Annotated in this window: 98 protein-coding genes and 1 pseudogene (1 of these 99 running past the window's edge); 58 read left to right on the plus strand and 41 right to left on the minus strand. The window is 68.2% G+C overall.

Translation table 11 applies throughout. The features are described from left to right. Positions 1–170: 170 nt before the first annotated feature. The gene (locus EV192_RS21995) at positions 171–719 is read left to right on the plus strand and encodes a TetR/AcrR family transcriptional regulator (protein WP_132118328.1); all 549 of its coding nucleotides are present in this window, start codon (positions 171–173) and stop codon (positions 717–719) included. Positions 720–838: 119 nt separating this feature from the next. On the opposite strand, the gene EV192_RS22000 is transcribed toward EV192_RS21995, so the two are convergent. Next, positions 839–1,588 carry a tyrosine-type recombinase/integrase gene (locus EV192_RS22000; RefSeq protein ID WP_207926190.1) on the minus strand — a complete coding sequence of 250 codons (750 nt, stop codon included), beginning with the start codon at positions 1,586–1,588 and terminating at the stop codon, positions 839–841. An 801-nt stretch (positions 1,589–2,389) separates the two neighbouring features. On the opposite strand from EV192_RS22000, the gene EV192_RS22005 reads away from it, so the two are divergent. Both EV192_RS22005 and EV192_RS22010 read left to right on the plus strand, forming a co-directional pair. Continuing rightward, the gene (locus EV192_RS22005) at positions 2,390–2,872 is read left to right on the plus strand and encodes a hypothetical protein (protein WP_132118330.1); all 483 of its coding nucleotides are present in this window, start codon (positions 2,390–2,392) and stop codon (positions 2,870–2,872) included. A gap of 47 nt (positions 2,873–2,919) precedes the next feature. Next, positions 2,920–6,270, plus strand: a complete 3,351-nt coding sequence (locus tag EV192_RS22010) for a tetratricopeptide repeat protein (RefSeq protein WP_132118332.1) — start codon at positions 2,920–2,922, stop codon at positions 6,268–6,270. 132 nt (positions 6,271–6,402) lie between these two features. Here EV192_RS22010 and EV192_RS22015 read toward each other — a convergent pair whose 3' ends face one another. Genes EV192_RS22015 through EV192_RS22025 form a run of 3 tightly spaced genes read right to left on the minus strand, consistent with a single transcriptional unit; the run spans position 6,403 to position 7,790 of the window. Further along, positions 6,403–6,612: a hypothetical protein gene (locus tag EV192_RS22015; protein ID WP_132118334.1), complete on the minus strand. Its 210-nt coding sequence runs from the start codon at positions 6,610–6,612 to the stop codon at positions 6,403–6,405. Further along, positions 6,599–7,447 carry a hypothetical protein gene (locus EV192_RS22020; RefSeq protein WP_132118336.1) on the minus strand — a complete coding sequence of 283 codons (849 nt, stop codon included), beginning with the start codon at positions 7,445–7,447 and terminating at the stop codon, positions 6,599–6,601. The genes EV192_RS22015 and EV192_RS22020 overlap by 14 nt, the downstream gene beginning before the upstream one ends. Before the next feature lies 1 nt (position 7,448). Further along, the gene (locus EV192_RS22025) at positions 7,449–7,790 is read right to left on the minus strand and encodes a PadR family transcriptional regulator (RefSeq protein ID WP_243726993.1); all 342 of its coding nucleotides are present in this window, start codon (positions 7,788–7,790) and stop codon (positions 7,449–7,451) included. A 309-nt stretch (positions 7,791–8,099) separates the two neighbouring features. Here EV192_RS22025 and EV192_RS22030 point away from each other — a divergent pair, with 309 nt between their 5' ends. Next, positions 8,100–8,618: a transposase gene (locus EV192_RS22030; RefSeq protein WP_207926191.1), complete on the plus strand. Its 519-nt coding sequence runs from the start codon at positions 8,100–8,102 to the stop codon at positions 8,616–8,618. A gap of 221 nt (positions 8,619–8,839) precedes the next feature. Continuing rightward, positions 8,840–9,826, plus strand: coding sequence for an ADP-ribosylglycohydrolase family protein (locus tag EV192_RS22035; RefSeq protein WP_132118338.1), 987 nt, complete (start codon positions 8,840–8,842; stop codon positions 9,824–9,826). Between the two features lie 248 nt (positions 9,827–10,074). On the opposite strand, the gene EV192_RS22040 is transcribed toward EV192_RS22035, so the two are convergent. The 3 genes and pseudogenes from EV192_RS22040 to EV192_RS22050 form a co-directional block, all read right to left on the minus strand. Next, entirely contained in the window at positions 10,075–11,397 is a 1,323-nt protein-coding gene (locus EV192_RS22040) for a tetratricopeptide repeat protein (RefSeq protein ID WP_132118340.1), read from the minus strand. Further along, positions 11,390–13,618 (minus strand): tetratricopeptide repeat protein, encoded by a 2,229-nt coding sequence (locus tag EV192_RS22045; protein WP_132118342.1) that lies wholly within the window; start codon positions 13,616–13,618, stop codon positions 11,390–11,392. The genes EV192_RS22040 and EV192_RS22045 overlap by 8 nt, the downstream gene beginning before the upstream one ends. Before the next feature lie 1,126 nt (positions 13,619–14,744). After that, positions 14,745–14,920: pseudogene (locus EV192_RS22050) on the minus strand (IS256 family transposase); the annotation flags it as partial. Positions 14,921–15,561: 641 nt separating this feature from the next. Here EV192_RS22050 and EV192_RS22055 point away from each other — a divergent pair. From EV192_RS22055 to EV192_RS22070, 4 genes are all read left to right on the plus strand, one after another. Then, a complete protein-coding gene (locus tag EV192_RS22055) occupies positions 15,562–19,296 on the plus strand; it encodes an nSTAND1 domain-containing NTPase (RefSeq protein WP_132118344.1) in 3,735 nt (1,244 codons plus the stop codon). A gap of 292 nt (positions 19,297–19,588) precedes the next feature. Further along, complete coding sequence (locus tag EV192_RS22060; RefSeq protein ID WP_165960542.1) at positions 19,589–20,254, plus strand: Crp/Fnr family transcriptional regulator; 666 nt, start codon at positions 19,589–19,591, stop codon at positions 20,252–20,254. Positions 20,255–20,365: 111 nt separating this feature from the next. After that, a complete protein-coding gene (locus EV192_RS22065) occupies positions 20,366–20,989 on the plus strand; it encodes a hypothetical protein (protein ID WP_132118348.1) in 624 nt (207 codons plus the stop codon). After that, complete coding sequence (locus EV192_RS22070) at positions 20,986–21,663, plus strand: adenylate/guanylate cyclase (RefSeq protein WP_132118350.1); 678 nt, start codon at positions 20,986–20,988, stop codon at positions 21,661–21,663. The genes EV192_RS22065 and EV192_RS22070 overlap by 4 nt, the downstream gene beginning before the upstream one ends. Positions 21,664–22,915: 1,252 nt before the next feature. Here the strand turns inward: EV192_RS22070 and EV192_RS22075 are convergent. Further along, on the minus strand, positions 22,916–23,197 hold the full coding sequence (locus EV192_RS22075; protein WP_132118352.1) for a hypothetical protein: 282 nt from the start codon (positions 23,195–23,197) through the stop codon (positions 22,916–22,918). A 398-nt stretch (positions 23,198–23,595) separates the two neighbouring features. On the opposite strand from EV192_RS22075, the gene EV192_RS22080 reads away from it, so the two are divergent. Then, entirely contained in the window at positions 23,596–23,925 is a 330-nt protein-coding gene (locus tag EV192_RS22080; RefSeq protein WP_132118354.1) for a hypothetical protein, read from the plus strand. A gap of 83 nt (positions 23,926–24,008) precedes the next feature. Here the strand turns inward: EV192_RS22080 and EV192_RS22085 are convergent, their stop codons facing one another. Further along, positions 24,009–24,395 carry a hypothetical protein gene (locus tag EV192_RS22085; protein ID WP_132118356.1) on the minus strand — a complete coding sequence of 129 codons (387 nt, stop codon included), beginning with the start codon at positions 24,393–24,395 and terminating at the stop codon, positions 24,009–24,011. Positions 24,396–24,978: 583 nt separating this feature from the next. On the opposite strand from EV192_RS22085, the gene EV192_RS22090 reads away from it, so the two are divergent. Further along, positions 24,979–27,486 (plus strand): RCC1 domain-containing protein, encoded by a 2,508-nt coding sequence (locus tag EV192_RS22090; RefSeq protein ID WP_132118358.1) that lies wholly within the window; start codon positions 24,979–24,981, stop codon positions 27,484–27,486. Between the two features lie 28 nt (positions 27,487–27,514). Here the strand turns inward: EV192_RS22090 and EV192_RS22095 are convergent, their stop codons facing one another. After that, positions 27,515–28,213, minus strand: a complete 699-nt coding sequence (locus EV192_RS22095; RefSeq protein WP_243726994.1) for a lasso peptide biosynthesis B2 protein — start codon at positions 28,211–28,213, stop codon at positions 27,515–27,517. A gap of 11 nt (positions 28,214–28,224) precedes the next feature. Beyond that, the gene (locus EV192_RS22100; RefSeq protein ID WP_165960543.1) at positions 28,225–29,934 is read right to left on the minus strand and encodes an albusnodin/ikarugamycin family macrolactam cyclase; all 1,710 of its coding nucleotides are present in this window, start codon (positions 29,932–29,934) and stop codon (positions 28,225–28,227) included. Between the two features lie 517 nt (positions 29,935–30,451). Between EV192_RS22100 and EV192_RS22105 the strand changes: the two genes are divergently transcribed. The 4 genes from EV192_RS22105 to EV192_RS22120 all read left to right on the plus strand — a co-directional run bounded on the left by EV192_RS22105 (position 30,452) and on the right by EV192_RS22120 (position 37,867). Continuing rightward, a complete protein-coding gene (locus EV192_RS22105; RefSeq protein WP_132118364.1) occupies positions 30,452–31,666 on the plus strand; it encodes an ROK family transcriptional regulator in 1,215 nt (404 codons plus the stop codon). Between the two features lie 485 nt (positions 31,667–32,151). Continuing rightward, positions 32,152–33,303 carry a CDP-glycerol glycerophosphotransferase family protein gene (locus EV192_RS22110; RefSeq protein WP_243726995.1) on the plus strand — a complete coding sequence of 384 codons (1,152 nt, stop codon included), beginning with the start codon at positions 32,152–32,154 and terminating at the stop codon, positions 33,301–33,303. A gap of 256 nt (positions 33,304–33,559) precedes the next feature. Then, entirely contained in the window at positions 33,560–37,180 is a 3,621-nt protein-coding gene (locus tag EV192_RS22115) for a discoidin domain-containing protein (RefSeq protein WP_132118368.1), read from the plus strand. A gap of 309 nt (positions 37,181–37,489) precedes the next feature. Continuing rightward, entirely contained in the window at positions 37,490–37,867 is a 378-nt protein-coding gene (locus EV192_RS22120) for a hypothetical protein (RefSeq protein ID WP_132118370.1), read from the plus strand. Here EV192_RS22120 and EV192_RS22125 read toward each other — a convergent pair. From EV192_RS22125 to EV192_RS22135, 3 genes are all read right to left on the minus strand, one after another. Further along, positions 37,864–38,850 carry a serine hydrolase domain-containing protein gene (locus EV192_RS22125; RefSeq protein WP_132118372.1) on the minus strand — a complete coding sequence of 329 codons (987 nt, stop codon included), beginning with the start codon at positions 38,848–38,850 and terminating at the stop codon, positions 37,864–37,866. The two genes, EV192_RS22120 and EV192_RS22125, sit on opposite strands and share 4 nt — an antisense overlap. Positions 38,851–38,890: 40 nt before the next feature. Then, entirely contained in the window at positions 38,891–40,165 is a 1,275-nt protein-coding gene (locus EV192_RS22130) for a GGDEF domain-containing protein (protein ID WP_243726996.1), read from the minus strand. A 141-nt stretch (positions 40,166–40,306) separates the two neighbouring features. Beyond that, positions 40,307–41,545, minus strand: a complete 1,239-nt coding sequence (locus EV192_RS22135) for an MFS transporter (RefSeq protein WP_132118374.1) — start codon at positions 41,543–41,545, stop codon at positions 40,307–40,309. Positions 41,546–41,844: 299 nt separating this feature from the next. Here EV192_RS22135 and EV192_RS22140 point away from each other — a divergent pair, with 299 nt between their 5' ends. Then, positions 41,845–42,846, plus strand: a complete 1,002-nt coding sequence (locus EV192_RS22140; protein ID WP_132118376.1) for a LysR family transcriptional regulator — start codon at positions 41,845–41,847, stop codon at positions 42,844–42,846. Positions 42,847–42,935: 89 nt separating this feature from the next. Continuing rightward, positions 42,936–43,355 (plus strand): uL11 family ribosomal protein, encoded by a 420-nt coding sequence (locus tag EV192_RS22145; protein ID WP_132118378.1) that lies wholly within the window; start codon positions 42,936–42,938, stop codon positions 43,353–43,355. Here EV192_RS22145 and EV192_RS22150 read toward each other — a convergent pair. Next, positions 43,352–43,801, minus strand: a complete 450-nt coding sequence (locus EV192_RS22150) for a DUF4442 domain-containing protein (RefSeq protein ID WP_132118380.1) — start codon at positions 43,799–43,801, stop codon at positions 43,352–43,354. The two genes, EV192_RS22145 and EV192_RS22150, sit on opposite strands and share 4 nt — an antisense overlap. A gap of 74 nt (positions 43,802–43,875) precedes the next feature. On the opposite strand from EV192_RS22150, the gene glyA reads away from it, so the two are divergent. Further along, complete coding sequence (gene glyA / locus EV192_RS22155) at positions 43,876–45,132, plus strand: serine hydroxymethyltransferase (RefSeq protein ID WP_132118382.1); 1,257 nt, start codon at positions 43,876–43,878, stop codon at positions 45,130–45,132. A gap of 1 nt (position 45,133) precedes the next feature. Here glyA and EV192_RS22160 read toward each other — a convergent pair whose 3' ends face one another. Continuing rightward, positions 45,134–46,555 (minus strand): M81 family metallopeptidase, encoded by a 1,422-nt coding sequence (locus EV192_RS22160; protein WP_132118384.1) that lies wholly within the window; start codon positions 46,553–46,555, stop codon positions 45,134–45,136. A gap of 2 nt (positions 46,556–46,557) precedes the next feature. Next, on the minus strand, positions 46,558–47,673 hold the full coding sequence (locus tag EV192_RS22165; RefSeq protein ID WP_132118386.1) for an ROK family transcriptional regulator: 1,116 nt from the start codon (positions 47,671–47,673) through the stop codon (positions 46,558–46,560). A 138-nt stretch (positions 47,674–47,811) separates the two neighbouring features. Here EV192_RS22165 and EV192_RS22170 point away from each other — a divergent pair, with 138 nt between their 5' ends. The 4 genes from EV192_RS22170 (at position 47,812) to EV192_RS22185 (ending at position 53,119) form a co-directional block, all read left to right on the plus strand. After that, a complete protein-coding gene (locus EV192_RS22170) occupies positions 47,812–49,578 on the plus strand; it encodes a peptide ABC transporter substrate-binding protein (RefSeq protein WP_132118388.1) in 1,767 nt (588 codons plus the stop codon). Between the two features lie 162 nt (positions 49,579–49,740). After that, positions 49,741–50,694: an ABC transporter permease gene (locus EV192_RS22175; protein WP_165960544.1), complete on the plus strand. Its 954-nt coding sequence runs from the start codon at positions 49,741–49,743 to the stop codon at positions 50,692–50,694. Then, positions 50,691–51,542 (plus strand): ABC transporter permease, encoded by an 852-nt coding sequence (locus EV192_RS22180; protein WP_132118390.1) that lies wholly within the window; start codon positions 50,691–50,693, stop codon positions 51,540–51,542. Before EV192_RS22175 ends, EV192_RS22180 begins: the two co-directional genes overlap by 4 nt. Then, the gene (locus tag EV192_RS22185; RefSeq protein WP_132118391.1) at positions 51,542–53,119 is read left to right on the plus strand and encodes an ABC transporter ATP-binding protein; all 1,578 of its coding nucleotides are present in this window, start codon (positions 51,542–51,544) and stop codon (positions 53,117–53,119) included. The genes EV192_RS22180 and EV192_RS22185 overlap by 1 nt, the downstream gene beginning before the upstream one ends. Here the strand turns inward: EV192_RS22185 and EV192_RS22190 are convergent. Then, positions 53,106–53,837 (minus strand): copper homeostasis protein CutC, encoded by a 732-nt coding sequence (locus EV192_RS22190; RefSeq protein ID WP_165960545.1) that lies wholly within the window; start codon positions 53,835–53,837, stop codon positions 53,106–53,108. The genes EV192_RS22185 and EV192_RS22190 overlap by 14 nt on opposite strands. A 15-nt stretch (positions 53,838–53,852) precedes the next feature. On the opposite strand from EV192_RS22190, the gene EV192_RS22195 reads away from it, so the two are divergent. The 3 genes from EV192_RS22195 (at position 53,853) to EV192_RS22205 (ending at position 57,041) form a co-directional block, all read left to right on the plus strand. Beyond that, positions 53,853–54,716 (plus strand): ROK family protein, encoded by an 864-nt coding sequence (locus EV192_RS22195; protein ID WP_132118395.1) that lies wholly within the window; start codon positions 53,853–53,855, stop codon positions 54,714–54,716. 127 nt (positions 54,717–54,843) lie between these two features. Next, entirely contained in the window at positions 54,844–55,368 is a 525-nt protein-coding gene (locus EV192_RS22200; RefSeq protein WP_132118397.1) for a MarR family winged helix-turn-helix transcriptional regulator, read from the plus strand. Next, entirely contained in the window at positions 55,368–57,041 is a 1,674-nt protein-coding gene (locus EV192_RS22205; protein ID WP_132118399.1) for an MDR family MFS transporter, read from the plus strand. The genes EV192_RS22200 and EV192_RS22205 overlap by 1 nt, the downstream gene beginning before the upstream one ends. A gap of 57 nt (positions 57,042–57,098) precedes the next feature. On the opposite strand, the gene EV192_RS22210 is transcribed toward EV192_RS22205, so the two are convergent. Next, positions 57,099–57,590, minus strand: coding sequence for an inorganic diphosphatase (locus tag EV192_RS22210; protein WP_132118401.1), 492 nt, complete (start codon positions 57,588–57,590; stop codon positions 57,099–57,101). A gap of 121 nt (positions 57,591–57,711) precedes the next feature. Here EV192_RS22210 and dacB point away from each other — a divergent pair, with 121 nt between their 5' ends. From dacB to EV192_RS22290, 16 genes are all read left to right on the plus strand, one after another. Continuing rightward, positions 57,712–59,832, plus strand: a complete 2,121-nt coding sequence (gene dacB / locus EV192_RS22215) for a D-alanyl-D-alanine carboxypeptidase/D-alanyl-D-alanine endopeptidase (RefSeq protein ID WP_132118403.1) — start codon at positions 57,712–57,714, stop codon at positions 59,830–59,832. Between the two features lie 195 nt (positions 59,833–60,027). Next, on the plus strand, positions 60,028–61,089 hold the full coding sequence (locus EV192_RS22220) for a zinc-dependent metalloprotease (protein WP_132118405.1): 1,062 nt from the start codon (positions 60,028–60,030) through the stop codon (positions 61,087–61,089). Further along, positions 61,065–62,009 (plus strand): tRNA lysidine(34) synthetase TilS, encoded by a 945-nt coding sequence (gene tilS / locus EV192_RS22225; protein ID WP_132118407.1) that lies wholly within the window; start codon positions 61,065–61,067, stop codon positions 62,007–62,009. The genes EV192_RS22220 and tilS overlap by 25 nt, the downstream gene beginning before the upstream one ends. A gap of 22 nt (positions 62,010–62,031) precedes the next feature. Beyond that, positions 62,032–62,586: a hypoxanthine phosphoribosyltransferase gene (gene hpt, locus EV192_RS22230; protein ID WP_132118409.1), complete on the plus strand. Its 555-nt coding sequence runs from the start codon at positions 62,032–62,034 to the stop codon at positions 62,584–62,586. Between the two features lie 218 nt (positions 62,587–62,804). Beyond that, a complete protein-coding gene (gene ftsH / locus EV192_RS22235; RefSeq protein WP_132118411.1) occupies positions 62,805–64,994 on the plus strand; it encodes an ATP-dependent zinc metalloprotease FtsH in 2,190 nt (729 codons plus the stop codon). A 26-nt stretch (positions 64,995–65,020) separates the two neighbouring features. Next, on the plus strand, positions 65,021–65,626 hold the full coding sequence (folE, locus tag EV192_RS22240; RefSeq protein WP_132118413.1) for a GTP cyclohydrolase I FolE: 606 nt from the start codon (positions 65,021–65,023) through the stop codon (positions 65,624–65,626). Then, entirely contained in the window at positions 65,623–66,456 is an 834-nt protein-coding gene (gene folP, locus EV192_RS22245) for a dihydropteroate synthase (RefSeq protein ID WP_243726997.1), read from the plus strand. The genes folE and folP overlap by 4 nt, the downstream gene beginning before the upstream one ends. After that, positions 66,453–66,815, plus strand: coding sequence for a dihydroneopterin aldolase (gene folB, locus EV192_RS22250; protein WP_132119710.1), 363 nt, complete (start codon positions 66,453–66,455; stop codon positions 66,813–66,815). The genes folP and folB overlap by 4 nt, the downstream gene beginning before the upstream one ends. Beyond that, positions 66,812–67,306, plus strand: a complete 495-nt coding sequence (gene folK, locus EV192_RS22255) for a 2-amino-4-hydroxy-6-hydroxymethyldihydropteridine diphosphokinase (RefSeq protein ID WP_132118415.1) — start codon at positions 66,812–66,814, stop codon at positions 67,304–67,306. The genes folB and folK overlap by 4 nt, the downstream gene beginning before the upstream one ends. After that, positions 67,303–67,758: a DUF3180 domain-containing protein gene (locus EV192_RS22260; protein WP_132118417.1), complete on the plus strand. Its 456-nt coding sequence runs from the start codon at positions 67,303–67,305 to the stop codon at positions 67,756–67,758. Before folK ends, EV192_RS22260 begins: the two co-directional genes overlap by 4 nt. Positions 67,759–67,838: 80 nt before the next feature. Then, a complete protein-coding gene (locus EV192_RS22265) occupies positions 67,839–69,275 on the plus strand; it encodes a DUF6779 domain-containing protein (protein WP_132118419.1) in 1,437 nt (478 codons plus the stop codon). Between the two features lie 264 nt (positions 69,276–69,539). Then, entirely contained in the window at positions 69,540–70,664 is a 1,125-nt protein-coding gene (locus EV192_RS22270; RefSeq protein WP_243726998.1) for a PrsW family intramembrane metalloprotease, read from the plus strand. Positions 70,665–70,709: 45 nt separating this feature from the next. Continuing rightward, the gene (locus EV192_RS22275) at positions 70,710–71,597 is read left to right on the plus strand and encodes a Rossmann-like and DUF2520 domain-containing protein (RefSeq protein ID WP_132118421.1); all 888 of its coding nucleotides are present in this window, start codon (positions 70,710–70,712) and stop codon (positions 71,595–71,597) included. Beyond that, the gene (gene panC / locus EV192_RS22280) at positions 71,598–72,488 is read left to right on the plus strand and encodes a pantoate--beta-alanine ligase (protein ID WP_132118423.1); all 891 of its coding nucleotides are present in this window, start codon (positions 71,598–71,600) and stop codon (positions 72,486–72,488) included. 13 nt (positions 72,489–72,501) lie between these two features. Then, positions 72,502–73,005, plus strand: a complete 504-nt coding sequence (gene panD, locus EV192_RS22285; protein WP_132118425.1) for an aspartate 1-decarboxylase — start codon at positions 72,502–72,504, stop codon at positions 73,003–73,005. Positions 73,006–73,008: 3 nt separating this feature from the next. Beyond that, the gene (locus EV192_RS22290; protein WP_132118427.1) at positions 73,009–73,791 is read left to right on the plus strand and encodes a type III pantothenate kinase; all 783 of its coding nucleotides are present in this window, start codon (positions 73,009–73,011) and stop codon (positions 73,789–73,791) included. Here the strand turns inward: EV192_RS22290 and EV192_RS22295 are convergent. After that, a complete protein-coding gene (locus EV192_RS22295; RefSeq protein WP_132118430.1) occupies positions 73,788–74,537 on the minus strand; it encodes a class I SAM-dependent methyltransferase in 750 nt (249 codons plus the stop codon). The two genes, EV192_RS22290 and EV192_RS22295, sit on opposite strands and share 4 nt — an antisense overlap. A 117-nt stretch (positions 74,538–74,654) precedes the next feature. Here EV192_RS22295 and lysS point away from each other — a divergent pair, with 117 nt between their 5' ends. From lysS to EV192_RS22320, 5 genes are all read left to right on the plus strand, one after another. Beyond that, a complete protein-coding gene (gene lysS, locus EV192_RS22300) occupies positions 74,655–76,109 on the plus strand; it encodes a lysine--tRNA ligase (RefSeq protein ID WP_132119716.1) in 1,455 nt (484 codons plus the stop codon). A 120-nt stretch (positions 76,110–76,229) separates the two neighbouring features. After that, positions 76,230–76,583, plus strand: coding sequence for a histone-like nucleoid-structuring protein Lsr2 (locus EV192_RS22305; RefSeq protein WP_132118432.1), 354 nt, complete (start codon positions 76,230–76,232; stop codon positions 76,581–76,583). A 134-nt stretch (positions 76,584–76,717) separates the two neighbouring features. Beyond that, a complete protein-coding gene (locus tag EV192_RS22310) occupies positions 76,718–77,524 on the plus strand; it encodes an ABC transporter ATP-binding protein (protein WP_132119718.1) in 807 nt (268 codons plus the stop codon). Between the two features lie 526 nt (positions 77,525–78,050). Further along, on the plus strand, positions 78,051–80,603 hold the full coding sequence (locus EV192_RS22315) for an ATP-dependent Clp protease ATP-binding subunit (protein ID WP_132118434.1): 2,553 nt from the start codon (positions 78,051–78,053) through the stop codon (positions 80,601–80,603). 100 nt (positions 80,604–80,703) lie between these two features. Then, on the plus strand, positions 80,704–83,838 hold the full coding sequence (locus tag EV192_RS22320; protein ID WP_132118436.1) for an AfsR/SARP family transcriptional regulator: 3,135 nt from the start codon (positions 80,704–80,706) through the stop codon (positions 83,836–83,838). Here EV192_RS22320 and EV192_RS22325 read toward each other — a convergent pair. Both EV192_RS22325 and EV192_RS22330 read right to left on the minus strand, forming a co-directional pair. Then, entirely contained in the window at positions 83,835–84,632 is a 798-nt protein-coding gene (locus EV192_RS22325; RefSeq protein WP_132118438.1) for an ABC transporter permease, read from the minus strand. The genes EV192_RS22320 and EV192_RS22325 overlap by 4 nt on opposite strands. After that, complete coding sequence (locus EV192_RS22330; protein WP_132118440.1) at positions 84,629–85,585, minus strand: ATP-binding cassette domain-containing protein; 957 nt, start codon at positions 85,583–85,585, stop codon at positions 84,629–84,631. Before EV192_RS22330 ends, EV192_RS22325 begins: the two co-directional genes overlap by 4 nt. A gap of 75 nt (positions 85,586–85,660) precedes the next feature. Between EV192_RS22330 and EV192_RS22335 the strand changes: the two genes are divergently transcribed. After that, the gene (locus EV192_RS22335) at positions 85,661–86,647 is read left to right on the plus strand and encodes an endonuclease/exonuclease/phosphatase family protein (protein ID WP_132118442.1); all 987 of its coding nucleotides are present in this window, start codon (positions 85,661–85,663) and stop codon (positions 86,645–86,647) included. Here EV192_RS22335 and EV192_RS22340 read toward each other — a convergent pair. Then, positions 86,631–87,443 carry an SIR2 family NAD-dependent protein deacylase gene (locus EV192_RS22340; RefSeq protein ID WP_243726999.1) on the minus strand — a complete coding sequence of 271 codons (813 nt, stop codon included), beginning with the start codon at positions 87,441–87,443 and terminating at the stop codon, positions 86,631–86,633. The two genes, EV192_RS22335 and EV192_RS22340, sit on opposite strands and share 17 nt — an antisense overlap. Continuing rightward, positions 87,436–87,741, minus strand: coding sequence for an antibiotic biosynthesis monooxygenase family protein (locus EV192_RS22345; RefSeq protein ID WP_132118444.1), 306 nt, complete (start codon positions 87,739–87,741; stop codon positions 87,436–87,438). Before EV192_RS22345 ends, EV192_RS22340 begins: the two co-directional genes overlap by 8 nt. Positions 87,742–87,941: 200 nt before the next feature. Between EV192_RS22345 and EV192_RS22350 the strand changes: the two genes are divergently transcribed. After that, positions 87,942–88,448 carry a 2'-5' RNA ligase family protein gene (locus tag EV192_RS22350; protein WP_132118446.1) on the plus strand — a complete coding sequence of 169 codons (507 nt, stop codon included), beginning with the start codon at positions 87,942–87,944 and terminating at the stop codon, positions 88,446–88,448. Here the strand turns inward: EV192_RS22350 and EV192_RS22355 are convergent. Further along, entirely contained in the window at positions 88,441–89,184 is a 744-nt protein-coding gene (locus EV192_RS22355; RefSeq protein ID WP_132118448.1) for an alpha/beta fold hydrolase, read from the minus strand. The genes EV192_RS22350 and EV192_RS22355 overlap by 8 nt on opposite strands. 40 nt (positions 89,185–89,224) lie before the next feature. Between EV192_RS22355 and EV192_RS22360 the strand changes: the two genes are divergently transcribed. Further along, complete coding sequence (locus tag EV192_RS22360; RefSeq protein ID WP_132118450.1) at positions 89,225–90,655, plus strand: M1 family metallopeptidase; 1,431 nt, start codon at positions 89,225–89,227, stop codon at positions 90,653–90,655. 69 nt (positions 90,656–90,724) lie between these two features. Here the strand turns inward: EV192_RS22360 and EV192_RS22365 are convergent, their stop codons facing one another. Both EV192_RS22365 and EV192_RS22370 read right to left on the minus strand, forming a co-directional pair. Beyond that, positions 90,725–91,591 (minus strand): HhH-GPD family protein, encoded by an 867-nt coding sequence (locus tag EV192_RS22365; RefSeq protein ID WP_132118452.1) that lies wholly within the window; start codon positions 91,589–91,591, stop codon positions 90,725–90,727. Between the two features lie 15 nt (positions 91,592–91,606). Further along, on the minus strand, positions 91,607–92,095 hold the full coding sequence (locus EV192_RS22370) for a beta-class carbonic anhydrase (protein ID WP_132118454.1): 489 nt from the start codon (positions 92,093–92,095) through the stop codon (positions 91,607–91,609). Between the two features lie 130 nt (positions 92,096–92,225). Here EV192_RS22370 and EV192_RS22375 point away from each other — a divergent pair, with 130 nt between their 5' ends. After that, positions 92,226–92,894: a hypothetical protein gene (locus EV192_RS22375; RefSeq protein ID WP_132118456.1), complete on the plus strand. Its 669-nt coding sequence runs from the start codon at positions 92,226–92,228 to the stop codon at positions 92,892–92,894. Between the two features lie 3 nt (positions 92,895–92,897). Here the strand turns inward: EV192_RS22375 and EV192_RS22380 are convergent, their stop codons facing one another. Continuing rightward, entirely contained in the window at positions 92,898–93,998 is a 1,101-nt protein-coding gene (locus EV192_RS22380) for a LacI family DNA-binding transcriptional regulator (protein WP_132118458.1), read from the minus strand. A 301-nt stretch (positions 93,999–94,299) separates the two neighbouring features. Here EV192_RS22380 and EV192_RS22385 point away from each other — a divergent pair, with 301 nt between their 5' ends. The 4 genes from EV192_RS22385 (at position 94,300) to EV192_RS22400 (ending at position 98,121) form a co-directional block, all read left to right on the plus strand. Further along, on the plus strand, positions 94,300–95,400 hold the full coding sequence (locus EV192_RS22385) for an ABC transporter ATP-binding protein (RefSeq protein WP_132118460.1): 1,101 nt from the start codon (positions 94,300–94,302) through the stop codon (positions 95,398–95,400). Positions 95,401–95,552: 152 nt separating this feature from the next. Then, positions 95,553–96,449, plus strand: a complete 897-nt coding sequence (locus tag EV192_RS22390; protein WP_132118462.1) for a metal ABC transporter solute-binding protein, Zn/Mn family — start codon at positions 95,553–95,555, stop codon at positions 96,447–96,449. Further along, positions 96,446–97,285 carry a metal ABC transporter ATP-binding protein gene (locus EV192_RS22395; RefSeq protein ID WP_132118464.1) on the plus strand — a complete coding sequence of 280 codons (840 nt, stop codon included), beginning with the start codon at positions 96,446–96,448 and terminating at the stop codon, positions 97,283–97,285. The genes EV192_RS22390 and EV192_RS22395 overlap by 4 nt, the downstream gene beginning before the upstream one ends. After that, complete coding sequence (locus tag EV192_RS22400; protein WP_132118466.1) at positions 97,285–98,121, plus strand: metal ABC transporter permease; 837 nt, start codon at positions 97,285–97,287, stop codon at positions 98,119–98,121. Before EV192_RS22395 ends, EV192_RS22400 begins: the two co-directional genes overlap by 1 nt. On the opposite strand, the gene EV192_RS22405 is transcribed toward EV192_RS22400, so the two are convergent. Further along, complete coding sequence (locus tag EV192_RS22405; RefSeq protein WP_132119722.1) at positions 98,110–99,276, minus strand: DUF445 domain-containing protein; 1,167 nt, start codon at positions 99,274–99,276, stop codon at positions 98,110–98,112. The two genes, EV192_RS22400 and EV192_RS22405, sit on opposite strands and share 12 nt — an antisense overlap. A gap of 128 nt (positions 99,277–99,404) precedes the next feature. Here EV192_RS22405 and EV192_RS22410 point away from each other — a divergent pair, with 128 nt between their 5' ends. Then, on the plus strand, positions 99,405–100,400 hold the full coding sequence (locus EV192_RS22410; RefSeq protein WP_132118468.1) for an oxygenase MpaB family protein: 996 nt from the start codon (positions 99,405–99,407) through the stop codon (positions 100,398–100,400). Here the strand turns inward: EV192_RS22410 and EV192_RS22415 are convergent. The 4 genes from EV192_RS22415 to EV192_RS22430 all read right to left on the minus strand — a co-directional run bounded on the left by EV192_RS22415 (position 100,372) and on the right by EV192_RS22430 (position 104,979). Beyond that, positions 100,372–101,805 (minus strand): MBOAT family O-acyltransferase, encoded by a 1,434-nt coding sequence (locus EV192_RS22415; protein ID WP_132118470.1) that lies wholly within the window; start codon positions 101,803–101,805, stop codon positions 100,372–100,374. The two genes, EV192_RS22410 and EV192_RS22415, sit on opposite strands and share 29 nt — an antisense overlap. Before the next feature lie 118 nt (positions 101,806–101,923). Beyond that, positions 101,924–102,877 carry a 23S rRNA (guanosine(2251)-2'-O)-methyltransferase RlmB gene (rlmB, locus tag EV192_RS22420; RefSeq protein WP_132118472.1) on the minus strand — a complete coding sequence of 318 codons (954 nt, stop codon included), beginning with the start codon at positions 102,875–102,877 and terminating at the stop codon, positions 101,924–101,926. A 1-nt stretch (position 102,878) separates the two neighbouring features. Then, on the minus strand, positions 102,879–104,270 hold the full coding sequence (gene cysS / locus EV192_RS22425; RefSeq protein WP_132118474.1) for a cysteine--tRNA ligase: 1,392 nt from the start codon (positions 104,268–104,270) through the stop codon (positions 102,879–102,881). A gap of 43 nt (positions 104,271–104,313) precedes the next feature. After that, the gene (locus EV192_RS22430) at positions 104,314–104,979 is read right to left on the minus strand and encodes an HAD family hydrolase (protein ID WP_132118475.1); all 666 of its coding nucleotides are present in this window, start codon (positions 104,977–104,979) and stop codon (positions 104,314–104,316) included. Positions 104,980–105,149: 170 nt separating this feature from the next. Here EV192_RS22430 and EV192_RS22435 point away from each other — a divergent pair, with 170 nt between their 5' ends. Beyond that, positions 105,150–105,680, plus strand: coding sequence for a hypothetical protein (locus EV192_RS22435; protein ID WP_132118476.1), 531 nt, complete (start codon positions 105,150–105,152; stop codon positions 105,678–105,680). A 139-nt stretch (positions 105,681–105,819) separates the two neighbouring features. Here the strand turns inward: EV192_RS22435 and EV192_RS22440 are convergent, their stop codons facing one another. From EV192_RS22440 to EV192_RS22455, 4 genes are read right to left on the minus strand one after another with little or no spacing between them, the layout of a single operon-like run. Further along, positions 105,820–106,215, minus strand: a complete 396-nt coding sequence (locus EV192_RS22440; RefSeq protein WP_132118478.1) for a PPOX class F420-dependent oxidoreductase — start codon at positions 106,213–106,215, stop codon at positions 105,820–105,822. A gap of 9 nt (positions 106,216–106,224) precedes the next feature. Further along, complete coding sequence (gene ispF / locus EV192_RS22445) at positions 106,225–106,701, minus strand: 2-C-methyl-D-erythritol 2,4-cyclodiphosphate synthase (protein WP_132118480.1); 477 nt, start codon at positions 106,699–106,701, stop codon at positions 106,225–106,227. Further along, entirely contained in the window at positions 106,698–107,267 is a 570-nt protein-coding gene (locus tag EV192_RS22450) for a 2-C-methyl-D-erythritol 4-phosphate cytidylyltransferase (RefSeq protein WP_132118482.1), read from the minus strand. Before EV192_RS22450 ends, ispF begins: the two co-directional genes overlap by 4 nt. A 37-nt stretch (positions 107,268–107,304) precedes the next feature. Then, positions 107,305–107,799, minus strand: coding sequence for a CarD family transcriptional regulator (locus tag EV192_RS22455; protein ID WP_033392499.1), 495 nt, complete (start codon positions 107,797–107,799; stop codon positions 107,305–107,307). Positions 107,800–108,095: 296 nt separating this feature from the next. Between EV192_RS22455 and EV192_RS53970 the strand changes: the two genes are divergently transcribed. Together EV192_RS53970 and radA are read left to right on the plus strand one after the other, a co-directional pair. Beyond that, positions 108,096–108,776: a hypothetical protein gene (locus EV192_RS53970; RefSeq protein WP_165960546.1), complete on the plus strand. Its 681-nt coding sequence runs from the start codon at positions 108,096–108,098 to the stop codon at positions 108,774–108,776. Positions 108,777–108,970: 194 nt separating this feature from the next. Then, on the plus strand, positions 108,971–110,335 hold the full coding sequence (radA, locus tag EV192_RS22465; RefSeq protein ID WP_132118484.1) for a DNA repair protein RadA: 1,365 nt from the start codon (positions 108,971–108,973) through the stop codon (positions 110,333–110,335). Here the strand turns inward: radA and EV192_RS22470 are convergent. The 4 genes from EV192_RS22470 to EV192_RS22485 all read right to left on the minus strand — a co-directional run. Continuing rightward, complete coding sequence (locus EV192_RS22470; protein ID WP_132118486.1) at positions 110,325–111,395, minus strand: hypothetical protein; 1,071 nt, start codon at positions 111,393–111,395, stop codon at positions 110,325–110,327. The two genes, radA and EV192_RS22470, sit on opposite strands and share 11 nt — an antisense overlap. Next, positions 111,392–111,940, minus strand: a complete 549-nt coding sequence (locus EV192_RS22475) for an RNA polymerase sigma factor (RefSeq protein WP_132118488.1) — start codon at positions 111,938–111,940, stop codon at positions 111,392–111,394. The genes EV192_RS22470 and EV192_RS22475 overlap by 4 nt, the downstream gene beginning before the upstream one ends. A 112-nt stretch (positions 111,941–112,052) precedes the next feature. Further along, entirely contained in the window at positions 112,053–114,581 is a 2,529-nt protein-coding gene (gene otsB / locus EV192_RS22480) for a trehalose-phosphatase (RefSeq protein WP_132118490.1), read from the minus strand. A gap of 67 nt (positions 114,582–114,648) precedes the next feature. Beyond that, a protein-coding gene (locus EV192_RS22485) for an alpha,alpha-trehalose-phosphate synthase (UDP-forming) (protein WP_243727000.1) crosses the window boundary here: on the minus strand, positions 114,649–115,343 show its final stretch. 730 nt of this gene lie beyond the right edge of the window; 695 of the gene's 1,425 nt are visible here — the last part of the coding sequence; the start codon falls outside the window, past its right edge; its stop codon occupies positions 114,649–114,651.

A 115,343-nucleotide genomic window follows, 5' to 3' on the forward strand; every position in this document is an offset into this window, starting at 1 on the left:
GATCTCGTGGATCCGCCAGGGTTGGGCGGTGTGCGCGGTGTCTGGGAGCCTCATGATCGTCCTCCCTCAATCCATCCATACAGTGCTGTACTGTACGGATGGAAGGTAGACTCCCTGTGACGGCGGGGGCAAGGCACCGTGCCGCAGGCCACACCGGGAGGAGCGAGGCGATGGCGGCGACGGCGCGCACCCCGCGCGGCACGTGGATCGAGGAGGGGCTTCGGGCCCTGGCCGAAGGCGGCCCGGACGCGGTCCGAGTCGACGTGCTGGCCAAAGCGCTCGGCGTCACGCGGGGCAGCTTCTACTGGCACTTCAAAGACCGGGGCGCGCTGTTGGAGGCGCTGCTGGACACCTGGGAGCGGATGGGCGCCGACGAGGTCATCGCGCGCGTGGAGGCCGAGGGCGCGGACGCCAGGGACAAAGTGCGGCTACTGGCCGCCCGCGTCCCCGCGACCGCCCTGATGCCCGTCGACCTCGCGGTCCGCGCCTGGGCCCGCCGCGACCCCGCAGTCGCCGAGCGCCTGCGCCGGGTGGACAACCGGCGCATGGCCTACCTGCGCGCGCTGTTCAGCGCCTTCTGCCCCGACCCCGACGACGTCGAGGCCCGCAGCATGCTCGCCTTCTCACTGGCCATCGCCAACCAGTCTCTCGCCGCCGACCACGGCGAGCGCAGCCGCGCGGACGTGCTCGACCTGGCCACCCAGCGCCTGCTGACCTGACACCCACAGACGACGAAGCCGTGCCAGGCCAGGCCCCCGACCCCCGAGCGCGTGAGGACGACCGTCGGTAGCGCGAACGCACGGTCATCGGCATGTGCGGGTGTCCGGCTGGTGGTTTGTTAGGTGGCGGAGGCCATGTAGGCGGCGAGGATGTAGTTGGGGTGTCGGTCGAGGTTCTTGCGGGCGCGGTCGTAGCGCATGGTGGTGCGTGGGTCGGCGTGGCGGGCGGCGATCTGCACGTCGCGCAGGTCGACGCCGGCGTCGAGCATGGTGGTGACGTAGGTGTGCCGCAGCAGGTGCGGATGCACCTGGGGCAGGCGCACCACCGCCGTCTCGGCCAGGGCGTGTAGGCGCAGGGTGGCGCAGTGCCGGTCCATTCGCCGGCCGCGGCGGTTGAGCAGCACCGGGCCCGCTGGTCGGTCGTCGATGGCGTGGTCGACGGCGCGTCCCACCGCGGGTGGCAGTGGCACGAGGGTTTCCTTGCCGCCCTTGCCATGCACGAGTAGGACGCGGTGTCCGTGTTGTTCGCCGAGGTCGTGCACGTCGGTTCGGCTGGCTTCGCAGATGCGTAGCCCGAGGAGGCCGAGCATGGCCACCAGGGCGAAGTCGAACCGGTTGTCCGACAGTCGGGCTGCGGCCAGCAGCGCTTCGAACTGTAGGTGCGAGAGGCCCAGTACCGGTGACTCGTTCGGCACGCGGGGACGGCGGACGTACTCGGCTGGTGAGTGGGCCAGCACGGTGTCGATCACGCAGGTGCGGTAGAAGCCGGTCACCACGGCCATCCGCCGTGACACGGTCGCGGGCTTGAATCGACGTATTTCCTGCATCCAGCGCACGTACAGCTCGACCTGTGCCCGGCCGAGCGTCATCGGCGCCAGGTCGCGCTCGGCGCACCAGGCGAAGAACAGCCGCAGATCGGACTCGTAGTGCGTCCGCGAGGGGTGCCGGTATAGCGGCCGAGGTAGGCAGATGCCGCCAACCGCACAACAACATCATCAGATCCAGTCAGGTCCATGACCAACAGCGTGATTCGGAACGTCACCACCAGACACCGCCACATTCGCTGATGACAGGACGTCGGGCGTTCGTAGCGCAGAAAGCCTTGGCCGCTCGACTGAGGTGAGACCACCGGGCTTCCTCCATCCGCCGCACGTACAGCTCGATCCGCGCCCACCCTGGCGCCAGGCGAAGAAGATCTGCAGGTCCGCCTCCGAAGGTGTCCGCGCGACTCTGGTGTAGCGATCGAGGTAAGCCGCGCCACCAGTCGTAACACCGTGTCGTGGTTCTGGCGGTGTCGCGGGGAGGGGCAGTGGCCGGGACTTGCGTGTCATTTGACACAGAATGCGGCTCCGTTGATCGGTAGAACTGCGTCTCACTGCCCACCCTGTGAGGCGAGCGGTCGCCGAGGGTGAGCGGAAGGGATCAGTCGCTGGCGAGGAGTTGGGATGCAGGGGCCGTCATCGCGCGATGTGCGCGTGCAGATCGGTGGGAACGTCCATGGCTCGGTGGTGGCCGGCGATGGCAATGTTGCCTACTTGAACAGTTCGACGCCTGGTCCGGCGGCCGGGTCCGAACCGGATCGGCGTGCTGACCTGCTGGCGGTGCACCGGGTTGTGGTGACCATGGACGTGCAGAGGTCGAGCTCGCGCAACAATGAGGGACAACGGCGTATGCGCCGAGCGTTAGATGAGTGCGTGCAGGCGGGGGCTGTGGCGCTGGATGTCCCACAGGATGTCTTCGAGGCGTTCGACCGCGGTGACGGTCTCGTGGTGGTGATGCCGGAGAAGGTCACGTTGGTTGATGTGCTCGACACCTTCGTCGAGGCGGTCGCCAAGGCGTTGCGGGAGTACAACGTGGCGGCCAGTGATGCCTACCGGATCGACCTGCGGGCTGCTGTGCACGTCGGCTACGTAGACCGGGTGGGCAGTAAGTGGTCCGGGACCCCGTTGGTGCACGTGGCGCGTTTGGTGGACGCGCCTGAGGTGAAGGACATCCTCAGCGAGGCCGGCGATGCTTGCCTGGCGCTGGTCGTGTCGTATGCGGTGAAGCAGGTGGTGGCCGACGGCTACTGCCGGGTTGGTGTCTCCGGGTACCGGCGCGTGGAGGTGGTCGTCAAGGAGACGTCGTGCGATGGCTGGTTGCGGTTGTTGTGATCAGGCCCCTCGTTTCGGGGTTCTCACGTGGCGCGCAGGGAGTGGTCGTGAGCTGGGAGTATGACGACCTCGAACGTCCGGACGAAGACGGTCAAGGGGGACACGGTGGCGTCACCTACAACGTCGAGGTCGGCGGGGCGACCGACGGGCCGGTAGTGGCGGGGAGCCACAACATCGTCGTCGATGCGCGACATGGATCATCGGTCACGGTGGGAAGGGTGGAGCTAGAGCGGCGCTACTGGTTGGGCCCCGTCGAACCGGAGCCACACGCACAGGTGGGCGAGTTGTCGGTGAGCCAACTGCTGGCGGCCCGTAATGGCGTGGTCGAGTTCACGAGGCGCGGTGCGGAACTGGACGAATTGCGGCGATGGTGCGAGATGTCGACCGTCAACTGCGCGGCATTGCTTGTGTACGGCCCAGGCGGGCAGGGCAAGACGCGCCTGGCAACTCAGTTCGCGGTGGAAGCCAGGCGGACGGGCTGGTACGTGGTGGCTGCCCGACACGTCGGCGACAGCACCCGCGCTCGTGGCTACCGGTCCGGTGGCGGTGCGGGTGGCAGCGAGGTTCATGCTTCGACCGGGGCCGCTGGTCTGCTGGTGTTGGTCGACTACGCGGAGCGGTGGCCGATAGAGGATCTGCTCAGCATGGCCGACGATTTCGTGATGACGGGCGACATGCCGGTACGGCTGTTGCTGATGGCTCGGTCGACTGGCTGGTGGACAAGTGTGCGGCACGAGTTCACCGAGCGCCGGTTTCGGGCGGCGCAACTGCGTTTGGGGCCGCTCGCCGCCAAGGTCATCGACCGCAACAGCCTGTTCGACGAGGCCCGCGACCGGTTCGCTGCCGTGCTCGGGGTGTTCGACGTCCACCGGATCCCGCATCCGGTCAACCTGGCTGAGGATGCGTTTGGCCTGGTGCTTGCAGTGCATATGGCCGCGCTGGCCGCTGTCGACGCGCACGCTAGGGGCCAGCAGGCCCCAACTGATCCTGTTGCTTTGTCGGCCTACCTGTTGGACCGTGAGTTCGCCTACTGGCAACGGTTGTGCTCGGCCGGGCGCGTCCGCATCAGGCCAAGCACGATGGCCCGCACTGTGTTCACCGCGACTCTGACCCGGCCGCTGCCTTACCGGCACGCGGTCAGTGTGTTGGAGGGACTCGGTGTGCCTTCGGCGAGCGAGCCCGCAGACATCGTGCTTGCTGACCACGGCTGCTGCTATCCGCCTGCCGATCCGGACACCCTGCTCGAACCGCTGTACCCGGATCGGTTGGCCGAGGATTTCCTCGCGCTGATGCTTCCAGGCCATGATGTCGCGGGATATCAGCCGGATGCGTGGACGAGCGCGGTGCCAACGCATTTGCTGGGAGGTGCCACGGGCGACCCCGCGGCACCTCCCAGCCCCGGTGTGATCCGCGCGGCGCTCACCATGCTTGTGGAAGCCGCACGCCGGTGGCCGCATTTGGTACGCCGGCAGTTGGCACCGTTGCTGCGCACGCGTCCGGAGTTGGCTTTGGCCGCAGGCAGTGCCGTGCTCAGTGCACTGGCCGAGCTGTCAGAACTGGACATGGGAGTGCTTGCCGCGATCGAGTCGCAGTTCCCAGTACGCGGGCTGGCGCACCTGGACCCAGGCATCGCCGATATCACCGCGCGGCTGGTCGAGCATCAACTGTCGACCGAGCGGGATCCCGCGGTGCGTGCGACGCGCCTCGCCCACTTGGCTGACCGGCTCGACGCCGCTGGACGACACGACGAGGCGCTGGCAGCGTTCAACGAGGCGGTACGCATCCGCCGCGAACTGGCCGAACTGCTGCCACTTTTCTTCTGCCCGGGTCTGGCCCGTTCCCTGCTTAGTTTGGCCAGTCAGTTGACGCAGCTGGGTAGGCACGAGGGCGCCGTTGCCGCCGTCGAGGAGTCACTGGGCATCTACCAGCTCATGGCCGAGCGAGAACCCGATGCGTACCGCGGCAACGTGGCGGTGGCGCTGGAACGGCGTGGCAACTGCCTGTCCCGATTGGGCCGGCACGCCGAGGCCCTGACCGCAGCCCAGGACGCGGTGCGCATCCGCCGCGAACTTGACGCTGCCGATCCCGCTGCCGAACCGGCTGATCTCGGCCGCGCTCTGGAGAACCTCGCCGTCCAGCTGGCGATGGTGAACCGGTTCGAAGACGCGTCGGCGGCTGGCGAGGAGGCGCTGTCGATCTTCCGCACGCTCGCGGCGACGAATCCGCAGGAATTCCACGCCGAGCTCGCTCTGTCGCTGAACAATCTGAGCGGCAGCTGGTATCGGCTTGGCCGACTCGACCAGGCGCGGGACGCGGCCCAGGAAGCGGTCACGCTCTACCGGGATCTAGTTGCGGCCAACCCGTCCGCGTTCCGGTTCCCCCTCACCAGGGCGCTGCACAACCTCGGCAGCGTGCTGTCCGATCTCGGCGACCGTGCGCAAGGACTAGCGCTCAACGAGGAGGCGGTGTGCATCCGCCGAGAGCTCGCGGCGGCCAACCCGGTGGCCTCTACAGCCGATCTCGCCAGATCCCTGGACGGGCTGGCCGCCGACCTGATCGATCTGGGCCGGCACGACCAAGCGGTGTCGATCGCCACCGAGGCTGTGGACATCCTCCGCCCACTGGCCGAGCAGAATCCCATCGCCCTACGGCGCGATTTCGTCAGGGCGCAAACCCGGCTGTCTCAGGCCCTGGCCGGGTCCGGCCAGGGCGAACCCGCGTTGGCTGCGGCGCGGAGTGCGGCGACCGAGTATCACACGCTGGCCGCGGCCGATCCAACGATGTTCTGGTCCGACCTTGCCGACGCACTCAACAGGCTGGGCAACAGACTGTCCACACTGCACCGATGGACGGACACGTTGCCGTACCGCAAAAAGGCGGTGCGCATCGGCCGCGTGCTAGCCCGCGACGGCACGACCGAATCGCGCGACAGACTCGCCGGACTGCTCAAGAACCTTGCCACCAGCCTGATCACCGTGAAGTACTCAGTCGAGGCGCTGGCCGCTATGCGTGAATCACTTCGGCTCTATCGAGAGCTGGCTGAGGAGAACTCGGGACGGTTCCGTGCTGAACTAGCGTGGGCGCTGAGCAACATTGGCGTCTACCTCCACGGTTTCCAGCGTTGGCAGGAGGCACACGACGCGACAGCCGAAGCCGTCGTGCTCTATCGCGCCCTGGCCGAGACCGACCCAGTCACATACACTCCGCACCTGGCGCGATCGCTGAACAATCTTGGTGTGTGGCTGATCGCGCTGGGACGCCAACACGACGCTCGGACCAGCATGGCCGAAGCCGTGCGTCTGCGCGAGCAGCTCGCCGCACACGACCCCGATGCATTCGACGATCAACTCGCCGAATCTTTGGATCTGCTGAGCTTCGCGCGCAACCACAGATCTTGACCAGCCAGGATCGAATCGTGCAGCGCCTGACGCGCCTCCCTGCCTGAGCCGACATGTCCGCTCATCGGCATGTGCGGACGCCCGAGGCGTTCGAACAGTGTGGGGACGCCAGTGGATCGACTGAATGATCCGCTACCTTGATCGTCGCATTCGGACTGTTCCGGCTGCGGTGAGCGTACCGGCCACTAGTGGAATGACCGGGCCGATCGACACGAGCGTGATCACTCCGGCGATCAGCAAGGTGATCAGGATGACTGCGCGGAGAAATGGCTGCCAGTGCTCATCGCGCAGGATATCCAGCAAGGCGCTGGCAAGCCGTGATCCTGGGTCATCGCTGTGCACGGGTGGCCTCTTCGTGGATGGTTGCCAGGTGTTGGCGCTGGGCGCGTTGGCGGAGGTGGATTGACCAGGAAGTCCATACGAGGACGGGCATGTGCGCGGTGAGGCTGCGCAGGAACCGTCGGCGTTCGCGAGGGTTGGTGATGTCGGCAAGGTAGCCAACGTTCGTGTGCAGCCACAGCTTGGCTTCGTCTGCGGGCAGGAGTTTGCCCAGCTGGCGGAGCACGTCCCGGAGGCGTTGCTCGTCGATATCGCACAGGCCGAAGACCTGCGTGAGCCACCGGGCGAGGAGCACCACGGCGAGTACCATGCCGCCTGCGGTGTACAGCCCGAACAGTGCGATGATTAAGACCGAACCACCGCCGACGACCAGTTCGAGTGCGCTGTCCCATTCGTCGGCGTAACCGAGTAGCCCGCCGAAGACGGCAGCGGCGGCTGCGATCCACATCAGCGCGCGGCGAGGGACGAACAAGCTGATCAACAGTCCGGTCAGCAAGCCTGCCAGCGCTCCGCCGACTGTTCCACCGATCGTGCTCACCGCCAGAACGGCCATGGTTCCGCCGAAGACGCCCCGCCGAGTACACCGGACCCGCAACACGCTCGGCGGAATCCGAAGCAGCAAAGAGGTTTGGTCCTGTTCGCCGGCGTGGCGTTGCGACAGCCACCACACCGTGAGGGATGCGAACGCGCAGCCCGCAGCGATCAGCGCGAGTACCCCAACCGTTCGTGCCTCATGAAAACGCGGAGACGTCACCATCACGATCCCGGCGACCAGGGCAACAACACCGAACGTACCCGCGGCCAGGGGCAGTGCGTCGCGTCTGCTGGTGGCGGTCATGTCAGCTCTCCTCGGCACGTAGGCGCGGAGAGGTATCGAACAGTCGTACCAGGCTGGCCCGCCGTCGGTCGGCGTTGCTGAGAGCGGCTTGTGCTTTGATCACGCCGCTCGGCGTCAACCGGTAGTACCGTCGAGGTGGCCGGCCTTGCTGGGTCGGATCGAGCGACTCCCACCGGTCGGTGACCCAGCCCGCGTCCAGCAACCGCTGGAGTAGTGGATAGACCGTGCCGGGCGGTAAATCGGAGGACTTGATCACATCTAGGCCGTAGATCTCCCCGTCAGGCACGGCGAGCAGGACCTGCAACACCAACAGCGTCTGCACGGTCATCCGAGGCTCGGCCATACTCTGACTCTAGATGAGTCGTACTCGATATAGGTACCTGCCGTTCAGGTGAACCGGTGTGCCCTCGGTCTGGGCGTTGGTGCCCAGGCGGTGGTGGTGTTCTTGTCGAGCAGGCTGGCTCGCGCCGTAGCGGGCAGTTCGGCAGCCAGGGCGGCGCTGTGACCACGACTCAGGTGGACTTGCAGGTGGCCGCGGACGCGGAGCTGTTTCCCGGTGGCGCCAAGCGATTCCTCTCCGCCACCCAGGCCCGCACCTTGATCACCACGATCAAGCCATGCGACATCGTCGACCACGACCCGTCGCCGGCTCGTGGTCGAGCTGATCGGCGAGCTCGACGGTATCGACCAGAAGATCAAGGCCATCGACAAAGACCTCACCGAACTCGTGACCGCCCGCGGCTGCACCCTCCCTGAGCTGCACGGCATCGGCCCGTCGGGTGCGGCTCGGTTGCTCGCCGATGTCGGGGACATCCACCGCTTCGCCAGCCGCGACCGGTTCACCTCCTGCAACGGCACCGCTCCCCTGGATGCGTCCTGCGGCCAGCAGCAGCGCCACCGGCTTTCCCGCGCCGGCAACCGTCGCATCAACCGAACCCTGCACATCATGGCCGTCGTCCAGCTGCGTAACGCCACCCCAGGGCGGGCCTACTTCGACGCGAAGAACGCCGCGGGCAAGACCCCGATGGAAGCCATGCGCGCACTCACACGACGACTATCCAATGCGGTCTACCGCCCAATGCGGTCTACCGCCGGATGTTGCACGACCAGCAGGCCACCGAGGCGGCAGGCCCGGGAGGGCACTCCGGGACGACTCACCAGTCCAGCGTGACCGACCTACCCCCGGACATCGGCGCTTCGGACAAGCCACACCCGGACCCACCACAACCCAGCCTAACCCCCACTTCTCAGCCGCCTCTTGACATAAGGGGGAGCCATGAGCGGATGTTGGGGTACGTCCGCCGCCTTGGTCGGCGGGATGCCTCATCCTGGACAGTGTCTTGTCCCGCTTGAGATGCCGCGATTGAGGCGTGGTGCGGATAGTCTGCTCGGGTGGATCGTCGTGATCGGGCCCGCGGCGCGGTGGTCGGTTCGGCTGTTGGCGATGCGCTCGGCGCTCCGTTCGAGTTCGGGCCCGCCGGAGCGTTCTCGGCGCGGTTCCCCACCTCGGTCGCACCGTCAGGCGAGGTTCAGGAGATGTGCGGGGGCGGCGGCTGGGATCCGGGCGAGGCCACCGACGACACTCAGATGGCCGTGCACATCGCCCACTCCCTGCTTGACCGGGGCGGCCTCGACCTGCCGGACATCTTTGCCCGCTTCCAACGATGGGCCGCCGCCGACCCCAAGGACATCGGACTACAGACCGAGAACGTCCTCACCAACGGTCACCCGTGGGATCGGGCCGCAACCGAGCACGCCCGCATCAACCCGCACGCCGCCGGGAACGGCTCCCTGATGCGGGCCACCCCCGCCGCGGTGTACTTCGCCCACCAGGGCCGATCAGCCACGATGACGGCTGCCCGCCGTATCTCCGCACTCACCCATGGCGATCCCGCCGCCGGCGAGGGCACGGCCATCTTCCACGAGCTGATCCGTGTCGCCCTGCAGGACAGCGACCCGCTGGACGCACTCGCGGACACGCTCACCGCTGTGGATCCGATCCAACGCGAGCGCTACGAGACGGTCCTGGCCGTGGACTGGCATCCCGCCGACGCCACCGAGTTCAACGGCGCGGTCTGGCCCTGCCTGGGGTCGGCGGTCTGGGCGCTACGCACCACACGTGGTTTCGCCGACGCATTACGCGCCGCGATCGACCTTGGCGGGGACACCGACACGGTCGCCGCCGTCACCGGCGGGCTGGCTGGCGTCGTGTACGGGTTCAACGCGATCCCGACCCGGTGGACCGACCGGGTTCACCTGCCACTACCCGGCGACAGCAACCGCACACTGCGCCTCATCGATCTGGTGGATCTCACCGACCGCCTCACCCACTCGGCGAGCACTACCCAACACCCGCAGCGGCACAAGGAACTGGACTGAACGCGCCCTGACCACCTTCTGCTGGCCAAACAACACATCCCCACATCGGCATGTGCGGATGTCGCAACGCGATCAGCGGCATGAGCGGATTTTCATCGTCTGGCGACTTGCTCGTCGTGAGGCTGTCCCGTGTAGTCGCCGTGCCTGGCCTGGTCGCGCATCCCGGTCCATACAGCACATCGAAGACCTGAGTGATTCCAGGCGCCCGCCTCTTGGGCACCACGCAGCCAGATCTCCTTCCGTAAATCCTACGCCGCGAGAATCGCACGGTTGAGCGGTACGCGATCGAGAAAGGTGGCGCGACGATCTTTACTGGTGATTGTGGCGGCTTTGTGGTCGACTTCTCGACGGGCCAGCCCGAGCCAGTGCCGCGCCTCGTCGGATCGCCGGGCGGCCATCAAGACCTCGTAACGGGAGAAGTACACCTCTTCCGTCCGTAGCGCTGGCATGGTCCCGGTCTCGGCCAGTCGCCGTACGGCTGCCTCACTCGACGTGAGAGCCGTGTTCACGTCGTCACGTGCCAAGGCGACCCTCGCGCCCAGCGCCAAGCCTGCGATCTCGCTACGCTGGAAGCCGGTGCGTATACACTCCGCGACTGTCTCGTCGAACAGTGCTGCCGCGCGCGGGAGGTCCCGACCAGCGTAGGACTGGTGCATCAGCAGTTCGGCCAGGAAGTTCCGGGCCAGTGGCAACACGGACAGGTTGCCAGCCTCGCTCACCTGCCGGAAACCGTCCAGCATCGGCTTGGCCGCTGCGTCTGGCCGGCCCCATTCCAGGTACAGCTTGCCGAGCTGCACGAGGTTGTATCCCTGGTGCGAGCTCGCCCGCGGGTCATCGGCGAGTGGCATGAGGATGGCACGGAGCACCTGCTCAGCCTCCTCGAATCGGCCTGTGGCAGTGAGTAGCTGACCGAGGTAGTTCGACGTCATCGCTCCTGAAGCAGGTGTTGTCGAGCATTCCAGCGACTCGCGGAGGTACGCCTCCGACACGGTGAACTCGCCCAGGTCGAACTTCGCGACTCCGATGTACCCGCGGAGCTGGGTGCGGATCATTCCGAGCAGGTGTTTCTCCTCAGGGTGGCGAAGCCGGTCGATTGGTTGTTCCATCAGGGTTTCCGCATGCTGGAGTACAGTCAGTCCTCGCGTCAGGTTGCGGCCGACCGAGATGTGGCCGAGCTTGGTCAACGCCGCCAGTTCGGTGAACCGGTCGCCGGCGTGCCTGGCGTGACCGACGGCCTCGGTCAGCATCTCGATGGCGTGGTCCAGACCGTCCACAGTGAGCACGGCCAGCCCGCGCAGGTAGCAGGTTGTCGCGCGGTCGGCGAGGTCCCCGGAGTGCTGGGCGACCTGCTCGGCCCGGCTGACCACCTGCCGGACCGGGACGAAGTTCTCGGTGTCGGCGTCACGCCACCACAGCTCTGACGCGATCAGCAGCAGGCGGATCAGGCGCAGCTCCAACGCTGGATCGCTGCACGACTCGATGATGTCGAGTTGGCGGGTGCACAATCTGGTGGTGCGGACGTAGTCGCCGCGTTGGAAGCTGGACAGCACTGTCTGTAAGTCGTCACTCACGTGAGTTCTCCTCAGCAGCGAGCCGCACGGCTTCCAGCTCCAGCCACTCGGCCGGCACCAGGTCGGCGTTGCCACGCGAGCTCTCGGCCGCGCTCCACAGCTGTCGCGCCGCCTCGGGAAGGTCTCCGGCCGACATTGCCGTGGCGGCTGTGGCGAGCGCTTGGGCAGCGATCAGGTCGTTGCCACCGGACATGCCGAACGCCGCCAGGGCGGCCTGTGCAGTTTCGGCGGCTTTCCTGTGGTCGCCCCGGATCCAGTGCAGCCAGGCGAGGTTGTGCAAGCACAGCCCGACAGTGCGTGGCGAGTTCAGGTCGTTGCCGTAGTCGCGACCGCGCAGCAACGCCGCCTCAGACGCGTCATACTCGCCGAGTGCGGCGAAGGCGAGACCCTGTACGTTGCTGACGTAACCAAGCGCTTCGGTCACCCCGGCCCGACGGTAGGCGGCTGACGCCCGCTCTGTCGCGGGGATGACCTCACTCCAATGGCCGCGGGCGAGTGCCACCAGAGCTGTGGCGTCATACGCCTGTGCTCGCCCGCATTCGTAGTCGGCGGTCTCGGCATGCTCGTGCATGCGCTCCGCGACCTGTTGCGCGAGATCGAGTTCCCGGCGATAGCTGTGCGCGAGGCTCAGACTCATCAGTGCGCGGCTTAGCCACTCCGGGCTCCTGAGCTGTGCGGCGAGTTCGACCGAGCGGTTCAGCGGCTCGATCGCCAGATCGAGTCTGCCCAGTAATCGGTACGCGTCACCAAGCGCGAAGGTGGCTCGTTGGGTGAGATGGAGATCGCCCACCTCATCAACCAGCTCTACGGCCTCTCTCAACACTTCGGCGGCCTTGTCCAGTGGTCCGATCCCGACAAGGCTCATCCCATGGCCGACCAGGTGGCCGAGCTTGATCTCCGGGTCCCGCAGTTGACCCCGTAGCTGTTCATGCATCACCGCTGTGGCCGCAGCCGAGCCACGCCACATCAGGAACTCGTCGAACTCGTTCAGCAGCTGCGCCGCGACCTCGTGGTCGCCTGCCCGGACTCGGTGTGCGAACTCGTAGCGGTCCGGTAGTACGTCGTCGACCGAATGCCGCCGTGGAGCGGGCAACTTGCTGTTGGCGTACCAGTCGGCGACCCGGCGGTCGAGTGCCCGGCTGCCCAGTGGGCCATCCGGGTCGAGTTCGGAACGGATCAGGTCGCTGTCCATCGGGTGCAGCGCGAAGGTCCGGGTAGTCCGGTCCACCGTCACCATGCGGCCCCGTGCGGCGAGCTTTGCCAGCGTCACGGTCACATCCAGGTCCGGTGCCATCGGTCCGACCACCCAAGCGACCGCTGCCGCGGGCACGGGGCGGCCGAACACGGCGAGCACGTCCAGCACCATTCGCGCCTCATAGTCGAGCCGCCGGAACCGATCCTGCGCGAGGTTGGCCACCATGTCTTCGCGTGCCGGGTAGTCCACGAGCACTTCATCCAGGGTCGGCAGGGTCAGGTAGTCCTCGACCAGTGCCCCGAAGACCAGTTCGATCGCGCGCGGAACACCATGCACCCGGCGGACCGCACGTGCGAGTTCCTCGTCGGGTATCCGGTGCAGGCCGGCTTCGCCGTCCCGGTCCAGTTCGCGCAGCAGCGCCACCCCATCGGTGGACGGCAGCCCGTCATCCAGGTAGAGCCGCGACTCGTAACGACGCATAGCCGGGGCCAGAGCGATCGGCACCTGTGTGGTCACCAGCGCCCGCAACCGATGGTGAACGCGGAACCGAACATCCAGGAAGTCGCGTAGTTCGTCGTCCACAGGTTCCCCGGTATCGGTCAACCTGTCTTCGAGATTGTCCAGCACCAGCAGACACGGGGTTTCGGCGAACACGCTGAGCAACTCCATCAGCTTGTCCACCATGGTCTTCCCGCTGGTCCACACGGACAGCAGTTCCTGTTCGGCTTCCCCGCCGACCGACCGTGCACAGTCCAGATAGATGCGCTCCACAGAGAGGCCGTTGGTCCGGCTGCTGACATTGACGATTCGCCACCGCTGAACGGTCTGTACAGAGTTGGCAACCCGGGCGGCGAGGGCGCTCTTGCCGATCCCCCGGCGGCCGACGATCGTCACGACCCTCGTGTGAGCGTCAGCCAAGTCGCGGAGCACGTCATTCTGCTCCCGGGTCCTGTCCCGGAAAGTCTCAAGACCGTAGGCGACCGGAACGCCCACCACCTGCGCCGGCCCGTGTGCATTGGTGGTCATCCTCTTCCTACTGAAGATCTCACGTAACACCCAACTGTGGTCCTGCTACTAACTGGCATCGAGTCTGCCATCGCAGCGTTGGGACGGCAGCCGCCAACCCGGCATTCACCACCGACAAGGAGATTCATCTTGTCCAGCCGCTTCCTCGCATCCGTTCTCGCGACTGCGTTCGGGTTGGTGATGGTGATCTGGGGTTGGATACTCCAAGGCGCCGAATACCTGCCAAACTTGCTGCTCCAGGTCGGATCGAGCCTGATGCTCGCGGTGCCCCTGCTCGCCCTGGGCCGTACCACGGAGCGCCGGGTTCGACGCACCGAGCAGCATTTGGCCGACGTACGTGACCGGTTGGACAACCTGGACGAGATCACCAGCGAACGTTTGGTCGACCGGCACCGGCAACGGGAGCTACTGCTGCGGGCCGCCGAGGCGGAGCCGACTTCGGAACGGCTCCAGGTGCTGCTGCGCGAAGCCTCGTTCATCGGTGCGGTTGACCCGAACGGAGTACGGGTCCGCTTGCCGGAAACTGCTCGGTGGCTCCGCTTCGCCGAGGCCGACCGCCTGGTGCGGATCACCGAAGAGCGACGCGACGGAACACCGGGCGACACGGTGCGCTGGCGCGGGGACGATAGCGTGAAGGCGATCGCGACAGCCCTGAGACTTCGCAGCCGCGAGGTAGAGTCGGCTGCACGTGAACTGGTGCGGACCCTACGTATGGCATTGTCGGCGCGCACAGGGGACAGTGGCCTGCGTCTGGGACCAGTGATCGAGGTGTCCAACAAACAATGGGCGATCTCCACTGACGGCCTGCACTGTGTGCAACGCCTCTGCACATCCAAGCCGACGAACTGGTCGGCTCGCACCAGGACTGGCGCGGGCACATCCTGGCGAAGTCGTGGGTCGACAGAGACATGTTCCTTGAGGCATACCGAACCGCCACGGAACTCTTCTCGACGCGTCAGCGGTGAACCGGCGCCCTCTCATCGCAACGGCCCGATTCCGCCCCAGCTCCCTGTGCTTGTCGGAAACGTGCCATCACCGGACGTAAGATCAGTCTCGCGCCGCCATATGGGTCATCGAACCGGGTACTGAGAGAAAGTGACAGCCATGTTTGGTCCGCCACGGCGTACGCGTTGACGCGCTTGTCGTTGACCCGTCGCGAGGTCACCTCGCCCGCGCCCGCGCTGGTCAGCACCTCCCGCGGGCGTGGTAGCCGTTGCGTACCACCAGCCACCGGCCTTGCTCGTCGCGTTCACCGGCGAACGCCGCGATGGAGGCGTCCACCTCCGCCTGCAGTGCCTCTGCCGGCACTATCACCATCGCCATGATTCCGGCTGCTGCAATCAGGCTGACCAGCACACCACGGCTCTACGACACACGAAAGAATCCCTTGTTGGGCACAAGAAATTTGGGCGCTGATTCAATAGTTAGACTCCACAACACCTGCCAGGCCGGTCCGTCAAAACATCAGTCCGAACCGGTTCAGGTCAGCACGTCATCCTCGCGAAGGGTCCCAACCAACACAATCCCAGTCACCAGTCACGTCGTGAACATGCCCCCGCGTCCCGCCCTTGTTACAGCCCCCCATGATCGCCTGCCGATCGTGGGCAGGTGACTCAGGGAACGTGAGGCGTTGAGGCGGTTTGGCGCACTACTGATCGACGAACCACGGGACTTGCGTCCGTCCTGGCCGGCCACTCTGCCATCACGAGCGCGGCCGGGCGTGTTCGGACACTACCGCTGGTCAGCCCGGAGAACACGTCCGTCTCCGTCACAAACCCATTGCCGGGTTGCCACGGTCATCCATGAACTGATGATGTTCTTACACCCCCACGGTGACTGAGCTTTCAGTTGACATTGGTCCGTTAGAGGGCAGCGGCGCTGCGCGAAGTAACGTGCCTGTCCGGCCGTCGATAGGTGAGCGGACGGAGGGTGATGTGGCTGCCGTGGAGTCGAATAATCACCAGGCCCTTGATCCGGCACAGATCAGCACGAAGGCACAGTTCGGTAAGGCGCTGACGGTGATCCGCGAGCAGGCTGGCCTGACGGTGCGCGATGTCGCCCGCCAACTGGGCATTCCGAATGCCACAGTGGGTGGGTACTTCGCCGGAAAGACTCTGCCACATCCGGGGATGACCCGGGTGGTGGCCGGCATCCTCACCACGTGCGGTGTTGACGACGAAGTCCTGGTCGAAGGGCTGATAGCCGCCGTGATGCGTGTCCGGCGGTCGCCAGGTCGGCCAGCGGCGGCCACCACCGTGCCTTTCCGTGGGCTGGCGTGGTTCGACCGCGAGCACGCCGAATGGTTCTTCGGCCGGGAGGATCTGATCCAGAGGCTGGTCGGGCGAGTCGCCGAAGACGGCGGGCATCGCCCGATCCTGGTGATCGGCCCGTCGGGAGTGGGCAAGTCCTCCGCTCTGCGAGCTGGGCTGGCCCCAGCGTTGCGAGGCGCCGCAGTCGTGGTCACCAACCCAGGCGCGCAGCCACTGTCGGCCCTGGTGGACGCGGTCGCCGAGTTCGGTGAGACACATCGATCCGACCGGGTGCTGATCGTCGACCAGTTCGAGGAACTGTTCACCACACGGGATAACGGCGCTGTCCACAAACAATTCCTTGACCAGATACTGGACCTTTCGCGCCACCATACCGTCGTGGCTGGTCTCCGCGCGGACTTCTACGGCGAACTGGCTCGATATGGAGAGTTCGTCACGTCACTGGAGAAGGCCACCGTCGTCGGCCCGATGACCTCTGAGCAGTTACGTTCGGCCATTGTCGAACCAGCGAAGAAGGCGGGGGTCGACCTGGAACCCGGCCTGGTCGAACTATTGATCCAGGAAGTGTCGCCGGACAACGACGAGGGACGCCTGCCGCTGCTGTCCCACGCGCTTCGGGAGACCTGGCAGCGGCACAGCCGCAACCGGATCACGATCGCAGACTATCGCGCCACGGGTGGGCTTCAGCGCGCGGTCGCGCAGTCAGCCGACGCGGTGTTCGCGTCGTTGAACGACGTGCAACAGCAGATCGCTCGCAGGCTGTTTCTCCGCCTGGTGCACATTGACGTGCGCGGTGCGGACACCAGGCGCAAAGTGTCCCACTTGGAGCTGATCGACGGCCGCGACGACGCCGAGCAGAGCGAGGTGCTGGACCGGTTCGTCGACCAACGGCTGGTCATGGCGGATGCCGACGGTGTAATGATCACCCACGAGGCGTTGATCCAGGCGTGGCCCACCCTACGGGCGTGGATCGACGCGGATCGCGTGGGTCTGCGCACTCATCGACAACTGTCCACCGCCGCTGAGTCCTGGCAGGACTCCAGCCACGACCCCGCGACACTGCTTCGCGGCGGGCCGTTGGACACGGCGTCCGCTTGGGCCGAGGATCACGACACTGATATGAACTCCCTGGAACGACAGTTCCTGGCGGCCAGTTCCCAGTTGCAGAAGGACGAGCGGGACGCACAACGACGCCGAGTGAACCGGTTACGCTCGCTGGTCGCTGTGCTCGTCGTGCTGATCCTGCTATCGGCAACCTTGGTCGTCGTGCTCCAGCGGCAACGCGCCGACGCCCAGCACGACCGTGATCTCGCCGCGTCCCGGGACCTGGCCACCCGGTCTCGGTTGCTGCGCGGCACCGACCGCGCCGTGGCCGCCCAACTCGCCCTGACCGCCTACCGGATCGCCCCCACCCCGGAGGCTCGGGCGAGCCTGATGGACATCTCGACCGAGCCCGCGGTGACCCGGCTGGTCGGAGTGGACGAAGTTCTTCAGGGCGCGGCCGTGACCGCCTCGGGCAGGCTGCTCGCCGCGGCGGGCACGGACAAGAACATCCGGTTGTGGGACATCACCGACCGCGCCCGACCGCACCAGGTCGGACCGCCGCTGAGCGGACCTACCGACACGGTGTTCACGGTCGCATTCAGTCCCGACAACCAGCTACTGGCGGCCAGCGGCGCCGACACCGCGATACGGCTATGGAACGTCGCCGATCCCGCGAGTCCCCGGTTGGTGGGAACACTCCGGCACGCACAGCACACCGTCTACAGCCTCGCCTTCAGCGCCGACGGGCGACTGCTCGCGGCTGGCGACGCGGACAACACCGTGCGACTGTGGGATGTCCGCGACGCCGCACTGATATCGACGGTGACCGGCCCGACCGGGTACGTGCAGTCCGTCGCCTTGTCCGGGCACATTCTCGCCGCCGGCAGCGCGGACCACACGGTACGGCTATGGGATGTGTCCGACCCCGCGCATGCCGTCGCCCTGGGCGCACCGCTGAACGGTCCACATGGGACAGTATTCGCCGTGGCGCTGGCCGCGGACGGGCAGACACTGGCCGCCGGCAGCAGCGACAAGTCCGTCTACCTGTGGCACCTCACCGACATGCACAATCCCGTCCAGGACCCGAAGCCGTTGGCCACGGCCACCGGGTGGGTCAACACGCTGGCGTTCAGTCCACGCGGCGATCAACTCGCGGCCGGCAGCTCGGACAACCAGGTGCGGGTCTGGGACCTGGCCGCGCACAAGGTCGTGCAGACGCTGCCGCACCCCGGTCCGGTGACAGCGGCCGGGTTCCTGGACGGGGACCGGACGGTGTTCACCGCGGCCGCGGACGGCACCGCACGGCTGTGGTCCTTGCCGGGAGGAGCGATCACCGACCCGAGCAACTCCGTGTTCGGCGTCGCGTACCCGGACCACGGATCGCTGCTCGCGGTGAGCAGCGGGCGCGCCGACGACAGCGTCGAACTGTGGGATACCGCCGACCGGGAGCACCCCGTGCCTGTGGGCGCTCCGCTCACGAGCCCCGGACAGCCGTTCTCCGGCGCGGTCACGCTGGACCGGGTCGGCCGGACTCTGATCACCGGCAGTCGTGACGGTTCGGTGCAGCTGTGGAACATCACACAGCCCGCGAATCCCCTACTGGTCACGACGTTGCCGGGGGACGGGGCCCTGGTGGAATCGTTCGCGCTGAGCCCGGACAACCGGGTCCTGGCCGTCGCGGGCGACGACCACGCGGTCCGCAGGTGGGACATCGGCGACCTGAACAATGTGACCGCGTTACCCACACTCACTGGCCCGAAGAACTACGTGTACAACGTCGCCTTCAGCCCGGACGGGCGCACGCTCGCGGCAGCCAGCGCGGACACCACGGTATGGCTGTGGGACGTGCACGACCCGGCACTGGCCACCCCACTGCAGGTCCTCGACGGCTTCCACGGATACGTCTACGGTGTCGCGTTCAGCCCGCGCGGGCCTGTCCTCGCCGCCGGCAGCGCGGACAAGACCGTGCGGATGTGGAATATGGCCGATCCAGCCCACCCGGCCGAGGTCGGCCCACCGATCACCGGCCCGAGCAGCTACGTGTACGGGATCGCGATCAGCCCGGACGGCCGAACCCTGGCCATCGGCAGTACAGACAACTCAGTACGGCTGGTCGACATCACCGATCCCACCGCTCCGGTCGACCTCGCGACGTTGACCGGGTCCACGGAGGCGGTGTTCACCGTGTCGTTCACCCCCGACGGCAGCGGCCTGGTCGCTGGCACGGCCGAGCGGCGGGTCCGGTTCTGGACGGTTGACCCAGAACAAGTTGCCACCCGCGTCTGCACGTCGATGGGCAGTGGTCTGACCCAGGCGGAGTGGCGGCGCTACGTTCCCGACCGACCGTACGCACCACCCTGCTGATCATCTTTCCCGCTGTTCGAACAATCCGCGCCTACTATCAGCGGGTAATGCGAATCCGTTGCACATCCGGCTGTCGCGCGCCTGTCTTGGCTAATGCTCAGACAAGGCCGGACAGGTGGCGATACCCGCTCTGAACTGCGACTATGCGCAGAGTCGGACAACTTCGGACGTAATCGCGCCGCAGATGCGTCGCGTTGATTCTCCGGCTTGGCTAGCCTTTTCGGTAATTCGAGAGGGGTGGCAGCTGATGAATGCTGGGCAGAATTCGTCGGATGACCGGCCGCGAGGATCGGTGGGTGGCCGCAGAAAGTTCTGGGCGCGGCTGGAGCCAGAACTTCAGTGGATATTGGTCCAGGCGGGCAGCCGCAGGTTCTACGGCGAAGGTGAGGTGCTGATGCGCGACGGCGACCAGGGCACCTGGTTCGCGGTCCTCACCTTCGGGATCGTGAAGGTGGTCGGCCACGGCGCGAACGGCACCACGGTCATCGCGCACCGGTACAAGGACGACGTGATCGGTGAGCTGGCTGTGGCCGGTTCGAAGGTCAGGATGGCGACGGTGTCCGCGATCACCAAGGTCGGCACGCTCCGCATTGAGGCGGACCGGCTGCGGCGGATCGGCGAACAGCATCCGCCGATCCTGTGGGCCATGCTGGCAGTCCTCGCCGACCGCGCGACCGAGTCCGATGAGTACCGGATCGAGGCCGATACGGCCCCGCTCGTACGCGCCGCTCGCGCGCTTGTCCGCCGCCTGGAACGGGACGGCCATCCCACCGCAGCCGGGATGACGGTGGACATCTGCTCGCAGGAGGAATTCGGGGCCATCGCCGGCACCTCCCGCGCGACCGTCGGACGCCTGCTGCAGTCGTTGCGGGTCAACGGTGTGCTGACCACCAGCCGAGGCCAGATCACCGTGCATGACGTCGCCGCGCTCCGCCACGCGGCGGAACTGACCAGATGACGCCTCAGTGCGTCCGGTGACGCACAACGATTTCCGTAGGCGAACCCGCGGGTGTTCGACTCCCTGCCACCGAGCACGAATTCGATCAACACGAGTGAACAGGGAAGGGCCATGGAGGACCAGGACAACGCTCACACCGGCGTGCACCTGCACGCCGGTGGCAACCAGTCCATTTCGAACAGTGAGATCGTCGGCCGGGACAAGCACACCTACAACGACAACCGCAAGCGCAACATCCGGCTGGGCCTCGGCGGCCTGGCCTTGCTGCTGGTGGTCGGCGGTGGCGCCACGGTGTACTTCAGCCTGCCCAAGAGCCCCTCGGACGTGGTGTCCGAGAAAGGCCTGTCCGGCGCGCAGCACACCGTCGAGCGCCTCAAGCAGGCCGAGATCGACCAGGACGCGGCCAGCTGGTGCCTGCTCGCCTCGCCGAAGGACTCCGCCTCCTGCCACGCTGTGATGACCGCGTCGTTCGGTCAACCGTCGCCGCTGCGTGCCGAGTTGGCCGACGTGGGCGTCGGCAGCCCGACCGGAGGTGGCAACAGCGCGTCGGTCCCGATCACGCTCAAGGGAAAGAACATCGGCGTCGCGCCGATGCAGTGGGACGGCAAACGCTGGGAGATCAACCCCGCCGCGTACCTCCTGATGATGAACAACGGCGGGCTGGCCATGTCGGCGGTGGAGGCCGAGCACGGGTGCGGCGCCCTGCTCGGAGCCCAGTCAGGATGCAAGCGATGACCGAGCCGCACCCGGCCAGTTTCGTCGTGGTGGACGTCGGCCAGTTCGGGCGGCTGACCAACCCTCAGCAGCTCGCCACCCGTGCATCGCTCTACCGGTGGCTGATCGACGGCTTCACGACCGGCGGAGTGCAGTGGGAGTCCTGCCAGCACGAAGACCGGGGCGATGGCGTGCTCGTGGTAGCCCCCGCCTCGGTGGCCAAGACGACACTGCTCGGCCCCGTGCTCGATCGGCTGACCGAACACGTTCCCTTCGGTCACGCACGGCTGGCCGTGCACGCAGGCGAGATGCATCACGACGGCAGAGGATTCGTCGGCGCAGACGTCAACACCGTCTTCCGACTGGTCAACTCCGACGTCTCCCGCCGGGCCCTGGCAGCCACAACCGGTTCGTGCGTCGTCCTGGTGTCCGACCAGCTCTACCAGGGGATCGTCCAGCACGGCTACCGCGACATCAGACCCACCGACTACCGCCAAGTGTCAATCTCTGAGAAGGAGACAAACACCTCGGCATGGCTACGGACTCCCGGCGATCCCCACACCGCCGAGCGGATCGCGCGGCAGTCCCACCAACCACGCCGACCTGGCGGCGTCACCATGCACGTCGGCGGCGACCAGACAATCACCGGCAGCACCATCATCGGCGGGGACATGGTCCCGCGTCGCCGCCGTTGATTCCGTTGACGGAAACGAGTCCCGCCGGACAAGACAACGTCTTGTAGGCAGCTCGAACACCGGACATTGATCCGGTCCGTTATCGGCCGAGGATCATGGGCACCTTCTCAGGAGCGTCATGAACGGCTGGGTGCCCAGGTACGTGGCCCGCGTCCCGCAGCAGATCGCGGTAACGCGTTCTGCACCACCCCGCCCCGCCGACCGACGGAAACACGACATTCCTGTGTCACACAGGCACGTCGGGAACCGGTGGGTGCGACTCAGCGCAGGTTGAGCTGCACCCACCGGCTCTCAACTCCGTCGCCAGGACCTGATCAGCGGTGCACGCATTGTGAGCAATCTTGGTGGAATCGTCGTACGCGGCGGCGAGGCCGAAGGAGTGACGCACCCTCGCGCCCGGCCGTTGGTCCTCAGCGGTGTGCACTGGATCGTTTGCGACCACTGGTGCCGGCCGCGGGGCACTCAGCCACACTCGGCGAACGGTCTCCCTGCGTGAGGTGTCAGATCTCAGGCGATCTGCGCCGGCTCACCGCCCGTACACTCGCGCTTGATCCACCAGCAAGCTCTCCGGCTGGCAACGCACCTACGCCACCGCCAGAACTAGTCTCGCAAGTCCGCTGTCCGTGGCCAAGGAGCAGACGGCGCCCCCGGCCGGCACACCACGGCGACTCAACGACGGCACCACAGAGGCCGTCACGTCCACCTTGGATATCCACTGCGGGTTACGTGACCGGGCTCTGGCCATCGCGTAGTCGGCGCTGGACCTGCGAGGCCGCTAGCTGTCTAACCAGCAGAGACATCGGAGAGACAGGGCCAGGCCAGAGTCGACAGAGGGCTGCCAGAGGCGGGGCGCGTTGTTGAGTTCCGGCGGGCGAGGTCGGCGGCGGCGTGATTGCGTAACTGGAAGGTGTCGCCGGTTGCGAGATCGTCGCCGGACCACGTGCTGGTGGCGTACTTGAACTCGACGGCTGTGCGCCCGGCCGAGCTGCGGCACATCATGTCGACATGCCAGCGTTCGAAGTCACCGCCCGCACGCGCGGGGACCGCACAGGGCACCTCGAGTCGTACGTCCACTGCCGGGTCGAGCGAGTACAGGACCTGGGCAAAGGCGTGCTGGAAGTCCCGCTTCGGAATGAAACAGCGGCCGCCGTGTGCACAATGCCGCGATCACGTCGGCCAGCTCGATAGCGCCTGCGATCAGTGGCGTGATGCGGATCATTCCACACGACGTGCCGGGCCCGGTGACGTTCGACTATCCTGATACCCGAATGTAGGTCGCGGCCGAGAAGGCGCCGATACCGGCAATGCCGGCGCACGCAAGCCCGCCGAACGCCAGGTACGTCAATCCGCTGATGTGGGTGGCAACGACCAAGGCGAGTACGAAAATCAGCGCGCTGCACTGGAACAGCAGTGGCCTGTCCTCTGCGAAGGATTCAGCATCGCTCAGCCCACCGAAACCACATCCACCACAACAACAGGTAAAGGTGCGACGTGAGATCTTCACGGATGCCTCCGCCTTGTTGTGGACAGTCACCACAACTCCTTGCGGCCTGACGACAATCGAGCGGAACTCGGCACCCTTCGGCGCTTCCTGGCCCGTCGTACTCGTATTCGGAGTGGTTGGTCTGCTGTTCAACGGCTGGGTGCATTACCTGCGACATCGAGAGAACATGCGCGCACTCGACGAGGCTGCAATCGGCAGGTGACCAGACAGGGAGGCATCGCATCGGCGGTTTCCGAAGCACAGAACCAGACGCACACTGCACAGGACTCGCCGCCTGCGGGCAAGCAGAGGCGGTACTCGCGGACCACAACGCACATACGGCCGCCGCCGAGCGATTCGGTCACCTGGTACGGCAGGACATCCAGCACCTGGCCCGAGAGCATCTGGCAAGCCAACCTGGCCGCGTCACCGCCGAAGCGGTCGCGACCATGGTCAGCACCATGTGCCGAGAACTGATCACCCGGCCAGAGACCAGCATCACCTACAAATGCTTCGCCTTCGGACTTGATCCAGAGGCCTGGGCAGGCGCAATGCGCGCCATCAACGACCGGATCCCGACCACAGTTGACGCTGCCGACATTTGGGACTTCTCCGCCCGGCCAGGAGCGCTGATCTGTTCCACCTACCAACAGCCGTGGGAACACTGCTCGGCTAACGACCCCATCCGGTTCGTCGTCGCCCCTGCCTACAGCCATCGTGAACGCCTCTTCGCCCATCAACTCGTATTCACCGCACGCAAACGCCGGCTACCGTGGTAACCGCGCTACCCGTGAATCTCTGACATGCAGTACAAAGTAGGCGGATGAGTGGGCTAGATATCAGCGGGTGGTGATACAGCCTGTCAGCCCGTGTGACGCTTGACTGTCTTGGTGATGCGGTCGTCGGGTGTTGTGGACCGTGGAACGGTGATGACGAGTCTGCCGGCGACGGACTGGATACCGGCTGCCTGGGTTCGCAAGATGTGCAGAAGGCGCGTCGCTGACTTGTGTTTGGTCGCTTTGGTCTTGCGTCTGTCGTTGGTGGCGAGGATGTTCCAGTGTTCGAGAGTGAACCAAGCGACGAGGTAGATGCCGTCGGTTGTGTGGAGGTCTTCCAGGTAGCGTTGGGCGAGCTGGATGTCCTGTGCAGTGAGGAGGTCCTTGTGCCAGGCGCCTTTGATTTCGATGGGGACGCTGATCACCGTTGGGTTGGGTACCTCTAGCTCAGTGCCGAGTAGGTCGATCTTCATGTCCGGTCGTTCGCCTGAGTCACCGGCGTCGGTGGGTCTGATGACGACCTCGCGGTTGATGACGACTCGGCTTCGGGCGAGGCGGAGGGTCAGTTCGTGGGCGATGTAGTCGGGCTCTGAGTGGGCGCTGCGCGCCGGGTCTGGGGCATGCTCGTGGGCGGCCCGTCAGGAGCGGGAGGGGTGGAGGTTGTGCTGTGGATCATGGTGGATCTCCCCAAGACTTGATCTTGCCGATGGTGGTCTTGGGGTCTCTCGTGGTTGCCCGGATGGTTGCCCGAACGTTCAGGGAGTTCGAGTGTCGGGCGGGTATGCCGTGGGACGGACTACCGCGCTGACCTGCACTGAGAGAGACCGGGTGTCACCGGCAGGTACTGCCGGTGACAACCCTTCTGGCACTCGTAATGCGTAGGTCAAGGGTTCGATTCCCTTAGGCGGCTCCACTCACAATGATCAGGCCCTTTCCGGTGCGCCGGAAAGGGGCATTGTTGGGCCGGTTGGCTCTGGCCAACGACCCGCGACGGCCAGTAAATTGCCTGCTCTACTGTCGTGTCGTTGGTCGCTTTTGGCTGGGGGAGATCGCCCGATGCGCCACCGTTTGTTCACTGCTCACTGGCTGACTGTGATCCTCGCTCTGTTGGTCACAGCGGTGGGGATCGTGCCGGTTCAGGCGGTCGCCGCTCCTGGTCGCGATACGTCCAGCCTGCCCGAGGCGCCGACACGTGGTCTGCGTGAGGCGCGGGCGGCGATGATGGCCGCGACACCGGTTTCCACCGGTGCGAAGCGTGAGGCCAAGGCGTCCGCAGCTGTCTCGGGTGCTCCGGCTGGGTCGTTGTACACGCCGTTGGCGCCGACGCGTGTGTTGGATACGCGCAATGGCACCGGTGGGGTGCGTGGCCCGGTCGGCCCGCGGTCGTCCATTGTGCTTGATCTGTCCGGGCGGGTGCCGGCTTCCGCGACGGCTGTGGTGCTGAACGTGACCGGCACCGACGTGACGAACGCCACCTTTATCACCGTGTTTCCGGACGGTGATGGCCAGCCGCTGGCTTCCAACCTCAACCTGGCGCCAGGGGACATCCGGCCGAACCTGACGACTGTGGCCGTCAGCCCGAGCGGCAAGGTACGGCTGTACAACGACAGTGGCAGTGTCGATCTGGTCGCCGACCTGGCCGGCTACTACGCCCCTCAGCAAGGCGCGGGCTACACCTCCCGGGTGCCGGTCCGGGTGCTGGACACCCGAAACGGCACGGGCGGGGTCGGTGCGGGCGGCACGGTCACTGTTGACGTCTCAACACTGGTGCCTGCCTCCGCCACCGCGGTCACGTTCAACCTGACGGGCATCCTGCCGAGCCAGTTCACCTTCGTGACCGCCTGGCCACACGGCACTCCGAGGCCCGTCGCCTCGAACCTCAACCTGGGTCCGGGCGCCATCACACCGAACCTGGTCACGGTGACGCTCGGCCAGGACCGAAAAGTCGATCTGTACAACGACCAAGGCGTCATCCACCTGCTCGCCGACCTGGCCGGCTACTACGCCCCCGGTGTGGGGGACGCGTTCTTCCAGCTCGCTCCCCAACGGGTGCTGGACACGCGGTACGACCCCGTTGCCGTTGGCCCCGATAGCCGCAAGACCGTGTCGCTTGGACGCTGGCTGCCGCCCACGGCCACGGCTGTCGTCGCGAACCTCACCGGCACCGGGCCGACCGACCCGACGTACATCACTATGTGGCCGACCGGGCAGGGCCGCCCCAACGCGTCCAACCTGAACCTGGCGGCCGGGCAGACCGCGCCGAACCTGGCGGTCGCCCAGCTCGATCGGCAGAGCCAGCAGGTGGACCTGTACAACAGCCAGGGCCATGTCGACCTGATCCTGGACCTGGCCGGCTACTTCGGAGCCGCGCCAGCGGCGCCCTGCACCAGCCAATGTGCCTACGCCTGGGGGAGCAACGCGTTCGGCCAGCTCGCCAACGGCACCACTGGCGGCTACAGCAGCACGCCGGGACAGATGGCCGGGTTGTCCGGCGTCACCTTGATCACGGGCGACAACACCAACGGGTACGCGGTGCTCGCCGACGGCACGACCCGGTCGTGGGGTGACAACGCGGTTGGCCAGTTGGCCAATGACTGGGACAACGGCATGTCGACCGTGCCGGTGAAAGTGGACAGTACGGGCACCAGTCTCGACACCCCGTCCGCACTCGTCTCGGTCGGCTGGACCGCGTACGCGGTCTCCACGTCACGGCCGTTCTCTTGGGGCTACGGCGCGAACGGCGAGCGCGGGATGGGCATTGACCCAAGCGGCGGTTACAACTACCCGATCCAGATCTGGAGCCTGCCGCCGATCAAGCAGGTCGCCAGCGCGTTCGGCAGCGGGTTCTTCCTGGACACGTCCGGCGCGGTGTGGGTCACCGGCATCAACGGCGGACTGTTCGGCAACGGCGACTTCGGCACGGGCTGTGACACGCTGCCGGTCGCCGAAGGATGCCGGACTCTCAGCCCGCAGAAGGTCCCGGGCCTGACCAATGTCGTGTCCATCGCGGCCGGATGGAACACCGCGTACGCGATCACCTCGGACGGCACGGTGTACGGGTGGGGCTGGAACGCGGAAGGCCAGTTGGCTCTCGGCACGCAGGGCGGGTCGGCCTGCTACCAGAACCGGACCCTGCCCGACTGTGTCGCGCTGTCCCCGGTGAAGATCCCGGCGCTGACCGGGGTCAAGCGGATCGTCGGCGGCCTGTCCACCGACTACGCGGTCAAGGCGGACGGCTCGGTGTCGGCCTGGGGCTGGAACTTCGAGGGCCAGGTCGGCAACGGGACCTTCGGCCAGGACTGTGTCAACCATGCCGACGGCGCGAACTGCGTTGTGCCGTCCCCGGTCGCTGTCTCCGGGCTCGCCGGCGTCTCCGATCTGGCCGCCGGTGCCCTGTTCGCCGAGGCGCTGCTGCCGGACGGAACGGTGTGGACCTGGGGCAGCAGCCGGTACGGCCAGGTCGGCAGGCCCACTGACTCCTCGGTTCCGACGCAGGTCGCCGGCCTGTCAGGGGTGACCGCGATCGGCGTCGGCGGCTGGACCGGGTACGCCGTCACGAGCTGAAACGTGCCACCCCGTTGGTGATCCCGGCTCACACGGTCAGGACTTTCCGGTAGGTGGGCGGGATCGGCGCGTCCAGTGGGTCGGTGACCGGCTCGCCGCGTACTTCGATCCACGCGTGGAAGGTCTGGGGGTCCACGGCTGTGCCGAAACACCAGTCCACCCGGTGGCGCTGGAGGGCGGCTGTCAGGACGGCTGTCAAGGACAGTTCGAGGCAGGCCACTCGGCCTGGGTAGGCGCGTGTGATCCGGTGGGCCGCGGACAGCGCGGACTCTGCCTCGGGCACCGTGGCGTCCTTGTGGGCCAGGGTTTTCCGCAGCCGGATGACGGTGTTCGTCGCGATTCGGAAGGGCAGCCGGAGCAGGACGAGGGCGATCAGGAACGCCACCAGGGCGGCCGCGCGTTGACCGGAGGTGATCCGGCCGGTGGGCTTCTGGGCCGTCATCAGGACCGCGGCCGCGCTGCGCTTCAGGTCCTCCGCCAGGACAAGCAGGCCGCGGGCGACCAGGGCGCGGACAAGCTGCTCGACGTCGTGCCGGATGCGTTCGGCCGGGATGTGGGGATGGCGGTCGGCCAGGACGTTCACCGCCTCGTCCAGGTCGACCGACGAGGAGAGCGCATGGAAGAAGTCCGTGCCGGTGCGGTTCAGTTTGTGCCAGTGGCCGGTCACCTGGTTGAGCAGCACGAGGTCACCGTTGCCGTCCGTCGCGGCGTGCACGGTCGAAGGCACAGTGAACTCGTTCAAACTCCGGCTACCTTTCGGGACACGTCACGCAGCCACACTTCGACGGCGAACACCTGGTTCAAGGCACCCCACGGCGTCGGCAGCCCCTGCACGGCGCCTTCGAGCGTGGCACGGACAGGCACGGGGTTGATGAGGCCGTGGTCGGCGGCGGCCGAGTCGGCCAGCAGCCGCCGCAGCGCCGGCGCGGCCCGGCGGATACCCAGGTAGGCGCTGCGCGTGTAGTCGCCTTTGGTGGGGCGGGTCAGTACGGGTTCCGGCACCAGACCCGACAACGCCGTTCGCAGCAAGGGCTTGGGTGTTGTCGGATCCACACGTCGAAACGCCGGCAACGAGAGGCAGGCGCGGACGACCTCGCTGTCCAGGAACGGCGCGTGCACGGCGATCCCGAACTCGTCGCCGACATGGCGGACCGCCCGTTGGGTGAGCACCTGGGTGCGGAGTTGGCCGCGGGCCACGATGTCGCCGACACCCATCGTGTCGAACGTCCTGTCCGCCACCGCGTGGATGTGGGCGGCGAGCTCCGCGCGAGCGGGCTTGGCAAGCCAGTGGGTCTGCGGGACATCCCAGTAGCCGATCGCCTCCGCCTCCCAGAGCGGCTCCCCGGGCACCGTCGCGCGGCCGACAGACGCGGCCAACATGAGCAGGGCGCGTCGCCGGCTCGTTGCCGCGAGCGCGACCGCGTGGCGAGCCAGGGCGAGCGGTGAGCGTTGGCGGATACGTGCCCACGCGACGCAGTGGCGCCACAGGGCGCCCATGTCACCCCGTCGGGCGAGGTCGGCGAGGTACGCCGGAGGCGCGCCGAGGACCACGTCGCCACCCTCGCCGACGAGATGGACGGCCGAGCCCAGCTCGGCGGCGAGACGGAGGCGGGCGCGGAGCGGGCCGGTGGCGATCGACGAGACGTGCGGATCGTCGCGCGCCGGCACGAGGTCCTGGTAGGGCAGGTCTTCGGCGGTCCCGTCGACCCAGTGATGACGCAGTCCAGGGGCGAACCGCAGGTAGTTCTCGGCGCGGACCGGATCGTCGTGAACCGGGTTGGCTGGACTCCGGTAAGTAAGTCCCTTAACCCCGTGGTTCCACCCGTGTGCGAGCAGGGCAAGCGAGGTGGAATCGATGCCGCCGCTGAAATCCGTCGTCATGAACGGCGTTTCGGTGGCACGTGCCGAGACCGCCGCGGTCAGCGATAATCGCAGCCGTTCGGCCGCGTCGGCGAACGTCAGGTCTTTGTCGGGCTCGACCGGGTCGAATTTCTCCAGTTGGCGGCCCGAATAGCCGGTACGGACGAGGTGTCCGGGCGGTATTTGTTTCACCTGATGGAATGGCGTTCGATAGTCGGACACTTCCAGTGCGCCGGGACAAATGAGACCGGCGGCGATGTGGATCCGGTCGAGCCGGGCGTTCGCCCGCGCGGCGATGTCCGTGGCGTTCGTGCCGAACAGGGCGCCGTCCGGCACGTCGCACACGTACAGCGGGAACTGGCCGACCGGGTCGGCGATCAAGGTGACTTCATCCGAAAAAAGCAACGCGAGCGAGTAACAACCGAGCCATTCGGTCAGCTGTCGCGGTTTTCCGGTCACCCGCACTGCCGTCAAGCCGTCCGCCAGGAGTGCGTCGGTCGCCAGGCAGTGCCCGATAACGATCATCTCGACGCCGGGGACGGTGATCGTCCGTGTTTCCGGACCCGGGGTCGCCGAAAGGACCGCCACGCTCGCGGTTGGACTCCTCCAGATGCCGACAAAATTCACCCGAGCCCCTCGGATGCCCTGATTCAGACCGACAACGAACGGTCAGTTGTACCGCTGGGCGCTCTCGTCGCCTGAGCCGTTGGCATTTCCGTGGGTAATGGTAAAGATATGTCCGAAATCGAACACGGCCGGCGGTTCGTAGTCTGTTTCGTTCCGCGGTACCTCACACTGAGTGTTGACACCCTCGTCGGCCACCAGCCACCTCCTATGCTCTAATTCGGACAGTCGTACGCGGCTTTACAATGAGTTAAGCGTACCGAGCGTCTTGTGTCACTCACCAGGGTAGAAAGTTGCACCGTTCGGGTTATTGGAGGCGTCGGCATGGAAGGCTCTTTCCCATTTGTTCGATAGCCCGGTCCAAGCGGTTCGTATCAGGGTATTGTTCAACTTGACGAGCCGTCATCGCCGTGGCTAAAGTTGCGCACGGCACGACATGCGTGTCGTGTCGCGTTCAAATTGAAGCTTGAGGAGATGTCGGGTGACATCAAGCAGTACGACCTACGACGCCCGGGCCCTGTTGTGGAAGCCCTCGGACTCCCTGCGGGACGCGAACCGACGCAAGATCATTCGCGCGGTCATGGTCGAACCCGGCACCCAGGTGCAGATCGCCCGGCTCACCGAACTCTCCCAGGCTACCGTCTCGGGCCTGGTGAACGAGCTGCAGCAGGAGAACATCCTGCGGGTGGACAACAGTGAGGGCGCCAGGGGCAACAAGCTCCGGCTCGGTGGCGTGCGCGGGGTCGCGGTGGGGGTGGAGGTCAACCACAACGGCCTGACCGTCGCCGCCCGCCGCGTCGACACGTCCTCCATCGAGTACGAGACCGCGGACTTCGGCGCCGAGCAGGGCGGCAACGTCTGGGTCCGGGAGAGCGCCCGGCTGATCCGGGAGGTGGCCGGCGCGACCGGGCTGGACGCGGACCACATCGTGTCCATCGGGCTCGGCATCCCGGCCGCCATCGACCCGCGGACCAGCCGGGTCACCCAGGTGGCCTCGTCGCTCGACTGGGACCTGACCGGCGACCCGGCCACCCGGTTCAAGGACCACTTCCCCAACGTTCCCATCATCGTCGACAACGAGGCCAACCTGGCCGCCTACGGCGAATACCTGTACGGCGCCGGCCGCGGCACGGAGACGATGATGTTCGTCAAGGCGTCGACCGGCCTGGGCGCGGGCATGATCGTCGGTGGCCTCATCTACCGTGGCCGGCACGGCCTGGCCAGCGAGATCGGCCACCTCACGATGGACCCGCTGGGCACGGTGTGCCGGTGTGGCAACCGGGGCTGCCTGGAGACCATCGTCGGCGGCGCCCGGCTGGTCGACCAGGTCCGCCAGGCCTACGCGGGATACCGGATGGATCTGCCGACCGGCCTGGAAGGCATGATCGAACGCGCCAAGGCCGGTGACCAGGTGTGCCGGCGGGTTCTGCAGGACGCGAGCCGGAACATCGGTATCGCGCTCGCGCGGGTCGGCAACATCATGAACCCCGAGATGATGGTGCTCGGCGGCGAGCTGGGCCGGGCCTCCGACCTGCTCGTCGAACCGGCGGTACAGGAAATGAGGTTGTACTCGCTGCGGGGCATGTTCGACCACACGCAGCCGACCAAGCTGGTGGGGTCGGAGCTCGGCCTGCTGGCCGGTGCCCGCGGTGCGCTCGCGTTCGCCCTGAAGGCGGACCGAACTGTGGACGCTTGAAAACCAGTCTACGAGCCTCAAGACTCTTGACTTCGATTCGAAGAGTCGTACGCTTTCGATGTAGCCCCTAGCGAAACACGGGGTTCGAGGGGAGAAGGCGATGCGGCTTCCTGTCTTGAGACGCGTGTGCCGGCCGTTGATCCGGCTGCCAACGCTGAGCCTGTCGATCACCACCGGCCCGATGAGAACGGGCGACCCTGCTGCAACAGGAGTCGCCCGGAGTGTGTCCGACGATCCTCCCCATCAGGAAGTTAGGAAAGGCTTGACGAACAATGGCCATCCTACCGCGCCGCCTTCAGGCGGACGATCCCCCACCTGACTCAACGCCGGAGCGCGTCAGCCGGCCGCCGAGCATCCAGAAGATCCGTTCGTGGACCAGCCAGCGGGGTACCGCCGCGGTCGAGATCATCCGCAAGAGGGCTGTTTCCGTTACGCCAGCGGCAGATCGGCCGCAACCGCAGCACAGGCCATGGCGGACGGTCAATGTGGACCGAACGGTTCTCATCGCGGCGCACACGGTCGCCAGCCTGATGCGTCTGGAGGACATCATCCCGCTGATCGAAGCCGACCAACGGGTGCAACTGGTGTTCACCCAGGTGCCGGACGAGCTCGGCGACGGCGTCGAACAGCGGCTCAAGAACCTGGAAGTGCGGGTGATTCCCTGGCGGGAAGCCACATTGCGGTCGTTCGACCTGGTGGTCTCGGCGAGCCTGCACCAGATGGAACGAGTCCGCGCGCGGCGCCGGTTCGCCGCCCCCCACGGCGCCGGGTACAACAAGCTGTGGCCGTTGCTGGACTGGTCCGGTGACTCCAGCGCCCGCCCGGTGTACGGCTTGGACCGGGAGTCGTTGCTGCACAACGGAGTTCCGGTGTTCGACGCGATCGTGCTGCCGCACACGGATCATCTGGAGACGCTCGCGCGGCAGTGCCCGGAGTCGTTGAAGCACGCGGTGGTGGCCGGTGACCCGTGTTACGACCGGTTGGTGACCTCGTTGCTCGACCGGGACCTGTACCGCTCGAAGCTCGGTGTCCGCGACTCGCAGATCCTGGTGGCCGTGGCCTCCACCTGGGGACCGCAGTCGCTGATGGCGACCCAGCGGGACCTGTTGACCCGGCTGCCGTCGGAGCTGCCGGCCAACCACAAGGTGATCGCGACCCTGCACCCGGCGGTCTGGGCGGAGCACGGCGCCCGGCAGGTGCGGGTGTGGCTGCGCGAGGTGCGGGACGCCGGGGTCGACCTGATCGACGTCGGTGAGGACTGGCGGGCCCTGGTCACCAGCGCGGACGTGCTGATCGGCGACCACAGTTCAGTCGCGGTGTACGCGGCCGGCGTCGGCGTGCCGTTGTTGTTGAGTCATTTCCCGGCGACCGAGGTCGACCCGAACTCGGTGATGGCAGAGCTCGCGCGGCTCAGCCCACGCCTGGACCCCACCCGGGGCCTGCGGGAACAGCTGATGGACGCGTTGATGGCCCGCCCGCTGCAGTGGGACGCGGCGGCCCGACGAGTGACCGCGGCGCACGGCATGTCCGCGGTGATCATCCGGCAGACCCTGTACCGGTTGTTGGAGCTGGCCGAGCCACCGATGATCGCCCGGTGGCCATCGGTGCCGGTGCCGCAACTGGTGCGGGACGAGTGACCCCACGGACGGCAGCGGAGTAGCCAGGCCAAGGACCTGGTTGCTCCGCTGTTCGCCGTTCGAGCCCCGGTGCGGTGTCGGCAGGACGCTCGCCGGGCCTTCCTTCTTCTCTTCGGCCATTGACGTGGCCGTAGCACGTCTGTAACGCTTGGACTCTCGCGCGCAAGAAACTAACATTCGGCCGAAAAATCCACGGACAAGGTCGGAAGATCCAACCTTCTCGTTACTCCTGCCCTCGGACGAGAGGTCTACCAGCATGAGCGTCAGACGGTTTCCCACTGCCCTGCTCGCCCTCGCCCTGCTGACGACACCGGCCGTGGTCGCGGCCCAGCCGTCGAGCGCGCCGACCGGCCAGCTCGGCGAGCAGCAGGTCACGCCCTCGATCCAGGCCGGTCCGAACCTCGCGCTCGGCAAGACGGCCACCGCGAGCGGGTTCGTCCAGAACCTTGTGGCGGGCAACGCCAACGACGGCGACCAGAGCACGTACTGGGAGAGCACCAACAACGCGTTCCCACAGTGGCTGCAGCTCGATCTCGGTGCGTCGGTCAGCACCAACGAGATCGTGCTCAAGCTGCCGACCGCCAACTGGGGCGCGCGTACCCAGACGCTTTCCGTACAGAGCAGCACCGACGGCACGAACTTCACGACCGTTGTCGCGTCCGCCGGATACCAGTTCAGCCCGGCGGCCAACAACACCGTGACAATCGACTACACCGCGGTCACCACCCGGTTCCTGCGGCTGAACATCACCGCCAACACCGGCTGGCCGGCCGGCCAGGTGTCCGAGTTCGAGGTCTACGGCCCGAGCACCGGCGACACCCAGGCACCGACCGCGCCGACCAACCTCGCCTTCACCCAACCAGGCGGCGGGCAGATCGCGCTGTCGTGGACCGCTTCGACGGACAATGTCGGCGTCACCGGCTATGACGTGTACGCCAACAACGCCCTGCGTACCTCGGTCACCGGAACGTCATACACCGACACCCAGCCGGACACGGCGACGGTCACGTACTACGTGCGCGCACACGACGCGGCCGGCAACCAGTCAGGCAACAGCAACAGCGTCACTCGCGCGGGTTCCGGTGGAGGCGGCACGAACCTGGCCGTCGGCAAGCCGATCACCGCTTCGTCCACCACACAGAACTTCGTGGCGACCAACGCCGACGACAACGACGTGAACACGTACTGGGAAGGCGCGGGCGGCACGTATCCGACCATGCTGACGGTCCAACTTGGCTCCAATGTGGACACCAGTCAGGTCGTGGTGAAGCTGAACCCGGCCGGCATCTGGGGCCCGCGCACCCAGACCATCGAGGTCCTCGGCCGTGAGCAGAGCGCCGCGGGCTTCACCAGCCTGGTGCCGGCGAGGCAGTACGGCTTCGACCCGGCCACCGGCAACTCGGTGACCATCCCGGTGACCGCGCGCGTCGCCGACGTGCAACTGAAGTTCACGGCCAACTCGGGCGCGGGCGGCGGTCAGGCCGCGGAGTTCCAGGTCATCGGCGTGCCCGGACCGAACCCGGACCTGACGATCCCGGCCACGTCCTGGACGCCGTCGTCGCCGGTGGAGACCGACTCGATCACGGCCGGCGCGACTGTCCGCAACGCGGGAACGTCGCCGTCCGGCGCCACGGATGTCAACTTCTACCTGGGCACCACCAAGGTCGGCACGGCCCAGGTCGCCGGGTTGGCCCCGGGCGCCTCGGCGACCGTGTCGGCGAACATCGGCACCCAGAACGCCGGTTCGTACCAGCTGACCGCGAAGGTCGACGAGTCGGGCAAGGTCGTCGAGCAGAACGAGAACAACAACAGCTTCACCAACCCGGCCGCGCTGGTGGTCGCCCCGGTGTCCAGTTCGGACCTGGTCGCGTCGCCGGTGAACTGGACGCCGACCAACCCGGCCGCGGGCAACCAGGTGAACTTCACCGTGGCCATCAAGAACCAGGGCACGGTCGCGTCGGCCGGCGGCGCGCACAACGTCACGCTTCAGGTGTCCGACGCGACCAACGGGAACGTCGTGGCGAACCTGAACGGTTCGGCCAGCGGCGTGATCGCGGCCGGTGCGACGACCAGCCCGGTCAACCTCGGCTCGTGGACGGCGGCGAACGGCCGGTACAACGTGCGGACCGTGATCGCCAACGACGCCAACGAGTTGCCCGTCAAGCAGGGCAACAACACCAGCACGGTGTCGTTGTTCGTCGGGCGTGGCGCGAACATGCCGTACGAGTTCGTCGAGGCGGAGAACGGTGTGCTCGGCGGCGGCGCGCAGGTCGTCGGTCCGAACAGGACGATCGGCGACCTGGCCGGTGAAGCGTCCGGGCGGAAAGCGGTCACCCTCAACAACACTGGAGCGTCGGTGGAGTTCACCACCTCGCAGCCGACCAACACCCTGGTGACTCGGTTCGCCATCCCGGACTCGGCCGGTGGTGGCGGCCAGAACTCCACTTTGGACATCTTCGTGAACGGGACGTTCCTCAAGGCCATCGACCTGACCTCGAAGTACTCGTGGCTGTACGGCAACGAGACTTCACCGAACAACTCGCCGGGCTCGGGCCCCCGGCACATCTACGACGAGGCCAACGTCCTGCTCGGCACCACGGTCCCGGCGAACAGCAAGATCCGGCTGCAGAAGGACGCGGCCAACGGCACGACCTACGCCATCGACTTCGTCAACTTCGAACAGGCCACGGCCGCCGGCAACCCCGACCCGGCGCACTACACCACCCCCACCGGCTTCGGCCAGCAGGACGTGCAGAACGCCCTGGACAAGGTGCGGATGGACACCACGGGCACGTGGACCGGCGTGTACCTGCCCCCGGGTGACTACCAGACGTCCGGCAAGTTCCAGGTGTACGGCAAGGCCGTGCGGATGGTGGGCGCCGGCCCGTGGTTCACCCGGTTCCTCGCGCCCGCCAACCAGGACGGCACCGACGTCGGGTTCCGGGTGGAAGCCGCTGCCGGCGGCTCGACGTTCGCCGGGTTCGCGTACTTCGGCAACTACACCAGCCGGATCGACGGCCCCGGCAAGGTCTTCGACATCACCGGCGTCACGAACCTGACCATCGACAACATCTGGGTCGAGCACATGATCTGCATGTTCTGGGGCACGAACGTGCACAACGTGACCATCACGAACTCGCGGATCCGGGACACCTTCGCCGACGGCGTCAACATGACCAACGGCAGTACCAACAACCATGTGGCGAACGTCGAGGCACGCACCACAGGCGACGACAGCTTCGCGTTGTTCGCGGCCACCGACCAGGGCGGCGGCGACCAGAGCGGGAACGTCTTCGAGAACCTGACCGCGCTGCTGCCGTGGCGCGCGGCCGGCCTGGCGGTGTACGGCGGCCAGAACAACACGTTCCGCAACATCTACATCGCGGACACGTTGACCTACTCGGGAATCACGATCAGCTCGCTGAACTTCGGCTTCCCCATGCGGGACTTCGGACCGGGCACCACCCAACTGTCGAACATCTCCCTGGTCCGGGACGGCGGCCACTTCTGGGGCGCGCAGACCTTCGGCGCGATCTGGATGTTCTCCGCCAGCCAGGCGTACACCGCGATCCGGGTGACCGACGTGGACATAGTGGATCCGACGTACAGCGGCATCATGTTCCAGACCAACTATGTCAACGGCCAACCGCAGCACCCGATCCAGGACTCGGTGCTGACCAACGTGTCCATCACCGGCGCCCAGCGCAGCGGTGACCAGTTCGACGCCAAGTCCGGCTTCGGCCTGTGGGCCAACGAGCTGCCGGAACCAGGACAGGGCCCGGCGGTCGGCACGGCCACCTTCACCAACCTGAGGCTGGGCAACAACTTCCAGGACGTCAGAAACACCACGACGACGTTCACCATCATCCGGAACTGACAGTACGCGAAAGGTGGCTCCCGGTCGTCCCGGGCGGGAGCCACCTTTCGCGTCGTTCCCACATTCCCACTGTCCTGCTGTCCATCGCGCCGAGACGGCCGGACGTCACGCATTCCATCCGTACATATCAGGCTTTGCGCCATTCGAGTGATCTGTGCGCGGGCAACGGCCGGCTTGTCCATAGTGGATGGTCCGGCCAGCTCGGCGCGCGTGTTCGTCTGACCATTTGGCCTGGTTGTCCACCGATCGCGGGCTTGGCCGGGGCTGGGCACGTTTGGCAGAGTGGATGGCGAGGGAGGTGGGGGCGTCATGCCACTGTCCGCTGTCGTCCGGGATCGCTGTCGAGCGCTCCTGCCCGTGGGGGAGCAGCTCCGGTATGTCTTCCCGGCCACGTCCCTGTGGTCCGGCCGGGCGGTCATGTTGGCGGACTTCATCGTCGCCGTCACCGACAACCAGGTGATCGTGCTGGGGTGCCGGTGGTTACGGCGCAACCGGCCTTCGTCGGTGTGGGCGACGTACCCGCGCGGTCTGCGGCTGGGGCCGGTGGAAATGTACGGCTCGCTGCCGCCAACCGTGACTATCGGGGCTCTGCTGCTCGAGGTCGACGAGGAGTACGTGCCGGTGATCCGGGCCGCCGACGCCGAACTTGAGGACTGCCTGCCGCTGGACCCGCTCCCTGATCTTTAGGCGCCCGCCAGGTGTCGGGCGATCGGCCAGGCGCCGTCAGTGGTGTTGGACATGACCGTGTACGTACGGCCGGTCGTCGGGTTGTGCGCGCTCTGGAAGGACACGCCCGAGTCGTAGCCCTCCAGCATCACCTCGGTGTCCCGGAGCCAGAAACCCAGTCCGTAACGTAGTGAATACTCTGGGACATCACTGTGCGGCCGGATCATCGAGGCCACCCGGTCGGCGGGCACGATCGCGCCGGCCAGAAAGGCCGGCCAGAAGGCCCTGAAGTCGTCGACCGTGCTGTAGATGCCGCCGTCGCCGGCACCGCGGATCGGGAGATGGAACACGTTCGTCCGCCAGGTCCCGTCCATCTCGACATAGCCGAGAGCCGTTCGCGACTCGGGCGTGTCCGAACGGAGGAACTCAGTGGATGTCATCCCGGCCGGTTCGCAGACCCGTTCGACCACCAGCGAATGGAACGGTGTACCACTGACGCGCTCCGCGATCAGGCCAAGGACCACGTAGCCGCCGTTGTTGTACGTGAACCGGGTGCCTGGCGCGAAGTCCTGCGGGTGGCCGTCCAGGACGCCCAGGTACTGCTCGCTGTCCAGCAGGTTCTGGGCCGGCACGGGGAGCAGGTAGTCGCGGACGTCACCGGTCTCCGAGTACCACTCGCCGATGCCGGACCGGTGGGACAGCAGGTGCTCGACCGTGACGGTGTCGTCGATCATCGGGAGGTCCGCACCGAGGATCGACCGGACAGGTGTGGACAGCGCCAGTTTGCCGTCCGTGACAAGGCTCATCACGGTGAGTGCCGTGAGTCCCTTGGTGCCGCTGGCGATCGCGAACCTGGTGTCCACGGTGTTGGGGATCGAGAGGCCGCGGTGGGCCAGGCCGAACGCGGCGGCGTACTCGACCTCGTCGCCGGTGGTCACCGACACCACGCCGGCGAACCCGGTCTGTTCGGCCAGCGAGGAGACTTCCTCGGACAGTGAGGACATACGCGGATACTATGGGTGGCACGGAAGTCACGGAAACGAATTAAGTCGACAGCGTGACGACCTGGTTGCGACCGTTGGACTTGGCTGTGTACACGGCCGAGTCGGCGGTGAGCATCAGCTGTTCGAGCGTGGTGCCGCTGTTCGGGTAGATGGCCACGCCGATCGACGCGCTCAACCCGCGGATAACGGTTTCGCCACTGTCCGTCGGCGCGAGGACCTCCAGCTCGGTCACCCGCCTGCGCAGTCGTTCCGCCGTGTTGACGACTTGCTCAGCGGTCGCGTTGGGGATCAGGACAGCGAATTCCTCACCGCCGAACCGGCCGGCCGAGTCGTAGTCGCGGATCTCGTCCTTCAGGACACGGGCGACGGCCTTGAGGACTTCGTCGCCGGCGATGTGACCGTACGTGTCGTTGACCCGCTTGAAATGGTCGAGGTCCACCATCATCACGCCGAACGTGTCGCGTGAGCGTTCCGCCCTGGACAGTTCGTTCTTGGCACCCTCGTGCCAGGCGGTGGCGTTCAGCAGGCCGGTCTTCTGGTCGATCGTGGCCAGTTCCTCGAGCTGTTTGACGAGCACCGCCCGGTGCAGCACCAACAACGGCGGCAGGACAAGGACCACCAGATACGGCGTGTGCGCCAGCGCGAGCGCGGCGAGCGCGCCAAGGCAGAGTGTCGCGATCTCCAGCGCGTAGTCCGCCCAGGACAGAACGAGGTGCGTGGGCTGGCCGTACAGTCTCGCCGCGATCGTCACCATGGTGTTGTTCACCATCAGGAACACCAGCGCGGCCAGCATCACCACGATCGCGGTGACCGACGAGCCGGTCCAACCGCGAGCCTGCTGCACCATCTCGCCGGCCGCCAACGTTCCGGACGCGGCGTAGGCGCTCAGCATGATGATCACGGTCGAGAACACCACGCGGTGCATCGGCCGGTTGCCGATCCGGCGCCAGACCCGGATCCACAGGTGCAGGTACGCGATCACGGCGACCAGCCCGGCGAGGCTCGGCGGAAGCACGATGACACCGGCGAAAACCCACACCGACGTCATGTTCACGTGCGGCGCGTTGGTGATCAGCCGCCTGGTCTTCTCGATCTTCCGGCTGACCTCGGCCTGGAACAGGGCGAGCGCGCAGATCACTCCCAGTTGCCACCAGTGCCGGCCGGCGTAGCGGTCCTGAGTGGCGAGCAACACCGTGAGCACGAGCGCGATCGCTTCGACAGCGAGGAAATACCTCACCATCGTGCGTGGCTGTCGCCACAACGCCCACTTGCGAGGGTGGGTGCCGCGGCTGTCGCCGGTGGCCGCCCCGCTCAAGTTTTCTCCTGTTCACTTGCTGGAACCCGGATGGTCTCAAGCTACACTCTGACTGCCGAACCGAAAGCTGTGAAAGAGGTACCGGTCATGCGCGGGATCGAGTTCTGACTTCGTGCGGCGGCAAGCCCGCCGGAACACGCATCATCCGGTGGTGGTTTCCCGGGCGGCGGTGGCGCGGCTCCAAGCCACCGCCGCAGGGACAGCGATAAGAGCACCCACCGCTCCAGCGGCCGCCACGGTGTTCGCGACACCGATCTGTTCGGCCAGCACCCCGGCCAGCAGCACGCCGATTCCCTGCACGGTGAGGGCGCCCGAGTTGAGCAGGCCCATCACCTGTGCCCGGCTGTCGGCCGGCGCGGACCGGCCGAACGACGCGCCGACCTGAACCTGGTACGCGGTGCACAGGCCGCTCAGCACCAGGATGCCCACCGCGGCCCACAGCCCCGGCTTGAACACGCACACCGCGAGCGCGAGCCCGGCCAGCCCGGCCAGCGGTCCGACCAGCCGTGGCCGGATCTCCGGGCCGGCGAACCTGGTGAACAGCCACGCGCCGATGATCAGCCCGCCCGCGGGCGCGCCCATCAGCAGGCCGACCACCTTGGTCGGCTCGCCCAGTTCCGCGGTCCACGCGGCGGCCAAGCCCTCCGGGCCGATGTACAGCCCGGCGAGCATCGCGAGCACGTACAGCGCCGGCAGGCCCGGGATGCTCGCGATCACGCGGGCGCCGTGCAGTGACGAGGACCAGAACCGCCTGCGTTGTTCCGGCTGCTGCGGCGCCGGCCGGTACGGCACCGCCCACCGGACGAGCGCGGCGGACACGAGGAACGTGGCGGCGTCCAGCGCGAGTGCGAGGTACGGGTTGATCAGGGCGACGAGCACGCCGCCGAGGGTGAACCCGAGCAGTTGCGCGGTCTGGATCGTGATGCTGCGGACGGCCAGCGCGGCGACGTACGCCTCGCCTTCGAGGACCTCGGGCAGCAGCGCCAGCCGCGCCGACCGGAACGGCCCGCCGACCAGTGCCACCCCTGCCATGGCCACGCACACGACCGGCAGCGGCATCTGCGGGATGGCCATGATCAGGACGAGCCCGGTCGAGATCAGGTCGCAGACGACCATGACCTCACGCCGGGGATACCGGTCGGCCAGTCCGGACAGCAGCGCCGACCCGAGGAACGACGGTGTGTAGCTGAGCGCGAGCGTCAAGGCGGCCAGCGCCGCGGAATTCGTGCTTGCGTAGACGAGTACGGTCAGTGCGACACGCGCGAGTTGGTCGCCGAGCTGTGACAGCCCTTCGGCCGCCCACAGCGCGCGGAACTCGCCTACGCCGAAGGCAGCCCGGAAGCCAGACCGCTGCGCCAACTGCCCCATGCTCCCCGTCACTGGCTGCTCGTCATGTCGACACCTAATGTAGGTGCCCTCGGTCACTAAGCCAATACCGATAGACACTGGTCCTTCACGCTATCGGGCTTAGGCGAGTACCCACCGTGATCAACGGTAGCGCCGGGTCCGTCATGCAGGCGACGGACCCGGCACTGTCCTCCTGTGGAGCGGACCGGCAGGCTGACGGCGGACGCCTGGTGGCGCGCGCATTCCGGTGAGCGGCCGAAACCGACCGGACACCGAAAATATGACCTGCGCCACTAGCTCTGTCTCATCCAAAAGGGGTATCAAGAACACTTATGGCTGAGTTGGAGCTTCGGCACCTCCGAGCGGTGTGTGCGATCGCCGAAGAGGGCAGCGTGACCAAGGCCGCGGCCCGGCTTGGGTTGACCCAGCCGGCGTTGAGCGCGCAGCTGCGCTCGGTGGAGCGTCTGGTCGGTGGTCAGCTCTTCGAGCGGACGCCTGCGGGCAGCGTGCCGACCGATCTGGGTAGGTACGTCATCCGTTCGGCCCACGTGGTTCTTGACGACCTCTCCCAGCTGCTGTCGTCCGCGCGGGAACGGGCGAGCGTGCCGTCCCAGGGGCCGTTCGTCCTCGCGGCCATGCCCATGCTGTGGGTCAGCCAGCTGGTGGACGAGCTGCGGGCCCGGTTCCGGTGTACCGAGGTGCGGACCGAGATCGACTGGTCCTGGCAGACGCTGCTGGACATGCTGGTGTCGAAACGCGCCAACGTCGCGGTCTTCGACTACTTCGAGGGCGTCGAGCGCCGGCAGCTGTCCAACATCGAAGTCCGGACCCTGTTACACGAGCCGCAGTTCGCCGCGGTCTCCCAGGACAGCCCGTTGGCCAGGTACGACACGGTCCCGCTGGCCGAGATGGCCGACGCCGACTGGGTCGCGCTCCCGCCCGAGTACGACAGCGCGCGGATGCAGCTGAACGCGGCCTGCGCGACGCTCGGGTTCACGCCGCGGATCACGCACCACGTCATCGAGTCGGGGGCCGCTCGGGCGCTCATCTCGGCCGGCGCGGTGTCACTGGCGTCGCCGGCGTCGCGCAGCTGGGACGGGATCGCCATCCGGCCGCTGCGGGACGACCCGATATCAATCCGGGTGATGGTGGCGACCCGGGCGGACGGTCTGGTCGCCGGACGGGCCCACGAGGCGTTCGCGTGCGCCGCGCACGCGTACCGCGCGGTGGTCGACCGCAACCCCTACTTCACGCGCTGGTGGGCCGAGCATCCCGAGGCGCACGTCGAGCTGGACGCCGCGCTCAGGTTGGTCAGGCCAAGCCACCCCCAATAACCAACGCATGGCGTTCCGGAAAACAGCTTTGACTCTCCAGTGACCGGAGACTTTAGCGTCGCTCGCCGTCGAGGAAAGGACGGCGAGCGATGCCACCGAAGAGAAAAACCCACCAGGTCACGTTGGAACTGGCGGCCGGCGAGGCACCGGTCGTCGAGCTGGGCAAGATGCTCGGGCAGACCGGTGTCAACCTGGTCGCGATCAAAAAGGACTACGACGCGGCGACCGCGGCCCAGCGTGGCGACGTCGTCCCGGTCGTCGTCACGGTCTTCGAGGACCGCACTTTCGCGCTACGGCTGAAAACCCCGCCCACCGCGTTTCTCATCAAGAAGGCGCTGGGCGGCAAGGGGTCCAGCACGCCGGGGCACGAGCCCGCTGGCGTGCTGAGCCAGAACCAGCTGCGGGACATCGCGACCCGGAAACTGCCCGACCTGAACACCACGGACATCGAGGCGGCCATGCGCACGATCGCGGGCACAGCGCGCTCGATGGGCGTTCGGATCGCTTAAGTCCGGTTCGGACGCAGTGTCCAGGTCACGGTCAGTTCGGCCGTGGTGACCCCGTCGGCGTTGGTGAGCGTGACGTGCACCGGGAACTCCGGGCGTTGCCCGGCGTCCAGCTCGGCGACCACCTCGTCGTGCGGACGGCCGAGTTCCGCGGTCGCGGTCAGGTCGCCCATGGCCACCTTCTTGTAGGTGACCTCCGACCGGGCGACCAGGGGAACGGCGCGGCCCAGCTCGTTGGCGAACGCGGCGAGCAGGACCGCGCCGGACGCCGTCTCGCCCAGTCCGAACGCGACCGCCGCGTGCGGTCCGCCCACGTGGTTGTGGTTGCCCTCGACGTCAGGCAGATGGGCGACCGCGTGGGTCGCCGTGACCTCTTTGAAGGTGATCCCCGCGGTGCGGACCCAGGGGACCGTGTTCCGCATGGCTTCGCCGATCATGCCGTAGTCCATGCCACCGATACTACTCGTCGGTAACATATGTGGTAACAGTTGGCCTCTGAGCCGGGCAACTACACTCGTCCACCGTGCATCAGCCCGCGATTACCCAACTCGCCTCCGCTGACCCCGAGATCGCCGGTCTGGTCGAGGCCGAGGCCGAGCGCCAGTACGCCAAGATCCGGCTCATCGCGTCGGAGAACTACGTGTCCCAGGCGGTTCTCGAGGCCACCGGCACGGTTCTGACGAACAAGTACTCCGAGGGGTACGCCGGCAAGCGCTACTACGAGGGCCAGCAGCTCATCGACCCGATCGAGACGCTGGCCATCGACCGCGCCAAGGTCGTCTTCGGCGTGGACCACGCGAATGTCCAGCCCTACTCCGGCTCGCCCGCGAACCTGGCCATCTACCTGGCGTTCCTGCAGCCGGGCGACACGGTGATGGGGATGGCGCTGCCCGCCGGCGGCCACCTCACGCACGGCTGGAGCGTGTCCGCGACCGGCAAGTGGTTCCGCAGCGTCGCGTACGGCGTACGCAAGGACACCGGCCGGGTCGACATGGACGAGGTCCGTGAGTTGGCCCTGGCCGAGCGGCCCAAGCTGATGTTCTGCGGCGGCACGGCCATCCCGCGCACCATCGACTTCCCGGCGTTCGCGGCGATCGCGAACGAGGTCGGCGCCGTCCTCGCGGCGGACATCGCGCACATCGCCGGCCTCATCGCGGGTGGCGCCCACCCGTCGCCCGTCGGGCACGCCCCGGTCATCTCCACGACGACCCACAAGACCCTCCGCGGGCCCCGTGGCGCGATGCTGATGTCCGACGCGGACCACGCGAAAGCCTTGGACAAAGCCGTGTTCCCCGGCCTGCAGGGCGGCCCGCACAACCACACGACCGCGGCGATCGCCGTCGCCCTCGGCGAGGCGAGCAAGCCGGAGTTCTCGACATACGCGCACAACGTCGTCGCCAACGCGTCGGCGCTGGCGGAAGCGTTGACCGCGCGAGGCTTCGACCTGGTGTCCGGCGGCACGGACAACCACCTGATCCTGATCGACCTGACGAACAAGGGAATCGCCGGGAAGCCGGCCGCGAAAGCCTTGGACAACGCGGGAATCGAACTGAACTACAACACGGTCCCGTTCGACCCGCGCAAGCCTTTCGACCCGTCCGGCCTGCGCCTGGGCACCGGCGCGATCACCACCCGCGGCCTGACCGTCGACCACATGCCGAAGCTCGCCGAGTGGATCGACACGGTCGTGACCAACGCGGGCGACGAAGCGGTGCTCAAGCGGACCGCGGGCGAGATCCGCGACCTGCTCGCCGGCTACCCGATGCCCGGCTGGGGCTGAGCTACCGCAGCAGGGTGGCGGTCAGGTCCGGGGTGGGCATGTCCGGGTCGAACGGGTACATGGGACGCTGGATTCCCTTGTGGCCCAAGCGAAGCAGGTCCTGGTCGACCCCGCCGGGAGTCAGTGCGAGCAGCCAGCCCTCGGCCAGGTCGTACAGTTCCGGCTCCAGGTAGCCGATCTTGACGAACGTCAGGTCGACCGTGGCCGGGTCCAGGCCGAGGTCGGTGAAGTCGCGCACGAGGTGGTAGGGCTTGCGGCGCTCAGTGATGATCACGTGCACGCCGCCGGCCTGAACCACGACGACCGTCCCGCCGACCGGGTCCTCGCGGACGGTCCGGACCGTGCCGGTGACCCGGACGGGTCCGGACGGGCCGGGATCGATCTTGCCCCCGACCAGCAGGTCCACCTGTCCGCCCACCTTGGCAGCGGCTGCTACGGCGACCGCGGCCGGGTCGACGATGCTCGCGTAGATCGCTGAGAGCGACGGGTACGCCAGCAACTTCCCCAGGGTCCATGACACGTCGCCCGCGCCGCCCGCGGTCGGGTTGTCGCCCGAGTCGCTGATGAAGAACGGGCGTGCCGTGCTTGCCAGGCCTTGGGCCACGCACTCGGCCAGGGTTCCGGTGGGGGCGACGAAAGCGAAGTCGGCGCGGGCCCGCCAGTAGTCCTCGGCGAGGGACGTGGCAGTGTCCTGGACGAGCTGGGGGTCGTCGCCGGTGACGACGACCGCGGCCTGGCAGCGGGGTTCGTCGGCCCACGCGTAGCCCACCCAGATCGACGCGTCCAGGATGCCGTCCGTGGCCTCGATGGCGGGGATCCGGCCGTACAGGCTGTGCGCGGGCTCGATCCGGGTGCTGGTCTTCTCCCCGGGCAGCAGCACGGGCACCTGCACCCACGCCAAGTGCGGCCGCACACCGGAACGCAGTCGCGCGACGAGGTTGCGGGCGGCTCGTTCCTTTGTCTCCCAAGCGTCTTCGTGCGGCGCCATGCGGTAGCACGTCACCAGGTCCAGGTGTGCGACGAAGTCATGCGACACGTTTCCGTGCAGGTCCATGGACGCCGAGATCAGCACCGACGGACCCACTGTGGCGCGGATCGCGGCGACCAGGTCGGCTTCGGCGTCGGCCAGCCCGACCACGCTCATCGCGCCGTGGATGTCCAGCACCAGGCCGTCCAACGGGCCGGCGCCGACCAGACGGGCGAGGATCTCGGACTTCAACGACGCGTACACGTCCGCTTGCACCGCCCCGCCCGGTAGGGAAACGGCGTGCAGCAACGGAACCCACTCCACATCGGAGTTCGCGGTCCACGTGTAGCGGGCGAGCAGGTCCGCACCCCTGGTCACCCGGAAGTCGGCCAGTCCGGTGCGGTGTGGCGAGAACGTGCTGCTCTCGATGGCGATTCCGGCGATCCCGATCCGCAAGCCTAGTCCTTTCCTTTGCGGTGCACCTGGTCCAGTGCCAGCCGGCCGGCCCCGAGCACACCGGCGTCCGCGCCGGCCGAGGCGACCGCGACTTCCAGGTTCTGCGTCGCCATCGGCAGGCAACGCTCGTACAGCGCGCCACGGACCGCGGCCACGTACGGCTCGATCGACGCGAGCCGCCCGGTCAGCAGCACGGCGTGCGGGTTGAAGAAGTTGACCACAGTGGACAGCACTTCGCCGAGGTGGCCGCCCGCGCGGCGAACCGCCGCGGTGGCCTTCGCGTCGGCATTGCCGACCAGTTCGATCAGGTCCCCGGTCTGGGCGACGCCCACGTTGCGGGCCACGGCCGCGCCGCTGGCGATGGTCTCCAGGCACCCGGTGTTCCCGCAGCTGCACGGGGTTTCGCCGCCCGCTGTCACCCGGACATGGCTGACGTCGCCGGAGACTCCGTTCGCGCCGCGGTGGATGACACCGGACGCGATCACGCCACACCCGACGCCGGTGCCGGCTTTCACCACCACGAGGTGTTCGGGGCCGCGGTTGCGGGTGTGGAACTCGCCCAGCGCGACCATGTTGGCGTCGTTGTCGACGGCCACGGGCACGTCCAGGTGCGCGGCGAGCCAGTCACGGACGCCGAAGCCGTTCCACCCGGGCATCCGGGACGCGCCTTCGACTCGTCCGTCCGGGTAGTTCACCGGTCCGGGCAGCCCGATGCCGATCCCGAGAAGTCGGTGGTCGGCAAGGGATTCACCGATTCCGGCGACGATGTCGAGCAGGCCGGCCAGGCCGGCTTCCGGGCCGAGGGCGATGTCCTGGGCGTGTTCGGCGGCGTGCAGGCTTTCGCCGGACTGGTCGAACGCCGCGACTCGGACGTGTTGCGCGCCGACGTCGACACCGACGACGTAGCCCCGGCCGCCCGCGGGTCGTAACACGCGGGGTCGTCGGCCGCCGCGCGACGGGCCTTCGCCGGTCTCGGTGAGCAGGCCGGCGTCGATCAGGTCCTGGACTCGCAGCGAGACCGTGGAGCGGGCGAGGCCGAGCAAGCGGGCCAGGTCCGTTCGGGACGAGGCCGCGCCGGAGGACACGAGCCGCAGGATCTCCGCGTCCGCCACCGGCATACCGTCTCCTTTGTTCGGAAACGAACTAAGTTACGTCGAAAATGCTACAGCAAGTTCACTCTTACGACGAGAGGGCTTGTATTTCGTTCGTATCTGGGATTAACGTCCGGCGAATCACCCACGAACACGGGAGGCGCGATGTCCCGCCGGTTGCTTGCCGCCGCCGCGGCCGCGGCCCTGCTGGCCGCCGGCTGCAGCAGTGAGCCGACGACGCAGTCCACCTCGAGCGGCACGGTCACGTTCGCCCTGCCGCCCAACGCCACGCCGAACTGGATCCTGCCGCTCGGCATCCCAGGTCACCTGGCGACCTACAACTCGTCCATCTACGAGCTGCTGTACGTGCCGCTGTACTCGTTCAACGGCACGTCGGGCACGGTCGCCATGGACCCGAAGTCCAGCGCGGGCAACCCGCCGCAGTACAGCCCCGACGGCAAGTCGGTGACCGTCACGCTCAAGGACCTGACCTGGTCCAGCGGCCAGAAACTGACCACAAGGGACGTCGAGTTCTGGTACAACCTGGTCAAGGCCAACAAGTCCAAGTGGGGCGGCTACGCCAAGGGCCGGCTGCCGGACGACCTCACGTCCTTCACCGCCAAGGACGACAAGACCTTCACGTTCACCCTGGACAAGGCGTACAGCCCGGACTGGTTCACCGCCAACCAGCTCTACAACGTCCGCCCGCTGCCACAGGCCGCGTGGGACAAGACCGCGGCGGACGGCCCGATCGGCGACCACGACCGGACCGAGGCCGGCGCCCAGCAGGTCTTCGACTTCCTCGTGGCGCAGGCCAAGGACCTGCCGTCGTACCAGACGAACCCGCTGTGGAAGACCGTCGACGGCCCGTTCTCGGTGCAGGAGTACACCACCGGCGGCCAGGTCACCCTGGCCAAGAACCCGAAGTACACCGGCGCGGACACCGCGAAGCTGGACAAGGTGTCGTTCAAGCCGTTCACCAGCGCGGACGCCGAGTTCAACGTCCTGCAGACGGGCGGGATCGACTACGGCTACCTGGCGTCCGCGAACCTCAACCAGCGCTCGTCGCTGGAGCAGAAGGGCTACGCGGTCCAGCCGTGGAAGGGCTGGGCGATCACGTACATCCCGTACAACTTCAACAACCCGCAGGCCGGCCCGGTCTTCAAGCAGCTGTACGTCCGGCAGGCCATCCAGCACGCGGTCGACCAGAACTCGATCGTCAAGAACATCTGGCGGGACATGGCGGTCGCCGGATACGGCCCGGTTCCGCAGGACCCGTCGTCCCCGTTCATCTCGGACGCCCAGAAGACCAACCCGTACCCCTTCGACATCGCGAAGGGCAAGGAACTCCTGGAGTCACACGGCTGGACGACCGGCAGCGACGGCGTCGCCACCTGTACCGCGCCGGACAAGTGCGGCCCGGGAATCGCCGCGGGAACCCCGTTGCGGCTGACCCTGCTCGCCGAGAGCGGCTCCAAAGAGACCGACAACATGATGGCCGAGCTGAAGTCCTCGCTGTCGAAGATCGGCGTCGCCCTCGATCTCAAGCAGGCCCCACTGGACACCGTGCTGGGCAACAGCAAGGCATGCACGCCCAACCAGCCGGAGTGCTCGTGGCAGCTGTCCTTCTTCGGCACGCAGGGCAGCTGGTACTTCCCGGCCTACCCGAGCGGCGAGCGGATCTTCGGCACTGGCGCGACCTCCAACCTGGGCAGCTACACCGACCCGAAAGCGGACGAGCTGATCGCGGCGTCAACGTCCACAGCGGACTCGGCCTCGATGAAGGCGTACAGTGAATACCTGACCCAGCAGCTCCCGGTGATCTGGCTGCCGAACCCGGTGTACCAGATCTCGGCGATCAAGAAGAACGTCACCGTGGGCATCCAGGACCCCCTCGCCAGCATGCAACCCCAACGCTGGGCGACTTCGTGACCCACCCCATCCGAGTGAAGTCCGTGCGAGCGGTCCGTTCGCACGGGCTTCCCGGGGCCATTCCCCCCCATTCCCCAACATCACCGATAGACTGGCCCCGGGGTCGCCCCCCGGAGAGGGTGGGGGCTGCTTGCGTATCCAGTGCGGGGCTGGGGGTGCCCTGTGGCTAAGTATTTGCTGTGGCGGGTCGCTCAGGCCGTTGTCGTGGTGTTCGTTGTCACGATTGTTGTCTTCTTTCTCCTGCACCAGCTTCCCGGTGGGCCGGCTCGGGGCATTCTCGGGATTCAGGCCACCGCGGAGCAGATTCAGGCGTTCGAGCACGAGCAGGGGTTGGACCAGCCGTTGCCCGTCCAGTACTTCCACTTTCTCGGGCGGTTGCTGTCCGGCGATCTCGGTGAGTCGTACCAGCTGAACCAGCGGGTCGGCGACCTGATCGCGGCTCGGCTGCCGAGGACCCTCGTGCTCACCGTTCTGTCTACTTTGGTCTCTTTGGTCATCGCCGTTCCGCTGGGTATCTGGCAGGCCGTCCGGCGCAACCGGCCGACCGACTACGTGCTGAGTGTGTTGGCTTTGTTGATGTACTCGACGCCGGTGTTCCTGGTCGGGTTCATTCTGCTGATCGTGTTCGCCCTCAACTGGGGGATCTTCCCGGTGGAGGCGCCACAGGCCGAGACGTTGGGTGGGATTTTCGCGGACTCCAAGGCGTTGATCCTGCCCGTGCTCACCGGGGCCACCACCACGGTCGCGATCTTCAGCCGTTACCTTCGATCGTCCGTTGTGGACAATCTGGATGAGGACTATGTCCGCACCGCACGGGCGAAGGGTGCTTCCGAGGCGCGGATTCTCCGGCGGCACGTGCTCAAGAACTCGTTGACGTCCGTGGTGGCCATGCTCGGCTACTACCTTCCGGTGTTGTTCGGTGGCGCGCTGGTCATCGAGAAGTTGTTCAATTTCCCGGGGATGGGGTTGTTGTTCTGGAATGCCGCGCAGACCTCGGACTTTCCCATTCTGCTCGGCGTGGTGCTGATGATCTCGGTGGCGACCGTGGTGGGGTCGCTGCTGGCGGACGTGGCGCAGGCGCTGATCGATCCGCGGACCCGGCGGGTGCGGACATGAGCGGGCCGACCGCGCGCAGGCTGAACAGGTTCCTGCGCAACAAACTCGCCATTGTCGGCTTTGTGCTGCTGGTGCTGCTGCTGGCGTTCTGCTTTCTCGGACCGCTCTTCTACCACACCGAGCAGGTGCTGACGTCGCTCGGCGAGGGCCGGTTGAAGCCTGGTGCCGCCGGCCATCCGTTGGGCACCGACGACCTTGGCTACGACCTGCTCGGCAGGCTCATGCTGGCCGGGCAGACGTCGCTTGTGATCGGGTTGGCGGCCGGCGTGCTGGCGACCTTCATCGGCACGTTGTGGGGCGCGGTCGCCGGCTATACGGGCGGTTGGGTCGAAGCGGTGATGATGCGGGTCGTCGACGCCGGGATCGCCATTCCCGCGTTGTTCCTGTTGGTGGTGGCCGCGGCGATCAGCACGCCGAGTGTGCCGATGCTCATTCTCGTGATCGGCTTCGTTTCGTGGCTGGTGCCCGCGCGGTTGATGCGGGCCGAGTCGGTCGCACTCAGGAGCCGCGCCTATGTCGAGGCGATGCGGTTGATGGGCGGCGGGAACATTCGGGCGATTGGCCGGCACATCATTCCGAATGCGATCGGCACGGTCATCGTGAACGCGACTTTCCAGATCGCCGACGCCGTTCTGCTCGTCGCCTATGTGAGCTTCCTGGGATTGGGGATCCCGCCGCCCGCCGCGAACTGGGGCGGCATGCTCAGCGACGGCCTGACATACGCGCACGACGGCGCTTGGTGGCTGATCCTGCCGCCCGGGTTGCTGATCGTGATGACCGTGTGCGCGTTCAATTTCATCGGCGACGGCCTGCGGGACGCGTTCGACGTGAAGTTCGGGGGCCGTTGATGGATGTCGTACTTGAGTTCGACGCCGTGTCCGTGGGATTCGGGCAGGCACGGGCCACCGACAAGGTGAGTTTCGCGGTACGCAAGGGCGAGGTCGTCGCCGTGGTTGGCGAGTCCGGCTCGGGAAAGAGTGTCACGGCGATGTCCGCGCTCGGGCTGCTGCCGCGCAACGCCTGGTCCGAAGGCGGCATCCGGCTCGCCGACAACGAGATCCTCGACCTGGACAACCGGCGGATGCGGGCCCTGCGCGGCAACGAGATCGCCATGATCTTCCAGGAACCGATGACCGCGCTCAGCCCGGTGCACACAATCGGCTGGCAGCTCGACGAAGCCGTCAAACTGCATCAGAACCTGTCAAAGGAGAAACGGACCGCCCGCGTCAAGGAACTGCTGACTCTCGTCGGACTGGACCGGCCCGAAGCGCGGATGAAGCAGTACCCGCACGAACTGTCCGGCGGAATGCGACAACGGGTGATGATCGCCATGGCCATCTCCTGCGACCCCAAGGTGATCATCGCGGACGAGCCGACGACCGCGCTGGACGTGACCGTGCAGGCCGAGATCCTGGATCTGCTGCGGGAGCTGCGCGACCGGCTCGGCACCGCGATCGTCCTGATCACCCACAGCATGGGCGTGGTCGCGGACCTGGCCGACCGCGTGGTCGTGATGTACGAGGGCAGGCTCGTCGAGCAGGGCGACGTCGACGACGTCCTGCTGCGGCCGAGCCACGAGTACACCCGCCGGTTGCTCAAGGCCGTGCCCCGGCTGGGCAGCGGAACACGGCAGGCCAAGGACACCGAGCCTGTGCTCAGGGTCCGTGACCTGGTGGTGTCGTTCGGCGGGCACCGGGCGGTCGACGAGGTCACGTTCCAGATCGGCAAGGGCGAGGTCCTCGGCCTGGTCGGCGAATCCGGGTCCGGCAAGACCACGGTCGGCCGGTGCGCGGTCGGCCTGCAGAAGCCGACCGCTGGCCGGATCGAACTGTTCGGCAACGACATCGCGAAGATGTCCGCGCGCGTGTTGAAGCCGGTGCGGGCCAGGATCGGCATGATCTTCCAGGATCCAGCGTCCTCTTTGGACCCACGGATGACTGTGGCCGAGTGCGTTGCCGAGCCGCTCGTCCTGCACAAAGCCCACAACCGCACCGACCGGGTCAGCGAACTCCTTGACGCCGTCGAGCTCGGGAACGCTCTGCGTGACCGTTACCCACACGAACTGTCCGGCGGGCAACGGCAACGGGTGAGCATCGCGCGGGCACTCGCCCTCAACCCGGACCTGCTCATCGCCGACGAGCCGACGAGCGCGCTGGACGTGTCGGTACAGGCCAGCATCCTGGAACTGTTCCTCGACCTGCAGGAACGGTTCGAGTTCTCCTGCCTGTTCATCAGCCACGACCTGGCCGTGGTGGATATGCTGGCCAACCGGGTCGCCGTGATGCACAAGGGAAGAGTCGTCGAACAGGGCAGCCGGGCCGACGTTTTCGGCGCTCCCCAAGAGGACTACACGCAGAAGTTGCTGTCCGCCGCGCCCGTGCCGGACCCGGCGGAACAGCGGGAGAGGCGGGTCAGCCGCGGATGACCGAGCACAACGCCGCGACCCCGTCGGCGTCGGTCTCGAAGCGGTCGAACCCTTCGGGCACACCGACACCAGCGAACGACACCGCACCGTCGGCGTCCCCGCGCACCGGCGCCCGCACCCCAGCGTGGATGTCGGAGACCCCGGTCGCCTCGATGACCTGCAACGCGTTCGACGCACGGACACCGCCGCACGCCATGATCTCGATCCGGCCGGCGGCCTGTTCGACCAACGCCTTGATCACCGGCGCCCCGGCCAGCGCGGACCGCTGCCCGCCGGACGTCAGCACCCGCTTGAACCCCAACTCGATGGCCTGGTCGAGCACCCGTTGCGGCGACGCGCACACGTCTATCGCGCGGTGCAGCGTGACCGGCTTGTCCTCGGCGGCGTCGATGAACTCCTCGCACGCCGCCATGTCCAACAGCCCGTCCGACCCCAACGCGCCGACCACCATCCCGGTGACCCCGGCCCGGTCGGCCCCGCGGATGTCCCGCACCATCACCGAGATCTCGTCCTTCGAGTACCGGAAGTCGCCGGGCCGCGGCCGGATCAGGGCGTGCACCTCGGTGGTCCCGGCCCGAATCGCGGCCAGTTCCTGCAACGCGAAACTCGGCGTCAGACCGCCGTCGGACAGCGCCCCGCACAACTCCACGCGGTCCGCGCCATGCCGTGCGGCGATCCGCACCCCGTCCACCGATTCCACACTGATCTCTACCCGCACACCTGCGAGTATCCAATGAGCTGGATCGGGGTGGACATCGGCGGTACCAAGATCCAGGCCGTGCGCTGCGACGACGACCTGCGCGTACTGGACAGCCGGCGGGCGGAGTCGCCGCCCGGCGGGATCCTGGACACCGCTCTCCGCCTGGCGCGTGAACTTCAGCGCGACGCCCAGGGCATCGGGGTGGGCGCGGCCGGCGTGATCGACCCGAGGACGGGCGAGGTCACCACGGCCAGCGACTCGTTCCCCGGGTGGCAGGGCACGAAACTGGCGGACGTCGTCGCCGACGCGCTCGCGTTGCCGGTGGTCGTGGACAACGACGTGAACGCCTTCCTGCACGGCGAAGCCATGGTCGGCGCCGCGCGGGGTTACCGGCACGCGTTCGGCATAACCGTCGGCACGGGCATCGGCGGCGCGTTGATCAGCGACGGCGTCCTGCTTCGCGGGACGAGCGGTGGCGCGGGAGAGATCGGCCACACGCCGGGGTTCGGCGACGAGCCGTGTACGTGCGGCGCGCGCGGGCATCTGGAGTCGGTCGCCTCCGGACGGTCGATCGGCCGTCGCTACGGCGCGGGCGTCGAAGCCGCTCAGGTCGCGGCCAGGGCGCGGGCGGGCGACGAGGCCGCGTTGCGGGTCTTCCACGAGGCCGGGGCGGCGTTGGGCCAGGCGATCGCGGTCGTCGCGACCGTCCTGGACAGCGAGATCGCGGTTCTCGGCGGCGGTGTCCTGGCCGCGTGGGACCTGCTCGGACCGTCCTGCTGGGCGACGGTCCGGGCCTCGGTCCTGGACACGAACGCCGGCCTGCTGATCGAGCCCGCCCGCCTGGGCGGACACGCCGCGGCCATCGGCGCGGCGGCGCTGGCTCAAGCCGCTCACTAGGCGTGCTTCAGCGACCACTGGTAGGGGTGCGACTCGCCTCACAGCTAATTCGTTTGATGAAGGCCCCGCCGAAGCGCATGCTTGTATCTAGCAAGTAGTTGGATGACGCAAGCAATCAGAGGGTGAGATGGTCGCTCCTCCCGGTGAGGTCACCACGCCGAGTACCGCCGATATTGAGTTGGGCGCTCGGGTGGGGAACGCCATGATGGGTCTCAACCGACAGTGGGCCGCGGTCGCGGCCCAGTTGGCGAAGCTGGGGATCGACCGGACATCGATGATGCTGTTGGGGGCGTTGACCAGCATCGGACCGGCCCGGTCGAACAGTTTGGCCGAGGCGGTCTACTCCGATCCGTCGACGATCAGCCGGCAGGTCGCCGCGCTGGTCAAGGACGGTCTGATCGAGCGGCGAGCCGACCCGGCCGACGGGCGGGCCAGCCTGCTGGCGGTCACCGACAAGGGCCGCGAGCTCCTGGAGACCCGCCACCGGCAGAAGAGCTGCTCGATCGCGCGCATGTGGGCGCACTGGCCGGTCGATGACCGCGAGCGGTTCATCGAACTGCTCGAACGGTTCGTGGCCGAACACGAGCGCAACATCGCGAACTTCATCAACGAGTGCGTGCAACCCGAGTCGCGCGCCGAAGGAGAAAACTGATGTCAGACCAGGCAACAGCCGCCGCTGGGGCAGCCCCCGCGCGGGCCGGCGCGCTGAGCCACCGGCAGATTCTGACCATCCTGTCCGGACTCATGCTCGGCATGCTGTTGGCCGCCCTCGACCAGACGATCATGGGATCGGCGATGAAGACCATCGCCGACCAGTTGCACGGTCAGACCCTCCAGGCCTGGGCGACCACCGCGTACCTGATCACGGCGACCATCTCGACACCGCTGTACGGCAAGCTCTCGGACATCTTCGGGCGCAAGCCGATGTACCTGACCGCGATCTCGGTGTTCCTCGCCGGGTCACTGCTCTCCGGCATCGCCTCGTCGATGTACGAGCTCGCCGCGTTCCGCGCCGTGCAGGGCCTCGGTGCCGGTGGTCTGATGTCGCTGGCGCTGGCGATCATCGCGGACATCACCTCGCCGCGGGAGCGCAGCCGCTACACCGGTTACTTCATGGGCGTCTGGGGTCTGTCCAGTGTGGCCGGCCCGTTGATCGGCGGCCTGTTCGCCGGCCTGGACACGTTCGCCGGCATCACCGGGTGGCGCTGGGTGTTCCTGCTGAACGTGCCGATCGCGCTGCTCGCCATGGTCGTGGTGACGAAGTTCCTGAACGTGCCGCACAACAAGGTGACGCAGCGGATCGACTTCTGGGGCGCCGGCGCGCTGGTGCTTGGCCTGGTCCCGCTGCTGATCGTGGCCGAGCAGGGCCGCGAATGGGGCTGGGGCTCGGGCGCCTCGATCGCCATGTACGTCATCGGTGCCGTCGGCCTGGTGGCCTTCGTGGTGGTCGAGAAGTTGATGGGCGACGCGGCGCTGCTGCCGATGCGGCTGTTCCGGCGTCCGGTGTTCTCGATGGTGAACGTGATCAACTTCATCATGGGTATCGGGATGTTCGGCATGATGATGTCGCTTCCGCTCTACCTGCAGATCGTCAAGGGCGCGACGCCGACCGAGTCCGGCCTGATGAGCCTGCCGATGATGTTCGGCATCATGGTGTCGGCGATGAGCAGCGGCCGGATCACCTCGCGGACCGGCCGGTACCGGGTGTTCCCGATCGTGGGCCTCGGCGCGACCGCCGCGGCGCTGTTCCTGTTCGCGCAGATCACCACGACCACGCCGCTGCCACTGACCATGTCGATCATGTTCCTGGCCGGCATCGGCCTTGGCCTGTGCATGCAGAGCCTGCTGCTGGCCATCCAGGCGGACGTCCCGGCCAAGGACATGGGCGTGGCGACCTCGTCGGCGACGTTCTTCCGGTCCATCGGCGGCACGGTCGGCACAGCGGTGTTCCTGTCCATCCTGTTCGGCGTGGTCGGCGACCGGATCGCCGCCGCGTTCGCCAGCGCCCGGACCGACCCGGCGTTCATCGCGGCCATGCAGAACCCGGCGAACGCCGGCGCGGTGAAGAGCATCCAGGGCGGGGCCGGTCTCGACCTGAACGACACCACGTTCCTCGCCCACATGGACCCGGCGCTGTCCCGGCCGATCCTGGACGGGTTCGCCAGCTCGCTGGACACGGTGTTCACCGTCGGCGGGATCGTGCTGCTGGTGGCGTTCGCGCTGATCTGGTTCGTCAAGGAGGTCCCGCTGTCCAACAAGTCGGGCATCCAGCGGGCCGCGGCCGAGGAGGACAAGGACGCCGTCCCCGCGGTGGCCATGCACTGAGCTTCCCACCACGAAGAAGAAGGCCCCCGGCCGCGGCCGGGGGCCTTCGCCGTCGGCTCAGTGGCCGGGTTCGGCCTTCAGACGTTCGTAGGAGCGGTGGATCTCCGCCTCGGCCTCGGCCCGGCCCACCCAGGTGGCGCCCTCCACGCTCTTGCCCGGCTCCAGGTCCTTGTACACCTCGAAGAAGTGCTGGATCTCCAGCCGGTAGAACTCGTTGAGGTGGTGGATGTCGCGCAGGTGCTCCGAGCGCGGGTCGTCCGCGGGCACGCAGAGGACCTTGTCGTCGCCGCCCTTCTCGTCGGTCATCCGGAACATGCCGATCGCCCGGCTGCGGATCAGGCAGCCGGGGAAGGTCGGCTCCTGCACCAGCACGAGCGCGTCCAGCGGGTCACCGTCCTCGCCCAGCGTGTCGTCCACGAACCCGTAGTCGGCCGGGTACTGGGTGGCGGTGAACAGCGTCCGGTCCAACCGGATCCGTCCCGTGCTGTGGTCCATCTCGTACTTGTTGCGTACGCCCTTGGGGATCTCGATCGTGACGTCGAACTCCACGCGCCTGTCCTCGCTAGCTCATCATCGCTGGTCGGTGTTCGCTACTAGTCTGGCCTAAAACGTGCGCTCGGCCGGCATCACGGCGGTCGGTGACCGATGTGATGTTGGACAGGAGGACGGAGTGGCTGTTCAGGACCACCCCGAGTGGCCGACCGCGGACAACGACGTCCCGCCGGACAGACCTGCCCACGAGGACCCTGAAAGCCTGGAAAAGACCCCTGACGCGGAGCGGACGGTGATCGCCCAACCGGTCCCGAAACCCGACAGATCCCCGCCGGACGTGCCCGAAGTCACGACCGGCCCGCCGCGGAGCCCCAACGGCGCGACCTCGAACGCCGAGAAGACGGTGATCGCCAGGCCGGTGGCCAAGCCGACCGGGCCGGACCGGACCGTTGTGGCCAGGCCGGTGCCGGAACCGCCCCGATCCGCTGAGCAGACTGTCGTAGCCCAACCAGTGGCGAAACCCACACGGCCGTCCTTGTTCACTGAGGACTCCACCAAACGCATCGCGCTGCCGGACCTCTTCCCCACGGTCGACCTGGACACCAGCACGAAGACCAGCGGACCGCCGCCTGTCGACGCGACCCAGCCGACCACCAAACCCGGCCCGCAGCAGACCCAGCCCGCGGCCATGCCCCCCGCGCAGCAGACCCAGCCGGTGGCCAAGCCGTCCGTGCCCCGGCGCCAGCCGGAGCCCGCCTACCAGCAGGGTTATCCGCCGCCGGAGCCGCCGCGGGCCGCGCCCATGCGCATCGAGCCCAGGCAGGCGTCCACCCCACCGCCGCCACCACCGCCACCCGAACCTGCCGTTGTCGACGACGACGAGCCGCCGGCGAAGCCGAAGTCACGCCGCAAGGTGTTGATCATCGTGGGCGCGGTCGTGGTGGTCATCGGGCTCGCCGCCGCGGCCGTGTTCGCTGTGCCGGGCCTGCGGGCCAAGCTTGGGCTCGGCCCGTCCGAGCCCGCTGTCGTGATCCAGCCGCCGCCGGCTCCGGTGGCGTTCAGCCCGTCGTTGCACGCGCCCAGCGCGGACGCGCCGACACCGACACCGGACGGCGTGAAGAACGCGCTGGCCGGTCCGGCGGGTGTGGCCGCGCTCGGCACGCTGAACGGGACTGTGTTGGACCCGGCCAGTGGGACCGTCCTGTGGGACCAGCGGGCGTCGAACCCGATCACCCCCGCGTCCACCGCGAAGATCCTCACGTCCGCCGCGGCGTTGTTGAAGATGGACCGCGGCCAGCAGTTCGTGACCAAGGTGGTGGCCGGCAAGGACCCGGGGACCGTGGTGCTCGTCGGCGGCGGCGACCCGACCCTGTCGTCGTTCCCGGCCGGCCGGAACTCGGTCTACCACGGCGCCGCGCGCCTCGACGACCTGGTCGCCCAGGTGAAGGCGAGTGCCGGCGGCAAGGTCGGCCAGGTGTTCTTCGACGTCTCCCGGTACGCCGGCGACGGCATGGCCCAGGGCTGGCTGCCGGGTGACGTGGCCGGCGGCTACATCACGCCGATCGTGCCGCTGATGATGGACGGCGCCCGGCAGGACCCGACCAACATCGACAGCCCGCGCACCGGCACCCCGGCCAAGGCGCTCGCCGCGGAGTTCGCCAAACGCCTTGGCACGACCGTCGCGCCGAACCCTCAGGTCGCCGCACCCCCCGACAGCAAGGTGCTCGGCGAGGTCAAGTCGGCGCCGCTGGCCGAGCTGGTCGACAACTACCTGCAGATCTCCGACAACGTGCTCGCCGAGACGGTCGCGCGCGAGGTGGCGAAGACCGTCGGCGAGGAGCCGTCGTTCGCCGGGGTCAGCCGCACTACGTTGAAGATATTGCAGGACAACGGTTTTGACACGGCCGGCTCGACGCTGGTCGACGGCAGTGGACTATCCACTTCGGACCGCGTGACGCCGAGACTGCTGGCGTCGGTGCTCGCGGTCGCGGCCGGCCCGGACGGCAAGGACCCGCGGACCGCCAAGCTCCGTCCGCTGCTGGGCGGCCTGCCGGTCGCGGGCGGCAGCGGCACCCTCGAGTCCCGGTTCGGCCCGAACAGCCCGGGGACCGGCGGCCGCGGCTGGGTCCGGGCGAAGACGGGCACTTTGTCGGGGGTGAACTCGTTGGCCGGAGTGGTGCTGGACGCGGACGGCCGGGTGCTGGTCTTCTCGATGATGACCAGCGGCACGGACTCCAACGCGGCCCGCCCGGCCCTGGACGCGGTCGCGGCCCAACTCAGAGCCTGTGGCTGCAGGTAAGCTCGACCAGGTAACACCCTTTGACTTGGTCAACATCCTCGACTTGGTCGCGCCGGTCATCTACGCACCGCGACACGCCCGACATCGCCCCAGCCCAGGCGGCGGCCGGCCCAGAGCGAAAGATGTCGGTAGCGTGGGGCGGGGTGGAAATCACCGGCTGAAGGCGACCAGGTCCGTCCGAGCGGAGCGAGGACAATGAACACCGCGACGGAGATCAACGGCGACACGGGCTCGCCGGTGGACTGGGCGTTGGCCATCTCCACCGGGCAGCGGCTGGTGCGCCGTGGGCCGGCGGTCCCGATGGCCGAGGCGGAGAACGCGGTGCGGGAGCTGCGGGAGATCACCGACGTCGCCGAAGGGCACGTCCGCGAGCTCACCGGCCTCGGCGAGGGCCTGCCGTTGCCGCCCGGCGAGGTGGTCGACCGGCCCGGCTGGATCAGGGCCGCCGCGGAGGGCCTGTCGGTGCTCACCGACGGCGCGTTGCCCCGGTCGTACGAGGGCCCTGTCGGTGCTGTCATGTCCGGCAGCGCGGGTGTGCAGGCCGGGATGGTGCTGGCGTTCATGGGCGCCCGCGTGCTGGGTCAGTACGACCCGTTCAACGGCGGTCGGCTGCTGCTCGTGGCGCCGAACATCATTGGCGCGCAACGGGCGTTGGACGTCCCCGCGCGTGACTTCCGGATGTGGGTCTGCCTGCACGAGTGCACCCATCGGCTGCAGTTCACGGCGGTGCCGTGGCTGCGCACGTACTTCGCCGGCGAGGTCACGAAGTTCCTGTCCGGCATGGACGACACCGCGGCGAGCGCGCTCAACCGGCTGCCCGAGGTGATCAGGCAGGCGCGCAGCCGGTCGTTGGACAACAGCACGTCGAGCGGTCCGGTCGCGTTGATGGAGCTGCTCCAGTCGCAGGACCAGCGGGAGGTCTTCGACCGCCTGATCGCGCTGTCCACCCTGCTGGAGGGCCACGCGGACTTCGTCATGGACGACGTCGGCCCGGCCGTGGTGCCGACGGTCGACGAGATCCGCAGCCGGTTCACCGAGCGCAGGCGCGGCGGCGGGTTGCTCGACCGGGTGCTGCGGACCCTGCTCGGCGTGGACGCCAAGGTCAAGCAGTACGCCGCCGGCGCCGCGTTCACCAGGCACGTCGTCGGCGAGGTCGGGATGGCCGGGTTCAACGCGGTGTGGACGTCGCCGGACACGCTGCCCCGCCGCGCCGAGATCACGGACCCCGAGGCATGGCTGCGCCGAGTGCGACCCTGACCGTCCGCCGAGCGGTTCGAGATCTGCTGAAGACCGCCGGCCCGACCAAGGTCGCGGTCGCGGTGTCCGGAGGCGCTGACTCGTTGGCGTTGGCCGCTGCCGCCGCGACCCTCACCGACGTCACCGGCCTCGTGGTGGACCACGACCTGCAGGCGGACTCCGCCCGGGTCGCGGCGAACACCGCCGACCAACTCCGCACGCTCAAGATCGACACACGCGTGCTCAAGGTCGAGGTCGGCACGAAAGGCGGACTGGAGGCCGCGGCGCGCGCCGCCCGGTACGCGGCGTTGCGCGAGGCCGTGCCGGACGGGTTGATCTTGTTGGGGCACACCCTGGACGACCAGGCCGAGACCGTCCTGCTCGGCCTGGGCCGCGGCTCTGGCCCCAGATCCATCGCGGGCATGCGCGCGCTCGACCCACCGTGGGGCCGTCCGCTGCTCGGCATCCGGCGGGATGTGACCGAACAGGCATGCCGCGAGCTCGGGCTCGACCCGTGGCGTGATCCGCACAACACCGATTCCCGGTTCACCCGGGTGCGGCTGAGGCACGAGGTCATCCCCCTGATGGAGGAAGTTCTGCACGGAGGTGTCGCCGAGGCCCTGGCGCGGACCGCCGGGCAGCTCCGGGACGACCTTGAGGCGCTCGACACACTGGCCGCCGATGTCCGGAAAGCCGTGATCGACGAGGGAACCCTGCTGGTCGCCGGCCTCGCCGAGCAGCCGGCCGCGGTCCAGCGGCGGGTGCTGCGCGGCTGGCTGAAGGACGCCGGAGTGCGCGACCTCACCGACGGCCACCTCCGCTCGGTCGCCGCTCTCGTGGGTGAATGGCGTGGTCAGGGCGGTGTGTGGTTGCCGGGCGGCTTTGTCGCCCGCCGCCGGCATGGCAGGCTCTGCGTACTACCGCCCGGCAGTGCCGGTTGAGGCCCATCTGAGAGGGGAAGGCGTGTACGACGGCGACATCGCCTCCGTGCTGATCACCGAGCAAGAGATCAACGAGAAGATCGCCGAACTCGCCAAGCAGGTGGCCGACGACTACCCGGCCGGCGGCGCGCGTTCGGACCTGGTCCTCGTCGGGGTGCTCAAAGGCGCCGTGATGTTCATGACAGACCTGGCCAGGGCGATGCCGATCCCCGTCCAGCTGGAGTTCATGGCAGTTAGCTCGTATGGCTCGGCCACCTCGTCGTCCGGCGTGGTGCGGATCCTGAAGGACCTGGACCGCGACATCGCCGGCCGGGACGTGCTGATCGTCGAGGACATCATCGACTCGGGGCTGACCCTGTCGTGGCTGCTCAAGAACCTCGCCTCGCGCAACCCGGCCACCCTGCGGGTGTGCACGCTGCTGCGCAAACCCGACGCGGTGATGGTGGACGTCCCGGTCGAGTACGTCGGCTTCGAGATCCCGAACGAGTTCGTCGTCGGGTACGGCCTGGACTACGCCGAGCGGTACCGCGACCTGCCGTACATTGGGACATTGGACCCAGCGGTCTACTCGTCCTGAGGAACCCCTCAGAATCGCCGGGAACACCGGGTCGGATCCGGCCGTTACATCCGTGTCCGGTCGGGTGACGCGCTACCGTCCGTAACTGGGTGCGTCGTGGGCTGGATGTGGGCGGTACGCTGGTTGGACCGGATTGCCCCGCCGGTGCGGGTAGTGGGGCCACCACTACCCGATAAGCAAGTCAGGGAGGGTCGAGGCCGCCCGGCGGCCGTAAGTGAATGGACCGCAAGCGACTGCTCCGTAACCCGCTGCTGTGGATACTGGCGGTGTTCCTGCTGTACCTCGCGTTCAGCACGATCTTTGACGACACCCGTGGATACGCCCAGGTCAGCACGAGCCAGGCGATCACACAGATCAACACCGGGAATGTCGACAAGGCGACGCTGGAGGACAAGGAGCAGCAGCTCAAGCTGACCCTCAAGGATCCGAGCAAGGCCGACGGCCAGAAACAGGTCTTCACGTTCTTCCCGGGTGGGAGCAGCACCGCCGAGGTGTTCAACCTGCTCCGGACGAACAACGTGAACTTCGACACGAAGGTCACCCAGGAGTCCTTCCTCTCCCAGATCCTCCTGTTCGCGATCCCGCTGGTGCTGCTGGGACTGCTGTTGCTCTGGATGATGAACAACGTCCAGGGCGGCGGGAACCGGGTGATGAACTTCGGCAAGTCCAAGGCGAAACAGCTGAACAAGGACATGCCCAAGACCACCTTCGGCGACGTGGCCGGTGTCGACGAGGCCGTCGAAGAGCTGTACGAGATCAAGGACTTCCTCCAGAACCCCGGCCGCTACCAGGCGCTCGGCGCGAAGATCCCGAAGGGTGTGCTGCTCTACGGCCCGCCCGGCACGGGCAAGACGCTGCTCGCGCGCGCGGTGGCCGGCGAGGCTGGGGTGCCGTTCTACACGATCTCCGGCTCCGACTTCGTCGAGATGTTCGTGGGTGTCGGCGCCTCCCGGGTGCGTGACCTGTTCGAACAGGCCAAGCAGAACGCGCCCTGCATCATCTTCGTCGACGAGATCGACGCGGTCGGCCGCCAGCGTGGCGCCGGCCTCGGCGGCGGCCACGACGAGCGCGAACAGACCCTGAACCAGCTGCTGGTCGAGATGGACGGCTTCGACGCGCGCGGCGGGATCATCCTGATCGCCGCGACCAACCGGCCGGACATCCTGGACCCGGCGCTGCTCCGGCCGGGCCGGTTCGACCGGCAGATCCCGGTGTCGGCGCCGGACCTGACCGGCCGCCGCAAGATCCTCGAGGTGCATGCCAAGGGCAAGCCGATGGCGCCGGACGTGGAGTTGCTCAGCCTCGCCAAGCGCACGGTCGGCATGTCCGGCGCGGACCTGGCGAACGTGCTGAACGAGGCGGCGCTGCTGACCGCCCGCCAGAACGGCTCGGTGATCGACGGCATCGCGCTGGAGGAGTCGGTCGACCGCGTGATCGGCGGCCCGGCCCGCAAGAGCCGGATCATCTCCGAGAAGGAGAAGAAGATCACGGCCTACCACGAAGGCGGGCACGCGCTGGCCGCGTGGGCCATGCCCGACCTGGAGCCGGTCTACAAGCTGACGATCCTGCCGCGTGGCCGGACGGGTGGGCACGCTCTGGTCGTCCCCGAGGACGACAAGGGCCTGATGACCCGCTCGGAGATGATCGCGCGCCTGGTGTTCGCGCTCGGTGGGCGTTCGGCCGAGGAACTGGTGTTCCACGAGCCGACCACGGGCGCGTCGTCGGACATCGACCAGGCCACCAAGATCGCCAAGGCGATGGTGACCGAGTACGGCATGAGCGCCCGACTGGGTGCCGTGAAGTACGGCCAGGAGCAGGGCGACCCGTTCCTCGGCCGGTCCATGGGCCACGCGCCGGACTACTCGCTGGAAGTGGCGCACGAGATCGACGAGGAGGTGCGGGCGCTCATCGAGGCCGCGCACACCGAGGCCTGGGAGGTGCTCAACACCTACCGGGACGTGCTGGACGACCTCGTGGTCGAGCTGCTGGACAAGGAGACGTTGCAGCGCAAGGACCTGGAGCGGATCTTCTCCCGGGTGGAGAAGCGGCCCCGGATCACCGCGTTCAACGACTTCGGCGAGCGCGTCCCGTCCGACAAGCCGCCGATCAAGACCCGCGGCGAGCTGGCGATCGAACGCGGCGAGCCCTGGCCGCCGCACACCGAGGAACCCGAGCCGACCCCGGTCGGTGCCCTCGGCAGCGCGACGGACACCCAGAAAGAGGCCAACGCCAGCAACGGCGCACTGCCGAACGGCCTGCCGCCGGCGTACAGCCCACCGACCTACGGCTCGGACCCGTTCAAGGAGCAGAGCCGACCCGGTGGCCCGCCGAACTACGGCGCGCCTCCCGGCTGGCGCCCGGCGACCTCACCGAACCGGGACCCCGAGGATCGGGACGGTAACCGCTGAACAACCCTCCGTTGTCCCCGAACGGAGTGGCTGCCACCACCGGCAGCCACTCCGTTCGGCGTGTATTCGACCAGGAACGCGCCGAGAAAGCCGTCCGCGAACTACTGCTCGCCTGCGGCGAGAACCCGGACCGCGAAGGCCTCGCCGACACCCCCTCCCGGGTAGCTCGGGCGTACCGCGAGATGTTCGCGGGCCTGTACATGGACCCGGATTCGGTGCTGGCCAAGACCTTCGACGAGAGCCACGAGGAACTCGTCCTGGTCACCGACATTCCCATCTATTCATTCTGTGAACACCACCTTTTGCCATTCCATGGCGTCGCGCATGTTGGCTACATTCCCAATGAGCACGGCAAAGTAACCGGACTGTCCAAAGTGGCCCGTTTGGTGGACGCCTATGCCAAACGGCCGCAGGTGCAGGAGCGGCTGACCTCCCAGATCGCCGATTCGCTTGTCCGGACGCTTCAGCCGCGTGGCGTGATCGTGGTGATCGAGGCCGAGCACCTGTGCATGGCGATGCGGGGGGTGCGCAAGCCCGGGTCGCGGACCACGACTTCGGCTGTGCGGGGGCAGTTCAAGACTTCGGCGTCGTCGAGAGCTGAGGCGTTGGACCTGATCAAGGCGCGTCGATGACCAAGCACCGGCTGTTGCCTCGGCCGGGTCGTTGCGTGGTGATGGGCGTGCTGAACGTGACGCCGGACTCGTTCTCCGACGGCGGCCGGTACTTCACCATCGATGACGCGCTCAAGCACGGGCGTGAGATGTGGGCGTTGGGCGCGGATCTGGTGGATATCGGCGGGGAGTCGACGCGGCCGGGGGCTCAGCGGGTCGAGGTCGACGTCGAGATCGCGCGGATCGAGCCGGTGATCACGGAGTTGGCGGGCGCGGGCGTGCGGATCAGCGTGGACACCATGCGCGCGCGGGTTGCTGAGGCCGCGCTCGAAGCGGGTGCGGTGATCGTGAACGACGTGTCCGGTGGGCTGGCGGATCCGGACATGGCGCGGGTCGTGGCGGACGCGGGTGTGCCGTGGATCCTGATGCACTGGCGTGGACACAGCAAGGACATGAACTCGCTCGCCGACTATGCCAACGTTGTGGCGGAGGTCCGGGACGAGTTGTGCGCCCGGGTCGACGCGGCGCTCAGGTCCGGGGTGGCGCAGGACGCCATCGTGATCGACCCGGGGTTGGGGTTCGCCAAGCAGGCCGACCACGACTGGGCTTTGTTGCGGCACCTGGACACGTTCCTCGACCTGGGTTTCCCCGTGCTGGTTGGGGCGTCGCGCAAACGTTTCATCGGGCGGTTGTTGGCGGCCGTGGACGGCACCCCGAGGCCGCCGGACGGACGTGAGGACGCGACCGCGGCGATATCCACGCTCGCCGCGGCGAAAGGTGTGTGGGGTGTGCGCGTGCACGATGTCGCGCGATCGTTGGACGCGGTGCGGGTGGTCGCCCAATGGGGCTGAAGGACCAGATCACGCTGACGGGACTGCGCGTGCGCGGCAACCATGGCGTGTTCGAGCACGAGAAACGCGACGGCCAGGATTTCCTCGTCGACATCAGGGTGTGGATCTCGCTGGACGAGGCCGCCAGGACCGACGACCTGACCAGGACGCTGCACTACGGCGAACTGGCCGAAGGGGCGGCGGCGATTGTCGCCGGGCCGGCGCGGGACCTGATCGAGACCGTGGCCGGGGAGATCGCCGACATGGTCCTGCGGGATGAGCGGGCGCACGCCGTGGAAGTGACCGTCCACAAGCCGGCCGCGCCGATCCCGTTGACGTTCGCGGACGTGGCCGTGACCGTGCACCGGGAGCGCGGATGACCGTCGCGGTGTTGTCCGTCGGGTCCAACATGGGTGACCGGCTCGGCCACCTGAAGTCCACTGTGGACGGACTGCCGGTGGTGGCCGTGTCGCCGGTGTACCAGACCGCGCCATGGGGCGTGACCGACCAGGACGACTTCCTCAACGCGGTGCTCGTCGTCGCGGCAGATGACGTCGACGAGTGGGGCTGGTTGCGTCGGGCGCACGAGCTGGAGAACGCGGCCGGGCGGGTCCGCGACAGGCGGTGGGGGCCGCGCACGCTCGACGTGGACATCGTTACGGTCTCCGGCGTGACCAGCGACGATCCCCGGCTCGAACTGCCGCATCCACGGGCGCACGAGCGGGCGTTCGTGCTGGTGCCGTGGCTGGCCGTGCGGCCGGACGCGGAGCTGCCCGGACACGGCCGGGTCCGGGACCTGGTGGCGGCACTGCCCGCGGCCGAGGTCGACGGCGTGCGGCTGCGCGAGGATCTGACGCTGGAGGCTGTGTGAGGTTCACCAGGCCACGGGACCTGGCGATCGCCGGGCTGCTCGCGGGGATCGTGCTGTACGTGATCATGCGGTCGGCGTACGGCTCGCTGCCGCCGCTGCCCACATTGGCCGGTGTGACGCTTGTCGTCGTCGCCGCGATCGACGTGGTGCTCGCGGTCTCACTGCGGGCCAGGATCCGTCGCAAGAGCGGTCGTCCGGTGGAGGCGCTCACCGCGGCTCGCGCGGTCGCTTTGGCGAAGGCGTCGTCCCTGTTGGGCGCGATCATGCTCGGCGCCTGGGTCGGCGTGCTCGCGTATGTGTTCCCCAAGCGGTCGGACATCGTCGCGGCGGCGAACGACACGACGAGTTCGATCATCGGCGCGCTCTGCGCCGCCGCCCTGATCGCCGCCGGCCTGTGGCTCGAACACTGCTGCCGAACACCGGACGATCCGGACGAACCGAAAGACCGTTGAGCGCTTCGTTACGGGGATTGACCGAATTCGAGCGACACGACTTGGTCTCGGACCGGTAACTGACCGGTACGGTGTACGCCATGACCAGCCGTGCCGTCTCGACGCGCGATGGCAGCAGGGTGCCCAGCACGGCTCGCCTGTTGCTGGGCGGCGCGCTGGTGCTGGGTTTCGGCGCCACCATCGTCCTGGTGATGAGCGACGACGCCCGGTTCCTCAAGTTGGGCATCGTGGCCGCGCTCTGGGCGGCCCTGCTGGGCGTGTTCCTCGCCGCCCGGTTCCGCCGGCAGGTCAGCGACGGCGCCGACAACGCCGCCGACATGCAGGCGGTCTATGAGCTTGAGCTGGAACGCGAGATCGCGGCCCGCCGGGAGTACGAGCTGGAGCTGGAGGCGGAGGCCAAGCGCAAGGCCGATGACGAGTCCAGGCAGGACATCGAGGCGTTGCGGACCGAGTTGGGCGCGTTGCGGGAAACCCTGCAGTCCCTGTTGGGCGGCGAGGTGCTCGTCGAACGGCTCGCCCTGCAGGCGACGCGGATGCGTTCGATCGGTGACGACGGCTCGCAGCTGCCCCGGCAGAACCAGGTGAAACGCCTCAACGCGAGCCCGCGTGAGCAGGTCGTCGTCCCGTCCGAGCCGCAGACCGAGCTGATGGAACGGGTGGTCGAGCGGCCGCACCAGCCGTCGCGCCGGCCACCGACGCAGCGGTCGCAGCGTTCGGAGCGGTCGGCGCCGCGTGAGCCGGACCGTCCGGTTCGCCCGTCGGTGGTACCCCGCGAGCAGCGCGTCGACCCGTCCGACCCGGGGTCGGGGTGGTGGGAGCCGGTCATTCCGCCTGGTCACGCCACCCCACGCCAGGAGGCCTACCACCGGCCGGTCGCCGGTGACCCGGGCCAGAGCCTCGGCGAGGGCCTGGACCCGAACTGGACGCCGTCCTGGGAGCGGAGCAATCCCGCCCAGCCGGGCCGTCCACCGCGGCCGCCCAAAGCGCCACAGGCCAGCCAGCCGTTGCCCAAACGCCCGCAGGCCAGTCAGCCTCTGCCGACCCCGCCGCAGGCGAGCCAGCCGTTGCCCACGCCGGCGGCGTCGCCGCAGGCCCGTCCCACGGACGCCATCACCAGGGTGCAGCCGCCGGTGAACGAGTCGCCTCGGGTCGAGGCGGCGACCCGCGTGCAGCAACCCGTCGCCGAACCACTACCGCCGCCTCCGCCACCCGCCGAGCGGCGTCGCCCCGACGACACCAGTGGCGGTCGCCGCCGCGCACCGGAGTCGGAGGCCGTCCCGCCGGGGCGCCACGCCGAACCGCCGGAGGAGACCGCGGGTGGCGGCCGTCGGAGGCGTGCGGAGGACGCGCCGTCCTGGCAGGACAGCCTCGGCGCCCGCACCACCGGAAGCCACGCCAAGCCAGCGCCACCGGCCGAGCCGACCGGTTCGCACACCGAAGGCCGCTCGGTGAGCGAACTGCTCGCCGCGCACGGAACGACGGAGAACCCGCGCCGCCGTCGCCGCCGCGAGGACTGACCACCCGCCGGTGCCGCCCCAAAACCGCGCCGCAGGCTTGGCCGCGCCGACACCAGCCCCCGCTTGGCCGCGCCGGTCATTTACGCCCCAGAACACGCCCGACATCGCCCCGAGCCCAGCGGTGGCCAGCCCCGAGCGAAGATGTCGGTAGCGTGGGCTGGGGTGGAAATGACCGGCTGAAGGCGGCCAAGCGCGTCCGAGCGGAGCGAGGACAAATCAAACACCGCCAAGCGCGTCCGAGCGGAGCGAGGACAATCAGACACCGTGACGGTTGAGGAGTCGGGGGTTCGGCAACGGCCGAAGCCGCGTCGGTTCACGGTGCTGCTGCCCGTTGTCGGATTGATCGTCCTCAGTCTGTGCGGGTTGGGGGTGTTCGCGTACCTGACCGCCCGGGTGGGGTTGGTCGCCGAACTCATCGGGTTGGGCGCCGCGTTGCTGCCTGTCGTGCCTGTCGTCGCCGTGTTCCTGTGGATCGACCGGTGGGAGCCGGAGCCGGCCAAGCTGCTGTGGCTGGCGTTCACGTGGGGCGCGTTCGGGGCGACGTTGACCGCGCTGCTGATCAACAACACCGCCGCGGTCGTGGGCGACCTGCTGCTGGGGAAGGGCGGCGGGGACACGGTCAGCGCGGTGGTGTCCGCGCCGCTCATCGAGGAGGCCGCCAAGGGCGCCTTCGTGCTGGCGATCTTCCTGCGGCGGCGGCACGAGTTCGACGGGGTGGTGGACGGGATCGTCTACGGCGGGATGTGCGCCGCCGGGTTCGCGTTCACCGAGAACGTCTACTACTTCGGCCGGATCTTCGTCGAGCACGGATTCGGCCACACCGGTGTCATCGGCGCGTTCATCCTGCGCGGCGTGCTGGCCCCGTTCACCCATCCGTTGTTCACGGTGATGACCGGCATCGGCCTGGGTGTCGCGGCGACCACGACCAGACGCGGGATCCGGATCGCCGCTCCCATCGTCGGCTACGTGATCGCCGTCGGCCTGCACGCCCTGTGGAACGCCGCGGCGACGCTGGGCAACGCCAGGACGTTCCTGAACGTGTACTTCCTGATCATGGTCCCGGTGTTCGTCGGGGCCGCGGCGCTGGTCCACTGGGCGCGTAAGCGGGAGCAGCGGATCGTCGCGGCGGCCCTGCCCGAGTTCGTCCGGGAGGGCCTGGTCGCGGCGAGCGAGACAGAGCTGCTCGGCAGCCTGCGGCGGCGGCTGGAGTGGCGCCGGCGGATCCGTCGCAAGTACGGGCCGGTGGCCGCGCGGGCGGTCGCGGACTACCAGGTCACGGTCACCGAGTTGGCATTCGCGCGGGCCAGCCACAACGGCCGCGAAGAGGAGTACACGAACGCGGTCCGCGTGGCCCGCGCCACTGCGGTGCGGGCGGCGTCAGGACACTGACTACCCTCAAAGCTCGTCGCTGCCGCCAGGAGGAGATGACTTGCTATGAGCCGCCCCGCGCGCCTCGGAGTGGGCGTGGTGTCCGCCGGCCGGGTGGGTGTGGTGTTGGGTGCCGCCCTGGCCAGGGCCGGTCACGCCGTGGTCGCCGCGTCCGGGGTCTCCCGGGAGTCGGTCCGACGGGCCGAGGAGATGCTGCCGGGGGTGCCGCTGCTGCCGCCGGACGAGGTGGTGAGCAAGGCGGACCTGGTGCTGTTCGCGTTGCCCGACGACGCGCTGTCGGGGATGGTCCGCGGGCTCGCCGCGACCGGCTCGCTGCGGCCCGGACAGATCGTGGTGCACACGTCCGGCGCGTCCGGCGTCGAGGTCCTCGGCCCGGCCGCCGACCATGGCGCGTTGCCGCTGGCGCTGCATCCCGTGATGACGTTCACCGGCCGTCCGGAGGACCTGGACCGGCTGACGGCCTGCTCGATCGGGATCACCGCGGCCGACGGCGACGACACCGCGTGGAACGTGGGCGAGGCGCTCGTCGTGGAGATGGGCTCGGATCCCGTACGTGTCCCGTCCGCCGCCCGTCCGGCGTACCACGCGGCCTTGACGCACGGCGCGAACCACCTGATGACGTTGGTCGGCGACGCGGTGGAACTGTTGCGGCGGGCCGACATCGGCACACCCGAGCGGCTGATCGGCCCGCTGTTGTCGGCGGCACTGGACAACGCGCTGCGGCACGGCGACCGCGCGCTGACCGGCCCGGTCGCCCGCGGCGACGCCGGGACCGTCCGCAAACACATGGAAGTGTTGCGGGACAAGGCACCTGAGATGCTGCCGGCGTACCGGGAACTGGCCAGGCGGACGGCGTACCGCGCCGCCGACAGCGGACTGCTGCGCGCGGATCTCGCGCCGGACGTGTTCGACGCCATCAACGAGGAGCGCTGAGTGACCGCCACCCCCCAGTTCACCCGCGGCCGGCTGCACGTGCACAGTGACCCGCAGGACGTCGTCCGGGTCACCCGCGCGCTGCGGGCGACCGGCAACAAGATCGTGCTCGTGCCGACCATGGGCGCCCTGCACGCCGGCCACCGCGAGCTGATCAGGCGCGCCCGCAACATCCCGAACACCATCCTGGTGGTGTCCATCTTCGTGAACCCGTTGCAGTTCGGGCCGAACGAGGACCTGTCGCGCTACCCGCGGCCGTTGGAGGCGGACCTGGCGGCCTGCGCCGAGGAGCGCGTGGAGATCGTGTTCACGCCTGAGCCGCACCACATGTACCCGCCGGGCTCGCAGGTGACTGTCCACCCTGGACCGTTGGGTGCCGAGCTGGAGGGGGCTGTGCGGCCGGGGCACTTCGAGGGTGTGCTCACGGTCGTGGCCAAGCTGTTCAACATCGTGCGGCCGGACTACGCGATGTTCGGCGAGAAGGACTACCAGCAGCTCGTGCTGGTCCGGCGGATGGCCGCGGACCTGGACATGGAGACCAGGGTGGTCGGGGTGCCGATCGTGCGCGAGTCCGACGGGCTGGCGATGTCGTCCCGGAACGTGTACCTGAACGAGGCTGAACGCCGGAGCGCGGTCGCGTTGTCCGCGGCGCTCACCGCCGGCGCGCACGCGGGGCGTGAGGGAGTGGAAGCGGTACGGAAGGCCGCCCTCGCGGTCCTGGCCGGCCACCCCGAGGTCGCGGTGGACTACCTCGAGGTACGGGACCCCGAGCTCGCCGACCCGGGCGAGCAGGGCGCGGCGCGGCTGCTGGTCGCGGCCAAGGTGGGGACCACCAGGCTGATCGACAACACCGGGTTGTGGCTGGGCGAACCGCCCGAGCCCGACCAGTAGAGGGGGTCTGTCCATGCTGCGCACGATGCTGAAGTCCAAGATCCACCGGGCCACGGTCACCCAGGCCGACCTGCACTACGTGGGGTCGCTCACGGTCGACGCGGACCTGATGGACGCGGCCGACCTGCTGGCCGGCGAGCAGGTCACGGTCGTCGACGTGACCAACGGCGCCCGCCTGGAGACGTACGTCATCGAAGGCGAGCGGGGCACCGGCGTGCTCGGCATCAACGGCGCCGCGGCGCACCTCGTCCACCCGGGTGACCTGGTGATCGTGATCGCGTACGGGATCATGGACAACGCCGAGGCGGCCGCGTTCCGGCCGAAGGTCGTGTTCGTGGACGGCGAGAACAAGGTCGTGTCCCTGGACGACGACCCGGCGTACGTGCCCGAGGACTCCGGTCTGACCAGCGGCGGCGTCGTCGCTGAGACCGCCGACGCCGCGAAGCTGGACGCGCTGCTGATGCTCGATCCCGCAAGCAGATCTTCGGGCCTCCAGCCTGAGAACAATTCGAGGTAGCGAGTGCTGTTCGCGATCGACGTCGGCAACACCAACATCGTCCTTGGCCTGTACGACGGCCCGACGCTGGTCCACGACTGGCGGATGCGCACCGACGCGCGGATGACCGCGGACGAGTTGGCCCTGACCATGCGTGGCCTGCTCGGCGCGGACGCGGACAAGGTCACGGCTGTGTCGGCGCTGTCCACAGTCCCGGCCGTGCTGCGGGAGTTGCGGGTGATGCTGGCCCGCTACTACGACAACGTGCCGAAGCTGATCGTGGAGCCAGGAGTGCGCACGGGTGTGCCGCTGCTGGTGGACAACCCGAAGGAGGTCGGCGGCGACCGGGTGATCAACACGCTCGCCGCGCACCACCTGTACAGCACGGCGTGTGTGGTGGTGGATTTCGGGACGTCCACGAACATCGACGTGATCTCCGCGCGGGGCGAGTTCCTCGGCGGGGTGTTCGCGCCCGGCATCGAGATCTCGGTGGACGCGTTGGCCGCACGCGCGGCCGCGCTACGCAAGGTCGAGGTCGTCCGGCCGAGGTCGGTGATCGGCAAGAACACCGTGGAGTGCCTGCAGTCCGGGATCCTGTACGGCTTCACCGGCCAGGTCGACGGGCTGGTCCGGCGGATCGTCCGTGAGCTGCACGACCAGGGCCACGAGAAGGACGGGCCGGTCACGGTGATCGCGACCGGCGGCCTGGCCCCGGTGGTGGTGGCCGAGTCGGAGACGATCCAGCACCACCACCCGGACCTGACCCTGCTCGGCCTGCGCCTGGTCTTCGAACGCAACCAACGCTAGCGACGGCGGGTTTTCACGGCGATCGTGCGGAGTGGCAGGTCGAACTCGCCGTTCGCGGTCTCCGGCTGGGCTTTCAGGTAGGTCAGCAGCCGGGTCAGCGCCGCGGTCCGGTCCGCTTCGCTCGCCACCAGCATGTGCGAGTGGGTCGCGACCGTCGCGGCCAGGCTTTCCGCGGTACGGCGGAAGGAGTGGTCGAACGTGTCCCGTTCGAACGGGCCGAACAGGGGGTGGCCGTCCGGCAGCGGGCCTTGGGACGTGGTGCGGCTGACGCCGGTGCGGACCAGTTCCTCGTAGCGCGCGACCCAAGGGACGTCGGGGTTCTCGTAGTTCCAGAACGCGCCGAGCATGCCGCCGGGCCGGAGCACGCGGCCGATCTCGTCGAGCGCCTTGGCCACGTCGAACCAGTGGAACGCCTGGCCGACCAGGACGGCGTCGACCGATCCGGCCGGCAACGGGATGTCCTCGGCCGTCCCGGTCATCGCCTCAGCCTCGGGAAATCGTTTACTCAGCTCGGCCAGCATCTCGGCGTCCGGCTCGACGGCGGTCACCCGTAGACCGCGCGCGAGCAGGGACTGGGTGAGTTTCCCCGTTCCCGCGGCCAGATCGAGGACGTTCTCGGTGCCCTTGCCGAGTACCCAGCCGATCGCGGCGTCGGGATAGTCCGGCCGGTGTTCGGCGTAGGCAGCGGCCTGCGCGCCGAAGGACGCGGCCCGGCGGGCGTGCAGCTCTGCGTCGGGATTGGTCACCCTGCCCAACGTAGAGGTAACCCGTTGGCAGCCGCATACCACTTTTCCGTACGCTTTACGTCCGTGACTGAGCAGCACGAATCGCACGAGTTGGAACCCGACGAGCTACCCGAGCAGATGCGTGTCCGCCGGGAGAAGCGGGAACGGCTGCTCGCGGAGGGTAAGCAGCCCTATCCGGTGGAACTGCCGCGCACGCACTCCCTCGCCGAAGTGCGCGCGACACATTCCGACCTTCCGCCCGAATCGTCCACCGGCGATGTGGTCGGCGTCACCGGTCGGGTGATGTTCATCCGGAACACCGGCAAGCTCTGCTTCGCCACCCTCCGGGAAGGCGACGGAACCGAACTGCAGGCGATGCTGAGCCTTCGCGAGGTCGGCGAGGAAGCGCTTTCCGCCTGGAAGTCGGACGTCGATCTGGGTGATCACGTTTTCGTGCACGGCGAAGTGGTGACGTCCAAGCGCGGCGAGCTGTCGGTGATGGCCGACGAGTGGCGGATGGCCGCGAAGGCGTTGCGGCCACTGCCGAACTCCTACAAGGCGTTGGCCGAGGAAACTCGTATTCGGCAGCGTTATGTCGACCTCATCATGCGGCCGGAAGCCCGCGACATGGTCCGCAACCGGGCGGCGGTCATCCGATCATTGCGGGAAAGCTTCCACCGGCGCGGGTTCACCGAGGTCGAAACGCCGATGTTGCAGACCCTGCACGGCGGTGCGACCGCTCGTCCGTTCGTGACCCACTCGAACGCCTTCGACACCGAGCTGTATCTCCGGATCGCGCCCGAGCTGTACCTGAAGCGGTGCGTGGTCGGCGGGATCGAGAAGGTGTTCGAGATCAACCGAAACTTCCGCAATGAGGGCAGCGATTCCTCACATTCGCCGGAGTTCGCGATGCTGGAGTTCTACCAGGCTTACGGCACATACGACTCGATGGCGGTACTGAGCCGTGAGCTGGTCCAGGAGGCCGCGGACACCGTTTTCGGCGGCCAGGTGGTCACGTGGGCGGACGGTACCGAGTACGACCTTTCCGGTGAATGGTCGTCGCTGACAATGTACGGCTCGTTGTCCGAGGCCCTCGGCGAGCCGGTCACGCCGGCGACGTCGGTCGAGGAACTGCGCAAGCACGCCGACGGACACGACCTGGAGGTGGCCCCCGACCTCGGGCACGGCAAGCTGGTCGAGGAGCTGTGGGAGCACCTGGTCGGCAACGGCCTGACCGCGCCCACTTTCGTCCGGGATTTCCCGGTGGAGACTTCGCCGCTGACCCGTGAGCACCGCGACACGCCCGGGGTGGCCGAAAAGTGGGATCTCTACATCCGTGGTTTCGAGCTCGGCACCGGATACTCCGAGCTGGTCGATCCGGTCGTCGAACGGCAAAGGCTGACCGATCAGGCCAGGTTGGGCGCTGCCGGCGACGATGAGGCGATGCGGTTGGACGAGGACTTTCTGCGCGCACTGGAGTACGGAATGCCGCCCAGTGGTGGAGTCGGAATCGGGATCGACCGCCTGTTGATGGCACTGACCGGACTGGGCATCAGGGAGACGATCCTGTTCCCGATCGTTCGGCCGGAATGAAACAGGCGGGTTCGGCTGGTTGAAAGTCGTCGATTTGCGCTACCGTACGCGTACAGAGTATTGATTGCATGCCGGGCACGCGAGCTATCCGCACCAGCATTCTTCTCTAGGAGGCGACGTATGGCGCAGAAGGTCACCGTGACCCTCGTCGACGACATTGACGGTTCAGAGGCCGAGGAGACCCTCGAGTTCGGGCTGGACGGCGTTTCGTACCAGATCGACCTGTCCGGGGGCAATGCTGAGAAGCTCAGGTCGGTGCTGAGCGACTACGTGGATCACGCGCGTCGTTCCGGTGGCCGAAAGCGTGCGCCCGGAAGGCCGCCGGTGACCGGCCGGCCGCCCCGGACCGCGGCCGTTGACCGCGACCAGAACCAGGCTATTCGGGAGTGGGCGCGGAAGAAGGGATACAAAGTATCCGACCGCGGCCGTATCCCGAAGGAAGTCACCGAGGCGTACCACAACAACCGGGATTGAGTTACCGCCTCGAAACCGAAGGCTTTACCGGCCCGTGGCCCCGCCACGGGCCTTTTTACGGCCTGACCTGCCCTTGGTCGTCGGTTAGGCTTGCCTAACTGAGGACAGGCTATGCTGCTGGGGTGGCTGGAGGCATGCAGGTGGAGACCCCGGTGCGGTTACGCGCGAGCGGGGTCGGGCTCGGGTACGGCGAGCGACTGGTGGTCGACGACCTCGACCTGGACGTGCCGCAGGGCACGGTCACGTCGGTGATCGGCCCGAACGGCTGCGGCAAGTCGACGCTGCTGCGCGCGCTGGGTCGGCTCCTGTCGCCCCGGTCGGGTGAAGTGCTGCTGGACGGCAAACGGATCGACAAGCTGCCGACCAAGCAGGTCGCGCGGACCGTCGGCCTCCTGCCGCAGACCCCGTCCGCGCCGGACGGCCTCACCGTGGCCGACCTGGTCGCCCGCGGCCGGCACCCGCACCAGACCTGGTACCGGCAGTGGTCGGTGGAGGACGAGGCCGCGGTGACCGACGCGCTGAAGCTCACCGGCATGGACGAGCACGCCCAGCGCGTCGTCGACGAACTGTCCGGCGGGCAGCGGCAGCGCGCGTGGATCTCGATGACCCTGGCCCAGGGGACCGACCTGCTGCTGCTCGACGAGCCGATCACGTACCTCGACCTGGCCCACCAGGTGGACGTGCTCGACCTGGTCCAGCACCTGCACGCCACCCGCGGCACGACCGTCGTCATGGTGTTGCACGACCTGAACCTCGCGGCGAGGTACTCCGATCGGCTGGTGGCCATGCGGGCGGGTCACATCGTCGCCCACGGCGACCCGCACGACGTGCTCACCGAGGACCTGCTGCGGGACGTGTTCGACCTGGACGCCAAGATCCTGACGGATCCGGTGGCCGGCACGCCGATGGTCATCCCGATCGGCTCCCGCCATAGGGTTTGATGGCAGTGTTCGATTGTCCTCGCTTCGCTCGGACGGCTTGGCCGCCTGAAGCCGGTCATTTCCACCCCAGCCCACGCGACCGACATCTTCGCTCGGGGCTGGCCGCCGCTGGGCTTGGGGCGATGTCGGGCGTGTTCTGGGGCGTAAATGACCGGCGCGGCCAAGCGGGGGCTGGTGTCGGCGTGGCCAGGCGGGCCTCCTTGAGTTGCCTGCCGTGTATGTCTGGTCATCGGTTGGTCGGCTGATCTGAACGGGTGATTGTGTGACCGCGGTCACGCGGGTGTGGGGCCGTGTTCGCGGACAGCGGACACGTTCCATCTTCCGGAATCCGAACCCGTGTCCGCACGTTGTAAGGGATGTTGGGGATGACGGTGACCTGCGCAGCGGGTCTGTCACCAATCTGTGGTCGCGCGTGGCACTGAGCGCGATGGGCTGGGCGACTACAGTGGTCCTACGGTGCTGAATCCACCAAGCGGGAAAACTTCGGTGGGATTAGGGCCGCCGGCGCAGCAGTCAGGGAGTGCGAATGTTCGAGAGGTTCACCGACCGCGCGAGGCGGGTGGTTGTCCTGGCCCAGGAAGAGGCCCGGATGCTCAACCACAACTACATCGGCACCGAGCACATCCTCCTGGGCTTGATCCACGAGGGTGAGGGTGTCGCGGCGAAGGCGCTCGAGTCGCTGGGGATCGCGTTGGAGGGCGTGCGGCAGCAGGTCGAGGAGATTATCGGCCAGGGTCAGCATGCGCCGAGTGGGCATATCCCCTTCACGCCTCGGGCGAAGAAGGTGTTGGAGCTGTCGCTGCGGGAGGCGTTGCAGCTTGGGCACAACTACATCGGGACGGAGCACATCCTGCTCGGGTTGATCCGGGAGGGTGAGGGTGTGGCCGCGCAGGTGCTGGTCAAACTCGGCGCTGATTTGAACCGGGTCCGCCAGCAGGTGTTGCAGCTCCTGTCGGGGTATCAGGGTAAGCCGGAGGCTGAGCCGGGCGCTCGGGGTGAGGGCACGCCGTCCTCGTCGCTGGTGTTGGACCAGTTCGGCCGCAACCTCACGGCCAGTGCCCGGGAGGGCAAGCTGGATCCGGTGATCGGTCGCTCGAAGGAGATCGAGCGGGTGATGCAGGTGCTGTCGCGGCGCACGAAGAACAACCCGGTGTTGATCGGTGAGCCCGGGGTGGGTAAGACCGCGGTGGTTGAGGGTTTGGCGCAGATGGTGGTCAAGGGCGAGGTGCCCGAGACGTTGAAGGACAAGCAGCTGTACACCCTGGACCTGGGTTCTCTGGTCGCCGGGTCGCGGTATCGGGGTGATTTCGAGGAGCGCCTGAAGAAGGTGTTGAAGGAGATCCGGACCCGCGGGGACATCATCCTGTTCATCGACGAGATCCACACGCTGGTGGGTGCGGGGGCGGCGGAGGGTGCGATCGACGCGGCGTCGATTTTGAAGCCGATGTTGGCGCGGGGTGAGTTGCAGACCATCGGGGCGACCACGTTGGAGGAGTACCGCAAGTACGTGGAGAAGGATCCCGCGTTGGAGCGGCGGTTCCAACCGATCCAGGTGGGTGAGCCGAACCTGGAGCACACCATCGAGATCCTCAAGGGCCTGCGGGACCGCTACGAGGCCCACCACCGGGTCTCCATCACCGACGGCGCCCTGGTGCAGGCGGCGACGTTGGCGGATCGGTATATCAATGACCGGTTCCTGCCGGACAAGGCGATCGATTTGATCGATGAGGCGGGGGCGCGGATGCGGATCCGGCGGATGACCGCGCCGCCGGATTTGCGGGAGTTTGACGAGAAGATCGCGGATGTGCGTCGGGAGAAGGAGTCGGCGATCGACGCGCAGGACTTCGAGCGGGCGGCGAAGTTGCGGGATCAGGAGAAGCAGCTGCTGGGGCAGAAGTCCGAGCGGGAGAAGCAGTGGAAGGACGGCGACCTGGATGTGGTCGCCGAGGTGGACGAGGAGCAGATCGCCGAGGTGCTGGCGCACTGGACCGGGATCCCGGTGTTCAAGCTGACCGAGGAGGAGACCACCCGGCTGTTGCGGATGGAGGACGAGGTCCACAAGCGGATCATCGGCCAGGAGGAGGCGGTCAAGGCCGTCTCCAAGGCGATCCGCCGGACCCGCGCCGGGTTGAAGGACCCGAAGCGGCCGTCCGGGTCGTTCATTTTCGCTGGCCCGTCCGGGGTGGGCAAGACCGAGCTGTCCAAAGCCCTCGCCAATTTCTTGTTCGGTGAGGACGACGCGCTGATCCAGATCGACATGGGCGAGTTCCACGACCGGTACACCGCGTCCCGGCTGTTCGGTGCCCCTCCGGGGTATGTCGGGTATGAGGAGGGCGGTCAGCTGACCGAGAAGGTGCGGCGTAAGCCGTTCTCGGTGGTGCTGTTCGACGAGATCGAGAAGGCCCACCAGGAGGTCTACAACACCCTCCTGCAGGTCCTGGAAGACGGCCGGTTGACTGATGGTCAGGGCCGGACGGTGGACTTCAAGAACACGGTGATCATTTTCACGTCGAACCTGGGTACCCAGGACATCTCCAAGGCGGTGTCGTTGGGGTTCGCCGGTGGTGGTGAGCAGTCGAACAACTACGACCGGATGAAGCAGAAGGTCCTGGATGAGCTGAAGAAGCATTTCCGGCCGGAGTTCCTCAACCGGATCGATGACATCGTGGTGTTCCACCAGCTGACCCGGGAGGAGATCATCAAGATGGTGGATTTGATGATCACCAGGGTGGAGGGTCAGCTGCGCAACAAGGACATGGCGTTGGAGTTGACCGACAAGGCGAAGGCCCTGTTGGCGCAGCGTGGGTTCGACCCGGTGTTGGGTGCCCGGCCGTTGCGGCGGACGATCCAGCGGGAGATCGAGGACCAGCTCTCGGAGAAGATCCTGTTCGGCGAGGTCGAACCCGGCCAGATCGTGCTCTGCGACGTGGAAGGCTGGGAAGGCGAAGGCACCGCCGACGACAAGGCCCACTTCGTCTTCCGCGGCACGTCCAAGCCACGCAACGTGCCGGACTCACCCCCGGTCGACCTGGCGACATCCGCCAGCGCCAGCGACGCCGTCGAAGGCCTGGAGGACTGATCCAGTAGTTCGTACGCACACGAAGAGGGGCGGCTCCCGCGAGGGAACCGCCCCTCTTCGTGTGCGCGGGTGACAAACTGACATCTGGGAAGCTGGACACATGCGGGTTGCGATGTTGGGGCCGCTCAGCCTTCGGGACGCCGCCGACCGGGAGATCGAGGTCGGCGGGATCCGGCTGCGCATGCTGCTGGTCCGGCTCGCGCTGGACGCCGGCCGGATCGTGCCGAACGAGTCCCTGATCGACGGCCTGTGGGGCGAGCGGCCACCGGTCGACGCGACGAACGCCTTGCAGTCGTTGGTGTCCAGGCTGCGCAAGGCCGGGATCGCCAAGCAGTTGGAGTCCCATTCGATCGGCTATTCGTTGGCCGCCACCGATGTGGACGTGCACACGTTCGAGCGGCTGGCCGCCGAGGGGGGCCGGCTGCTGCGCGAGGGCCAGACCAACCGGGCTGCCGAAGTCCTCAGGGAGGCGCTGGACTTGTGGCGCGGGCCGGCGCTGGTGGACGTCGCCGACGCGCCCTTCGCCGGGCCCACGGTCGCCCGGCTCGCGGAGCAACGGCTGACCGCCCTTGAGGATCGTGTTGACGCCGACATCCGGCGCGGCCGGGACGCCGACGTGATCGTCGAGCTGTACGCGCTCACCCGGGAGCATCCGCTGCGGGAACGCCTGGCGGGCCTGCTGATCCAGGCCCTGCACGGGGTCGGCCGGCAGGCGGACGCGATCAACGCGTTCGAGACCGTGAAACGTGCCCTCGCCGACGAGCTCGGTGTCGATCCCGGGCCGCAGCTGCGGGAGATCCACCTGGCCGTGCTACGGGAGAAGCCGGCGAAGACGCCCGGCACGGCCCTGCCCGCCCAGTTGACCAGCTTTGTCGGGCGGCACACCGAACTGGCTGAGCTGGGCAAGGTCGACGACCGGCTGGTCACGTTGGTCGGTCCGGGCGGTGTCGGCAAGACCCGGCTGGCGACCGAGGCCGCCGGCCGGGTGACCGGGCGGGTCTGGTTCGTGCACCTCGCCGGCCTGCGGGAGGCCGTCGACGTTCCGGTCGCGCTCGCCGCCGCGCTCGGCCTGGGCGACATCCGGGTGCCCGACGGGCCTGGCATATGGACCATCAAGACCATGGACGTGACCACGCGCCTGGTGGACGCCCTGAAGAACCGCGCGGACCTGGTGGTGCTGGACAACTGTGAGCACCTGATCTCGGCGGCGGCGAACCTGGCGGACACGCTGTTGGCCGGCTGCCCGACGCTGCGGATCATGGCCACCAGCCGGGAACCCCTTGCCATCACCGGGGAAACGCTTGTGCCGGTGGGGCCGCTGGACCTGCCGGACGAGCAGGCGTCGCCCGACCAGGCGATGGAACGGGCCGCGGTCCGGCTGTTCCTGGACCGGGCGGTCGCGGTCCGGCCCGGGTTCACTGTGGACGAGCACAACGTCGCGGCGGTGGTGGCGATCTGCCGCCAGCTGGACGGGCTGCCGCTGGCGTTGGAACTGGCCGCGGCGCGGCTGCGGTCGATGACGGTCGGGCAGGTCGTGGAACGCTTGGACGACCGGTTCCGGCTGTTGACCGGCGGCAGCCGGACGTCCCTGCCACGCCACCAGACGCTGGGCGCGGTGGTCGAGTGGAGCTGGGGTCTGCTGAGCGAGCCGGAACGGACGCTCGCCGGCCGGCTCTCGGTGTTCGCCACCGGGGCCACTTTGGAAGCGGTGACCGCGGTCTGCGCGGGTGACGACCTGCCGTCGGCCGATGTGTTGTACGTGTTGGCGTCCCTGGTGGAGAAGTCGCTCGTCGAAGCCATCGAAGGCGCAGACGGTGTGCCCAGATACCGGATGCTGCAGACCGTCCGGGCGTTCGCCGCCGCCCGGCTCGTCGACGCGGACGAGGTCCGGGCCAGGTTCACCGGGTACATGCTGGCCATGATCGAGGAGCTCGAACCGAAGCTGCGCGGCCCGGACCAGCTCGGCCATCTGGCCACAATGGACGCTGACCGGCAGAACATCCTTGCCGCGCTGCGGATCGCGGTCGACCGCGGTGACGGCGACACGTCGTTCCGGATCGGCGCCGCGTGGACGTGGTACTGGCTGTTGCGCCAGGGCGCGTTCGCCGACATGTCGTCGGAGCACTCGTTGCCGTTGGAACGCATGAAGTCGCTCGCCGCGCAGGCTCCACCGGACGCCCAGGCGGCCGTGCGGATCCTGGAGATGGCAGGAGATCTCGGCATCCCGGACCGTCCGCTCGTGGTCGAGATGATCGACGTGTGCCGCGAACTGGGGCCGGGGTCGCGCTATCCCGTGCTGGTCCTGCTGGAGCCGATCGCGAACTTGCTTGCGGGCGACCATGCCGAGGCGGTGGCGTCCCTCGCGCGCACCCTTCGCAACCGGGATCCCTGGGTGCGTGCCGCGGTCGCGTCCTGTGCCGCGATGATCGTGATCAACCTGGGCGATCTCGACCGGGCCGAGCGGTGGTTCCGGCACGGCGTCCGCGCGTTTCGCCGGCTCGGCGACCGGTGGGGGCTGATGCTGAGCCTGTCCGGCCTGGGTGAGATCAAGTCGATCCGCGGTGACATCACCGGCGCGATCGCGGACATGACCGAGTCCGCGAAGCTGGAGGCCGAGATGGGGCCATTGTCGAACCCGCCGATGACCTGTGCCCGGATCGCCGAACAACTCCACCGCGCCGGGGATCTCGACGGCGCCGAGCGTGAGCTCATGCAGGTGTTGCGGATCAGCGAGGAACTGGTCCAGCCCACGGTCACCGTCGCCATCCGCTGCCGGCTCGGTGCGGTCGCCAGGGCTCGCGGCGACCTGGTGGCGGCCAGGGAGCACCTCGTGGTGGCCAGGGAGATCGCGGAGGCACTGGGGCACACCTTGACCGACAACCTGGTGTCCTGGGTCGACTGCGTGGAGATGTGGGTGCTGGCCGACGAGGGCAGGGTGGCCGAGGCCCGTGCGCTCGGCCGTTCGGCCCTGTCCGCGATCCAGAGCGGCTTCATGGCCGACAACCAGGGCACCGCCTCCGTGGGTGAGGCGTTGGCGGCCGCGGCGGCGGCCGACGGCGACCTGCCGCTGGCGGCCCGGTTGCTGGGCGTCAGCGCGGCCGTGCGGGGCGCCGTGGACCGCGGGTCGCCAGCCATCCGAGATCTGATGTCCCGGTTCGGCGAACCGGAACGGCAGGCGATGGCCGAGGCCCAACGGCTTCCCCAAGCCGAAGCGCTCGCGTGGTTGTACGCCTAGCTCACCCGGCGGCGGTAGGCGCGCATGGCCAACGGGTAGAACACGACGACGAACCCGACCATCCACGCCAGGGCGCCGAACAGCGGACCCGACACCGGGCCGCCGTTGAGCAGGCCGCGGTTCACCTCGGTCAGCAACGTCACCGGGTTGACGTCGGTGAACGCCTGCAGCCAACCAGGCAGCGTCGACGTCGGCACGAACACGTTGCTGGCGAACGTCAATGGCAGGATGAACGCGATCAACGCCCCCGGCACCGCCTGCGGCGACTTCACCAGCATCCCGACGAGCACCGACACCCAGCACAGGCACAGGCCGAACGCGATCATCAGCAGCAGGTCCAGCACGGCCGACAACGGGTCGGTGTGGATCCGGAACCCCAGGATCATCCCGAACACCAACATGATGATCAGTGACGTGGCATAGCGGATCACGTCGCCGAACACCGCGCCGAGCAGCGGCGCCGACCGGGCGATCGGCAGGCTGCGGAACCGGTCGAACACGCCCTTGCTGATGTCCGTGCACAGCGCGACACCGATGCCGAGGCTGGCGAACAGGGTGGTCTGCACCATCACGCCGGGCAGCAGCAGCTGCAGGTAGGCGTCCCGGTCGCCGCCGCCGATCGCGCCGCCGAACAGGTACGTGAACATGACCAGCATCAGGATCGGCTGCAGGGTGACGTCGATCAGCTGCTCGGGGTTCTTGCGGATCTTGCGGACGCTCCTGGCGGACAGCGTGAGCCCGTGCTGGATCGTCCTCAGTGGACCGATGTGGTTCGGTGCGACGGCGGTGGTCACGGCGCGGCTCCTTCGCGGTCGCCGGTGATGGCCAGGAACGCCTCGTCCAGGCTGGGCAGCCGGAGCGCCAGCTCGTCCACGGTGATGCCGGCCTCGTCCAGCTTTCTGACCAATGTGGACAGCAACATCGGGTCGCCGGCCGGGGTGGTGAACAGGCCCGTGTCGTCGTCGCGGACCGGTGGCACGCCGGTGAGATCGACCAGGATCCGTTCGGTCGCGGCCATGTCACTGGCCAGCGTGGGCCGGACCTGCAGGGTCTGCCCGCCGGTCTTGCGCTTCAGCTCGTCCGGGCGGCCGTCGGCGACCACCTTGCCGTGGTCGAACACGGTGATCCGGTCGGCCAGCTGGTCGGCCTCCTCCAGGTACTGCGTGGTCAGCAGGACCGTGACCCCGTCGCGGACGAGCTTGCGGACGATGTCCCAGACCTCGTTGCGGGCGTGCGGGTCCAGGCCGGTGGTCGGCTCGTCCAGGTACAGCACCCGCGGCCGGCCGACCAGGCTGGACGCCAGGTCGATCCGCCTGCGCATACCGCCCGAGTACGTCTTGACCGACCGGTCGGCCGCGTCGGTCAGCTCGAACTGGTCCAGCAGTTCGCTGGCGCGGGCCCGCGCGGCCGGCTTGGGCATCTCCAGCAGACGGCCGATCATCACCAGGTTCTCCCGGCCGGACAGGTCCTCGTCCACGGACGCGTACTGGCCGGTCAGCCCGATCAGCTGGCGCACCGCGACGGACTGTCGGACCACGTCGAACCCGCCCACGCGGGCGTGCCCGGCGTCGGGTCGCAGCAGTGTCGCCAGGATCCGGACGGCAGTCGTCTTGCCCGCGCCGTTCGGCCCCAGCACACCGAGGATCTTGCCGGTGGGCACGACCAGGTCGACACCGCCGAGCGCGGTCGTCTCGCCGAATCGTTTCACCAGGCCCTCGGCCTCGATGGCGTTGTCTTCTCCTGACATGGTGGCCACTGTGCCCAGCCACGCTGCCAGGCCACGCACAACGCACTGTCAGTCAAGTTCGGGCAAGCTGAGTGTGTGACAGCGACAGCCACCCGGGCGGACGAGCAACCCGCGAGACCCCGGCCAGGGGGCCGCAAGGGGATGATCCTGCTGGTCATCCCCAGTGTGCCGTTCCTGGCGTTCGCGTTTCTCCGGCTGTTCGGGGTGGGCGGCAACCGGTACATCGTCGCGGCGATCGCCCTGACCCCGTACGTCGCCGCGGTCGGGCTGGTACTCGGCGTGATCGGGCTGCTGATGCGCCGGTGGGTCTTCGGCGGGATCGTGATGGGCGTCGCCCTGATCACCGCGGCGGCCGTGGCGCCCAGGATGATCTCGCACTCCCAACCGGAGGCGCACGGCCCGAAGCTCGCGGTGATGAGCGCGAACATGTACTTCGGCCAGGCGGACCCGATCGCCATCGTGACTATGGTCAGGGACAACAACGTCGACGCGCTCAGCCTGCAGGAGCTCACCCCGGACGCGGTCGACCGCCTGCACCGGGCCGGCCTCAACGCGTTGTTGCCGTACCAGCTGTTCCAGCCGCTGAGTGGCGGCTCCGGGTCCGGGCTGGCGTCGAAGTACCCGTTGACGCAGGAGGAGATCACCCCGCCGGCGGTGATGGCGCAGCCGGCCGCGGTCATCGACCTGCCCGGCCTGATCGACCCGGACATTCAGGTCGTGCACGCGCTGCCCGGGGTGATCGACGCGGTGATCTGGAAGCAGGAGCTGGACCGGCTGCCGCCGCCGGCGTTCAAGGTCCGGCCCCGGCTGCTGGTCGGCGACTTCAACGGCACGCTGGACCACCCGGGCCTGCGCAAGCTGACCGACCTCGGGTACGTCGACGCGGCCGAGCGGCGCGGCGCTGGGCTGACGCCGACGTGGCCGGCCGGGCTGTGGCCGCCGCCGGTCACCATCGACCACGTCTTCGTCGACAACCGCGCCGCGATCGACGACTACCGAGTGGTGGACTTGCCCGGCAGCGACCACCGGGCGGTGCTGGCGTGGATCACGCTGCCGAACTGACTCGCTTGTCCAATTCGGACAGTGCGGCGAGCGCGCCCATGGCGAGCGGCACACCCCGGCCGTGCCGGACTTCCGGCTCCCGTGGGTTGATCCGGATCAGCGCGCCGGTCCGGGCCGAGGCCAGTTCGGACATCCGGCGCACGGTCGGCACGGCGTGTCCCGCGCCGATCTCGATCACCACCAGGTCCGCCTGGGCCGCCCGCCATTTCGAGACGCTCGCCAGGATCGCTTCGCTGCGCGTGGGATCCCAGTCGTAGTCACCGAACATCAGGATGTTGGGCCGGGCCAAGCCGGCGCATCCGGGGCACGCGGGCAGGTCGCCGGTGGCGCGCATGGTCTCCTGGTCGACCGGCACATCGACGGTGACCGGCCAGATCGGATGTCCACAGTGGTCGAAACACTGCAGGTGGTGGATCGACCCGTGCACCTCGGCCACATGCTCCGCCGGAAATCCCGCGTACTGGAACTGTCCATCCACATTGGACGTGAACACCCGGATGGGCCGGCCCCAGCCGGTCAGTATCCGGAAGCCCTGGTGTGGCACGGTTTCCCGGTACAGGTTGAGCCGATGGCCGTAGAATCCCCATGCCAACGGCGGATCCTCGGCGAAGTGCACCGGGTCGGCCAGCTCGACGAACCGCAGGCCGAGCCGGGCGTACGGCGGGTACGCGTGCCAGAACCCTTCGTCACCACGGAAATCCGGCAGTCCTGAGTCGACGCCCATGCCCGCGCCCGCGCACACCAGGACCGCCCCGGCGCGTTCGATCAGGTCGGCCGCCTGGTCCAGGTCATTCACCGGCCGCGATGTGCTGCACGACCTCGAACTCCAGCAGGCTCGCCCCGGTCGCCACCGGCTTCGGCCGGCCTTCGCCGCCGTGCTGGCCCCGACCCCGCGCCCAGGCCTGGAAGTCCTCCTCGGTCTCCCACCGCGTGTACACGAAGTACCTGTTCTCGCCCGCGACCGGCCGCAGCAGGTTGAACTCAAGGAAGCCAGGGGAGTCTTTCACCGAGGCCGCCCGCGCGGCGAACCGCTTCTCCAGTTCGGGCCCAGCACCCTCGGGCACCTCGATCGCGTTGATCTTCACCACTGCCATGCGTCCCAGTGTAGGTCGGGTCTCGACGTCCCCGTCCGCGATAGCCGGGCCGAGGTGGTCCCTGGCGCCACCGCCGAAACGCCCGAATACAACTAAGGTATTGGGGCGCTCCTGCGGCGACGCCAGGAACCACCTCGATCCCAGCTCTCATCGAACGGGGACGTCGAGACCCGACCTAGGGACCCGGCATGATGTGCCGGGTGGCTCACGTGGTGGCGGTGTACTTCGACGATGGGGCCGACCGTGCGGTTCGGGCCCTGTGGCGTCGGCTCGACCAGGCTGGTGCCGGCGGGGAGCGCGTCATGCCGCCGCACGTCACGTTCGCCATGGCCAAATCGATCCCGCGCGCGGCCAGGGACGCGCTCCGGCACGAACTGCGCACGCTCGCGATCCCGAACCTGTGGCTGTCGAACCTCGGCACGTTCCCGAACACCAACAACGTCCTGATGCTGGGCGCGATCGTGGACGCCGAGTTGCTGGCCGTGCACTCGGCCGTCCATGACGTGCTCGCCGGCCGGGTCCAGTCGCCGCACGCGTACTACCTGCCCGGCTCGTGGGTGCCGCACTGCACGCTGGCGATGGGTGTCACGCATCCGCAGATGGTCGACGGGTTCGCCGCGTTGCACCCGGTCGACCGGATCGAGGCCGGTGTCGACCAGGTCGTGATCTACGACACGCAGTCCGGGGACACCGAGACGATCAGGTGAGCGAGGACAGGAACGCCTCCACCGCGCCCCGGTAGAAGTCCGGCCGGTCCCGGTGGATGACGTGCCCGGCGCCGGGGACCACGACGTGCTTGCCGCCGCCCGGCGCACGGACCGGCATCTGGCTCATCTGGCCGGGCGGGTTCGTGCCGTGTTCGCCTTCCAGCACGAGCATGGGGCACTGGACCTTGTCCACGAGCGGCCAGTAGTCCGTCTCGCCCCATTCGCCCGCGATGACGAAGAGCCGGTCGATGTCGGCGATCAGGTGGTAGCCGTCGGCGCGTTCCTCGAAACATTCGACGAAGTAGTCGCCGTAGTCGCCGAAGAACTCCTTGACGTGCGCCAACGACTGGAACGGCGTGGGCCACGCGTCGAAGACCGCCCGCCACACGTCGCCTGTCCGGCCGCGCAGGTCGGGCACCATGTCCTCCACGACGATGCCCTTGACCAGGTCCGGATGGGTCGCGGCGAGGGCCCAGGCGTGCAGCCCGCCCATCGAGTGGCCGATGACCACCGACGGCCCGAGGTCCCGGACGACGGCTGCCGCGTCTTCGACGAAGTCCTCGGTCCGTCCTTCCTGCACCGGGTTCCGGCCGTGCGCGCGGGCGTCGATGCCCACGACGTGCCCGTAGCGGGTCAGCCACTGGGCGACGGGCCACCATGTGGTCGCGCGGCCCATCAGGCCGTGCAGCAGCAGGATGCCCTGTCCGCTGCCGCCGAAGTCGACGACCTGGCGCATTCACCCTCCCCATATCCCCTGGTTGGCTAGGTTTAGCCGCATGAGTCGCGCACGCTTGGCCATTCTGCTCGCCTTGGCGTGCTCGGCCGTCGTCGGCTGTTCCAGCAGTTCACCGACACCAGCACCGACACCGCCCGCGCCGAACGCGGGCTCGGACGGCGCCGGCGATCCGTACTACCCGAAGGACGGAAACGGCGGCTACGACGTCACCGCCTACGACGTGGCCATCACCTACGACCCGTCGTCGCAGCATCTCGACGGGGACACCACGGTCACCGCGAGCGCGACCCAGGACCTGAGCCGGTTCGACCTGGACCTCACCGGCCTGGACGTGGCGGGGGTGGACATCGATGGCACCGCCGCCCGGTTCACCCGAGCCGGCCAGCACGAACTGGTGGTCACGCCGGCGGCGACGATCGCCAAGGGCGCGGTCTTCCACGCCCGCGTCAGGTACACAGGCAAACCGACCACGTCGTCCGACGACATGCTGGGCACCACCGGGTGGCAGACCACGCAGTCCGGCGGTGCCTTCGTGGCCGGCGAGCCGCATTCGGCGTCCTTCTGGTACCCGGCCAACGACCATCCGATGGACAAGGCCACGTTCAAGCTGTCCGCGAAGGTCCCGACCGGGTGGAGCGTGATCTCGAACGGTCGCGAGGAGCCCAGCACCCAGGACGGCGGCTGGACCACGTTCCACTGGGTGGAGTCGACCAAAGTCGCCACGTACCTGACCACGATCGGGATCGACAAGTGGACGTTCGAGCGGTCCGCGCTGCCCGACGGCACCCCGGTCGTGAGCGCGTTCGCGCCCGGCGCCGAGGACAAGAAGGCCGTCGAGGCCCGGCTGCCGGAGATCCTCGGCTTCCTGGCCGAGAAGTTCGGGCCCTACCCGCAGTCCGCGGCCGGCGGGATCTTCCTCGACGAGAACATCCGGTTCTCGCTGGAGACCCAGACCCGTCCGATCTACGCCCGCTGGACCGACCTGACCACGGTCGTCCACGAGAACGCCCACCAGTGGTTCGGCGACTCGGTGTCGGTGGCCGGGTGGACGGACATCTGCCTGAACGAGTGCTTCGCCAGCTACGCCACCTGGCTGTGGTCGGAGACGAAGGACCACCAGAACCTGGACCAGCACTACCGGGACCAGGTCACCGGCAACAAGTCCAAGGTCGACTTCTGGTCGAACAAGCTCTACGGGATGGGCGCGGGGAACGAGTTCCACGGCGTGTACGACAAGGGCCCGATGGCGATGCACGCCCTGCGCAGGCAGATCGGCGACGACGCGTTCGCCAAGCTGTTGAAGGACTGGCCGGCGGCGCACAAGGAGGGCACCGCGACCTGGCCCCAGTTCGAGGAGTTCGTCGGCAAGCTGGTGCCGAACCAGGACCTCAGGCCGTTCTTCGACGCCTGGTTCCACCAGGACAAGATCCCCGCCGACCAGTACCTGTACCCGGGTTCGCTGCGCGGCTGACGGAGTTTGTCCACAGGCGCTGTCCACAGGAATGAGGGGTTATCCACAGCTCTGTCCCCAGGTTCGGGGTCAGTGCTCCCCAGGCAGCGCGAACAGTCCCGCGTCGGTCTGCTCCAGCAGCCCGTCCACCAGCAGCGAGTCCAGGCACCGGTCGCGCTGCCCCGAGTCCGCCCACACCGCGTCCAGCCGCGCCCGGGTGACCGGACCGTCCGTGTCCCGCAGCACGTCCAACAACAGCCCGCGCACCTGCCGGTCGGTGCCGGCGAACCGCTGCACCGGCTTGGCCGGCCCGGTGTACTCCGGCCGGCCCGCCTTCTGCCACGCGCACGAGCCGAAGATCGGGCAGTCCACGCACCGCGGCGTCCGGGCCGTGCACACCATGGCACCCAGCTCCATCAGCGCGATCGACATCAGCGCGGCTTCCGCGTCCGCCGCCGGCAACAGGACCTCGACGTCCGCCATGTCCCGCGCGTTCGACGCCGGCCCCGCGTCCCCGGCCCCGTGCACGGCTCGGGCGACCACTCGCCGCACGTTCGTGTCCACGACCGGAACCCGCCTGCTGTAGGCGAACGCGGCGACCGCGCGGGCGGTGTAGTCGCCGATCCCCGGCAACGCCAGCAGAGTGTCCACATCGGACGGGACGATGTCGTTGTGGTGGGCGGCGATCTCGGCGGCGGCCGCGTGCAACCGGAGCGCGCGGCGGGGATAGCCGAGCTTGCCCCAGGCGCGGACCACCTCGCCCTGGGAGACGGCGGCCAGCCCCGACGGGACCGGCCAGCGTGCCATCCACTCGAGCCAGATCGGCTCCACCCGCGCGACCGGGGTCTGCTGCAGCATGATCTCGCTGACCAGCACACCCCACGCGGTGACGCCTGGCTCCCGCCACGGCAGGGAGCGTTTGTTCTTGGTGTACCAAAGGATCAGGGCATCATCCATGATGCCAGGATTCTGTCAGAAGACCTCGGTGAGACCGCCGGTGTGCACGTCGTAGACGAAACCGCGGACATCGGTGTAAAGCAGGTACGGCGCGTGCCGCACCCGGTTCATGGACGTCCGCACACTGTCCTTCACTTCGCGGAATGCCTCCACCGACCACGTCGGCCGCAGCCCGCTCGCCTTTTCGAGCTCGTCCTTGAATCCGTCCTCGGTCACCGTCTGCAGACCGCAGTTGGTGTGCTGGACGATCATCACTTCGCGGGTGCCCAGTTTTCGCTGGCTCAATGCCAGGGAGCGGATCACGTCGTCGGTGACCACGCCGCCGGCATTGCGCAGAACATGGGCCTCACCCTGCAGCAGGCCGAATATCGCGAACACCCGGATACGGGCGTCCATGCAGGTCAGCAGTGCGACCTTGAGCGATGGCTGCGGGGTCGAACGGTCACCGAGAACACGCTCGGTAAGACCGGCATTACGGCTCAACAGCTCGTCGATGGCGCTCATGGTCCGATGGAACCGTGGATATGTCGTCCAGGCAATTGTCGGTTGGTTCTCGTCACGATTTCCGACACGACCCGATCGAGGGACGGTAAGATCCACTGCGCGCGGTGATCTTGGGGTTACTTTCCGCGTTATGAGTGAGCAGGCGTCTCTCTACTGGCGCCGGCGCATGGTTGCCATCGGCGGCGTGGTGATCGCGCTGGTGATCGTTGGCTGGGCCGCCGGCGGCTTCTTCGGCGAGGGGTCGCCCCCGGTGGCCGGCACCAGCGGCAACGTGCGCGACTCGCAACCGCCCTCCAGTCCATCGCCGGCCCAGTCGGGCGGCTCGGGCAGTGCCACGTCACCGTCTCCCTCGCCGACGCCGACAACGCCGGCGACCAGCGCGACTCCGCCGCCGGACCCGAACCAGCCGTGCCCGGACAGCGCGATGCGGGTCACGGTCGAGGTGGGCACGCCGCAGTACAAGGTCGGCCAGCGTCCCGAGTTGCGGCTGGTGCTGACCAACGCGGGCGAGGTGCCGTGCACCAGGGACGTCAGCCGGTCACTGCGCGAGGTGGTCGTGATGACCCAGGACGGCGTCACCCGGCTGTGGTCCAGCAACGACTGCTACCACTCGACGCTGCCGCCGGAGTCGCAGGTCGTGCAGGCCGGCGAGGGGCTGGGATACGACGTGAAGTGGGCGGGCCGGACGTCCGCGCCCGGCTGCCCGACGAAACGGACCACGGTCCAGGCGGGCACGTACTCGGTCATCGGCCGGCTGGGCGCGTTGACCAGCCCACCGGTGCCGATCGTGCTCACCTGAGGGTCAGGGCCCGAACCAGCGTTCCTCGGCGGTCTTCGGCGGGGCCGCGGTGGCGCCGGGCATGAACTCGGTCTCCAGGGTGATGCTGCGCGGGCGGGTGCGTTCGGACGGGCTGAGCAGCAGCCGCCCAGCCGCTTTGCCCTTCTCCAGGACTGGCTGGCGGACCGTGGTCAGGCCGACGCGTTCGGCCTCGGCGATGCCGTCGAACCCGGTGACCGTGATGTCCTGTGGCACCCGAAGCCCGCGCCGCCTGGCCTCGGTCAACGCGCCCAGGGCGAGAATGTCCGACGTGCAGATCAGGGCCGTGATCTGGGAGTCCGCTTCGAGCAGTTGGGCCGCGGCGGACGCGCCCATCGCGCTGGAGTGGTCGAAGCGTTCCACCACGGGCACGTTCGCCCAGTCGACGCCGACCGACTGGAACGCCGCCGCCAAGCCGCCCAGCCGGGTCCGCTGGACGTGGAAATGGGCGTTCTGCTGGCGTTCGACGGCCGCGAAGTCGTCGTGGCGGTCGCGCGCGAGGCGCATGCAGACCACGCCGATCCGGCGGTGGCCGAGGTTGATCAGGTGCCGGGCCAGCACGGTGATCGCGGACTGGTCGTCGATGCCGACCCGGTCGACCCCGTCGATCTGCGGCTGGTCCGCGACGACCGTCGGCACCGGCCGGGACAGCACGGCGGCCAGGTGCGGGTCGTCGTCCGGCACGGAATAGACCACGAAGCCGTCCACGCCCGCCCGGTGCACGGCCGCGACGTCCTCACGTTCCGGGTTGACCGGAACGAGGTGCAGCCCCTGGCCGGCGCCTTCGCAGGCGAGCGCTAACCCCTCCAGGAAGCCCAGTGCCGCGGGGTCCCGGAAGGCGTAGGAGAGGTTCTCGGTGAGCAGCAGGCCGACCGCGCCCGCCTTGCGGGTGCGCAGCGAGCGGGCCACCGGATCGGGGCCGGGATAGCCCAACCTCCTTGCGGTCTCCAGCACCCGTCGGCGAAGCTCTGGAGACAGCTGGTCCGGCCGGTTGTAGGCGTTGGACACCGTGGTCCGGGAGACCCCCAGTTCCGCCGCCAGCGACGCGAGCGTCGCCGGTCGCCGTACATGTATTGACCGCGCCATGCGGTGACGGTAACGGTTCAGAACCAATACGAGAAGTCATGGGACGGCGTGCTAGATCACGTCTTTGTTTCCCAAGGTCAACGCCTGGTTTTTCGCTCAGTTGGTCTAGACCAATGCCAGGAGGTTGCCGCGCTGGTGGGGGCCGTGATGAGCGCTGGGTAACCGGTTACTTTGGTCTACACCACTTCGATACCCGCTGATGGCTGACGTTTTCCCAATTATTGGCTACGGTGAGCGAGAGCACGCTCCAGGACCTGGTCCGGTCCTGTGCGTGGGCGCAGCGTGGCGAAGGGAACAGCAGATGGCCGAGGTCTCGTACGTAGGTGCCTCCAGGGTGTTCGCCGGCAGTCCGCCGGTACGCGCGGTGGACCAGCTCGACCTGGATGTCGCCGACGGCGAGTTCCTGGTCCTGGTCGGCCCCTCCGGATCCGGCAAGTCGACGGCGCTGCGCATGCTCGCCGGCTTGGAGGACGTGGACGAGGGCACTATTCAGATCGGCAACAAGGACGTCACCAACGTGCCGCCGAAGGGCCGGGACATCGCGATGGTGTTCCAGTCCTACGCGCTGTACCCGCACATGACGGTCGCCGACAACATGGGCTTCGCGCTCAAGCTGCGCGGCACGCCGAAGGCGCAGATCAAGGAGAAGGTCGCCGAAGCCGCGGCCATGCTCGACCTGACCAAGTACCTGGACCGCAAGCCGAAGGCGCTGTCCGGCGGCCAGCGGCAGCGCGTCGCCATGGGCCGCGCCATCGTGCGTGAACCCAGCGTCTTCCTGATGGACGAGCCGCTGTCCAACTTGGACGCCAAGCTGCGCGTGGAGACCCGCGCGAACATCGCCGCCCTGCAGCAGCGCCTCGGCACCACGACCATCTACGTCACCCACGACCAGGTCGAAGCCATGACCATGGGCCACCGCGTGGCCGTGCTCAAGGACGGCCTGCTCCAGCAGTGCGACACCCCGCGTGCGCTCTACGACAAGCCGGCGAACGCGTTCGTGGCCGGCTTCATCGGCTCGCCCGCGATGAACCTCAAGACGGTCCCACTGGCCGCCGAGGGTGCCCAGCTGGACGGCGTGGTCGTGCCGCTGCAGCGCACCGCGCTCGACGCCGCCGCCAAGGCCGGCCTGTCCACGGTCACCTTCGGCATCCGCCCGGAGGCGCTGCGCCTGGCCAGCGTCGAGGAGGATGGCATCCAGATGACCGTGGAACTGGTGGAGGAGCTCGGCGCGGACGCGTTGGTGCACGGCGCGGTCAGGATCGGCGAGGCGTCCGAGCGCTTCGTCGTCCGGGTCGACGGCCGTACCCCACCCGGCCTGGGCCAGAACGTGAAGATCGCGGTCCGCGACGCCAACGAGGTGCACCTGTTCCACCCCGACACAGGCGAGCGCCTCACTGACTGAGTCGTCATACCCGAGCGACCCCCACGTCTCCTTGGAGAGGTGGGGGTCGCTTTGTGTAATGGGCGTCACCTGATTGGCGGAATCATATTGGGGATGGTGTCGTAGACTCTGTCACTAACGACAACGGTTTCCATTTCCATGCGGGAGTGTGCATGAGCGCCCGACTTCTGGCAGGTGCTGCGGTTCTGGTCCTCACGCTGGCCGCGTGCGGTGGTAAGGCCGGCGATCCTGGCCAAGGTCCACAGGCCGGGAAGATCCCGGTGGTCGCTTCCACGAACGTGTGGGGGAGCGTGCTGCGGGCGGTCGGCGGTGACGCGGTGGACGTGAAGTCGGTCATCGACGACCCGGCCGCCGACCCGCACGGCTACCAGAGCACCCCGACCGACGCCATCGACCTGCGCAACGCCAAGCTGGCCCTGTACAACGGCGCCGGCTACGACGACTTCTTCACCCAGCTGGTCAGGGAGAACGGCCAGAACGTGCCCACGATCGTGGCGTTCGACCTGTCCGGCAAGAAGCCGGGGGGCAACGAGCACGTCTGGTACGACTTCCCCACGGTCAAGCGGGTCGCCGACAAGATCGCCGAGCAGCTCGGCACGGTCGCGCCGGACAAGAAGGACACCTTCGCGGCCAACGCCAAGGCCTTCGACGGCAGGCTTGACGAGCTGATCGCCAAGGCCAGGTCGATCGGCCAGGCCAAGCCCGGCGTCCTGGTGGTCGTGACTGAGCCGGTGCCGGTCTACCTGTTGGAGACCGCGGGGGTGAAGGACGTGACTCCGGAGGAGTTCTCCAAAGCCATCGAGGAGGAGACCGACCCGCCCGCCACCGCCGTGGCCGCCACCACGGACCTGCTGAAGAACAAGCAGGTCGCCGCCCTGATCAACAACGAGCAGACCGAAACCCCGGTGACCAAGCAGCTCAGGAGCGTCGCGGCCGCGGCCGGGCTGCCGGTGGTGGGTGTGACGGAAACGCTTCCGGACGGCGCGGGCGATTACCTTGACTGGATGGCCAAGCAGGTGGACGCACTCTCGGCGGCGGTGAAGAGATGACCGGTGATCTGCTTTCCGAGTCGAGTGTCGGCGCGGTCGAACAGCCGTTGGTCTCGCTGCGTGGCGCGACTCTGTCGTACGGGCAGCGCGCCCTGTGGGCGGACCTGGACCTGGACCTGTGCCCTGGTGAGTTCGTCGCTGTGCTCGGCCCGAACGGCTCGGGCAAGACGAGCCTCCTGCGGGTGTTGCTGGGCCTGCAGAAACTGTCGTCCGGCCGGCTCACTCTGCCCGGCGGCGACCACAAGGTCGGGTACATCCCGCAGCAGCGGGCCGTCGACCCGTCGATCACCCTGCGCGGGCGCGATCTTGTCGCGTTGGGCTACGACGGCCACAAATGGGGTGTCGGGCTGAAAGGTATGCGCACCCGGCGCCAACGTGTCGACGAGGCGATCAGGGCTGTCGGCGCCACCGCGTTCGCGAACCGGCCGGTGGGGTTGCTGTCCGGCGGCGAACAGCAGCGGCTGCGGGTCGCTCAGGCGTTGGTCAGCGATCCCGCTGTGCTGCTGTGTGACGAGCCGTTGCTGTCGTTGGACCTGGCGCACCAACGGGCGGTGAGCGAGCTGATCGACAAACGGCGGACCGAGGCCGATACGGCTGTGTTGTTCGTCACACATGAGATCAACCCGATCCTGCCTCTGGTCGACCGGGTGCTGTACCTGGTGGACGGCCGGTTCCGGATCGGCGCCCCGGACGAGGTGATGACGTCGGAGGTGCTGTCCGAGCTGTACCGCACCCAGATCGACGTGGTTCGGGTCCGCGACCAGATCATCGTGGTCGGCGCGCACGGTGCCGTGGAGTCCGACCAGCCGCACCACCTGCAAGCGAGGTCGGACTGATGGACAAGTTCTTCGACTTCGACAAGACGCTCGAGGTCATGCAGTACGGGTTCGTCCGCGACGCGTTGATCGCCGCCGCCATCCTCGGCCTGCTGGCTGGCGTGTTGGGGCCGTTGATCGTCAGCCGGAACATGGCCTTCTCCGTGCACGGCACAAGCGAGCTTGCCGTCACCGGCGGCGCCGCGGCTCTGCTGCTGGGTGTCAGCGTCGGGCTGGGCGCGTTGGCCGGGTCGGTCGTCGCGGCCATCGTGCTGGGCCTGTTGTCCCGCCGCAGTTCCGAGACGGACTCGGTGATCGGCGTGGTCCTGGCGTTCGGGCTTGGGCTCGGCGTGCTGTTCCTGTGGATGTACCCGGGGCGGGCGTCGAACAAGTTCGGGCTGCTGGTGGGCCAGATCGTCAGCGTCGACTTCGCCAGCATCCTGCTGCTGTCGATCTGCGCGGTGGTCGTGCTCGCGGTGCTCGCGGTGATCTACCGGCCGTTGATGTTCGCGTCGGTCGACCCGGACGTGGCGCGGGCGCGGGGTGTGCCGACCGGGATGCTGTCGCCTGTCTTCGCCGTGCTGGTGGGCGTCGCGACCGCACTCGGGGTGCAGACCGTGGGCGCGTTGCTGGTTCTGTCGCTGATGGTGACGCCGGCCGCCGCGGCCTGCCGGATCACCGCGAACCCGTTGCGGGCGACCATTCTGTCGGTCGTGTTCGCCGAGGTGTCGGTGCTCGGCGGGATCATCCTGTCGCTGGCGCCCGGGGTTCCGGTGAGCGCGTTCGTGTGCACGATCTCGTTCCTGATCTACGGTTTCGCCCGGGTCTCCACCCGCAAGCGGGTGCTAGCCCACTAGCAGGTGCACCTGCAGTTCGCCGACGAGGAACCCGATGATCGCGCCGACCGCGATGAGTTTCCACTCGTCCTGCCGGAACGCGGGCCGCAGCAGCTCCTCGTACTCCACCCGGGACAGGTCGTTCATCTTGCGCGCGATGGTGTTGCCGACGTCCAGCGCTTCGGTGAGGTAGTCCTCGGCCACCTGAACCGTGCCAGGCAAAGTCCGCATGGCCTGGTCGGCGGCGGCCTGTTTGATGTCCCGCATCCGCCGGTCGCCGATCACCGGCCGGGCCAGACCTGCCCGCGCGTCAACGGTTTCCCACACCACGCGCCGGACCAGGGCGGCCAGGCGGTCGGCCCGTGGACTGTTCAGTACGGCGTCCATGATGTTCGGCACGGTCATCACCTCACGGGCGACGATCTCGCCGTACTTCTGGGCCACCTCGTCCCGACGGCGCTGGAAGATCCCCTGGAACGGCACGATCCCGAGGACGCGGGTGCGTTCCCTGGGGAAGAACACGAGCTTGATGGCCAGCCAGTCGGTGAACCAGCCGATGCACATCCCGAACAGCGGCAGCACGATCGGCAGCTCGGTGAACGCCCACACCAGGGTCTGCACCAGGCCGAGCCCGAACCCGAACCAGATGCCGCTGCGCGCGATGAACGCCATCTCCGGCCGGGAGATGTCCTTGACCAGGCGGACCATCAGGACCGGGTTGCGGCGCAGGGTGGCCACCGCGAGTTCCTTGATGTCCAGCAGGTGGTCGATGTTGTCGCGGATCTCCGCGACCATCCGGCGGACCGCGTCCGGCGCGCCGGCCTGGACCTGTTTGACGATCACGTCCTGGGCGAGCGCCGGCAGGGCCTCCCACAGGGCGGGGTGGTGGCGCGCCATGATCTCGCGGGCGATCCGGTCGATGTCGACGAGCAGGGCGGTTTCCAGCTCGTCGGCCAGCCGGTCGCCGTCGATCCCGGCGACCACCTCGCGGGCGTCGACGAGTTTGCTGGTGAGCAGGTCGGCGGCGATCCGGATCATCCGTTCGGCGTTCCGCGGCACCACACCCTGCCAGCCGAGGAACGTACCCTTGAGGCCGACGAACTCGATCGGCCGGAACATCATCTCGATGGCGATCCGTTTGGTGACATAGCCGAGCGCGGCCGCCACGAACGGCATAGCCACGAGTACCACCCAGTCCGGCACGCACCGGACCTTAGTGGACGGGCGACAATTGGGTTGACAAAGCCGCGATGGCTGCGAGACATTGAAACAAAGATGATTATCTGTCTCATAGGTGGTGGCCGGTGCTGACGACGAGACTGCTGGACCTGGGCGACCTCGCCACCATGGGCACGCTCAAGCGCAACATCGCCAAGGTGTGGGCGATGTCCCTGAGCGCCGACTCGTTGCCCGGCGAGCAGTACACCGACCCGCCCGGCGACATCGGCCTGTTCGGCCCGGACTCGACGATGTGGTACGTCCACGACGACCCGTCCGGCGTGATCGGTGGCGTGATGGGCCTGATCCTCGGCTCCCTGCACGAACCCACCATGCACGGCACCAACAAGCACTCGGTCTACAAGGACGACCCACTCGGCCGCCTCGGCCGGACAGTGTCGTTCGTCAACGCCATGACGTTCGCGAGCACGCCCGTGGCCGAGAAGATGGCGCAGACCGTCCGCCGGATGCACAAACACGTGCACGGCACCATGCCCGATGGCCGCCCGTACGACGCGTCGGCGTCCGAGTACATCATCTGGACCGGGGTGACGCAGGCCTACGGGATCATCAACGCCCACCTGCGTTACCACCCGCAGCCGGTCTCCCCGGCCGGCGTGGACCGGTACTACGCCGAGTACGCCGTGATCAGCGAGAAGCTCGGGGCCACCGGCGTACCCAAGACAGCGTCCGAAGTGGACGAATACTTGGCGCGGATGCGGCCACTGCTCACGTATTCCGAGGAGACCGGCGAAGTGGTGCGGTTCTTCACCCACCCCTTCGGCCGGACCGCGGCCGCGCGCGCCGGCAGCAAGCTGCTGTGCAAGGCCGCGTTCGACCTGTTGCCGCCGTGGGCCGCGCGACTGTACCGGCTGGAGTCGAACCCGGTCGACCGGCTGGTGACCCGCCGGTCGATCCGGGTGATGCTGCAGATCCTGCGGGACAGCGTGGGTCCCGCGTTGATCAAGACCCAGGCGGTTCAGCGCGCTCAGCAGGCGACGGGGGTGCCTCGTCAGGAGTTGGCGCCCGCCTCGACACCGGCCGCGGAGATTCTCAGAACTGGTAGTACAGGAACGGGCTGAACGTGCCGGACGCGATCAGAACGGCCGCGTAGACGATCCCCACGGTCATCACACCGATCCGCAGCACGGTCGCCGGGGTGCTGCGGGACGATTCGAGCAGCGGGCCGGTGACGGGCTGGGCGGGCATGAACAGGATCGCCAACGCCGCCAGCATGATGACCAGCCGCTGGTTGGTCAGCGCGGTCACCACGGTGTCGCTCAGCCCGTCGAAGTCGGGCAGGAACATGTGGCCGACCATGGCCAACGCGCTGGACAGGTCCGCGGACTTGAAGAACACCCAGCCGATCACGACCAGGAACATGGTCAGCGCCCGGCGGGCGATCCGGGCCCGGGTTCCGCTCGGCGCGTCGTCGAGGTGGAAACCGCGTTCGATGATCAGCAACGCGCCGTGGAAAAGGCCCCACACCAGGAACGTCCAGTTCGCGCCGTGCCAGAAACCGGTCAGCACGAACACGACGCACAGGTTCCGGTACGTCTTCCCGGCGCCGTGGCGGTTGCCGCCCAGCGGGATGTAGACGTAGTCGCGGAACCAGCGCGACAGTGACATGTGCCAGCGCCGCCAGAACTCGGTGATCGTGACCGACGAGTACGGCCGGGCGAAGTTCTCCGGCAGGCGGAAGCCCAGCATCCGGCCGAGGCCGATCGCCATGTCGGAGTAGCCGGAGAAGTCGAAGTACAGCTGCAGGGTGTACCCGATGGCCCCCAACCAGGCCATGGCGAACGTCATCTGGTCCGACGGCGTGGCGAAACACGCGGTCACGAACGGCGACAACGAGTCCGCGATGATCGCCTTCTTGCACAGGCCCAGCGCGAACCGGGGGAACCCGGACGCGATGTCGTCCAGCCGGTGGCTGCGCACCTGTGGCAGCTGGTCGGAGATCTCCCGGTAGCGGACGATCGGCCCGGCGATCAGCTGCGGGAACATGGCGATGTAAGTGATGAACGAGACCGGGTTGCGCAGCGCGTGCCGTTCGCCGCGGTACACGTCCACCACGTACGAGATGTGGTGGAACGTGTAGAACGAGATCCCGACCGGCAGGATGAGGTGGGTGACCGGGAAGTCGCCGCCGAAGACCTGGGCCAGCGCGTCCAGCTGTTCGGTCGCGAACCCGGCGTACTTCCAGATGACGAGCAGGCCCAGGTCGACCGAGACGGCCATGATCAGGAGCCGGCGCCGGCCCGCTGCGCGGCGGTCCCACTGGTCCGGTTCGAGGAACGGTCCGACCGAGTAGTTCACGACCATCGCGACCAGCAGCAGCCACGTGTCCGCGCCGGCCGCGACCGCGTAGAAGAACAGGCTGGCGACCGCGATGATCCCGTTCCGCCAGGACCGTGGGCACAGCAGGACGGCCGCCAGCACGACCGGCGTGAAGAACCACAGGAACAGCGGGCTGGCGAAAGACATCCGTTACCTCAAATGGACTAGGCCAGCTGACCTTAGCCGACCGGACGCCCGGAAAAGGCGATGTTCAGGTCCGCTGCGGTGTGAGCCAGCCAACCGCCCCGGAACGCGCGACACGGCGTCAGGCCCGGCCGGCTGCCCTTCGGCGGCGGGCCACTTCGGCCAGGACCACGCCGGCCGCGACCGAGGCGTTCAGGGATTCCACTCCTGGCGCCATCGGGATCGAGACCGTCTCGTCACAGCGTTCCCGGACCAGGCGGCTCAGGCCGCGGCCTTCGGACCCGACGACGACCACCAGCGGGCCGGTGGCCAGCTCCAGTTCGTCGACCGTGATCGAGCTGTCCGCGTCCAGGCCGACGACCATCAGGCCGGTGTCCGCCCAGTCCTTGAGGGTGCGGGTGAGGTTGGTCGCGACCGCCACGGGCACGCGCGCGGCCGTTCCCGCCGACGTCCGCCAGGCCACGGCCGTGATGCTCGCGCTGCGCCGCTGTGGCACGACCACGCCGTGGGCCCCGAAGGCCGCTGCCGAGCGGATGACCGCGCCCAGGTTGCGGGGGTCGGTCACGCCGTCCAGGGCGACCAGCAAGGCGTCCTCGCCCGAGTTCTTCGCCACTTCCAGCAGCTCGTCCGGGTGTGCGTACTCGTACGGCGGGATCTGCAGCGCCAGGCCCTGGTGGGTGGCGTTGTGGGTGAGCCGGTCGAGCTCCGGGCGGGAGACCTCGAGGACCGAGATGCCCCGGTCGGCGGACAGCTGGACGGCCTCAGCCACCCGGTCGTCGGCGTCGACGCCGAGGGCCACGTACAGGGCTGTCGCCGGCACTTCGGCGCGCAGGCACTCGACCACCGGGTTGCGGCCGGCGACCAGCTCGGCCGCGGGCGCGATCTCCCTGCGCTCGGGCCGGGCCGTGCGGGCGGCCGGCTTGCGGTACGCCTTGTGGTTGGGGCGGTCCTGGGCTTTCGGCGTCGGGCCCTTCCCCTCGAGGCTTTTGCGGCGCTGCCCGCCGGAGCCGACCACGGCCCCTTTTTTGGTCCCGGGCTTGCGCATCGCGCCCTTACGCCTTGAGTTGCCGGCCACGCTAACTGTCCTTCAATGTCCATAGTGGACCGTCGGGGGTGTCCTCGACGGCGATCCCGGCCGCGAGCAAGCGATCCCGCACCACATCGGCGACGGCGAAATTACGCTCACGGCGGGCTTTCTCGCGCTCCTCAAGCAGGCCGTCCACAAGGGAGGCCAGCGAGTTGCGGTGTGCCGCGTCCGTTGTGGACTCCTCGGACCACATGTCGGACAACGGGTCCAGTCCGAGTACGGCCATCATCGCCCGCACCGATCCGGCCGCGCCACGTGCCGCGGTGTCTTCACCCGACGCCAGCGCGGTGTTGCCTTCACGGACCACGTTGTGGATCGCACCGACCGCGGCGGGTGTGCCGAGGTCGTCGTCCATCGCTTCGGTGAACTCCGAGCAGAAGGCGGTAGGTTCGACCGCGCCCAGCCGGCCGACGACGTTCCGCACGAACGTCTCGATCCGGCGGTACGCGGACACTGCCTCGGTCAACGCGGTCCCGGAGTACTCGATCGTCGACCGGTAGTGCGGCGTCACCAGGTAGTACCGCAGTTCGGGCGCCCGCACCTGGTTCAGCATCTCCGGAATCGAGACGGTGTTGCCCAGCGACTTGGACATCTTCTCGCCGGACATGGTGACCCAGCCGTTGTGCAGCCAGTAGTCGGCGAACTTGTCGCCGGCCGCGCGGGACTGGGCCTGCTCGTTCTCGTGGTGCGGGAAGATCAGGTCGATGCCGCCGCCGTGGATGTCGAACTCGGCGCCCAGGTACGCCGTGGCCATCGCCGAGCACTCCAGGTGCCAGCCCGGCCGGCCGGCGCCCCACGGGGTCGGCCAGGCCGGCTCGCCGGGCTTGGCGGCCTTCCACAGCGTGAAGTCCCGGCCGTCGCGCTTGCCCCCGGCGGCGCTCTCACCCTGCTGCACCTCGTCCAGCCGCTGCCTGGACAGCGCGCCGTACGCCGGGAACGACGCCACGGAGAAGTACACGTCACCGTCGGCCGCGTACGCGTGCCCCTTGTCGATGAGCCGCTGCATCAGCTCGATCATCTGGGTGACGTGCCCAGTCGCGCGCGGCATGTACGAAGGCGGGAGGCAGCCGAGGGCGTCATACGCTTCCTCGAAGGCGCGCTCGTGCGTCTGCGCCCATTCCCACCAGGGCCGGCCGGCCTGCGCGGCTTTGGTGAGGATCTTGTCGTCGATGTCCGTGACATTGCGAACCAACGTGACGTCCAGGCCACCGGCCGCGAGCCAACGGCGCAGAACGTCGTAGTTCAACGCGCCACGGACGTGACCTATGTGCGGAATTCCCTGCACAGTGGCCCCACACACGTAGATGGACGCCGTCCCGTTCCGGGAGGGATGGAATTCCCTCGTGCTCCGGGTCGCGGTGTCGTACAGGTGGAGGCTCACGCGAAGATGGTACGGGGCTGATGCCCCGACCATCGAATCGGTATTAGAACCCGTTGTCGGCGAGAACCTCCAGCAGTCCAGTCGGCCGCTGGTCGACCGGGAGTGGATCGACGATCGCGACCGCGCAGCCGATCCGTGCCGCGCCGCCGTCGGCCTCCTTGCTGTCGCCGATCATCAACACGTCCTTGGGCGCGACGCCAATGCGTTCGCACGCGACGCTGAACAGCCGCGGGTCCGGTTTGATCGCGCCCTCCACGTACGACAGCACGAACTCGTCGACGAACTCCGCCGCGCCCGTGTGGTGGAACACCGGCCGGATGTCCCAGGCGATGTTGCTGATCACCGCGACCGGGATCTCCTTGTCGGCCAACGACTTCAGTGCGTCCACAGTGTCCGGGTACGGGAGCCACGCGGCCGCGGTGAGCATCCCGTCGTAGAGGTACTCGGGATTGCCCACACCGGAGCCGCGCAGCACCTCCGTGTACAGCTGGCGGTGCAGCACCGGGTCGAGGTCACGGCGGTCCCAGTCGCCGCGCATCCGCTCGGGCAGCCCGCCGGGCTCACCCACCGGCGCGGTCAGCCGCCGCATGACCTCGGCCTGCGCCTCGCCGCCCATCGGCTCGCCGGCCAGGCTGACCAGCCCGGTCAGGTCGGGCTCCAGTCGGAACAGCGTGCCGGAGAAGTCGAACAGAACCCCAGAGATGCTCATGCGACCAAGATTACCGACGCCCCCGAGTCGCCCAGGTTGCCCGGCGGGACGCACATCTCTGTTCGATATCGGACGCAACCGCCCGCCCCGGTCAGACGCCTCTACGGGCATAGCAACCGCACCGGAACTGACCGGTCGCGAGAACTCCGTTTTCCGCTGAGGGGATTTCCATGCGTACTCGCACTGTGCTCGGCGCCGCCGTGCTGGGAATGCTGGTGACCGGTCCGGTCGCCACGGCCGCCGAAGCCCCGTCCATCGCCGTGCGGGACAAGCAGATCCAGGCCGGCCAGGCGGTCGGGGTGGTGGCCGGCTGCGACGCGACGAACTTCACCGGCTCCAAGGTCACGTCGCCCGCGCTCGACGCGGACGACCTCGGATCGGCCGACCCGGGCGAGCCGGCGTACACCTCCGCGAAAGTCAAACCGGGCACCAAACCGGGGCACTACACCCTGTCGTTCACGTGCGGTGGAAAGACCGTCACCGGCGCGTTCGACGTGGCGGCCGGCAACCCGGGAGCGGCCGCCGACGGCGACGACCTGCCCGACGCCGCCCAGGCACCGGAGGAGGACGACACCGTCACCGCGGCCCCCGCGCAGCCCAGCGGCCCGAACTACGGCCTGATCGCACTGGCCGGCGGGGGTGTGCTCGTCGCGGGCGGGGTCGGGTTCCTGGTGTTCCGGCGAGCCCGTCGGCGGGCGTAGGTCTCTGTTGGGTCACGAGGACAACCTCGTCGGTCCCGCCATGCGACTCCACCTTGGGACTTTGTCTGCCCGAAGGAGTTGCCCGGTCAGGCCGGGGCGGGCCGGGCGATCGCAGGGGTTCGCCCGGCCCGGTTCGGTCTCAGGCCGCGTTGCCGGAGATCTTCTCCGGGGTGAGCCGGATGATCACCCGCACGTGGTCGGTGCCCACGTCGCCGGTGAAGTCCTGGCCGCCGTACTTGTGCGACAGGTCGTTGATCAGCTTGAAGCCGTCCACCTCGGTGAACGTGACCGAACCGCGGGCCTCGAAGTAGTTGTACGGGTTGTCCTGGTCGAACACGGACACGCTGGCGCGCGGGTCGCGGCGCAGGTTGCGCTCCTTGAGCCGGCCGATCACGGTGGAGATGAGCAGGTCGTCGCCGTCCCTGGCGATCCACACCACGGAGGTCTGCGGGCTGCCGTCGGCGTTGATCGTCGCGAGGGTGGCGAAGTTCCTGCCGTCGACCATCGCCCGGATGGTGTCGTTGAGAGAAGCCATGCCGGCAGCCTACGAGCCCAGGGGGATCACCAGGGCACTGGCGATCGCGGCGACACCTTCACCCCGGCCGGTCAGGCCCAGCCCGTCACTGGTCGTCCCGGACACCGAAACCGGGCCGCCGATGGCCGCCGACAGGGCCTGTTGGGCCTCGGCGCGGCGCTTGCCGATCTTGGGTGCGTTGCAGATCACCTGGACTGACGCGTTGCCCAGTTCGAAACCGGCCTCGTTGAGCCGGCGCCGTACCTCTGCGAGCAGTTCCACGCCGTGCGATCCGCGCCAGCGCGGATCGCCGGTGCCGAAGACCGCGCCGAGGTCACCGAGGCCGGCAGCGGCGAGGACCGCGTCGCACAGCGCGTGCGCCGCCACGTCCCCGTCCGAGTCGCCGACGCAGCCGTCGACGCCATCCCAGCGCAAGCCGGCCAGCCAGCACTCCCGGCCGGGCTCGATCGGATGGACGTCGCAACCGGTGCCTATCCGGGGGATCATGGCGTCACGGTAGCGACGTCGAACGCCGTTCTGATGCGCAGGGCTTGCGGGTGCCCGGGGACCGTGGTCAGCGGGATGCCGAGACCGGCGGGTGACGGGTCTTCGGCGGCGAGCAACACCTCGACCGGGACACCGAGGGGGGACTGCATGACACGCAGGCCGGAACGGTCCCGAGTGCCGGCGATCCGGCCTTGGGCGTCGACCCGCTTGACGGTGTCGGTCAGCGGCAGCACCGGGATCACCGCCTTGGCGCCGCGTTCCAGCTCGGCCACCACGGCGCGGATGACCTCCGGCGGGGTGGCGGCGCGGGTGACCTCGTGCACGAGAGCGAACCGGATGTCTGGCAAGATCCGCGACGCGGTCGCCAGACCGGCCCGCACGTCGCCTACGACGACTGTGGCCTCGGGCTCTTCTCCGGGCAGAGTGAGCGCGGTCGGAGTACAAAGGAAAACGTGCCGCACGCAGCCTGCGGAAAGCAGGCCACGCACGGCACGCTCGATCAATGGCATGCCAAGTACGGACGCGGCCGGGTCGGCCATGGGGACCAGCGCGATGGCACTCTTCATCACGCCAGAGGCCCCGGTTTCCGTACCGCGGTGTGTGTCAGACCGCTGCGGCTGTCGCCAGGACCTCGTCGAGGAGGACTTCCGCCTTGTCCTCGTCGGTGCCCTCGGCCAGAGCCAGTTCACTGACCAGTATCTGCCTAGCCTTGGCCAGCATCCGCTTCTCACCCGCGGACAGGCCCCGGTCCTTCTCACGCCGCCAGAGGTCTCGCACCACTTCGGCCACCTTGTTCACATCGCCGGAGGCGAGTTTCTCGAGGTTGGCCTTATACCGCCTGGACCAGTTGGTCGGCTCCTCCGTATGAGGAGCGCGCAAAACATCGAAGACCCGGTTGAGACCCTCTTGGCCCACGACGTCCCGCACGCCTACGATCTCGGCGTTGTCAGCGGGTACGCGAACCGTGAGATCACCTTGCGCGACTTTGAGGACGAGGTACTTCTTCTCCTCGCCCTTGATCACGCGGGTCTCAATGGCTTCGATGAGAGCGGCACCGTGGTGCGGGTAGACGACGGTCTCTCCGACCTTGAAAACCATGTGTCCTCTGCCCCTTTCGCTAACCCCATTCTAACACGTCCCGCAATCCCCCTCAGTTCGGCATTGACCGGGTAAGCGCAGGTCAGCGCCTCGAGGATGGACCGGCTGGGGGTTGACAAACCACGGCGGGGTATGCGTCAAGCAGACAAATGATGATCTTGTCAAGCCCCAACCGGCTCCACAGTGGACGACCTCGCGGCGGTCCGGCCGAGGCCCCGGACGCAGCGGTGCGGGCCGCCGGATACGCTTCCCGCAGTCGGGCAGGTGACGGATTTCCCCAGGAAGGACCGGCAACCGTGGGTCGAGTACTCAAGCACACCTCCGGACGGCTGCGCATCGCCGCCGTGGTGGGAGCGGCACTGGTTCTCGCGGGCTGCGGCGCCGGCCAGATCGCCCAGACCGCCGGGATGGAGCCGGCCGTGAACGGCGGCACCGGCCAGGCCGGCACGATCGCCGTGCGCGACGTCCAGCTCGTCTACCCGCCGAGCGGCTACTACAAGGCGGGCGGCAGCGCGACCCTGCGCGGCGTGATCGTCAACGCCGGCCAGACCGACGACGTACTGGTCCAGGTCACCAGCAAGTGGGGCGACGCGGTGGTCGCCGGCGACAAGAGCCTGCCCGCCGGCAAGACACTGACCCTGGACGCGTCCGCCACGGCGCCGACCTCGTCCTCGTCGGTCACCACGACCCCGAGCGGATCCTCGTCGTCCTCCTCGTCGACGTCGCCCACCGGTTCCTCTTCATCGTCCTCGTCATCGAGCTCGGCGTCGTCGTCCTCGGCGGCGACCACCACCACCAGCTCGGCCGCGCCGAAGATCGGCACGGTGTCCATCGTCCTGACGAACCTGGCCGAGCAGGTCTGGTCCGGCAAGACGATCGAGGTCACCTTCGTCTTCCGCGGCGGTCAGACCACCGTCGTCGTCCCGATCGCCACCTCCACCCAGCCCCGCGAGGCCCCCGCCTCCGAAGGTCCCTGATTCGGCTTGGCCGCGCCGATCATTTACGCCACGCAACACGCCCGACATCGCCCCAGCTAAGGCGGTGGCCAGCCCCGAGCGGAGATGTCGGTCGCGTGGGGCGGGGTGGAAATGGTCGGCTGAAGGCGGCCAAGCCCGTCCGAGCGGAGCGAGGACAGTTCAACACTGTCGGGGGTGGCCGGTAGGTTCCGCCCGTGAAGAAGGCTGCTTCGGCTTATCGCTGTGGTGAGTGCGGGAACGTCGTCCAGAAGTGGTTCGGGCGCTGCCCGGAGTGCCAGGCGTGGGGGACCATCGAGGAGGTCGCGTCGGCCCGGCCGGCGCTGGCCAAGGTGGTCGCCGGGGCGCCGAGTTCGCCCGCGCGGCCGATCGCCGAGGTGGACGTCGAGTCGGCGCGGGCCCAGCAGACCGGGGTGCCCGAGCTCGACCGGGTGCTCGGCGGCGGGCTGGTGCCGGGCGCGGTCGTGCTGTTGGCCGGCGAACCCGGGGTGGGCAAGTCGACCCTGTTACTGGAGGTCGCCTACCAGTGGGTCGCGCGGGAGGGCGCCACGGGCCGGTCGTTGTACATCACCGGTGAGGAGTCCGCGGGCCAGGTCCGGCTGCGGGCCGAACGCACCGGGAACGTCCACAACGAGATGTACCTGGCGTCCGAGAGCGACCTGGCCACGGTGATCGGGCACGTGGACGCGGTCAAGCCGACCATGCTGGTGATCGACTCCGTGCAGACCATGTCGTCGCCGGCCGTGGACAGTTCGGCGGGCGGCGTGACCCAGGTGCGCGCGGTCACCGCGGCCCTGGTCGCGTTGGCCAAGGAACGTGGCCTCCCGGTGATCCTGGTGGGTCACGTCACCAAGGAGGGTTCGGTGGCCGGGCCGCGGGTCCTGGAACACCTCGTGGACGTCGTGCTGCACTTCGAAGGCGACAAGTACTCGTCGCTGCGCCTGGTCAGGGGTGTGAAGAACAGGTTCGGCGCGGCGGACGAGGTCGGCTGCTTCGAGATGGTGGAGGACGGCATCGTCGGCGTGCCGGACCCGTCCGGGATCTTCATGAACCAGCGGACCGTGGGCGTCGCGGGCACCGCCGTGACCGTCATCACCGAGGGAAAACGGGCCCTGCTGGCCGAGGTACAGGCCCTGGTGGCCAACACGGACCTGCCGATGCCCCGGCGCGCGGTGAACGGCCTTGAGGCGTCCCGGGTGGCCAAGGTGCTGGCTGTCCTGGAGCGCCGGGCGAGCCTGCCGTTGGGCAAGTCGGACGTGTTCACGGCCACCGTCGGCGGGATGCGGATCATCGAACCGGCCGGCGACCTCGCCCTGGCCATGGCGGTGGCGAGCGCGAAACTGGACATCCCGCTGCCGCCGGACATGGTGATCATCGGCGAGGTCGGCCTGGCCGGCGAGGTTCGCCGGGTGGGCGGCGTCGGCCGCAGACTGGCCGAAGCCGCCCGCCTCGGCTTCAAACGGGCCCTGATCCCGCCGGACGCGGGTCGCCTACCCCCGGACATCAAGGCGACCGTCGTCGGCGACGTGCGGACCCTCGTGGACACGCTGTCTAAGAAGTAGCCCCGAGCCCGCCGACGACCGACCAGGTCACCGTCGTCTCGGAGATCACCTGGCCGCCGGGGAACTCGGTCCTCGTCCCGATGAGCTCGCCGTTCGTCGGATCGATGAGCAACGTCTGGACCTGTTCGACGGCCGGGTTGCCCCGGCTGATCGACACCGCGGGCCGTCCGTCCCTGGTCGCCGCGTGTTCGTTCACTGTCACCCGAAGCGTGCTCAGCACCTGGTAGAGGGTTCGGCGCAGGTCGGCAGGGACCGGCCGGACAAGCAGCGAACGGGCCACCTCCAGTTTGGCGGACTGGTCGTCGTAGGTGTCGTGTGGCCGGTTCACCGACATCCAGCGGTCCAGCTCCTGAGGGTCGCGCGACAGGGACGCCATGAACGACTCGTTCGGGATGTGCCATTCGCCGACCGTGGAGAGGTAACTCCCGCCGGGCGCCTGGAACACACCCTCCTGTTGGGACAGTCCGGTCACCATGGTCGGCACGGGCGGGTCACCGGGCAGCGGCGGGTCCGGCGCGGACACGCGTACGTCCCGGCTCAACTGCCAGACCCCGGTTCGGTCGGCCGGGACCCACTCGTTCCAGTAGCCCTCGTTGTGGTCGTCCATGGTGACAATGCCGCCGTTCATGACCACGCCTCCATGTGTACCGGGCGCCCGGTACGGCACGTTCCACTCGTGGCGGGACATGAGCAGGTACTGGCCGGGCGCCTGGACAGGGTCGCCGGTGTGCCGCGCCAACCAGCTGAGCAGGTCGCCGGGCTGCTCCGCCGGTACCGAGGTCCCCAACCTGATGCCGCTGACCACGATGACCCCGGCCACCACGGCCGCCGCGGCGGCCGCCGTCAGCCACGGCACCAGCCGACGCGGCGGGCTGCGCCGCAGGTCCGAGTCGGTGTACTCGAAGCGAACCGGCAGATGCAGGTCGCGCACGGGCTTCTCGGCGACTTTCTCCGACCGGGCCTGCATTCGGACCTTGCCGAGCAGGAACGCCGTGTCGGTCATCGGGGGGACGTCATCGCGGAAGTCGGCCAGCAGTTGGTCGAGGTCGTCGTCCGTCATCGCTCTGCTCCTTCGAGGTGGGCGCGTAGTGCCGAACGGGCGCGATGCAGCCTGGACCGCACGGTGCCGACCTCGACCCCGAGCGCCTCGGCCACCTCGACCGGGCGCAACCCGGCCCAGGCGACCAGGAGCAGCACGTCCCGTTCCGCCGGTCGCAACTCGGCGAGCGCGGAACCCAACTGGCGTGCCTTGCGGTGTGCGTCCGCCCGGGAGACGGCGACGGTGTCGATGCCCTCCCCGGTCACCGCCCTGCCCACCTCACGCGCGGTCGCACGCAGTCCGCGTATCTCGCTGCGGGCGTGTCGCTTAAGGAGGTTGGTGGCTATTCCGTACAGCCATGCGCGGACGGTCGCCCGCTCAGGCTCGTAGCGGTGCCGCTGTTCCCACGCGACCAGGAACGTCTCGGACACAAGGTCGTCCGCGGTGGTCGTGTCCAGCCGTCGGGACAGGTAGCGGTGCAGAGACCGCGCATGCTCGTCGTAGAGCCGTTCCAGGAGCGTTCCAGCGTCTGCGCCCGTGAGGTCCGGACGTTCCACGCTCGCCATCGTCACGTGGATGTATTGCCCGCGGCCCGCCCAACCGTTCCGGCTAACGCGCAAGGAGGGTTCGCGCGCTCCCTGACGAGCGTGCGAACCCTCCTTGCGGATGGCTATCGAGCTACTCGGCGCTGAGCAGCTGGGCGCAGCGGATCAGGCCGAGGTGGCTGTACGCCTGTGGGTGGTTGCCGAGGGACCGTTCCGCGATCGGGTCGTACTCCTCGGGCAGCAGACCCGTCGGGCCGGCACAGTCCACCATCTGCGCGAACAGGTCCTCCGCCTCGGTCCGCCGGCCGCACAGCAGGTACGCCTCGATCATCCACGCCGCGCACAGGTGGAAGCCGCCCTCGTTGCCCGGCAGGCCGTCGTCCCGGTGGTAGCGGTACACAGTGGACCCGCTGCGCAGCTCCGCCTCGATCGCGCTCACGGTCGAGCCGAAGCGTTCGTCGCTCGGGTCGATCAGGCCGGACAGGCCGACGAACAACGACGCCGCGTCCAGGTCCGTGCCGTCGTACGCGGTGGTGAACGACTTGACCTCTTCGTTCCACCCGTTCGTCAGCACGCTCTCGGCGAGCTTGGCGCGCAGCCCGTGCCACTCCGGATTCGGTTGGCGGCCATAGGTTTCCGCCAGCGTGACGGCCCGGTCGATGGTGAGCCAGCACATCACCTTGGAGTACACATGGTGGCGCGGGCGGTGCCGTTCCTCCCAGATGCCGTGGTCCGGCTCCTCCCACCTGCGGGTGACCGCCTCGGCCATCGCGCAGGTCATCCGCCAGTCGTCGTCGGTCAGCTTGCCGCGGGCCGCGGACAGCGCGACGACTAGGTCGACGACCGGACCGAACACGTCCAGTTGGACCTGCTGGTTGGCCAGGTTGCCGATCCGGACCGGCCGGGAGCCGGCATACCCCGGGAGGGTGTCGATGACGGCTTCCGGGCCGAGGCCCGTGCCGGCGAGCGTGTACAGCGGGTGCAGCCGCTCCGGTCCGGGAACCGTGGTCAGCACGCCGTGCACCCAGTTGAGGAACGCCTCGGCCTCGCCCGTGGAACCCAGCGACACCAACGCCTTCGCGGTCAGCGCGCCGTCCCGCAGCCAGCAGTAGCGGTAGTCCCAGTTGCGGATGCCGCCGATCTCCTCGGGCAGGGAGGTGGTCGCGGCGGCCATGATGCCGCCGGTCTCGCTGTGGCACAGGCCGCGCAGCGTCAGCGCGGAACGCGCCACGAGCTCACGCTCCACCTCCGGGAACGTCAGCGTGGCAAGCCATTCGGTCCAGTACGCGTTCGCCCGCGCCTTGCGCTCCGGCTCCGGGACGCTGTTGGGCTCCAGATCGTCCGTGCCGCACCGCAGTTCCAGCAGGATCGGGTCACCGTTGGGGGTGATCACCGCGCGCGCCGAGTCGTGGATGCCGTCCGAACTGATCTCCCACTCGACGCCGGGCGAGTACAACGCCATCGGGTCGGACGTGCCGACCACCCGCAGGCCGTTGTCGTCCCGGACGAGCTTGACCGGCACCTGGCCGAACTCCGGCCGCGGCGTGAAGTCGACCACCGCGCGGCTGTTGCCCGTGACCACGCGGATCAGGTCGGTGCGGTGGGGCAGCGCGTAGTGCTCCAGGTAGTCCGTGACCAGCAGGCCCGACCAACGGGTCTCCACGGTCATCGTGCCCGGCAGGTACCGCTGGCCGAGCGGCAGGCCGCCGCGTTCCGGCGTGATCGACAGGTGCCCGGCGGACGGGCCACCGAGCAGGTCCGCGAACACCGCCGCCGAGTCCGGCTCCGGGTGGCACAGCCAGGTCACCCGGGCCTCGGGGGTGACCAGGGCGACCGACCGCTCGTTGGCGAGCATGGTCAGCCGCTCGATCGGGGTGGCCTGCTCCCCGTACAGCCAGTTGCGGCGTTCCTCGAGCAGGAACGCGAGCACGGTCGCCACCGCGTGGGTGTCGGCGATCCGGAACGGGGCCAGGGAGTCGCCGACGCCGACCTTGACGCCGAGATCCGGCCCGGACAGCCGCGCGAACGCCTTCTCGTCGGTCACGTCGTCGCCGACGAAGATCGCGGCGGTCGCGCCGACCTGGTGCCGCAGCACGTCCAGGGCATGGCCCTTGTCGGTCTGGACCACGGCCATCTCGACCACGGCCTTGCCCTCGGTCACCTGGATGCCCTCCCAGGTGCACGGGCCCTCACGCAAGGCCGCGACCACGTGCTCGGCGACGTCCGGCGCGGCGCGCCTGACGTGCACGGCGACGCTGGCCGGCTTGACCTCCAGATGGATGCCGGGCATGCCGCTGGTCAGCTCGTACAGCACCGACTCGAGCCGGTGGTGCAACTCACGGGCCGGGCCGTTGAGCGAGTGCACGAACCCGATGTCGAACTCGGATCCGTGGCTGCCGACCAGGTGCACCTCGCTGGGCAGCCGGGACATCGTGGCCAGGTCCCGAAGAGCCCGCCCGGAGATCACCGCGGTGGTGGTCTCGTGCAGGCCGGCCAGGGACCGCAACGCGCCGACCGACTCCTGCTGCGGCCGGGCTTGCTCGGGGTCCTCCACGATCGGCGCCAATGTGCCGTCGTAGTCACACGCGACCAACAGCCGCGGTGTGCGCGCAAGCTGCACGATCGCGCGTCGCAGCTCCGCGGGAAGGGCCTCGGCGGTCACGCCTTCTCCTCACGCTTCAGCGTGGCAGCCATTGCCACTATCGGGTGAAGTTAGATTCTGAACTGATTCAGTTCAACCCCTGCGACCCCAGAGCCTCGAGGAACGATCGTGCCCATCGGTCAACGTCGTGGGTGAGGACTTGGCGTCGTAGAGCGCGCATCCTACGGCGGCCCTCAGCGGGGTCGATCATTAGGGCCGCATGCAGCGCGTTCTTCACCCCGTCAAGATCATGTGGATTGACCAGGAACGCGCTCGTGAGCTCGGCGGCGGCGCCGGCGAACTCACTCAGCACGAGGGTGCCACCCAGGTCGTGCCGGCACGCCACGTACTCCTTGCAGACCAGGTTCATGCCGTCCCGTACCGGCGTGACCACCATGACGTCCGCGGCGGAGAAGAACGCCACAAGCTCACGGCGGTCCACCGACTGGTGCAGGTAGTGCACGACCGGGTGACCGACCCGGCCGAACTCGCCGTTGATCCGGCTGACCACCTGCTCGATCCCGGCCCGCATGCGCTGATAGTGCTCGACCCGCTCGCGGCTCGGGGTCGCCAGTTGGACCATGGTGACGTCGTCCGGGTCGATCCGGCCCTCGATGAGCAGCTCCTGCAGCGCGTACAGCCGGACGTCGATGCCCTTGGTGTAGTCCAGCCGGTCGACCCCGAGCAGGATCTTGCGCGGGTTGCCCAGGTCCTGGCGGATCTGCTGGGCGCGCTGCATCACGTCCCGCTTGCGGGCCGTCCCGTCCAGCCCGGCCGAATCGA

Origin of the sequence: Actinocrispum wychmicini, from assembly GCF_004345645.1 — a bacterium.
In the GTDB taxonomy this organism is placed as follows: Bacteria; Actinomycetota; Actinomycetes; order Mycobacteriales; family Pseudonocardiaceae; genus Kibdelosporangium; species Kibdelosporangium wychmicini.

Bases quoted from the DNA above. Each gene is read 5' to 3' on its own strand.
- EV192_RS21995 (WP_132118328.1), top strand. From the start codon at position 171: ATGGCGGCGACGGCGCGCACCCCGCGCGGCACGTGGATCGAGGAGGGG.
- EV192_RS22000 (WP_207926190.1), bottom strand. From the start codon at position 1,588: ATGACGCTCGGCCGGGCACAGGTCGAGCTGTACGTGCGCTGGATGCAG.
- EV192_RS22005 (WP_132118330.1), top strand. From the start codon at position 2,390: ATGCGCCGAGCGTTAGATGAGTGCGTGCAGGCGGGGGCTGTGGCGCTG.
- EV192_RS22020 (WP_132118336.1), bottom strand. From the start codon at position 7,447: ATGACCGCCACCAGCAGACGCGACGCACTGCCCCTGGCCGCGGGTACG.
- EV192_RS22025 (WP_243726993.1), bottom strand. From the start codon at position 7,790: ATGGCCGAGCCTCGGATGACCGTGCAGACGCTGTTGGTGTTGCAGGTC.
- EV192_RS22045 (WP_132118342.1), bottom strand. From the start codon at position 13,618: ATGACCACCAATGCACACGGGCCGGCGCAGGTGGTGGGCGTTCCGGTC.
- EV192_RS22065 (WP_132118348.1), top strand. From the start codon at position 20,366: ATGGAGGACCAGGACAACGCTCACACCGGCGTGCACCTGCACGCCGGT.
- EV192_RS22070 (WP_132118350.1), top strand. From the start codon at position 20,986: ATGACCGAGCCGCACCCGGCCAGTTTCGTCGTGGTGGACGTCGGCCAG.
- EV192_RS22080 (WP_132118354.1), top strand. From the start codon at position 23,596: ATGGTCAGCACCATGTGCCGAGAACTGATCACCCGGCCAGAGACCAGC.
- EV192_RS22085 (WP_132118356.1), bottom strand. From the start codon at position 24,395: ATGAAGATCGACCTACTCGGCACTGAGCTAGAGGTACCCAACCCAACG.
- EV192_RS22090 (WP_132118358.1), top strand. From the start codon at position 24,979: ATGCGCCACCGTTTGTTCACTGCTCACTGGCTGACTGTGATCCTCGCT.
- EV192_RS22115 (WP_132118368.1), top strand. From the start codon at position 33,560: ATGAGCGTCAGACGGTTTCCCACTGCCCTGCTCGCCCTCGCCCTGCTG.
- EV192_RS22120 (WP_132118370.1), top strand. From the start codon at position 37,490: ATGCCACTGTCCGCTGTCGTCCGGGATCGCTGTCGAGCGCTCCTGCCC.
- EV192_RS22125 (WP_132118372.1), bottom strand. From the start codon at position 38,850: ATGTCCTCACTGTCCGAGGAAGTCTCCTCGCTGGCCGAACAGACCGGG.
- EV192_RS22140 (WP_132118376.1), top strand. From the start codon at position 41,845: ATGGCTGAGTTGGAGCTTCGGCACCTCCGAGCGGTGTGTGCGATCGCC.
- EV192_RS22145 (WP_132118378.1), top strand. From the start codon at position 42,936: ATGCCACCGAAGAGAAAAACCCACCAGGTCACGTTGGAACTGGCGGCC.
- EV192_RS22150 (WP_132118380.1), bottom strand. From the start codon at position 43,801: ATGGACTACGGCATGATCGGCGAAGCCATGCGGAACACGGTCCCCTGG.
- EV192_RS22165 (WP_132118386.1), bottom strand. From the start codon at position 47,673: ATGCCGGTGGCGGACGCGGAGATCCTGCGGCTCGTGTCCTCCGGCGCG.
- EV192_RS22170 (WP_132118388.1), top strand. From the start codon at position 47,812: ATGTCCCGCCGGTTGCTTGCCGCCGCCGCGGCCGCGGCCCTGCTGGCC.
- EV192_RS22180 (WP_132118390.1), top strand. From the start codon at position 50,691: ATGAGCGGGCCGACCGCGCGCAGGCTGAACAGGTTCCTGCGCAACAAA.
- EV192_RS22185 (WP_132118391.1), top strand. From the start codon at position 51,542: ATGGATGTCGTACTTGAGTTCGACGCCGTGTCCGTGGGATTCGGGCAG.
- EV192_RS22195 (WP_132118395.1), top strand. From the start codon at position 53,853: ATGAGCTGGATCGGGGTGGACATCGGCGGTACCAAGATCCAGGCCGTG.
- EV192_RS22200 (WP_132118397.1), top strand. From the start codon at position 54,844: ATGGTCGCTCCTCCCGGTGAGGTCACCACGCCGAGTACCGCCGATATT.
- EV192_RS22205 (WP_132118399.1), top strand. From the start codon at position 55,368: ATGTCAGACCAGGCAACAGCCGCCGCTGGGGCAGCCCCCGCGCGGGCC.
- EV192_RS22220 (WP_132118405.1), top strand. From the start codon at position 60,028: ATGAACACCGCGACGGAGATCAACGGCGACACGGGCTCGCCGGTGGAC.
- tilS (WP_132118407.1), top strand. From the start codon at position 61,065: ATGGCTGCGCCGAGTGCGACCCTGACCGTCCGCCGAGCGGTTCGAGAT.
- ftsH (WP_132118411.1), top strand. From the start codon at position 62,805: ATGGACCGCAAGCGACTGCTCCGTAACCCGCTGCTGTGGATACTGGCG.
- folP (WP_243726997.1), top strand. From the start codon at position 65,623: ATGACCAAGCACCGGCTGTTGCCTCGGCCGGGTCGTTGCGTGGTGATG.
- folK (WP_132118415.1), top strand. From the start codon at position 66,812: ATGACCGTCGCGGTGTTGTCCGTCGGGTCCAACATGGGTGACCGGCTC.
- EV192_RS22265 (WP_132118419.1), top strand. From the start codon at position 67,839: ATGACCAGCCGTGCCGTCTCGACGCGCGATGGCAGCAGGGTGCCCAGC.
- EV192_RS22275 (WP_132118421.1), top strand. From the start codon at position 70,710: ATGAGCCGCCCCGCGCGCCTCGGAGTGGGCGTGGTGTCCGCCGGCCGG.
- panD (WP_132118425.1), top strand. From the start codon at position 72,502: ATGCTGCGCACGATGCTGAAGTCCAAGATCCACCGGGCCACGGTCACC.
- lysS (WP_132119716.1), top strand. From the start codon at position 74,655: ATGCGTGTCCGCCGGGAGAAGCGGGAACGGCTGCTCGCGGAGGGTAAG.
- EV192_RS22305 (WP_132118432.1), top strand. From the start codon at position 76,230: ATGGCGCAGAAGGTCACCGTGACCCTCGTCGACGACATTGACGGTTCA.
- EV192_RS22310 (WP_132119718.1), top strand. From the start codon at position 76,718: ATGCAGGTGGAGACCCCGGTGCGGTTACGCGCGAGCGGGGTCGGGCTC.
- EV192_RS22315 (WP_132118434.1), top strand. From the start codon at position 78,051: ATGTTCGAGAGGTTCACCGACCGCGCGAGGCGGGTGGTTGTCCTGGCC.
- EV192_RS22320 (WP_132118436.1), top strand. From the start codon at position 80,704: ATGCGGGTTGCGATGTTGGGGCCGCTCAGCCTTCGGGACGCCGCCGAC.
- EV192_RS22330 (WP_132118440.1), bottom strand. From the start codon at position 85,585: ATGTCAGGAGAAGACAACGCCATCGAGGCCGAGGGCCTGGTGAAACGA.
- EV192_RS22345 (WP_132118444.1), bottom strand. From the start codon at position 87,741: ATGGCAGTGGTGAAGATCAACGCGATCGAGGTGCCCGAGGGTGCTGGG.
- EV192_RS22355 (WP_132118448.1), bottom strand. From the start codon at position 89,184: ATGCGCCAGGTCGTCGACTTCGGCGGCAGCGGACAGGGCATCCTGCTG.
- EV192_RS22360 (WP_132118450.1), top strand. From the start codon at position 89,225: ATGAGTCGCGCACGCTTGGCCATTCTGCTCGCCTTGGCGTGCTCGGCC.
- EV192_RS22365 (WP_132118452.1), bottom strand. From the start codon at position 91,591: ATGGATGATGCCCTGATCCTTTGGTACACCAAGAACAAACGCTCCCTG.
- EV192_RS22370 (WP_132118454.1), bottom strand. From the start codon at position 92,095: ATGAGCGCCATCGACGAGCTGTTGAGCCGTAATGCCGGTCTTACCGAG.
- EV192_RS22375 (WP_132118456.1), top strand. From the start codon at position 92,226: ATGAGTGAGCAGGCGTCTCTCTACTGGCGCCGGCGCATGGTTGCCATC.
- EV192_RS22380 (WP_132118458.1), bottom strand. From the start codon at position 93,998: ATGGCGCGGTCAATACATGTACGGCGACCGGCGACGCTCGCGTCGCTG.
- EV192_RS22385 (WP_132118460.1), top strand. From the start codon at position 94,300: ATGGCCGAGGTCTCGTACGTAGGTGCCTCCAGGGTGTTCGCCGGCAGT.
- EV192_RS22390 (WP_132118462.1), top strand. From the start codon at position 95,553: ATGAGCGCCCGACTTCTGGCAGGTGCTGCGGTTCTGGTCCTCACGCTG.
- EV192_RS22395 (WP_132118464.1), top strand. From the start codon at position 96,446: ATGACCGGTGATCTGCTTTCCGAGTCGAGTGTCGGCGCGGTCGAACAG.
- EV192_RS22400 (WP_132118466.1), top strand. From the start codon at position 97,285: ATGGACAAGTTCTTCGACTTCGACAAGACGCTCGAGGTCATGCAGTAC.
- EV192_RS22405 (WP_132119722.1), bottom strand. From the start codon at position 99,276: ATGCCGTTCGTGGCGGCCGCGCTCGGCTATGTCACCAAACGGATCGCC.
- EV192_RS22415 (WP_132118470.1), bottom strand. From the start codon at position 101,805: ATGTCTTTCGCCAGCCCGCTGTTCCTGTGGTTCTTCACGCCGGTCGTG.
- EV192_RS22430 (WP_132118475.1), bottom strand. From the start codon at position 104,979: ATGAGCATCTCTGGGGTTCTGTTCGACTTCTCCGGCACGCTGTTCCGA.
- EV192_RS22435 (WP_132118476.1), top strand. From the start codon at position 105,150: ATGCGTACTCGCACTGTGCTCGGCGCCGCCGTGCTGGGAATGCTGGTG.
- EV192_RS22440 (WP_132118478.1), bottom strand. From the start codon at position 106,215: ATGGCTTCTCTCAACGACACCATCCGGGCGATGGTCGACGGCAGGAAC.
- ispF (WP_132118480.1), bottom strand. From the start codon at position 106,701: ATGATCCCCCGGATAGGCACCGGTTGCGACGTCCATCCGATCGAGCCC.
- EV192_RS22450 (WP_132118482.1), bottom strand. From the start codon at position 107,267: ATGAAGAGTGCCATCGCGCTGGTCCCCATGGCCGACCCGGCCGCGTCC.
- EV192_RS22455 (WP_033392499.1), bottom strand. From the start codon at position 107,799: ATGGTTTTCAAGGTCGGAGAGACCGTCGTCTACCCGCACCACGGTGCC.
- EV192_RS22470 (WP_132118486.1), bottom strand. From the start codon at position 111,395: ATGACGGACGACGACCTCGACCAACTGCTGGCCGACTTCCGCGATGAC.
- EV192_RS22475 (WP_132118488.1), bottom strand. From the start codon at position 111,940: ATGGCGAGCGTGGAACGTCCGGACCTCACGGGCGCAGACGCTGGAACG.